At 41.7% G+C, this 115,343-nt stretch carries 92 protein-coding genes, 1 tRNA gene, 2 pseudogenes and 1 other annotated feature (2 of these 96 cut by a window edge); of the genes and pseudogenes, 61 read left to right on the top strand and 34 right to left on the bottom strand.

Annotation, left to right across the window (positions count from 1 at the left end; all coding sequences use genetic code 11):
* Positions 1-1,355 carry the 5' portion of a helix-turn-helix domain-containing protein gene (locus ACE1CI_RS29015; protein ID WP_413265749.1) on the bottom strand. It extends 1,147 nt beyond the left edge of the window, so 1,355 of the gene's 2,502 nt are visible here — the first part of the coding sequence; it begins with the start codon at positions 1,353-1,355; the stop codon falls past the left edge of the window.
* A 694-nt stretch (positions 1,356-2,049) separates the two neighbouring features.
* On the opposite strand from ACE1CI_RS29015, the gene ACE1CI_RS29010 reads away from it, so the two are divergent.
* A complete protein-coding gene (locus ACE1CI_RS29010) occupies positions 2,050-3,348 on the top strand; it encodes a hypothetical protein (RefSeq protein ID WP_413265748.1) in 1,299 nt (432 codons plus the stop codon).
* 153 nt (positions 3,349-3,501) lie between these two features.
* On the opposite strand, the gene ACE1CI_RS29005 is transcribed toward ACE1CI_RS29010, so the two are convergent.
* Positions 3,502-4,392, bottom strand: a complete 891-nt coding sequence (locus ACE1CI_RS29005; RefSeq protein WP_413265747.1) for a fructosamine kinase family protein — start codon at positions 4,390-4,392, stop codon at positions 3,502-3,504.
* Positions 4,393-4,571: 179 nt separating this feature from the next.
* Complete coding sequence (locus tag ACE1CI_RS29000) at positions 4,572-5,858, bottom strand: M16 family metallopeptidase (RefSeq protein ID WP_413265746.1); 1,287 nt, start codon at positions 5,856-5,858, stop codon at positions 4,572-4,574.
* A gap of 127 nt (positions 5,859-5,985) precedes the next feature.
* Here ACE1CI_RS29000 and crtD point away from each other — a divergent pair, with 127 nt between their 5' ends.
* Positions 5,986-7,488 (top strand): C-3',4' desaturase CrtD, encoded by a 1,503-nt coding sequence (crtD, locus tag ACE1CI_RS28995; protein WP_413265745.1) that lies wholly within the window; start codon positions 5,986-5,988, stop codon positions 7,486-7,488.
* Positions 7,489-7,566: 78 nt separating this feature from the next.
* Here crtD and ACE1CI_RS28990 read toward each other — a convergent pair whose 3' ends face one another.
* Positions 7,567-9,711 carry a hypothetical protein gene (locus ACE1CI_RS28990; RefSeq protein WP_413265744.1) on the bottom strand — a complete coding sequence of 715 codons (2,145 nt, stop codon included), beginning with the start codon at positions 9,709-9,711 and terminating at the stop codon, positions 7,567-7,569.
* Between the two features lie 144 nt (positions 9,712-9,855).
* Positions 9,856-10,758, bottom strand: a complete 903-nt coding sequence (hslO, locus tag ACE1CI_RS28985) for an Hsp33 family molecular chaperone HslO (RefSeq protein ID WP_413265743.1) — start codon at positions 10,756-10,758, stop codon at positions 9,856-9,858.
* Positions 10,759-10,920: 162 nt separating this feature from the next.
* Here hslO and ACE1CI_RS28980 point away from each other — a divergent pair, with 162 nt between their 5' ends.
* Positions 10,921-11,313 (top strand): hypothetical protein, encoded by a 393-nt coding sequence (locus ACE1CI_RS28980; RefSeq protein ID WP_413265742.1) that lies wholly within the window; start codon positions 10,921-10,923, stop codon positions 11,311-11,313.
* 129 nt (positions 11,314-11,442) lie between these two features.
* Here the strand turns inward: ACE1CI_RS28980 and ACE1CI_RS28975 are convergent, their stop codons facing one another.
* The 3 genes from ACE1CI_RS28975 to hisD all read right to left on the bottom strand — a co-directional run bounded on the left by ACE1CI_RS28975 (position 11,443) and on the right by hisD (position 14,622).
* Positions 11,443-12,297: a DUF928 domain-containing protein gene (locus tag ACE1CI_RS28975; protein ID WP_413265741.1), complete on the bottom strand. Its 855-nt coding sequence runs from the start codon at positions 12,295-12,297 to the stop codon at positions 11,443-11,445.
* 189 nt (positions 12,298-12,486) lie between these two features.
* Entirely contained in the window at positions 12,487-12,912 is a 426-nt protein-coding gene (locus ACE1CI_RS28970; RefSeq protein ID WP_413265740.1) for a universal stress protein, read from the bottom strand.
* A gap of 375 nt (positions 12,913-13,287) precedes the next feature.
* Entirely contained in the window at positions 13,288-14,622 is a 1,335-nt protein-coding gene (gene hisD, locus ACE1CI_RS28965; RefSeq protein WP_413265739.1) for a histidinol dehydrogenase, read from the bottom strand.
* Between the two features lie 277 nt (positions 14,623-14,899).
* Here hisD and rpsT point away from each other — a divergent pair, with 277 nt between their 5' ends.
* The 5 genes from rpsT (at position 14,900) to ACE1CI_RS28940 (ending at position 26,748) form a co-directional block, all read left to right on the top strand.
* A complete protein-coding gene (gene rpsT, locus ACE1CI_RS28960; RefSeq protein WP_413265738.1) occupies positions 14,900-15,205 on the top strand; it encodes a 30S ribosomal protein S20 in 306 nt (101 codons plus the stop codon).
* 125 nt (positions 15,206-15,330) lie between these two features.
* Positions 15,331-16,125: a TatD family hydrolase gene (locus tag ACE1CI_RS28955; protein ID WP_413265737.1), complete on the top strand. Its 795-nt coding sequence runs from the start codon at positions 15,331-15,333 to the stop codon at positions 16,123-16,125.
* 955 nt (positions 16,126-17,080) lie between these two features.
* The gene (gene rpoB / locus ACE1CI_RS28950) at positions 17,081-20,425 is read left to right on the top strand and encodes a DNA-directed RNA polymerase subunit beta (protein ID WP_413265781.1); all 3,345 of its coding nucleotides are present in this window, start codon (positions 17,081-17,083) and stop codon (positions 20,423-20,425) included.
* A gap of 190 nt (positions 20,426-20,615) precedes the next feature.
* Complete coding sequence (locus tag ACE1CI_RS28945) at positions 20,616-22,508, top strand: DNA-directed RNA polymerase subunit gamma (RefSeq protein WP_496615886.1); 1,893 nt, start codon at positions 20,616-20,618, stop codon at positions 22,506-22,508.
* A 169-nt stretch (positions 22,509-22,677) separates the two neighbouring features.
* Complete coding sequence (locus ACE1CI_RS28940; protein WP_413265735.1) at positions 22,678-26,748, top strand: DNA-directed RNA polymerase subunit beta'; 4,071 nt, start codon at positions 22,678-22,680, stop codon at positions 26,746-26,748.
* A gap of 227 nt (positions 26,749-26,975) precedes the next feature.
* Here the strand turns inward: ACE1CI_RS28940 and ACE1CI_RS28935 are convergent, their stop codons facing one another.
* Entirely contained in the window at positions 26,976-28,262 is a 1,287-nt protein-coding gene (locus ACE1CI_RS28935; protein WP_413265734.1) for an HhoA/HhoB/HtrA family serine endopeptidase, read from the bottom strand.
* Between the two features lie 333 nt (positions 28,263-28,595).
* On the opposite strand from ACE1CI_RS28935, the gene ACE1CI_RS28930 reads away from it, so the two are divergent.
* The 3 genes and pseudogenes from ACE1CI_RS28930 (at position 28,596) to ACE1CI_RS28920 (ending at position 30,933) form a co-directional block, all read left to right on the top strand.
* The gene (locus ACE1CI_RS28930; RefSeq protein ID WP_413265733.1) at positions 28,596-29,579 is read left to right on the top strand and encodes a GntR family transcriptional regulator; all 984 of its coding nucleotides are present in this window, start codon (positions 28,596-28,598) and stop codon (positions 29,577-29,579) included.
* An 8-nt stretch (positions 29,580-29,587) separates the two neighbouring features.
* A pseudogene (locus ACE1CI_RS28925) lies at positions 29,588-30,146 on the top strand (Uma2 family endonuclease).
* Between the two features lie 142 nt (positions 30,147-30,288).
* The gene (locus tag ACE1CI_RS28920) at positions 30,289-30,933 is read left to right on the top strand and encodes a Uma2 family endonuclease (protein WP_413265731.1); all 645 of its coding nucleotides are present in this window, start codon (positions 30,289-30,291) and stop codon (positions 30,931-30,933) included.
* A 275-nt stretch (positions 30,934-31,208) separates the two neighbouring features.
* On the opposite strand, the gene ACE1CI_RS28915 is transcribed toward ACE1CI_RS28920, so the two are convergent.
* From ACE1CI_RS28915 to tig, 4 genes are all read right to left on the bottom strand, one after another.
* Positions 31,209-32,054 (bottom strand): alpha/beta fold hydrolase, encoded by an 846-nt coding sequence (locus ACE1CI_RS28915; RefSeq protein WP_413265730.1) that lies wholly within the window; start codon positions 32,052-32,054, stop codon positions 31,209-31,211.
* A 144-nt stretch (positions 32,055-32,198) separates the two neighbouring features.
* Positions 32,199-33,554, bottom strand: a complete 1,356-nt coding sequence (gene clpX, locus ACE1CI_RS28910; RefSeq protein WP_413265729.1) for an ATP-dependent protease ATP-binding subunit ClpX — start codon at positions 33,552-33,554, stop codon at positions 32,199-32,201.
* Between the two features lie 9 nt (positions 33,555-33,563).
* Entirely contained in the window at positions 33,564-34,208 is a 645-nt protein-coding gene (clpP, locus tag ACE1CI_RS28905; protein ID WP_413265780.1) for an ATP-dependent Clp endopeptidase proteolytic subunit ClpP, read from the bottom strand.
* Positions 34,209-34,665: 457 nt separating this feature from the next.
* Positions 34,666-36,138, bottom strand: coding sequence for a trigger factor (gene tig / locus ACE1CI_RS28900; protein WP_496615885.1), 1,473 nt, complete (start codon positions 36,136-36,138; stop codon positions 34,666-34,668).
* Between the two features lie 632 nt (positions 36,139-36,770).
* Here tig and ACE1CI_RS28895 point away from each other — a divergent pair.
* From ACE1CI_RS28895 to ACE1CI_RS28860, 8 genes and pseudogenes are all read left to right on the top strand, one after another.
* Positions 36,771-37,820, top strand: coding sequence for an aspartate-semialdehyde dehydrogenase (locus ACE1CI_RS28895; RefSeq protein WP_413265727.1), 1,050 nt, complete (start codon positions 36,771-36,773; stop codon positions 37,818-37,820).
* Positions 37,821-37,865: 45 nt separating this feature from the next.
* On the top strand, positions 37,866-38,744 hold the full coding sequence (dapA, locus tag ACE1CI_RS28890; RefSeq protein ID WP_413265726.1) for a 4-hydroxy-tetrahydrodipicolinate synthase: 879 nt from the start codon (positions 37,866-37,868) through the stop codon (positions 38,742-38,744).
* Positions 38,745-38,960: 216 nt separating this feature from the next.
* Complete coding sequence (locus tag ACE1CI_RS28885) at positions 38,961-40,727, top strand: ribonuclease J (RefSeq protein ID WP_413265725.1); 1,767 nt, start codon at positions 38,961-38,963, stop codon at positions 40,725-40,727.
* A gap of 648 nt (positions 40,728-41,375) precedes the next feature.
* Positions 41,376-41,747 carry a Mo-dependent nitrogenase C-terminal domain-containing protein gene (locus ACE1CI_RS28880; RefSeq protein WP_413265724.1) on the top strand — a complete coding sequence of 124 codons (372 nt, stop codon included), beginning with the start codon at positions 41,376-41,378 and terminating at the stop codon, positions 41,745-41,747.
* Positions 41,748-42,694: 947 nt separating this feature from the next.
* Positions 42,695-43,468 (top strand): hypothetical protein, encoded by a 774-nt coding sequence (locus ACE1CI_RS28875; protein ID WP_413265723.1) that lies wholly within the window; start codon positions 42,695-42,697, stop codon positions 43,466-43,468.
* Between the two features lie 95 nt (positions 43,469-43,563).
* Positions 43,564-43,818, top strand: coding sequence for a hypothetical protein (locus tag ACE1CI_RS28870; protein WP_413265722.1), 255 nt, complete (start codon positions 43,564-43,566; stop codon positions 43,816-43,818).
* 4 nt (positions 43,819-43,822) lie between these two features.
* Positions 43,823-44,999 (top strand): annotated as a pseudogene (gene mltA / locus ACE1CI_RS28865) (murein transglycosylase A).
* Between the two features lie 563 nt (positions 45,000-45,562).
* Positions 45,563-47,485 (top strand): cation:proton antiporter, encoded by a 1,923-nt coding sequence (locus tag ACE1CI_RS28860; RefSeq protein WP_413265720.1) that lies wholly within the window; start codon positions 45,563-45,565, stop codon positions 47,483-47,485.
* Between the two features lie 96 nt (positions 47,486-47,581).
* On the opposite strand, the gene ACE1CI_RS28855 is transcribed toward ACE1CI_RS28860, so the two are convergent.
* On the bottom strand, positions 47,582-48,283 hold the full coding sequence (locus tag ACE1CI_RS28855; RefSeq protein ID WP_413265719.1) for an esterase/lipase family protein: 702 nt from the start codon (positions 48,281-48,283) through the stop codon (positions 47,582-47,584).
* 223 nt (positions 48,284-48,506) lie between these two features.
* On the opposite strand from ACE1CI_RS28855, the gene ACE1CI_RS28850 reads away from it, so the two are divergent.
* The 3 genes from ACE1CI_RS28850 (at position 48,507) to ACE1CI_RS28840 (ending at position 51,746) form a co-directional block, all read left to right on the top strand.
* The gene (locus tag ACE1CI_RS28850) at positions 48,507-49,220 is read left to right on the top strand and encodes a precorrin-2 C(20)-methyltransferase (protein ID WP_413265718.1); all 714 of its coding nucleotides are present in this window, start codon (positions 48,507-48,509) and stop codon (positions 49,218-49,220) included.
* 175 nt (positions 49,221-49,395) lie between these two features.
* Positions 49,396-50,691 (top strand): energy transducer TonB, encoded by a 1,296-nt coding sequence (locus ACE1CI_RS28845; RefSeq protein ID WP_413265717.1) that lies wholly within the window; start codon positions 49,396-49,398, stop codon positions 50,689-50,691.
* A gap of 14 nt (positions 50,692-50,705) precedes the next feature.
* A complete protein-coding gene (locus tag ACE1CI_RS28840; protein ID WP_413265716.1) occupies positions 50,706-51,746 on the top strand; it encodes a bifunctional heptose 7-phosphate kinase/heptose 1-phosphate adenyltransferase in 1,041 nt (346 codons plus the stop codon).
* A 328-nt stretch (positions 51,747-52,074) separates the two neighbouring features.
* Here the strand turns inward: ACE1CI_RS28840 and ACE1CI_RS28835 are convergent, their stop codons facing one another.
* Entirely contained in the window at positions 52,075-53,700 is a 1,626-nt protein-coding gene (locus tag ACE1CI_RS28835; protein ID WP_413265715.1) for a CapA family protein, read from the bottom strand.
* 85 nt (positions 53,701-53,785) lie between these two features.
* On the opposite strand from ACE1CI_RS28835, the gene rfbB reads away from it, so the two are divergent.
* From rfbB to ACE1CI_RS28810, 5 genes are all read left to right on the top strand, one after another.
* Positions 53,786-54,877 (top strand): dTDP-glucose 4,6-dehydratase, encoded by a 1,092-nt coding sequence (rfbB, locus tag ACE1CI_RS28830; RefSeq protein ID WP_413265714.1) that lies wholly within the window; start codon positions 53,786-53,788, stop codon positions 54,875-54,877.
* Positions 54,878-55,045: 168 nt separating this feature from the next.
* Positions 55,046-55,495, top strand: a complete 450-nt coding sequence (locus ACE1CI_RS28825) for a DUF29 domain-containing protein (RefSeq protein WP_413265713.1) — start codon at positions 55,046-55,048, stop codon at positions 55,493-55,495.
* Between the two features lie 19 nt (positions 55,496-55,514).
* A complete protein-coding gene (locus ACE1CI_RS28820) occupies positions 55,515-55,763 on the top strand; it encodes a hypothetical protein (RefSeq protein WP_413265712.1) in 249 nt (82 codons plus the stop codon).
* A gap of 13 nt (positions 55,764-55,776) precedes the next feature.
* Positions 55,777-56,220, top strand: a complete 444-nt coding sequence (locus tag ACE1CI_RS28815; protein ID WP_413265711.1) for a GNAT family N-acetyltransferase — start codon at positions 55,777-55,779, stop codon at positions 56,218-56,220.
* Positions 56,221-56,258: 38 nt separating this feature from the next.
* Entirely contained in the window at positions 56,259-56,888 is a 630-nt protein-coding gene (locus tag ACE1CI_RS28810; RefSeq protein WP_413265710.1) for a Uma2 family endonuclease, read from the top strand.
* Positions 56,889-56,959: 71 nt separating this feature from the next.
* On the opposite strand, the gene ACE1CI_RS28805 is transcribed toward ACE1CI_RS28810, so the two are convergent.
* The 5 genes from ACE1CI_RS28805 to rpaB (ACE1CI_RS28785) form a co-directional block, all read right to left on the bottom strand.
* On the bottom strand, positions 56,960-58,576 hold the full coding sequence (locus ACE1CI_RS28805) for a phosphoenolpyruvate carboxykinase (protein WP_496615884.1): 1,617 nt from the start codon (positions 58,574-58,576) through the stop codon (positions 56,960-56,962).
* 674 nt (positions 58,577-59,250) lie between these two features.
* Positions 59,251-59,784: a DUF456 domain-containing protein gene (locus ACE1CI_RS28800; RefSeq protein WP_413265708.1), complete on the bottom strand. Its 534-nt coding sequence runs from the start codon at positions 59,782-59,784 to the stop codon at positions 59,251-59,253.
* Positions 59,785-59,793: 9 nt separating this feature from the next.
* Positions 59,794-60,459: a cofactor assembly of complex C subunit B gene (locus ACE1CI_RS28795; RefSeq protein WP_413265707.1), complete on the bottom strand. Its 666-nt coding sequence runs from the start codon at positions 60,457-60,459 to the stop codon at positions 59,794-59,796.
* Positions 60,460-60,469: 10 nt separating this feature from the next.
* Complete coding sequence (rpaB, locus tag ACE1CI_RS28790; protein WP_413265706.1) at positions 60,470-61,204, bottom strand: response regulator transcription factor RpaB; 735 nt, start codon at positions 61,202-61,204, stop codon at positions 60,470-60,472.
* A gap of 344 nt (positions 61,205-61,548) precedes the next feature.
* The gene (rpaB, locus tag ACE1CI_RS28785; RefSeq protein ID WP_413265779.1) at positions 61,549-62,283 is read right to left on the bottom strand and encodes a response regulator transcription factor RpaB; all 735 of its coding nucleotides are present in this window, start codon (positions 62,281-62,283) and stop codon (positions 61,549-61,551) included.
* 176 nt (positions 62,284-62,459) lie between these two features.
* Here rpaB (ACE1CI_RS28785) and radA point away from each other — a divergent pair, with 176 nt between their 5' ends.
* Positions 62,460-63,998, top strand: coding sequence for a DNA repair protein RadA (gene radA / locus ACE1CI_RS28780; RefSeq protein WP_413265705.1), 1,539 nt, complete (start codon positions 62,460-62,462; stop codon positions 63,996-63,998).
* Positions 63,999-64,515: 517 nt separating this feature from the next.
* Positions 64,516-65,631 carry a glycosyltransferase gene (locus ACE1CI_RS28775; RefSeq protein WP_496615883.1) on the top strand — a complete coding sequence of 372 codons (1,116 nt, stop codon included), beginning with the start codon at positions 64,516-64,518 and terminating at the stop codon, positions 65,629-65,631.
* Positions 65,632-65,633: 2 nt separating this feature from the next.
* Here the strand turns inward: ACE1CI_RS28775 and ACE1CI_RS28770 are convergent, their stop codons facing one another.
* On the bottom strand, positions 65,634-66,536 hold the full coding sequence (locus ACE1CI_RS28770) for a glycosyltransferase family 2 protein (RefSeq protein WP_413265703.1): 903 nt from the start codon (positions 66,534-66,536) through the stop codon (positions 65,634-65,636).
* A gap of 79 nt (positions 66,537-66,615) precedes the next feature.
* On the opposite strand from ACE1CI_RS28770, the gene ACE1CI_RS28765 reads away from it, so the two are divergent.
* Positions 66,616-67,746, top strand: a complete 1,131-nt coding sequence (locus ACE1CI_RS28765) for a glycosyltransferase (RefSeq protein ID WP_413265702.1) — start codon at positions 66,616-66,618, stop codon at positions 67,744-67,746.
* An 11-nt stretch (positions 67,747-67,757) separates the two neighbouring features.
* Here the strand turns inward: ACE1CI_RS28765 and ACE1CI_RS28760 are convergent, their stop codons facing one another.
* The 3 genes from ACE1CI_RS28760 to ACE1CI_RS28750 are packed head-to-tail and all read right to left on the bottom strand — an operon-like array spanning position 67,758 to position 71,044.
* The gene (locus ACE1CI_RS28760) at positions 67,758-69,023 is read right to left on the bottom strand and encodes a glycosyltransferase family 4 protein (RefSeq protein ID WP_413265701.1); all 1,266 of its coding nucleotides are present in this window, start codon (positions 69,021-69,023) and stop codon (positions 67,758-67,760) included.
* 40 nt (positions 69,024-69,063) lie between these two features.
* The gene (locus tag ACE1CI_RS28755) at positions 69,064-70,161 is read right to left on the bottom strand and encodes a glycosyltransferase WbsX family protein (RefSeq protein WP_413265700.1); all 1,098 of its coding nucleotides are present in this window, start codon (positions 70,159-70,161) and stop codon (positions 69,064-69,066) included.
* Positions 70,162-70,180: 19 nt separating this feature from the next.
* Positions 70,181-71,044: a glycosyltransferase family protein gene (locus tag ACE1CI_RS28750; RefSeq protein WP_413265699.1), complete on the bottom strand. Its 864-nt coding sequence runs from the start codon at positions 71,042-71,044 to the stop codon at positions 70,181-70,183.
* A gap of 223 nt (positions 71,045-71,267) precedes the next feature.
* Between ACE1CI_RS28750 and ACE1CI_RS28745 the strand changes: the two genes are divergently transcribed.
* Positions 71,268-71,507, top strand: a complete 240-nt coding sequence (locus ACE1CI_RS28745; RefSeq protein WP_413265778.1) for an MFS transporter — start codon at positions 71,268-71,270, stop codon at positions 71,505-71,507.
* Positions 71,508-71,512: 5 nt separating this feature from the next.
* On the opposite strand, the gene ACE1CI_RS28740 is transcribed toward ACE1CI_RS28745, so the two are convergent.
* Positions 71,513-72,259, bottom strand: coding sequence for a creatininase family protein (locus ACE1CI_RS28740; RefSeq protein WP_413265698.1), 747 nt, complete (start codon positions 72,257-72,259; stop codon positions 71,513-71,515).
* Between the two features lie 97 nt (positions 72,260-72,356).
* Between ACE1CI_RS28740 and ACE1CI_RS28735 the strand changes: the two genes are divergently transcribed.
* From ACE1CI_RS28735 to rplL, 18 genes are all read left to right on the top strand, one after another.
* Positions 72,357-72,674 (top strand): ArsR/SmtB family transcription factor, encoded by a 318-nt coding sequence (locus ACE1CI_RS28735; protein ID WP_413265697.1) that lies wholly within the window; start codon positions 72,357-72,359, stop codon positions 72,672-72,674.
* A 164-nt stretch (positions 72,675-72,838) separates the two neighbouring features.
* A complete protein-coding gene (gene arsB, locus ACE1CI_RS28730; RefSeq protein ID WP_413265696.1) occupies positions 72,839-73,972 on the top strand; it encodes an ACR3 family arsenite efflux transporter in 1,134 nt (377 codons plus the stop codon).
* A 25-nt stretch (positions 73,973-73,997) separates the two neighbouring features.
* Positions 73,998-74,393: an arsenate reductase, glutathione/glutaredoxin type gene (gene arsC, locus ACE1CI_RS28725; protein ID WP_413265695.1), complete on the top strand. Its 396-nt coding sequence runs from the start codon at positions 73,998-74,000 to the stop codon at positions 74,391-74,393.
* 252 nt (positions 74,394-74,645) lie between these two features.
* The gene (locus ACE1CI_RS28720; protein WP_413265693.1) at positions 74,646-75,398 is read left to right on the top strand and encodes a winged helix-turn-helix domain-containing protein; all 753 of its coding nucleotides are present in this window, start codon (positions 74,646-74,648) and stop codon (positions 75,396-75,398) included.
* Between the two features lie 84 nt (positions 75,399-75,482).
* Positions 75,483-76,793, top strand: a complete 1,311-nt coding sequence (locus tag ACE1CI_RS28715) for a sensor histidine kinase (RefSeq protein WP_413265692.1) — start codon at positions 75,483-75,485, stop codon at positions 76,791-76,793.
* 54 nt (positions 76,794-76,847) lie between these two features.
* Complete coding sequence (gene phoU, locus ACE1CI_RS28710) at positions 76,848-77,516, top strand: phosphate signaling complex protein PhoU (protein ID WP_413265691.1); 669 nt, start codon at positions 76,848-76,850, stop codon at positions 77,514-77,516.
* Positions 77,517-77,793: 277 nt separating this feature from the next.
* Positions 77,794-79,941: a PhoX family protein gene (locus ACE1CI_RS28705; protein ID WP_413265690.1), complete on the top strand. Its 2,148-nt coding sequence runs from the start codon at positions 77,794-77,796 to the stop codon at positions 79,939-79,941.
* Between the two features lie 54 nt (positions 79,942-79,995).
* Positions 79,996-80,577: a Crp/Fnr family transcriptional regulator gene (locus ACE1CI_RS28700; RefSeq protein WP_413265689.1), complete on the top strand. Its 582-nt coding sequence runs from the start codon at positions 79,996-79,998 to the stop codon at positions 80,575-80,577.
* Between the two features lie 226 nt (positions 80,578-80,803).
* Positions 80,804-82,660 (top strand): iron uptake porin, encoded by a 1,857-nt coding sequence (locus ACE1CI_RS28695; RefSeq protein WP_496615882.1) that lies wholly within the window; start codon positions 80,804-80,806, stop codon positions 82,658-82,660.
* Positions 82,661-82,801: 141 nt separating this feature from the next.
* Positions 82,802-83,167, top strand: coding sequence for a 50S ribosomal protein L19 (gene rplS / locus ACE1CI_RS28690; RefSeq protein ID WP_413265687.1), 366 nt, complete (start codon positions 82,802-82,804; stop codon positions 83,165-83,167).
* Positions 83,168-83,347: 180 nt separating this feature from the next.
* Positions 83,348-83,420: transfer RNA gene (locus tag ACE1CI_RS28685), tRNA-Trp, on the top strand.
* A gap of 292 nt (positions 83,421-83,712) precedes the next feature.
* A complete protein-coding gene (gene secE, locus ACE1CI_RS28680) occupies positions 83,713-83,940 on the top strand; it encodes a preprotein translocase subunit SecE (protein WP_413265686.1) in 228 nt (75 codons plus the stop codon).
* The gene (gene nusG / locus ACE1CI_RS28675; protein ID WP_459564094.1) at positions 83,937-84,584 is read left to right on the top strand and encodes a transcription termination/antitermination protein NusG; all 648 of its coding nucleotides are present in this window, start codon (positions 83,937-83,939) and stop codon (positions 84,582-84,584) included. Before secE ends, nusG begins: the two co-directional genes overlap by 4 nt.
* Positions 84,585-84,592: 8 nt before the next feature.
* Positions 84,593-85,018 (top strand): 50S ribosomal protein L11, encoded by a 426-nt coding sequence (gene rplK / locus ACE1CI_RS28670; RefSeq protein WP_073591503.1) that lies wholly within the window; start codon positions 84,593-84,595, stop codon positions 85,016-85,018.
* Between the two features lie 98 nt (positions 85,019-85,116).
* The gene (gene rplA / locus ACE1CI_RS28665) at positions 85,117-85,830 is read left to right on the top strand and encodes a 50S ribosomal protein L1 (RefSeq protein ID WP_413265684.1); all 714 of its coding nucleotides are present in this window, start codon (positions 85,117-85,119) and stop codon (positions 85,828-85,830) included.
* A 94-nt stretch (positions 85,831-85,924) separates the two neighbouring features.
* Positions 85,925-86,089: a sequence feature (ribosomal protein L10 leader region), on the top strand.
* 26 nt (positions 86,090-86,115) lie between these two features.
* Entirely contained in the window at positions 86,116-86,265 is a 150-nt protein-coding gene (locus ACE1CI_RS28660) for a hypothetical protein (protein WP_413265683.1), read from the top strand.
* Positions 86,265-86,819: a 50S ribosomal protein L10 gene (gene rplJ / locus ACE1CI_RS28655; protein WP_413265682.1), complete on the top strand. Its 555-nt coding sequence runs from the start codon at positions 86,265-86,267 to the stop codon at positions 86,817-86,819. Before ACE1CI_RS28660 ends, rplJ begins: the two co-directional genes overlap by 1 nt.
* A 113-nt stretch (positions 86,820-86,932) precedes the next feature.
* On the top strand, positions 86,933-87,331 hold the full coding sequence (gene rplL / locus ACE1CI_RS28650; protein WP_413265681.1) for a 50S ribosomal protein L7/L12: 399 nt from the start codon (positions 86,933-86,935) through the stop codon (positions 87,329-87,331).
* 343 nt (positions 87,332-87,674) lie between these two features.
* On the opposite strand, the gene ACE1CI_RS28645 is transcribed toward rplL, so the two are convergent.
* Entirely contained in the window at positions 87,675-89,405 is a 1,731-nt protein-coding gene (locus ACE1CI_RS28645; RefSeq protein ID WP_413265680.1) for a protein kinase domain-containing protein, read from the bottom strand.
* A 463-nt stretch (positions 89,406-89,868) separates the two neighbouring features.
* On the opposite strand from ACE1CI_RS28645, the gene ACE1CI_RS28640 reads away from it, so the two are divergent.
* Complete coding sequence (locus ACE1CI_RS28640) at positions 89,869-95,340, top strand: trifunctional serine/threonine-protein kinase/ATP-binding protein/sensor histidine kinase (protein ID WP_413265679.1); 5,472 nt, start codon at positions 89,869-89,871, stop codon at positions 95,338-95,340.
* A 49-nt stretch (positions 95,341-95,389) separates the two neighbouring features.
* Here ACE1CI_RS28640 and ACE1CI_RS28635 read toward each other — a convergent pair whose 3' ends face one another.
* The 3 genes from ACE1CI_RS28635 to ACE1CI_RS28625 all read right to left on the bottom strand — a co-directional run bounded on the left by ACE1CI_RS28635 (position 95,390) and on the right by ACE1CI_RS28625 (position 97,636).
* Positions 95,390-95,935, bottom strand: coding sequence for a GIY-YIG nuclease family protein (locus ACE1CI_RS28635; protein ID WP_413265678.1), 546 nt, complete (start codon positions 95,933-95,935; stop codon positions 95,390-95,392).
* Between the two features lie 133 nt (positions 95,936-96,068).
* Positions 96,069-96,806 carry a Uma2 family endonuclease gene (locus tag ACE1CI_RS28630; protein WP_413265677.1) on the bottom strand — a complete coding sequence of 246 codons (738 nt, stop codon included), beginning with the start codon at positions 96,804-96,806 and terminating at the stop codon, positions 96,069-96,071.
* Positions 96,807-96,835: 29 nt separating this feature from the next.
* A complete protein-coding gene (locus ACE1CI_RS28625) occupies positions 96,836-97,636 on the bottom strand; it encodes a Uma2 family endonuclease (protein WP_496615881.1) in 801 nt (266 codons plus the stop codon).
* A 342-nt stretch (positions 97,637-97,978) separates the two neighbouring features.
* Here ACE1CI_RS28625 and ACE1CI_RS28620 point away from each other — a divergent pair, with 342 nt between their 5' ends.
* The 11 genes from ACE1CI_RS28620 to ACE1CI_RS28570 are packed head-to-tail and all read left to right on the top strand — an operon-like array spanning position 97,979 to position 109,335.
* Entirely contained in the window at positions 97,979-98,812 is an 834-nt protein-coding gene (locus ACE1CI_RS28620; RefSeq protein WP_413265675.1) for an ABC transporter permease, read from the top strand.
* A gap of 15 nt (positions 98,813-98,827) precedes the next feature.
* A complete protein-coding gene (locus ACE1CI_RS28615) occupies positions 98,828-100,129 on the top strand; it encodes an ABC transporter ATP-binding protein (protein WP_413265674.1) in 1,302 nt (433 codons plus the stop codon).
* A 33-nt stretch (positions 100,130-100,162) separates the two neighbouring features.
* Positions 100,163-101,515 (top strand): B12-binding domain-containing radical SAM protein, encoded by a 1,353-nt coding sequence (locus ACE1CI_RS28610; RefSeq protein ID WP_413265673.1) that lies wholly within the window; start codon positions 100,163-100,165, stop codon positions 101,513-101,515.
* Positions 101,516-101,552: 37 nt separating this feature from the next.
* Entirely contained in the window at positions 101,553-102,425 is an 873-nt protein-coding gene (locus tag ACE1CI_RS28605; RefSeq protein ID WP_413265672.1) for a glycosyltransferase family 2 protein, read from the top strand.
* Positions 102,425-103,441: a glycosyltransferase family 2 protein gene (locus ACE1CI_RS28600; RefSeq protein WP_413265671.1), complete on the top strand. Its 1,017-nt coding sequence runs from the start codon at positions 102,425-102,427 to the stop codon at positions 103,439-103,441. Before ACE1CI_RS28605 ends, ACE1CI_RS28600 begins: the two co-directional genes overlap by 1 nt.
* Complete coding sequence (locus ACE1CI_RS28595; protein WP_413265670.1) at positions 103,438-104,661, top strand: glycosyltransferase family 4 protein; 1,224 nt, start codon at positions 103,438-103,440, stop codon at positions 104,659-104,661. Before ACE1CI_RS28600 ends, ACE1CI_RS28595 begins: the two co-directional genes overlap by 4 nt.
* Positions 104,662-104,703: 42 nt before the next feature.
* Positions 104,704-105,702 (top strand): glycosyltransferase family 2 protein, encoded by a 999-nt coding sequence (locus tag ACE1CI_RS28590; RefSeq protein ID WP_413265669.1) that lies wholly within the window; start codon positions 104,704-104,706, stop codon positions 105,700-105,702.
* A complete protein-coding gene (locus tag ACE1CI_RS28585) occupies positions 105,695-106,540 on the top strand; it encodes a hypothetical protein (RefSeq protein WP_413265668.1) in 846 nt (281 codons plus the stop codon). Before ACE1CI_RS28590 ends, ACE1CI_RS28585 begins: the two co-directional genes overlap by 8 nt.
* Positions 106,541-106,573: 33 nt before the next feature.
* Positions 106,574-107,275 (top strand): methyltransferase domain-containing protein, encoded by a 702-nt coding sequence (locus tag ACE1CI_RS28580; RefSeq protein ID WP_496615880.1) that lies wholly within the window; start codon positions 106,574-106,576, stop codon positions 107,273-107,275.
* 21 nt (positions 107,276-107,296) lie between these two features.
* Positions 107,297-108,469, top strand: coding sequence for a glycosyltransferase (locus tag ACE1CI_RS28575; protein ID WP_496615879.1), 1,173 nt, complete (start codon positions 107,297-107,299; stop codon positions 108,467-108,469).
* A 20-nt stretch (positions 108,470-108,489) separates the two neighbouring features.
* Positions 108,490-109,335, top strand: a complete 846-nt coding sequence (locus tag ACE1CI_RS28570) for an FkbM family methyltransferase (protein ID WP_413265665.1) — start codon at positions 108,490-108,492, stop codon at positions 109,333-109,335.
* A gap of 25 nt (positions 109,336-109,360) precedes the next feature.
* On the opposite strand, the gene ACE1CI_RS28565 is transcribed toward ACE1CI_RS28570, so the two are convergent.
* The 5 genes from ACE1CI_RS28565 to ACE1CI_RS28545 all read right to left on the bottom strand — a co-directional run.
* Entirely contained in the window at positions 109,361-110,791 is a 1,431-nt protein-coding gene (locus tag ACE1CI_RS28565) for a PP2C family protein-serine/threonine phosphatase (protein WP_413265664.1), read from the bottom strand.
* A gap of 245 nt (positions 110,792-111,036) precedes the next feature.
* A complete protein-coding gene (locus tag ACE1CI_RS28560) occupies positions 111,037-111,456 on the bottom strand; it encodes an ATP-binding protein (protein WP_413265663.1) in 420 nt (139 codons plus the stop codon).
* Between the two features lie 74 nt (positions 111,457-111,530).
* On the bottom strand, positions 111,531-111,863 hold the full coding sequence (locus ACE1CI_RS28555; protein ID WP_413265662.1) for an STAS domain-containing protein: 333 nt from the start codon (positions 111,861-111,863) through the stop codon (positions 111,531-111,533).
* Positions 111,864-111,916: 53 nt separating this feature from the next.
* Entirely contained in the window at positions 111,917-114,073 is a 2,157-nt protein-coding gene (glgX, locus tag ACE1CI_RS28550) for a glycogen debranching protein GlgX (protein WP_413265661.1), read from the bottom strand.
* A 56-nt stretch (positions 114,074-114,129) separates the two neighbouring features.
* Positions 114,130-115,343, bottom strand: partial view of a GAF domain-containing SpoIIE family protein phosphatase gene (locus tag ACE1CI_RS28545; protein WP_413265660.1) — the 3' portion only. 220 nt of this gene lie beyond the right edge of the window; the window shows 1,214 of its 1,434 coding nt (coding positions 221-1,434); its start codon lies off the right edge, out of view; the stop codon is at positions 114,130-114,132.

The following is a 115,343-nucleotide window of genomic DNA, read 5'->3' as shown; positions in this document are numbered from 1 at the left end:
GGGTGTAACCAATATTCTCCCTTGAGGAATTCTACCAAAGATCGATCGCGCAAAGACTTCACAACTCGAATCCTTTGCGACTCTGGAACATCCCAAAGCAAACACATCATCACATCCCGATGTAGCGCACGTACATCTTGATAGCGAAAACATCCCAAACGGCAAAGCAATTTATAAGCATCCAGATCGACTTCTTGCAACCGCTTAAATTGACTAACAACCAAATCTTGTAAATCTGACTCAATTAACAAATTCTTCTGATTTGCTTGCCAGTAACTTTCCATATCACCTGACCAATCAGTTTGAATCACACCACTCAAGATGTGCATCGCTTTAGCATTTCCGCCATAAGCTTGGTGCATCGCCGACAAAACATCAGAATGAACCTCAATCCCCCGATTTATAAAAAACTGTTTCCAGACCGATAATTTTAATCCTTCTAATCGATAATCCTGAAAAGTGACAGCAGATTCCCCAAGTCTTTCCCGACTGGTAATTAAAGTTACACAGTTTCCGGCTGGATCGGCTAACACGCGGAATAATTCTACATAGTCTCGATGAGCAGGAATCAATCTCCCATGTTTATCTAAAGCAGGTTCTAAATTATCAATCAACACTCCTACCCGACGATTTGGATCGCGTAACTTTTGCCGCAATAACTCCAGCGTCACCCCAAAGTCTTCTCTCGGTTCCTCCTGAAAGTGTCGCCTTAGCCATTCTTCAACTATACTTTTGGCATTGGTAGTGATGATTTCTGCCTCTTTCGCCATCCACACTTCCAGAATTGGGTCAAAATTCTGAGTGGTGAAATATTCCCAAGACAACAAAGACTTACCCACGCCACCCTTACCATAAACCAAAATAATTTTCGCCCCTTGTTGGACAAAAGCATTTATGTCGGCAATTTCCCTGTTTCGTCCCATGAAATTGGGGTTATGAACTGGGGTAGGTTTCGGTTCGGGATCTACAGGTTCATCATATAGAGGTGGTGTCTCCGGTTTCGATCGTCCTTGCCTTTCTGACTCCCGTTCCACCGCCGCCTGAAGGTTGATCTTACTGACTGGTTCTGCCAAAACTTCACTCAGCAGTTTCCATAACTTAGAACCAATATCTTGTCTGATGTAGGTCAAGGTATAGCCAGATTCTTTGGCAATCTCAGCATAACTTTGCCTTAACCAAGCTCCCTTGAATACTAGCCTTTCAACGTCCTTTAAACGCCTGTTATTTTTAGCCAACACTGCTCGATCGATAATTTTTAGTGCTGCTTCTACATCCATGAGAGCCAATTTATGATTAATTTCTACTGGTTCATCCATAGTATAACCTGACTTTTCCTGACTTTTTCCTACTACCACCTGAAACCTCCTGAGCTTTCCTGAGCTTTTCTGTTTTTTTCTTACTTAAACTGAGGTAAGCAAACTACCTACTTTTTCCTTATCGACAAATCTTTGAATTTCTACGAAACTATATTTATCAGGTGAAAGGGCAGTTTTCGGGACTTTACTAGATATGGATAAAAAATTATATTCTCGGTTGACATTCTATTTAAATGATTGGAAAAAGTTACTACATTCCCGAAAGGTTTAATGCTTGTAATTTAAGTATGACAAGGATTCTAGACATAGCAATATGGCATTAATAGTAAATCAATAGGTGGTATTTACTGAATTAATTGCCATTTGTCATACCGAATAGATAAGTATTAAAGCTGGGATTGAATTAGGTAATTAACCATTGCTGAAATCAACAGATGGCTAAAATTCTCACTCGCTATTCGTTAAGATAATGATCGGTGGTTGACTTGGAAAAATCTTCAAAATTTTTCTCCCTTAAGTAAAGCAAATATAAACTTATTGGCGAAAAAAGTGTCCAAGTTAGGTGAGTGTAGTCCTCCGGGAAGTTCCCTGGTAAAAGTTTTCATTTTTGGTGCCTACTGTCAATATCTGAGTCAGATTAAAAAGTTAAATCACACAAAGGGGCGATCGCACCCAAATTAATTTTCCCTAAATGTTAGTGCAATTTGTAACTTTAATGCTGAGGGGCAATACCATGCAGGTTCAAGCTAATACTATTCCAAATGTAACTACTGCCGTTAACGCCAATAGTCCGGAACTCTCACTCCCAAAGGAGGGGTCAAATTTACAGGAAATTCTCCTTGATGAACTTTCCCAAAAAGTTGGTTGCAACTCCCAGAGTGTACTAGGAGTAGCAACCAGAATTGCCACAGAAGTAGAACGGATGTGCTACAAAAGTGCTCGCATCCAAACTTCTGGAGAAGTTTACTCTTGGCAACTGATATTGGGACGTAATAGATTACACAAGTGCTTGTCTTACTACCAGAAAGGCGCAAAACAGGGACGTATTGAACTGCATAGCAATTTAACTGCTATGATTTATCGTTACGTAGCACCGTCTCAATCTCAGTTGGGTTTCCAAGGTCGGAAAAATCTGATTGACGATTTTTTGCAAGAGTTTTACGCTGCTTCGCTTGCTGCTTTTCGTCGGGAATACGAGTTACCCAATTTTCAACTGGGCACCAAGCTAGAATTAGCAGAGTATTTGGCGTTTACAGAAAATTATGCCAAGCGCCGCATTACTTTACCAAATGGTACCAGTCAACAATTGATTGTGTTGCGGGTGCAGGCTTTTGTTAAACGTCAACCTGCGGAAACTTCTGTTGATATTGAACAAGCGGTAGAAACTCCCAAAGGAGAGTACGATCAACAAAGTGGTTGGTCTGCTTCCACAATGCAGCAAGTGCGATCGCAAATGATGACGGAAACAGTCGATCCTACTGATGGGATGTTGCGCGATCGAATTATCACAGAACTCCTAAACTATTTAGAATCTCAAGGTCAAACGGACTGTGTAAACTACCTAGTCTTAAAACTAGAAGACTTTTCCGCCCCGGATATTGACGAGTTTCTCAAATTAACCCCTCGCGAACGAGATTATCTACAACAACGCTTTAAGTATCATGTAGATAAGTTCGCCCGTGCATCCCACTGGAAACTAGTCCATCAGTGGTTAGGCGCAGACTTAGACCAAAAATTGGGAATGTCCTCTGGGCAATGGGAAGAATTTTTAAATCAACTTTCCCCACAACATCGGGAATTGTTGGAACTCAAAAAAGTCAACAAATTTGATGAGGAAATTGCCAAAGATTTAAAATGGTCACTCAAACAGGTACAAAAGCAATGGATGGATCTCTTAGAACTTGCCTGGAAATATCGTAACTGGGACGGTCAAAAATTCCCCGGCAAAAAATCTAATCTCCGTTCCGTTAAAGATTCCACAAAAGTTAGGAATATCTCTGACAATTCCCATTTGCCTTTAGCAGTTTCATAGTGAGAAAAGGCTCCGGGTACAAGATCTGAGTTCTGCCTTTTAATCTCGTTCATCTCGTTCCCAGGTTCAACCTGGGAACGAAAAACGGAGGCTCTGCCTCTAGATGCAAGATCTGAGTTCTGCCTTTTCATCTCGTTCATCTCGTTCTTTCTTCTAAACTTTACTCAACAATTGGCTAATCATGCGATTTGCTTGAGATTCGTAACTACCACCGAACAAGTTAAAGTGGTTAATAATGTGGTAGAGATTGTATAAAATTTTGCGTGATTCATAGCCGGAATCTAAAGGCCAAACTTCGTTATAACCATGATAAAAACTAGCAGGAAATCTGCCGAATAATTCGGTCATGGCAATATCGACTTCGCGATCGCCATAATAAGTCGCCGGATCAAAAATCACAGGTTCATCTGCTGCTGTCACTGACGCATTTCCTGACCATAAATCCCCATGTACTAAAGATGGTTGAGGATGATGATTTGCTAATAATTCAGGAATCGCTTTAATTAAACTTTCCCCTTGGCTAAATTGCCCACCTCGCCGTTTAGCTAATTTCAGTTGATAACCAATTCGATTTTGGGCAAAAAACTCTACCCAATCTGATGTCCAAGTGTTAATTTGTGGTGTAGAACCAATGGTATTATTTCTCTCCCAACCAAAACCAGATCCCCGACTTCTTAGAGAAGTCGGGGATCTCAAGTGCATTGCTGCTAATTTTCGCCCCATTTCTTGCCAAGCATTATTGCCACCACTGCGCCCTAATTCTAAATATTCTTGCACTATGTAAGCCGAATTATCAGCTGTACCGTAACAAATTGGTTGGGGAACACGAATAGTTTTAGTTGACCACATTTCTTTTAATCCCAAAGCTTCCGCTGCAAACATATCAACTTGGTCAGCTTGATTTAGTTTGACAAAATAAGTGCGATCGCTATTCCCGATCGCATACCCTTGATTAATACAACCACCACCCACAGAACGGCGGTTTTCTATGACAAATTTCTCGCCTGTTACTTCGCTAATATGTTCAGAAATTGCTGTCCACATAAGTAAGCTCTAAATTAATGCAGAGGAGCAGGGGGGCAGAGGGGCTGGGGGGCAGGGGGGCTGGGGGGCTGGGGGGCAGACGAGATCCAGGAGAGGACAATTCAAAACAAAAAACTTTCCAAACTGTCTTCTTAATTCAAAACTCAAAATTCAAAACTCAAAATTTCGCCATTCCCGAATTATTCCGGTTTTACTATTACTATTCCATAAGCTTCTGGAGATAAAAAACTGTTAGCAGTAAATTGTAATTCTTCCTCATCAACTGCTTGAATTCTGGCTGGATAATTGAGCATGGGAGCTAAATCTTTGACCATTGATTGATAGTAACCATACATTCCGGCGCGATCGCTCGGAGTTTCCGAAGCAAACACAAATCTATTTGCTACTTGAGTTCGCACGCGAGAAATTTCGGCTTGAGTTACAGGTTCTTTTTGTAATTTGCGAATATGTTCTGCGATCGCCAATTCCGCTGCTTCTATATTTTCCACTGGTAAATTAGCTGAAATTTGAAAAATTCCTTGGTAATGATGAGTTAAATTGCTCGCAGAAATCTGCGTTACCAAATGTTTCTCTTCCCGCAAATCTCGCACTAATCTAGAACTACGTCCTTGTCCTAAAATCGCTGCTAAAATATCTATTGGATAAGTTTGGGCTAACTGCGTCATTCCCGGTACTCGCCACATCATAATTAATCTGGCTTGCTGTAAACTTTCATCCACATATTCCCGTCTCACAACTTCCGTAAAAGGTGCTTCCGGTTGCCATTCAGGAATAGCAAAACTATCTGGAATAGAACTGAAGTTTGAGCGATTTTTAGTTAAACCTTCGACAACAATTTCGATTAATTGTTCTACTGGTAAATTACCCACCACCGCCGCTGTGATTGACTGAGGTTGATACCAACCAAAGTGAAAATCTCGCATTTGTTGCGGTGTGAGAGATTCGATCACTGATGTTGGGCCTAATACTGGACGACGGTATGGTAATTGATTGAAAGCTGTTTCGATCGATCTCTGATAAGTACGCCGACGCGGGTTATCTTCTGCACGGCGAATTTCTTCTAAAACTACCAATCTTTCTCGCTCAAATGCTTCATCAGGAATACTAGGATTCAACACCACATCAATTTGTAAAGGCGCTAAATCAGCAAAATCTTTGGGCGCAGTTGTAATGTAAAACTGAGTATAATCCTGACTGGTAGCAGCGTTCGTGACAGCACCTCTCTCTTCAACTAAACGCTCAAATTCGCCACTGGCTAAATTTTCGGTTCCCTTAAAAACCATGTGTTCTAAAAAATGAGCCATGCCATTAATTTGATCTGACTCTACCGCAGAACCAATATTTAACCAAATACTCAAATTTACAGCTTCGATCGGCATTTGTTCGGCAACGATCGTTAGCCCATTAGGTAACTGATATACAGTAGGGGCATTCACAGGAGGAGACTTGAGCAAAATCGAGGTCATCAAACGTAGGGGTTAATGTAACACTTCCTTCATCTTAACTACAGAGCCGGGAACGGGGAACGGTAAATACTGAGAATTACTACATCAGTTAAATTAAAATAAGAAATGTAAAGAAAAGTAAAATTCTATGACAACTCATCGCAATAACAAAGCAATTGTTATCGGTGCGGGAATTGGTGGTTTAACCGCCGCCGCCTTACTTGCCCATCGGGGCTACCAAGTTTTAGTCTTAGATCAAGCCTTAGTTCCCGGAGGATGCGCTTCCACATTTCAACGTCGCGGTTTTACCTTTGATGTTGGCGCTACCCAAGTCGCTGGGTTAGAACCGGGAGGCATTCATCACAAAATATTCTCAGAATTAGAAATAGATTTGCCAGAGGCGACATATTGCGATCCTGCTTGTGCGGTATTTCTGCCAGGGGAAACTGAACCGATTAATGTCTGGCGAGATCCGCAAAAATGGGTTGCCGAACGTCAGCGACAGTTTCCCGGAAGCGAACCATTTTGGCAGTTATTAAATGATTTATTTCGTTACAGTTGGGCGTTTCAATCTCGCGATCCGGTTTTACCACCGCGTAACTTATGGGATTTATGGCAGTTAACTAAAGCAGTTCGACCTGACACTTTATTAACTTTACCTCACACTTTCTCGACGGTGGGAGATGCGTTACGTTATTTTGGTTTAGCCCAAAATCTGCGGTTACGAACTTTTTTAGATTTACAGTTAAAGCTTTATTCCCAAGTAGATGCAGAGGAAACAGCTTTGCTTTATGCGGCGACTGCCTTGGGTGTAAGTCAAGCGCCACAGGGATTGTATCACCTCAAAGGTAGTATGCAGGTGTTGAGCGATCGCCTAGTGGGTGCCTTAGAACGGGATGGCGGAAAATTATTAATGCGCCACACAGTAAAACAAATTTACACCCAAAATGGCAAAGCTACAGCCGTTCAAATTTACAACCAAAAAACCGGAGAAACTTGGATTGAGGCAGCAGATCACATAATTGCTAATGTCACCGTTCAAAACCTAGTCCAACTATTAGGAGAAACAGCACCCAAAGGATATCGCCATCGCGTAGATAAACTACCACCAGCATCAGGCGCTTTTGTCCTGTATTTAGGAGTAGATGAAACCGCTATTCCAAGAGAATGTCCACCCCATTTACAATTTTTCTACGATTACGAAGGACCGATCGGTGAAAATAATTCCCTGTTTGTTTCCGTAAGTCGTCCGGGAGATGGACGTGCCCCCCAAGGTAAAGCCACAATTACAGCTTCCTCGTTTACAGATACCAGAATTTGGTGGAATTGCCCAGACTACGAAACCTTAAAAAGTAAATACACCCAAGAAGCTTTAACCAAACTGGGTCAATATTTCCACCTCACAAGAGAAAAAATTCTCCACACCGAAGCAGCTACACCACGCACCTTTGCTCGCTTTACAGGTCGCGATCGAGGCGTAGTCGGCGGTATCGGTCAACGTATTCCCACTTTTGGCCCCTTTGGATTTGCCAATCGTACACCCATTAACCACCTCTGGCTAGTTGGTGACTCCACCCATCCAGGGGAAGGAACTGCTGGTGTCTCCTATTGTGCCCTCACCGTCGTCAGACAAATTGAACAAGGTAGTTGATCGAATTTCTCGTTTAGAGAGTTCTGAGTTTTAAGTTAATCAACTTCCTCTTGTCTCAAGAGTCCCCTTGTCTCTAATCTAAGGGCTAATCGCCGGAGTATTAAAATCCGCTGGTGGCGAAGCTTCTGGAGTAACGGGAGTTTGTTCCACTGGAGGTGCAAAATATTCAGGGCTTGGGGGTGCTGGGGGATTCAAGATATTTTGCCAGACTTCGATTTGTGCTTTTGCTTCTGGGTAAGCACTAGTCCCAGCCGGAATACTTCTGGCAATAGAAATTGCCCCAGGCAAATCATAATTTGCCCGATCTTGCGCGAGTGATAGAATTTGGTAACTCCATTGATTCATGGCAGTTTCCGCTTCCGCACGCATTGCCGAACTTCGCGGAATACTCCTTAATAACCCAATTGCCGATACTAGAGAATCTGGCGTACCAGCAGTTGCCAACTGTTGCGCTTGTTGCCAATTCTGTTGCGCTTTGGCTTGCCCTTGCCACTCTTGAATTGCCGAGAGCGCCTGATTAGACAGCGACCTACCTGGTTTAATTTGTTGAGCAGTATTAATTGCTGCCGCGAAATTACCCGAATTAGCTAATTGTCTTGCCTGATCTAAATAGGGCTGGTCTTGAATTCGTTGAATTTGAGCCGTCCATCGCCCAATTTTACTTTGAGCTTCCGAATACAGCGCCCGACCTTTGCTAATCTTAGCAGCTTCATTAACTGCGGCTGCCAAAGAAGTGGCATCTCCCAATTTGGCTACCTGCTCAGCACGACTCAACAGGGGACGATCTTCAATTGTTTGAATCTGAGCTTCCCATGCCCCAATTTGTTGTTTTGCTTCTCTAGCTCTGGGATTATTTTCTGGAATTTGTTGTGCTTCTCTAATGGCTGCCTGGAAGTCATTAACAGTGCCCATACTTGCTAACTGACGGGCTTTATCTAATTTTGCTACGTCTTGTTGTTCTTGTTGCCAACGCAATAACCAATCTTGAGCTTTATTATACAAAGGTCGATTGGGGCCAATCCTTTGCACTTGGTTAATTGCCGCATCTAAACTACCTACTGTCCCATCAGCCGCTAAAGCTAAAGCTTGTGCCAAGTTAGTGAAGTCTTCAATATCACCCTGCAAGTTGATAATTGAGGGAATTTGCCGGACTATAGACAATGCTCCATCGACATCTTGATTATCCAGCTGGGTTTGCGCTAAATCCAGCATTTTCCGCCCAAATTCCAATATTGCGGTTTTAGAGGCTTCAAAAAGATAGCTTTTTGAACTGATTCCTTGGGCTAATTTAATCGCTTCTAACAGGTTTTTTACACCGCCTGCGCGTGCCAATCTGCGAGCTTTGGTTAAGTTTTCGCCGTCTTCTCTGGCTGAGGCAATAATTTGGGTAAGTTCTTCATATTTTGTTGTTTCCCAATATCTGTTGCCGATGTAGAGTAAGCGTACTGCTTCCCGGAAGGCTTGAGTCCAATTTTCTTTACGTACCTGTGCTTCAGCGGCTCGATAGTAACCTTCTGCCTTTGTCCAAATCGCACGCCAAGCGGAAATGCGTTTTTCTACTAGCGTATAAGCGGGAACATCACTGGGGATTTTTTTCGCTGTGGCGATCGCTTCTTGTAATTTACCAGCGTCAAAAGACTTATCTGCCAAATTTAAAACTTCTTGCGACCATCCTTTGATCAGTGAGTTTGCTTCATCCCGCAATGGGTGATCTTCTGGTAGAGTTTTAACCAGGGAAATTGCTTCGAGCAAGCTATTTACTGTCTGCTTATTCGCTAATATTTCCGCGCAGGAAATTCGCTCACTCGCTGAAGCTGTCATTAAGTTAATTGACGAGCAGTTGGGCTGTGCTGGCAGCGTTAACAACAAACTTACTGCCAGTGTTCCCACTCCGCCTGCGCTAACTGTTGCTAAGGCTACCCAGAATTGCCACTGTCCTGTTAACTGAAACACCGCCAGAGGCATTTTTATCTGCACTTGTTTTAACTTTTTACTAATTCGCCTGAGTTTACCATTTTTGGGAGCTTCACTTGCTGTGATTGGCGCTTCATCTTGGTGCTTCTCTGGCGAAACTGAAGCGTTCACTTTTAATTTTTCTGGCAGCGAGCCATTAGGCGTAACAGTATTATTTGGAATCAGAGGTGGAATTGGCGATCGATTTTTATTCCCCTGTTCAGAAGCTTTCATCGACAACCATTGCTTTGGACTTCCCCGTTCTCTCATAGCTCACACCAAAATAATCGTGCTTTAGACCAGGCTAGCTCGAAAAGGCAGTGGTAGCTATCCTACCCCTCTAATTCCAAAAAAGCTAGATCTTGGGCAATATATATTCTACTTACCATCCTTTAAACAATTTGTCACCCGATCTCAGACAGAGGATTGGGCTCGTAAATCGGAAATTAGTTGCGCTAATTCATCGCTGCTGGCTTGATAAACTTCTCCACAGAAATGGCAAGTAGCCTCAGCACCATTATCTTTTTCGATCATGTCCTGCAATTCCGCTTCTCCCAGAAGTTTCAGCGCACCTAAAACTCTCTCGTAGGAGCAGTTACATTGAAAGCGTAGCAGCTGCACTTCCGGTAACTGCACTAGCCCCATATCTCCCAGCAATTGCTGAAAAATATCTGGTAATGTCTTACCTGCTTGTAACAAAGGCGTAAATCCCGCCAATGCTGCTACCCTGGACTCTAAAGTTTGTACCAAGGCTTCATCCGATGCAGCTTTCGGCATAACTTGGATCAAAATACCCCCAGATGCCGTCACTACCCCACCCTCGACAAACACGCCCACTACTAAAGCCGAAGGTGTCTGTTCGGAAGCAGCCAGGTAATAAGTCACATCATCACCTATTTCCCCAGAAACCAGTTCTACTGTACTGGAGTAAGGATAACCATATCCCACATCTCTAACTACGTAGAGATATCCTTCCTTACCTACTGCGCCACCTACATCTAGTTTGCCTTTGGCGTTCGGTGGTAGTTCAATTCCAGGGTTTTCTACATATCCCCGCACTGTACCATCTAACCCGGCATCGATTAAAATTCCCCCTAAAGGGCCATTTCCTTTCACCCGAATATTTACTCTTGATTCCGGTCGCTTCATACTAGAAGCTAACAACAACCCTGCTGACATCGTGCGCCCCAAGGCAGCGGTTGCTACGTAGGAAAGTTGATGTCGCCGTTTCGCTTCGTCAGTGAGGCGTGTTGTAATTACACCAACGGCACGAATCCCGCCATCGGCAGCAGTGGCTCTAATTAACTGGTCAGCCATGAAAATTCCTTACATTTCTTAACATCTTCTATTGTAAGTGGCTGATTGGCGAGTGGTGAGTCAGAAAGTGGCGAGTTTCGATTTGAAATGTTGTTTCTGCCAAGGGTGGGAAGGAAGTGTTATGGTACAGGAAAAATTGTTAGTTTGGTAATAATTTAATTTATGCTGGGTAATTTTCAACATAGTAATTTGCGAATTGAGGTGGAAGCAGAGGAAAATACAATTCGAGAAAGTCTGCTCTATCCGCGAAAATTACAGCAGTGGTTATGGCCGCAAAGTTTAGATTCTAATTTACCAGAGGAATTCCACAGGGGATTAAAGTTTACTAGTCGGCTAGGTCCTTTGACCATTCAACACCAAGTTGATGTAGCAGAATCTAATCATCTTCGCTTGATTTTAAGTCAAGGAATTGATGGTTTTCACGAATGGTATTGGGGTAATGGTTGGGTACAATCTCGCTTGGAAGGTATCTCTTTACTTCCATTGAATTTAGCTCAAACTTTCGGTTTGCTCAGATTAAGAGAATTTCTCACAAATAATCAAATTAAACCTTAAGTCGTTCGTTGTGAGCGCTTGAGCGCTGGAGCACTGAAGTGCTCACAACGAACCTTTCCTCAATTGTCTGTTGTGAGCGCTTGAGCGCTGGAGCACTGAAGTGCTCACAACGAACTTTTAAGATTTTGATTATTGTTGGCGCTCTTTTTTCGCTATTTCATTTAATCCTACTTGATCTAATAAGGAGAGAATATCACCGTATGTAGATTGATTGGGATTAGCTGTAAAAGCAGTACTAAGTGTGTCTAGGGCATCATACCAATAACCTTTTTGAGCAAAAACTCTAGCTTTTTGTTGGGGGGTAGTAGCTTGAGATAATTGCTGAGTTAATTCTGGTGGAGGAGCTACTCGCTCAATTCCTGCTTCTACAGATATTTTTCTTCTTTTTCCTTCAGTAATACAAGGAACTGAAACTGACCAAACGTATTGTGTTCCTATTTCTAATTCTACTTTATCTTTGGGGAGTTTCATTTGAATTATTCCGGCTGAAGGTTGTAACTGTTCAGCATAAATTGGTTCTTTTTCTCCGGCTTTTCGCAATTCAAATACCATGATTTCTACATCTTTATTTTGTAAATGCCAGAGGAATGTGGGATTACTAGAAGTAGTTAATCCTAGATGATTTTGTGGGACTAGGAGAGTTGGGGTTGTGGGAATACATTCTTTTGGTACAGTTTGAATAGTCGCCGGGGGAGGTGGAGCAGTACCCCTAGTTCTTGTCCAATTATCTTCAGATTGTAAAATAGCGGGTTTTTCGTGCGCTCTGGCTCCACCCGATCCTGTGGCTCCTGGTGCTCCGCGATCGGGAGGAGTATACTGAATATTTCCGGGTAAAGATTGTGCTAAAGCTGGTGAATTAAATAGCCCTATTGATATGAGTTTAAATAGCTGATTATGGGAACTGTGACTGGGAGTAACTAAAGTCACTAATAGCATTGATATGATGCTTAAAATCCAGGGATTTTGTTGACGACTGTTAATCATAATTTTTCAGCTTTATTCTGGGAAACGCCAATTTGCCTAAACCAAACAAAATTATTTGAGTAAATACACTCTAATCTGACTCATTTCCGGCGAAATTTGTTTCAGATGCTTAGTATCTTGAGCGAAAGCCTGAAACCTTTCCTCAAGCAATTTAAATGATTAACAGTTTACACTTTGTCTGACTATTGCTTATCTTGGTTTAATCAGTAACACTGAGCAAGGAGCATCTTCTATGACTTGGCTGCTTACCGATCGCTCTAAAATCCGTTTTAACCCTGTCAACCCACGACTACCAATGATAATTAAATCAGCGTGGTGAATATTGGCAAGACGGACTATTTCTTCTGCCGGATCGCCTGTAACTATTTCTAATTCACTTTGGTAAGGCAGTCTAGTTTGGTAGGACTGCAACTGCTTTTCCGCTTTCCGGTAGGGAATTTCCTCACTGATGCCAAGGGGTCGATCGGCAGACCATTCTACATCCTCTCCCGACGGTGGGATAACGTGAGACAGGATAACTTTCGTTTCCGGTTGTAAGTTAACTTGGTCAAGGCTGTGAATTACCTGTTCGGATAGTTCTGTCCCATCTAATGCGATAAGAATTGTTTTGAGCACTAATCATGCCTCCTCAATGAGTAGTTGTGAGTTTTGCGTTTTCGGTTTCGATTTATAAAAATATCCTCAATTGCCAATTAAATGAAGGCGGGTTTATCTTTTTTTTTTGATTTCCCACTGGCCTAATGATAAAACCCTTGCCTCCTAAACACAAAACTCTGACAAGGCATGGCAGCAAATCAAAACTTAGGACTTAACTGCATTACTTCTTGGCAACCTATAAAGATTCATCCTAGACCGTAATTATTTCACGGTCGAGATGGGAAACGAACAGAATTATACTGACTTTATGTTTGGCGATCGATTATTTCCGGCACTCACCTACCTGGGAATGGGGATTAATTAAAGTTAATTTAACTCTGGTGTCAACTGTCTTTAGGATGAAGATTTGGGATTGCCTTCAGGACCAGACTCGCGCCGGGAAACTCTCAGTCGCACTGAGTCCGCGTGTGAAGGTAGTCCTTCTGCATTCGCCAAAACTTCGATCGCACTAGCTACTTTCTGAAGTGCGGTGGCAGAATATTGAATCAGGCTAGAGTGTTTCATAAAGGTTTCCACGCCCAAAGCAGAGGCGTAGCGGGCGGCACCGGAAGTCGGTAAAGTATGATTTGGCCCTGCTAAGTAATCGCCGACGGCTTCTGGGGTAGAATGACCCAGGAAAATTGCTCCCGCATGGCGAATCAAATCCAGGGTTGACCAAGGATCTTCGACTTCTAGTTCTAAGTGTTCGGGGGCAAATTCGTTAGACAGTTCCGCAGCTAAGGCTAGAGACTCTACGAGAACAATTAAGCCATAGTGCGCGATCGCTTTTTCTGTCAACGTCCGGCGTGGGTGATCCACCAATTGCAGTTCTACCTCAGCTTGCACTTTATGCGCCAAAGTAGAATCCGTAGTTAGTAAAATCGCGGAAGCCATTGGATCGTGTTCTGCTTGCGCCAACAAATCAGCCGCTACATGGACTGGATTTGCTGTTTTATCCGCAATTACCAACACTTCTGATGGCCCTGCTAACGAGTCTATGCCGACAGTGCCATAAACCAATTTTTTCGCCAGCGTGACGTAAATGTTACCAGGGCCAGTAATCACATCGACTTTTGGTATAGTTTCTGTCCCGAATGCTAGTGCTGCGATCGCTTGCGCCCCTCCCACACGGTAAATTTCCGTTATACCTGCTTCCTGTGCTGCTACCAACACAGCTGGAGAAATCGCTTTATCCATCCCTGGAGGCGTGACCATGACAATGCGCGATACTCCAGCCACCTTAGCCGGAATCGCATTCATCAGCACAGTACTGGGATAAGCGGCGCGACCACCCGGAACGTAAATCCCGGCTTTATCTACTGGTCTGTAACGTTTACCCAACACTACTTCGTCATCTTTAAACTGCACCCAGGATTTGGGTACTCGCTGTCGGTGGAAAGCTTCGATCTGTTCCTTAGCCAGAAGAATCGCATTTAACAGTTCTTTCGATACCTGCTGATAAGCAGCATCCATTTCGGAACCGCTGACCCGCAACTCTTCTGGTGTTAAGTTTTGTTGATCGAATTCCGCCGTATAATGCAATACCGCTCGATCGCCTTGCGCTTTAACGCGCTGAAGGACTTCTCGAACCGTTGCTTCTTTATGAACAATCTGGTCAGTGGAAGTGCGATCGCGGATACGCCGCAATTCCGCTTCTGCCTCAGTCCGCTCAGTGATGATTCGCAGCATGGAGTTAGGAATGCCAATCTTTAGGAAGTTACCCGTTTGTGTTTAGGGCCACAGACACCCTGGTAATTTTGCGGGATTGGTTGTTAAACCATCTGTATTTTAAGATAAGTACGTTTTGCCAACTTGTCCCTATTTTCCAGGCTTGCCCATTAATTTGTTTCTCTAGCTTAACTTGAGATTTCGATCGCGGATCGCTCCTGCGTCAGCATAGATGTTATATTAGTTTTTCCAGGACTTTCAATGTTTATTTAGATAGAGTAGCTTCGGAAGAACAGCAGTGGCTAATATTAAGTCCGCTATTAAGCGAGTAAAAATTGCCGAACGCAACCGTTTGCGTAATAAAGCATACAAATCAGCAGTCAGAACGCTGATGAAGGGATATTTTGCAGCCGTAGACACTTATGCTGCTAATCCTACCCCAGAATCACTCACAGAGGTACAAGAGCGGATGTCAGCTGCGTACAGCAAAATCGACAAAGCCGTGAAAAAAGGCGTGCTGCATCCCAACACCGGGGCGCGGAAAAAATCTCGTCTAGCCCGAACCTTAAAGCGTCATAGTCAAGCAGCGGCTACGGCTTCCTAAAAGAGGCTCTAGGAGCAGGGGAGCAGGGGAGCAGGGGAGCAGGGGAATTTTATTAACCCAAAACTCCTAAAGTTTCTTTCTAACTCAAAACTCTCTCACTCAAAACTTAAAACTTTCCCCTAACCATGCAGTTGATTGATACCCACGTACACATCAATTTTGATGTGTTTGAGGCAGACTTGGATGCTGTTGGACAACGCTGGCGCGACGCAGGAGTTATCTCATTAGTACATTCTTGCGTCCATCCGGGAGAGTTTCCAGGTATTCAGAAGCTTTCTAGGCAGTTTCCTGAACTGTTTTTTGCGGTTGGCTTACATCCGTTGGATGCCGAAAAGTGGACAGCCAATACCCAAGAGCAAATTTATGGCTTGTGTAGTTCAGATCCCAAAGTAGTCGCGATCGGCGAAATGGGACTGGATTTTTACAAGGCGCAAAACCAACAACAGCAGGAAGAGATTTTTCTCGCTCAACTGGAAATTGCCCGGAACCTGAAAAAGCCAGTCATTATTCATTGTAGAGATGCAGCTTCGAGAATGCGAGAGCTAATGCAGGATTTTTGGCTAAATTCTGGCTCAGTTGCTGGAGTTATGCACTGTTGGGGCGGGACTCCCGAAGAAACTCAATGGTTTTTAGACTTAGGTTTCTATATTAGCCTGAGTGGTGTAGTAACATTCAAAAATGCGATCGCCATTCAAGAATCCGCCAAAATGATTCCTCAAGATCGGTTACTCATTGAAACTGATTGCCCATTTCTTGCCCCAGTTCCCAAACGCGGGAAACGTAACGAACCAGCTTATGTTCGCTATGTGGCAGAATTTGTGGCTAATTTACGTGGGGTGTCCCCAGAAGCGATCGCAAATACCACAACTCAAAACGCTTGTCAATTGTTTAGTCTGCCAATTACGGCTGATAAAGTGTAAAATGTAACTTGCTACAACAGACTAATTAAAAAATTCTGGCTGACCATACTAAAAAAACCGTTTTTGGTCAACAAATATGGGTAACATTGCGCCATAATGTTTAAGGGGGAAAACACAGTGGGGGAAAACGCCGTGAATCAACGAGTTAGCCTAAACACTATTGCTACGCTACAATATCATAGCCACAAAAGAAGTACACAGGCAAATGACGGCGACAAGCCTGACGGCACGCTGCGCGAACGACACTACTAGGTGAAAAGCCTGATATTTTTAGAATTTGCTTGCCTAGCCACCAACGTTTAACTTTATGAGAACAGCTTTTAAAGCGATATCAAAATCATCCAGTACGGTCGGCGTGACCGGAACTTATGTCTTTGGACAACAACAGCCGACTATCTGGAGAGAGATTTCGCATAGACAAGCTAAATATCAGTTTAACGAGGTAATGGTAACTTTTAAAGCCCAGCGCAGCATTCTGTGACAAAACTTAAGTCAAAGCAAAATGCTCAATAGCAAAATTCAAAAGCCAACCAGGATTCACAGATTTACCGGATTTCTTGATTAATCCTGATCCAGAATGTAAATCAATAAATCCGACCCAGATGGGAGGATTTCCAGAATAAATCAAATAATCAATCCTGCTCATCTTGAAAATCCTTACATCCTGTTTTACTTTTGGAATTTGGGATTGTTTAGTGGTAATCTACAAAACCTTTGCTGAGATTGAAGACTTGCAATTAACAAACTACACAGATTTTCATACTTTCGATTTAGGATTGAGGATGCTTCGTCAATTCAAAATGCCAGATGCCAAAATCTTCCTGTGGGGTTTTGAATTTTTAATTTTGGATTGTTTAACTAGTCCTCAATCAAACTAGGTTAATTGACTGACCTATTTTCTTTGTTTCGTTTGCGATCGCCTAAAACTTAAAAACTAACTATGCTTGCTGACCAAATGAACATTTCCACCCAAGAGGCTCTTACTGCTCCTACTGCTAATGTTACACTACCTGACCTAGTAGAAATCCAACGCTCTAGTTTTCGTTGGTTCCTAGAAGAAGGATTAATCGAAGAACTCAATAGCTTCTCCCCAATTACCGACTATACAGGAAAGCTAGAACTGCACTTTTTAGGTAAAGACTACAAACTAAAAAGACCTAAATACGACGTAGACGAAGCCAAACGCCGGGATAGTACCTACGCCGTCCAAATGTACGTTCCGACTCGATTAATTAACAAAGAAACCGGGCAAATCAAAGAACAAGAAGTCTTTATCGGCGACTTACCCTTAATGACAGACCGAGGCACCTTCATCATCAACGGTGCTGAACGAGTCATCGTTAACCAAATCGTCCGTTCCCCTGGAGTTTACTACAAATCAGAAGTAGATAAAAACGGTCGGCGTACCTACTCAGCCTCCCTCATTCCCAACCGAGGCGCATGGCTGAAATTTGAAACCGACAAAAACGACTTGGTTTGGGTCAGAATTGACAAAACCCGGAAACTTTCCGCCCAAGTCCTCTTAAAATCTTTGGGATTAGCAGACAACGAAATCTTCGATGCCCTGCGTCACCCAGAGTACTTCCAAAAAACCCTGGAAAAAGAAGGCAACCCAACAGAAGAAGAAGCCTTAATGGAACTCTACCGCAAACTGCGTCCAGGGGAACCACCCACCGTTTCAGGAGGTCAACAACTTTTAGATTCTCGGTTCTTCGACCCCAAACGCTACGACTTAGGTAGAGTTGGGCGCTACAAACTCAACCGCAAACTGCGCCTGAATGTTCCAGACACCATGAGGGTATTGACACCTCAAGACATTCTCGCCAGCATTGACTACCTAATCAACCTGGAATTCGACATTGGCAACACGGACGACATCGACCACTTAGGCAACCGTCGGGTTCGTAGCGTGGGGGAACTGCTGCAAAACCAAGTCCGCGTCGGATTAAACCGCTTAGAAAGAATCATCCGAGAACGGATGACAGTTTCCGATGCCGAAGTTTTGACACCCGCATCTTTAGTTAACCCCAAACCATTAGTTGCTGCCATTAAAGAATTCTTTGGTTCGTCCCAACTCTCGCAGTTCATGGATCAAACCAACCCCTTAGCAGAATTAACCCACAAACGGCGACTTTCTGCACTAGGGCCTGGAGGATTAACCAGAGAACGGGCAGGGTTTGCAGTTCGGGATATTCACCCCTCTCACTATGGTCGGGTTTGTCCTATTGAAACTCCAGAAGGGCCAAACGCAGGGTTAATCAGTTCCTTAGCTACCCATGCTAGAGTTAACCAGTACGGCTTCTTAGAAACCCCCTTCTGGCGCGTAGAAAACGCTATAGTGCAGTCTCACTTGCCCCCAGCCTACATGACCGCTGACGAGGAAGACGACAAGCGGGTAGCACCTGGAGATATTCCCATTGACGAAAACGGCAGAATTTTAGGAGATACCGTCCCAGTACGTTATCGTCAGGAATTTACTACCACTACTCCAGACCAAGTAGACTATGTAGCTGTTTCTCCGGTACAAATCATTTCCGTCGCTACTTCTTTGATTCCTTTCTTAGAACATGATGACGCGAACCGGGCGCTGATGGGTTCCAATATGCAACGGCAAGCGGTACCATTACTCAGACCGGAAAGACCCTTGGTAGGTACAGGACTAGAAGCCCAAGCTGCTAGAGATAGCGGGATGGTGATTGTTTCTCGGACTGACGGAGAAGTTACTTATGTAGATGCCGAAAGAATCAGAGTTCGTCCTCCGTCATCAACAGGAAGCAACGGGAAAGAAGAACAGCCGAAAGATATTGAATATGTCCTGCAAAAATATCAACGTTCTAACCAAGATACTTGCTTGAACCAAAGACCGATCGTACAAGTAGGCGACAAAGTACAAGCAGGTCAAGTAATGGCAGATGGTTCAGCCACAGAAGGCGGCGAACTAGCATTAGGACATAACATCTTAGTCGCTTATATGCCTTGGGAAGGCTATAACTACGAAGACGCGATCCTAATTTGCGAACGTCTAGTTTATCAGGATATTTACACTTCAATTCACGTTGAAAAATTTGAAATTGAGGCCAGACAAACTAAATTAGGGCCAGAAGAAATTACCCGTGAAATTCCCAACGTTGGGGAAGATGCCCTCAGACAACTGGATGAAACCGGAATTATTCGGATTGGGGCTTGGGTAGAATCGGGAGACATTCTCGTTGGTAAAGTTACACCCAAAGGTGAATCTGACCAACCCCCTGAAGAAAAACTCCTGCGGGCAATTTTCGGGGAAAAAGCCAGAGATGTACGCGATAACTCCCTGCGAGTACCGAACGGCGAAAAAGGTAGGGTTGTAGATGTGCGGGTGTTTACTCGCGAACAAGGCGACGAACTACCCCCGGGCGCAAACATGGTTGTCCGCGTTTATGTTGCCCAAAAACGGAAAATCCAAGTTGGGGATAAAATGGCAGGTCGTCATGGTAATAAAGGGATTATTTCCCGGATTCTACCTTTGGAAGATATGCCCTATTTACCTGATGGTACTCCGGTAGATATTGTGTTGAATCCTCTGGGTGTACCTTCGCGGATGAACGTCGGACAAGTTTTTGAATGCTTGCTTTCTTGGGCGGGAGAAAACTTGGGTTATCGGTTTAAAGTTGTCCCATTTGACGAACGCTATGGGCAGGAAGCTTCACGGGCGACAGTACATGGGAAACTAGACCAAGCCAGGGACGAAACAGGTAAAGAGTGGCTGTTCCGACCAGAACACCCTGGTAAGATTATCGTCTACGATGGGCGCACAGGGGAGGCGTTCGATCGACCAATCACCGTCGGCAAAGCTTATATGCTGAAGCTAGTACACTTGGTCGATGATAAGATTCACGCCCGTTCAACCGGACCTTACTCCTTGGTGACACAACAACCTTTGGGTGGTAAAGCGCAACAAGGCGGTCAGCGGTTTGGAGAAATGGAAGTGTGGGCGCTAGAAGCATTCGGCGCAGCCTACACTTTACAAGAATTGCTGACAGTAAAATCTGACGATATGCAGGGGCGCAACGAAGCACTCAACGCCATTGTTAAAGGTAAAGCCATTCCTCGTCCAGGTACACCAGAATCTTTCAAGGTGTTAATGCGGGAGTTGCAATCTTTGGGATTGGATATTGCCGTACATAAGGTGGAAACCCAAGATGATGGTAGCACCAGAGATGTGGAAGTTGATTTGATGGCAGATGTGGGAGGTCGTCGGACTCCTAGTAAGCCAACTTATGAGTCTTTGACTCGTGAGGATTTGGTAGAGGAAGAAGAGTAAGTGGTAATGGGTAATAGGTAGTGGGTAGTTGGTAATTGGAAAAGGAAATAGCATTCAGAGTAAAAGTGTTTTTCTTGTGTTCTGTCTCCTTAAAAATGCCAACTACCAACTACCCACTACCCACTCCCAACTACCCACTCCCTAAAAAAGTTGATTTCCTAATAATAATATTTTGATTTTCGGAGTAGAAATGGCAAAGCTGGAACAGCGTTTTGATTATGTAAAAATTGGCATTGCTTCACCAGAAAGAATTCGGCAATGGGGAGAAAGAACTCTACCTAATGGACAAATAGTTGGTGAAGTAACCAAGCCAGAAACTATTAACTACCGTACCCTAAAGCCAGAGATGGATGGCTTATTTTGTGAGCGCATTTTTGGCCCTGCAAAAGATTGGGAATGTCACTGCGGTAAATATAAAAGAGTCAGACATAGAGGTATTGTTTGCGAACGTTGCGGCGTAGAAGTAACCGAATCTAGAGTGCGTCGGCATCGCATGGGCTATATTAAATTGGCAGCGCCAGTTGCCCATGTTTGGTATCTCAAGGGAATTCCTTCTTATATTGCGATTCTCTTAGATATGCCGTTGCGGGATGTGGAACAAATTGTTTACTTTAATGCTTATGTGGTTCTAGATCCTGGTAATGCGCCTAACCTCACTTATAAGCAACTGCTGAGTGAAGATCAGTGGATGGAAATTGAGGATCAAATTTATAGTGAGGATACCCAACTTTCTGGTGTAGAAGTGGGAATTGGTGCGGAGGCGCTACAACGGTTACTGCAAGATTTGAATCTGGAAAAAGAAGCAGAACAATTACGCGAAGAAATTGCTTCTGCTAAGGGACAAAAACGCGCCAAATTGATTAAAAGATTGCGCGTAATGGATAACTTCGTCGCTACTGGTTCTAAACCAGATTGGATGGTTTTAGAAGTTATTCCCGTGATTCCGCCTGATTTACGCCCGATGGTGCAATTAGATGGTGGTCGGTTTGCGACTTCGGATTTAAATGATTTGTATCGCCGGGTAATTAATAGGAATAACCGCTTAGCTAGATTACAGGAAATTTTAGCTCCTGAAATCATTGTCCGTAACGAAAAACGGATGTTGCAAGAAGCTGTCGATGCGTTAATTGATAATGGTCGGCGCGGTAGAACGGTGGTTGGGGCTAATAATCGTCCGTTGAAATCTCTGTCGGATATTATTGAAGGGAAGCAAGGTCGTTTCCGGCAAAACTTGTTAGGTAAACGGGTGGATTATTCTGGTCGTTCTGTAATTGTGGTAGGGCCAAAATTAAAGATTCACCAGTGCGGTTTGCCTCGTGAAATGGCGATCGAACTTTTCCAACCCTTCGTTATCCATCGCCTAATTCGCCAAGGTTTAGTAAACAACATTAAAGCGGCGAAAAAGTTAATTCAACGCAACGATCCAAGTGTTTGGAATGTTTTGGAAGAGGTAATTGAAGGACACCCAGTATTACTAAACCGTGCGCCTACACTACACAGATTAGGGATTCAAGCTTTTGAACCAATTTTGGTAGAAGGAAGGGCGATTCAATTACACCCATTAGTTTGTCCCGCATTTAACGCTGACTTTGATGGCGACCAAATGGCGGTTCACGTTCCTTTGTCTTTGGAATCTCAAGCGGAAGCAAGATTGCTAATGTTAGCTTCTAATAACATCTTGTCTCCGGCAACTGGTAGACCAATTGTTACCCCTAGCCAAGATATGGTACTCGGTTGTTATTATTTGACTGCTGAGAATCCGGGTTTTGCTAAAGATAAAGACCGCTATTTCCCAAGTCTTGATGATGTAATTGTTGCCTACGAACAGAAAGAAATTAACCTGCATTCATACATCATGGTGAGGTTTCATGGCAAAACCGTACATTCGGAACCAGAAAAACTGGCGAGTGAAGAGCGATCGGACGACGGACAGTTTGTAACTAAAACTTATGTGGGTGAGAAAAGTGGCGCACTTTTGCGCCGAGTCCGGGAAGATGCGGAAGGTAATTTAATTAACCAATATATTCGCACCACTCCGGGAAGGATTATTTTCAATAAAACCATTGAAAATGCAATCCGCTAAAAAAGTCTTAGTCATTAGTCATTAGTCTTATGTCATTGGTCATTGGTCATTAGTCATTAGTCATTAGTAGCAAAAAAATAACAAATGACAAATGACCAACAACAAATGACCAACAACAAATGACTGGCTTTCGCCAAGTAAAATCATCAACTACCAATTACCAATTACCATGACAGAAGAACAAGTATTTCGTAATCAAGTTGTTGACAAAGGTCAATTAAAAAAATTAATTACCTGGGCATTCACTCACTATGGAACAGCGAGAACTGCTCAAATCGCAGACAAACTGAAAGATTTAGGTTTCCGTTATGCGACAAAAGCCGGAGTATCTATATCTGTAGATGATTTACAAGTTCCTGATAGCAAACGCGAACTTTTAGAAGCAGCAGAAGAAGAAATTCGCAACACAGAACAGCGCTATTCCAGAGGGGAAATTACGGAAGTAGAACGTTTCCAAAAAGTAATTGATACTTGGAACAGTACTTCAGAAATTCTCAAAGATGAAGTTGTTACTAACTTCCGCAAAAAAGACCCGCTGAACTCTGTTTACATGATGGCGTTTTCTGGTGCTAGAGGTAACATTTCTCAGGTGCGCCAGTTGGTTGGAATGCGGGGATTGATGGCAGATCCTCAAGGGCGAATCATTGACTTACCAATTAAAACCAATTTCCGCGAAGGATTGACCGTTACGGAATACATTATTTCCTCTTACGGTGCTCGTAAAGGATTGGTAGATACCGCATTAAGAACGGCGGATTCTGGTTACTTAACTCGCCGCTTAGTAGACGTTTCCCAAGATGTAATTATTCGGGAATTAGACTGCGGGACTAATCGGGGCATTTCCATGAAGCCGATGACCGATGGCGATCGCGTACTCATCCCCCTGAAAGACCGCCTACTCGGACGGATGTTAGCCGCCGACGTACCCCATCCCACCACCGGGGAAATCATTGCCAAACGCAACCAACACATAGACGATGACTTAGCCGCAGAAATCGGCAAAGCTGGTGTAGAAGAAGTCATCCTCCGCAGCCCCCTTACCTGTGAAGCTGCCCGTTCCGTTTGCCAAACTTGCTACGGTTGGAGTTTAGCTCACGCCAAAATGGTAGATTTGGGTGAAGCTGTGGGCATTATTGCGGCGCAGTCGATCGGAGAACCGGGAACCCAGCTAACCATGAGAACCTTCCACACCGGAGGGGTATTCACTGGGGAAGTAGCGAAGGTGATCAAATCCAGCATCGAAGGCACAGTTAAATATAGCCGCAGCCTCCGAGTTCGTCCCCACCGCACCCGTCATGGTGAAGAAGCCTTCACCGCAGAAACTAACGGCGAAATCACCCTTACCGGAACAGACAACTCCGAAACTTTCTCGATCGCCCAAGGTTCCACCCTCCTAGCCGCAGATGGCAGCAAAGTTAAAGTTGGGAAATTGCTTGCAGAAGTGCCGATTACTGGGCGCAACGTCCGTCGGAGTACAGAAAAAGCTGTAAAAGACGTAGCTTCTGACTTAGCCGGAGAAGTCAAATTTGCTGACTTGATCCCGGAAGAAAAAACCGATCGCCAAGGCAACACCACCAGAATCGCCCAACGTGGGGGATTAGTCTGGGTACTCTCAGGAGAAGTATACAACTTACCACCCGGAGCCGAACCAGTAGTCAAAAACAACGACAAAATACAAGCCAACAGCGTTCTAGCCGAAACCAAACTAATCAGCGAACATGGTGGCGTAGTCCGTTTACCCCAAGACAACAACACCGGATTAGCCCGTGAAATAGAAATCATCACCGCCTCCGTACTCTTGGATACAGCCAGAGTTCGCGGCGAAAAATTCCAAGGAGTCGATCACTACCTAATTGAAACCCAAGGCGGACAACTCTTCTCCTTAAAAGCTGCCCCTGGAACAAAGGTGTTAAACAACCAGGTAGTAGCCGAACTGATTGACGATCGCTACCGCACCAACACAGGCGGTATCATCAAATACGCCGGAGTAGAAGTAGCCAAACGCGGCAAAGCCAAACAAGGTTACGAAGTAGTTCAAGGCGGCACACTGCTTTGGATACCAGAAGAAGCCCACGAAGTTAACAAAGACATCTCTCTGCTTTTAGTGGAAGATGGACAATTTATCGAAGCGGGAACAGAGGTAGTCAAAGACATCTTCGCTGGTAGTTCTGGCGTGATCGAAGTCGTACAGAAAAACGATATTCTGCGGGAAATCGTGATTAAACCGGGAGACTTGCACTTAATAGATGACTTAGAAGCGATCGCGCCTGACTTCCGTTCCATAATGACCGAAAACACAGGCAGCCTCGTTAATCCAGGACAAGAAATCTACCCCGGCATCAGCCCCCAAGAACTGCGTTACGCAGAATACATCGAAACCCCCGAAGGCCCAGCCCTCCTACTGCGCCCAGTTCAGGAATTCCACATTCCCGATCATCCCAGCGTACCCACCCAAAGAGCGTCATCAAAAGCAGCAGGAGAACAAGCCCAAGCCCCAGCCCTTGCCCTCTCATCATCTGAAACAGCCCTCGACGCAGCCCAATCCTTAGAACTGCGTGCGGTTCAAAGACTACCTTACAAAGACGGAGAACGAGTCAAATCTGTAGAAGGGTTAGACTTACTGCGGACTCAACTGGTGTTAGAAATTGGCAGAGATGCCCCCCAACTAGCGGCAGATATTGAGTTAATTCCAGACGAAAACGACCCAGAAGTAATGCGTCTGCAATTAGTGATCCTAGAATCATTAGTAATTCGTCGGGACGTAGCCGCAGATGCCACCCAAGGCAGCACCCAAACTCGCTTGCTAGTACACAACGGACAAGAAATCCCCCCAGGGGCAGTAGTCGCACGCACCGAAATTCAGTGTAAAGAAGCTGGAGAAATTCGCGGGATTCGGGAAGGCGCAGAAGCAATTCGCCGTGTATTAGTAGTCAGAGATACTGATCTAATCACTATCCAAACCAACGTCACAAGCAAAAAAGAACTCGCCGTTAAAGTCAACGACTTAATTACCGATGGCACACTAATAGCCCCCGGCATAGAAGCTCCTTCCTCCGGCATGGTAGTTGCGCTCAAAGAAGGAGACAAGGGCATTCTAGTGGTAATGCGAATTGCTCGTCCTTATCGGGTATCCAACGGCGCGATTTTACACATTGACGACGGAGACTTAGTACAACGGGGAGACAACCTAGTTTTACTGGTGTTTGAAAGAACCAAAACCGGAGACATCATTCAAGGATTACCCAGAATTGAAGAACTCCTAGAAGCCAGAAAACCAAAAGAAGCTTGTATCCTCTCCCGTCGCCCCGGAACGGTTCAAATTGTTTATGGAGACGACGAACCGCACGAAATCAAAGTCATTGAAACGGACGGAGTAATAGCTGAGTATCCCATTGGCCCCGGACAAAACGTCATCGTTGGCGATGGACAAGAAGTAGATGCTGGGGAACCTTTAACCGATGGCCCATCCAATCCCCACGAAATCCTGGATATCTTTTTCGAGTTACATCGGGAAAGTCGAGGGATTTACGAGGCATCACTCGCTGCCCTAAGAGCTTGCCAAACTTTCTTAGTTAACGAAGTTCAATCGGTTTATCAATCCCAAGGAATTGAAATTTCCGATAAACACATTGAAGTAATTGTTCGCCAAATGACCTCCAAGGTCCGAGTTGATGACGGAGGCGACACGGTAATGCTTCCCGGCGAATTGGTAGAACTGCGGCAAATTGAGCAAGTAAACGAGGCGATGTCGATTACTGGTGCTGCTACGGCTCAGTACACTCCCGTTCTACTGGGGATCACAAAAGCCAGCTTGAATACTGATAGCTTCATCTCTGCTGCTTCCTTCCAAGAAACAACCAGAGTATTGACAGAAGCAGCTATTGAAGGCAAGTCTGATTGGTTGCGTGGACTCAAAGAAAACGTGATTATTGGACGGTTGATTCCTGCTGGTACAGGTTTCAATGCTTATGAAGAGGCGATGTCTACTCCTGACATTGATTTAAGTTATGACGGCAGTGGCGTGCTTGATGACGATGTAAGTTTGTCTGAAGTGGTGTTGGACGATCGCACCGCCCGCAATTACCGCATGGATAACATCACCAGAGACGATCGAGAAACCGAACCTACTACTAAAGGTCGTGGTGGTTACTCTTTCTTATCCGATGGTGATGAATTAATTGATGATGAAATTTACGGGGATGATGGAATGGACGACGATGAAGATGATGATTTTGAATAGTTTTGAGTTTTAAGTTTTGAGTTTTGAGTTATTAATTCAATCTCATTACTTTAACTAACATCCCCAGCTTTGGGGGGTGGGGGGTAGGTGTTGGGTGCTCTTGGAAATTTCCCTCTTCCCTAACACCTAACACCTAACCCCTAACCCCTTCTTATTTCCTAATCCCCAACCCCTATACGTAACAAGATCCCCGACTTCTTGGAGAAGTCGGGGATCTTGAGTTTTGATTAAGACTGCAATTGTGCTGTCCTAATTCCTATTTTTTGAGTTTGATTACCACGCTGTACAGTTAATTGTAGGGTTTGACCAATGCGCGATCCTTCCACTATATTTTGCAAAACCGTTGCATTATTAACAGGTTGACCGTCAATTTCTACAATCACATCTCCACGACGTAAACCACTTTGAGCCGCAGGAGTATTAGGCAAAATACCCATAACTAATACACCAGCAATTTCTGGTACTGTGAGGGGGGAGTTAGGATCGTTATTGTTTTCTTTTGCCAATTGAGGGGTTAAAGTTACCATTTGAATGCCAATGTAAGGATGAGCAACTGTTTCTCCTTGGACTAATTGAGCGCTAATTTGTTTGGCTTTATCGATCGGAATCGCAAAACCAATTCCCATTGCTCCAGCACGAATTGCTGTATTAATTCCGATTACTTCTCCTGAACTATTTAATAAAGGTCCCCCTGAATTTCCAGGATTAATTGCGGCATCAGTTTGAATAAAATCAAGTCGTTTATCAGGAACTCCGACTTCTACGGATGGTCGTTTTAAAGTGCTAACAATACCAAGGGTAACGGTGTTGTCTAATCCTAGTGGATTACCAACTGCGATCGCCCAATCTCCCACCTGTACAGTAGAAGAATCTCCTAAAGGTGCCACAGGTAAAAATTTGCCTTTCGGGTCAATTTTCACCACCGCTAAATCAGTTACTTCGTCAACTCCCTGCACTTTACCCGCAAAAGTGCGTCCATCTTTCAACGTCACCGTCACCTTATCCGCTTGGTCAACTACATGAGCATTGGTGAGAATTACACCATTTTTATCGATAATAAAACCGCTACCTTGACCTCTCATTAGTCCTTGTTGTGGGCCCCCACCACGTGAAAATTCATCACCAAAAAAACGCCGGAAAAATGGATCGTCAAAAAATGGATCGACATTGCGGGTAATAGTACGCTCGGTATCAATTCTCACTACTGCTGACCCAACACGATTAACTGCTGCGGTGACAAAACTACTGTTCCGTTGTAGGGAATCAATGCTTGACTTTTGGGTAACTTCCGTAGTCGATGAATTATTAGGTAGAGAGGTTGATGAATTATTAGGTAGAGAGGTTGATGAATTATTAGGTAGAGAGGTTGTATACAACGTCTCTACATGATTTTGCGCCATTGCAGCCTCATGTAATACTGCCATTGCACTCCAACAAATAGCTACTCCCAAGAGAGTGACAAGGCTATATTTGATCGATCGACTAAACCAGGAAACAATCTTCGTCATTTGCATAATGTTGATTTTTTAACTCCACTGTGGTATCAAAAAGCTTGACTTTTTGCAGCGCCGAGTTTTCCATAACTATTTTAGAATTTATCCCTTTTTTGTTACTCTAAGCAGAGGAAAACAGAAATGGATATCTAAATAGGCTTCTCTGAAGAGAAGCTCACGAATTCATCAAGTAAATTAGCCAGAAAAGGATAAGATGCAATTATCGCAATTTTTGGATAGACAATTTTAGGTAGGATAACCATAAACTGAAGATACAGACAAAAATCAGAATTTTTGCTGTGTACGGCTTTTATCCCTGTTAATTATTTATTGGGAGTCCCTGGAGGCTCTAGTATGGTTCAATTTCATATTCAGCCTGATAGTGAAATTCCGGCATCTACTCAACTATTTAATCAGATTAGGTTTGCGATCGCATCCCGCCAATTTCCCCCCGGACATCGCCTTCCCAGCACCAGAGCATTAGCAATGCAAACGGGTTTACACCGCAACACTATTAGCAAAGTCTATCGTCATTTAGAAGAGATAGGATTAGTTGATTCCCAAGCTGGGTCAGGAATTTATGTTCGTGCTCAAGGTCACGAAGGCGGAACCAAAATTAGATCCCCGATTCTAGAACAATATCCTGAAGCTAGTAAAGTTGTCCAAGAAAGTTTAGATCAACTTTTAGCCCAAGGTTGTAATCTCAGTCAAGCTAGAGAGTTGTTCTTAGGAGAAATTGATTGGCGATTACGTTGTAGCGCTCGTGTTCTTGTCACCGCCCCAGCTTATGATATTGGAGTTGGTGAATTAATGGTACAAGAATTAGAACAAGCTTTGGGGATTCCCGTGCAATTAGTACCCTTAGAACAACTAGCGAAATCTTTAGAACAAACTCATTCTGGTACAGTTGTTACTAGTCGCTATTTTATTGGTGAAGCAGAAGCGATCGTTGCTCCCAAATCTGTGCGAGTAATTCCGATCGACATCTACGACTACACCAAAGAAATTCAAATTATCAGCACTTTACCAAAAGATAGTTGTGTAGGTTTAGTTAGTCTCAGTTCTGGTATCCTGCGAGCCGCAGAAGTAATTATTCACAGTTTACGCGGTGAAGATTTACTAGTAATGACAGCGCAAAAAGGAGATCTTTATAAGCTTAATGCTTTAGTTCGTAGCGCCAGAGTTATTATTAGCGATCAAGCCAGTTTCAATAGCGTCAAAGCTGTTGTAGCAGAAGCACGAGATGATTTAATTCGTCCCCCGCAATTAGTTTGTTGTGAAAACTACATTGGCATTAATTCCATTAACTTACTCAAGCGAGAATTAGGGTTAGGGTAAAAATTGTTATGAGCGAAAACATTCAATATCAGACCAATATAGAGGATTTCTTCAAAGTTCCCGAAACTAATCCGCCATCAGAATTGATCAAGGGAGAAATCATTCAAAAACCAATTCGACAAGGCGAACATAGTCTACTTCAGCTAGAACTTTGTGAAGCGATTAATCGAGTAGCTAAAAAACCAAAAATTGCTATAGCATTTCCCGAACTACGCTGCACGTTTGGCGGTGAATCGATCGTCCCTGATGTCTCAGTATTCCGCTCGGGAAAGAATCCCGATTCAATCCTCTGGAAGAATTGCTAACCGCTTTGAAATTTATCCTGATTGGGCGATCGAAATTCTTTCCCCTGACCAAAAACAATTATTTTTGCTAAAGAAATTATTGAATTATTCCCAAAATGGCACAGAATTAGGTTGGTTGATTGACACAGAAACAGAAAGCATTCTTGCCATATTTCCCGGTCAGCAAGTAGAAATTTTTCAAGGTGCTACTCCCTTACCAGTAATTTATGGAATTCCCTTAGAAATAACAGCTGAACAAGTCTTTGGTTGGTTAACTTTGTAGTAAAAGTTAAATCAAATCAACGAAGCGATCGCCAGAAGAAATTGTTTTAACTGTCGATGATCTAATTTATTCTCTAGCTTTTACCACAATTGAAATTCCCTTTTCTCAACTATTTCTCCCTTGATTTGAACAGAGGTTAGTTATGAGCAAAATTCAGACGGAAATAGCGATCGACACCTGGGTAAAAGCTAGTTGGCATGAATATATAGAAATAGTTGACAATCCCAACTATGAAAAAGCAAAATGCTACTATCACAATGGAAAAATGAGGATTGAAATGCCACCAGTAGGAAACGACCATGCTAGCGATCATACAATAATTATTGCTGCTGTTACCCTATTTGCAGCTACAAAAAAGATTAAATTGAGTGGCAAAGATAACTGCACTTACCGTAAAACAGGCGTTCAAGACGTGCAACCCGATGTATCTTATTACATAGGTGAAAACGCCAACATCATTCCTTATGGAACTTCGATTATTGACTTAGACATTTATCCTCCACCAACCTTAGTTATAGAAGTTGCTAACACTTCACTAGCTGATGATAAAGGCGAAAAACGATTAATATATGAAGATTTAAAAGTAACTGAATACTGGATTGTCGATGTACCAAACGTCCAAGTTATAGCTTTTTTAATTGAAAATAATGGCAGCCGTCGAATTACTGAATCCAACGTATTACCAGGACTAAAAATTTCTGTATTAAACGAAGCTTTGCGGCGCACTCGTCAAATGGATCAAGGACAAGTTTATAGTTGGTTATTAACTCAATTTCAACAAAGTTAGGCTCTATGCGTAGGGTGCGTTAACGAAGCGTGTAACGCACCATCCCACCATATATCCCACCATATTTAGGGCTTGCTGAAGAAGTCTATTGGTGAGGGTAGGGACACGGCATGAGTAGAGATAACGGTAGGAATTGCAAATGTTTTTGATGCCGTGTCCCTACAATTTTTTAACCGCTTCAGAGAGGAAAATGAGGAGTTTTAAAATATCAAATCCGGCTTATTCTTTAAAGTCCGCGTAGGCGGACTTTGTTCGTGTAGCCGCAATTTTAATCGCTACACGAACAAAAAGCCTCTCACCTTTCGCAAGTAAGTTTCCGCATCTTCCAACATGGGAAAATGAGCAGTTTTGGGAATTAAAACATACTCAACTTTATCACTTAAATTTGCCGCTTGTCGTCCCATTTTTGCGGGAATAATTTGGTCAAATTCCCCTGAAACTAACAAAGTTGGTACGGTTAATTTAGCAAATTCTTGTGGCATTACTTCCGATGCTTGCTTACTCACAGAAGTAAAAATAGTCCCTAAAGCCGCCTCATAATCTGCTGTGAGAAAATCTTCTAAAAAAGCTTGGCTAATCGCCGTTGGTAAGGGACGATATAAAAATCGCTTCATGAAAAGTTTATCCACAAAGGGAATTTTTCCTAACCAACGCGGACGAACTTTCACTACATAACCACCAAATTTATGAAAAGCAGCAAAAGCTTTTTCGTCATACTCAAAAATGCCGCTACAAGTTAAAATTGCCCTTTCCACGCGCTGGGGATACAAATTTAAAAACAATGTAGCCACAGAAGCACCCATTGAGTGAGCATTTAAATAAACTTTTTCTAACTGGAAGGCATCTAATAATGCTGCTAAATCTTCAGCATATTCTTCCAATTCATAAGTTATTTTAGCTGCATCTTCTGCTTCTATTAAAGGCAAACGGGAACGACCAAAACCTCGCAAATCGTAGAGTAAACAATCAAAATCATCTGCTAAAGCTTGAGCCGTACTTTCCCAATATCTGCCAGAACCCGCCCAACCGTGAACAAAAACCATTACTGGTTTTGTTTTACCAGTTTCGCTGCGAATCCATTCATAAAAATGCTCGACACCACGAATTTTAATTAATGGCATTGGTCATTAGTTATTGGTCATTAGTCATTGGTTATTGGTCATTGGTCATCAGATATTTATTTATCATTTATCGGACTTTTAATTAGTTAATTATTGGGTATTAACAAATGACAAATGACAAATGACAAATGACCAAAAATCATTTTACGCTGATTCCGGTTTTGGTAAAGAGGAAGGATGTAACAAGAGTTCTGCGGTAGAGCGTTTTTCTACCATTTCTTTGGTAATCAAGCAGCGAGTGACATCTTTCCGGGAGGGTAACTCGTACATGACATCGAGCATAATCTCTTCGACGATTCCCCGTAATGCTCTGGCACCAGTTTTGCGACGATAGGCTTCTTGCGCGATCGCTCGCACCGCATCTGGCTTAAACTCTAATTGGACATTATCCATCTTCAGCAGTTTTTGGTACTGCTTAACTAAAGCATTTCGAGGCTCAGTCAAAATTACCGTCAAGCTTTCCTCATCCAACGGCTCAACCATTCCCACCACTGGTATCCGACCGATAAATTCTGGAATCATACCATACTTCACCAAATCATCCGGTTCCAGATGCTTCAGAAGATCAGCCGTTCTCTTTTCCCTTGGTTTACTAATCTCCGCCCCATTGGGATCAACCTCAAATCCCATAAAGCTGCGTTTACCAATGCGTTGTTCGATAATCTTCTCTAAACCAACGAAGGCACCACCGCAGATAAACAGAATATTGCTGGTATCGAGTTGGATACAGTCTTGGTAGGGGTGTTTGCGCCCACCTTGAGGCGGCACATTAGCCACTGTCCCTTCCAACATTTTCAGTAAAGCTTGCTGTACCCCTTCCCCAGACACATCTCTGGTAATCGAAGGATTTTCGCTCTTGCGGGCAATTTTGTCAATTTCATCGATGTAGATAATCCCTCTTTGGGCTTCTTCCACATCAAAATCTGCCACCTGAAGCAATCGGAGCAAGATGTTTTCCACATCTTCCCCAACGTAACCCGCCTCAGTCAGAGTTGTCGCATCTGCCACCGCAAACGGCACCTCCAGCATCGTTGCCAAAGTTTGCGCTAACAATGTTTTACCGCAGCCAGTGGGCCCCATCAACAAAATGTTCGACTTCTGTAATTCTACAGTGTCGTCAGCGCTGACTTTGCCATTATTTTTCGACTGAATAAAGCTGAGACGTTTGTAATGGTTATAGACAGCTACAGATAGGACTTTCTTGGCTTCATTCTGACCGATTACATATTCATCTAAATACTTCTTAATTTCTCTCGGTTTAGGAATTTGATGTAACGAGAGATGAGCCGAGCGGGAACGCCGCTTCTGTGGTTGTTCTTGCCTGTTGGTTGGTTGGGGAGCGGAAGGACTGGTATCCAACAACTCCTCTTCCAATATTTCGTTACACAGGTCAACACATTCATCACAGATATAGACTCCCGGCCCAGCAATTAGTTTGCGTACTTGCTCCTGAGACTTGCCACAAAAGGAACATTTTAAATGGGAGTCGTATTTAGACATAACTGCCTCTTAGTTGAGTGTGGTAACGGCGTTCCCCGACAGGGGGATGTTTTGTTTGGTGATTACCTGATCGATTAGACCGTAGTCTTTAGCTTCAGCTGCTGACATAAAGAAATCGCGATCGGTATCTACTTCTACTTTATCTAGAGGTTGCCCCGTATGATAAGCCAAAAACTCATTTAACTTACGTTTATGATAAAGAATTTCTTTGGCCTGAATCTCAATGTCCACTGCTTGACCTTGAGCACCACCTAAAGGTTGGTGAATCATAATCCGCGAGTTAGGCAAAGACATCCGTTTCCCACGAGTTCCCGCAGCGAGTAAAAACGCTCCCATACTAGCGGCTAAGCCATAACAGATAGTGACTACGTTGGGGCGAATCTGCTGTATGGTATCGTAGATTGCCATCCCTGCTGTCACTGAACCCCCAGGAGAGTTGATATACAATTGGATGTCTTTTTCTGGGTCTTCAGCATCCAAGAATAGCAATTGCGCTACTAATGAGTCTGCTACATCATCGTCAACTTGTGTACCCAGAAACACTATTCTTTCCCGCAACAGACGGGAATATATATCATAAGCCCGTTCGCCCATGCCAGTTTGTTCTACTACCATTGGGAGCATATTTTTTGGGCTTTGGTTAGGAATTTCCATTTGCTGCAAGCTAGATAATGAGTAGATGGGATAGTCTGATGAAACCATAAAAAGATGATTTATGGGTGAGGGCTAGCAATGAGTTTTGTTAACTGAGTTTGCTAAGTAAATAGGTATCTATATCCGTTATATCGAATAACACTAATTTTTGCCTATCTCGTTACAGTTTTTCCTTTCCTCGGCTCTACCTACTGACAAATAAATTTGTCAGTAGGTAGAGCAATCCCCCAGCCCAAGCGCGGGGGCTTTACGCTTCACGATTCGTAAAAATTTTTGCCATACTTATCAAAGTTTAATTTATTTTCTCCTATCAATTTTAAGCGATCGGCGAACTAAGAGCGATCGCCATCAAATTCCCACTTTAATTATCTTTAATTAAGGTGAATTGACTAGTGAGAATCATAGTCAAAGACTTTCATAAATTATGTATTCCCACTAGTATCATCCACTGCATTAATTATTCAGCGGTGCTTCCTGTTGATTCTGAGCTAACTTCAGTTGTAGATTCGGTGGCTTCGGGAGTATCAGTTCCTTCAGTTGTAGACTCGGTGGCTTCGGGAGTATCAGTTCCTTCAGTTGTAGACTCGGTGGCTTCGGGAGTACTGGTCTTCAATGTACCTTCTGGGACTAGCTCAATATTAGAATGTTCTGTCAACCAGGTAATGATTTTCTCTTTGAGTAAGTCTTCTTCGACGAATTCGCGGAGCCTTTGAGGATCGATATTATCGTCAGCAAACTCCTTAGTTAACTCGCTTATTTTAGCTTCAATGGCAGTTGGTTCTACCTGAATAGATTCTAGTTTCGCCACTTCTTTGAGAGCTAAAGAACGCTTCAGGCGATCGATCGCATCCCCACGCGATGCTTGTCGCATTTGCGTCACCATTTCCTGAGTAAACAGTTTTCTGACATCAACTCCTTGCTGACTCAGCCGCATTGCCGTCTGAGTCAGCATCGCATCAACTTCCTGCCCAATCAGCGTTTCTGGCAAATCTACTTCTACCTGGTTTTGCAGTTCTTTGAGAATAGCTTCGGTTTTGTTAGCATCAGTTTTGCTTTGCGCTGTTTCTTGAAACCTCTTTTCCAAGCTTTCTCTTAATTCAGCTAAAGTTTGAAACTCACTGACTTCTTGAGCAAAGTCATCATTAAGTTCTCGTAACTCTTTCTCTTTGAGTTCTTTGAGCGTAATCGTAAAGAGGGCTGGTTTACCTGCTAAATCTTGTTGTGGATACTCTGGGGGGAAGTTAACCGAAATCTCTTTGGTTTCCCCGGGGTTCATACCCACAATGCCATCTACAAACCCTTCGATAAACCTTCCTTCCGCTAATTCTACTTGGAAGTCAGTTGCTTCTCCACCTGGGATTGGGGTTTCCTCACCCTCACCTTCACCCACTATCCGACCTTTAAAATCTACTACTGCCACATCTCCCTTTTGGGCGGCTCTGCCTTCGGCAGGAATTAGAGTAGCAATTTCCTTTTGACGTTCTGCCAAAAATCTCTCAACTTGCTCACTGTCATACTTGACTTCTTCAGCCTGAATGTTTAAACCAGTATATTGATTCAGTTTCACCTCTGGTGGCACATCCACCTTCACAGAGATAGTCAATGCTTGTCCCGGTTCAAACTGCTCAACTAATTGTTCTTGGGGAGTACTCAGATAAAATTCTCCAATAGCGTCTATCTGCTCTTGCTTCACAGCTTCTTGTACGCCATTGCGAATCACATCTTCTAAAGCAGCTGCTTTGAGTCGCGCTGCACCAAAGCGTTGCATAAGTATTTGCCGGGGTACTTTGCCTTTGCGAAACCCAGGAATGTTGGCAGTGCGAGCTAAGTCTTGTATAACTTGCTCGTAAGCTTTTTTGGACATTTCAGGGGGAATTTCTATTTCCAGACCAATCTGGCTAGCGGGAAGCTTTTCCTGGGTAACTTTCATGAATTTTCTGGTTCCGAATAACTGACATTTAGTGTTTTCTGGCTAAAACAGGGGGCTTGGGCTTTATTTTCTGACTAATGCTTGCCCAAGTTTTCCAGCAACCGCCTGCTAGCTTAACTTTAGCCCCTTTTTTGGAGGCTATACGGCTCTCAAATTTTGGGCTACCCCCGATCGCAGGTCTTACACCGTGATATGCTGGTGCAAGTAACCAGCTAATCTGGTAGCCAAACTAGATGAGCATAAGTCGATTCTGACTTGGGCCTCAAGCGTGAGGTGGTGCTTTTCTGTTTTGGTTTCGTATCTGATGATAGTACATATAGCATACTCATTTGTTGCCAAATCCCAGGTTAATATTTAATCTATAAGTCAAAAATTTGGTAAAATTTGCATAATTAGTGTATATGTTTTTAAATTACAGAATACTAAACGATAAATAGATCGATCGCATTCAAAAACTTAAGCAATCTGGTTAATCACCCAGTCAAGAGGTGAAAAATCTCTACTAACCCCAGTTAGGCACACAGTAGAATTCCACAAAACACAAACCTGTATAGCTGTAGAAAAACTGACAACAAGAACTTATACTTAATGAACTCTCAACCTTTTAGCATCAATATTTGGAGGAAAGAACCTTGTCAAAAACCTATCGAGTAGCAATTTTAGGCGCAACCGGAGCAGTCGGTACCGAATTCTTAGAATTGTTAGCAAGTCGTCAGTTTCCCTTGGCTGATTTAAAATTATTGGCCTCCCCCCGTTCCGCTGGACGTACTATCCAGTTTGCTGGCGAAAATCTGCCAGTGGAAGCAGTAAGCGAAGATGCGTTTAACAATGTGGATATAGTCTTGGCTTCAGCTGGGGCTTCCACTTCCAGAGTTTGGGCAGATAAAGCAGTGGCAGCTGGGGCAGTGGTAATTGATAACTCCAGCGCTTTTCGCATGGAACCTACTGTACCTTTGGTAGTGCCCGAAGTTAATCCCGAAGCAGCGTTTACGCACAAAGGAATTATTGCCAATCCCAACTGTACGACTATTTTAATGGCAGTAGCGGTTTGGCCCTTGCACCAAGTCCAACCAGTACAACGTCTAGTAGCAGCAACCTACCAATCTGCTAGCGGTGCAGGTGCTAGGGCAATGGAAGAAATGAAAGAACAAGCCCAAGCTATTTTACAAGGCGAACAGGCAAAAACCGAGATTTTCCCCTATCCTTTGGCGTTTAATTTGTTCCCCCATAACTCCAAGTTGAATGAATTGGGGTATTGTGAAGAAGAGATGAAAATGGTCAATGAAACCAGGAAAATATTTGCCGAGCCACAAATGCGAATTACGGCAACTTGTGTTCGGGTTCCCGTGCTCCGGGCGCATTCAGAAGCGATTAACCTAGAATTTGGTAGACCTTTTCCTGTGGAAAAAGCCAGGGAAATTCTGAGTCAGTCGCCAGGGGTGCAACTGGTGGAAGATTGGCAAGCTAATTATTTCCCGATGCCGATGGAAGCAAGCGGTAAAGATGATGTTTTAGTAGGTCGAATTCGTCAGGATATTTCTAATCCTAATGGTTTAGAACTATGGCTTAGTGGCGATCAAATTCGGAAAGGCGCAGCTTTGAATGCTGTACAAATCGCTGAATTGTTGGTCAAGGAAAATTTGCCCGCGACTCCAGAATTAGCTGTTTCTGGCAAAAACTAAAAATATAATTAGGAACAAAAGAAAATTATTAGGAGAAAAAAGAGTGTGGGAAAGTTTGGTAGGGTAATAACCGCTTTAGTTACACCATTTAAGGAAGATGGCAGTGTAAATTATGCAGTTGCAGAGCAACTAGCAGGACATTTGGCGGAAAATGGTACAGATGCCTTCGTGGTTTGTGGGACTACGGGTGAGTCGCCAACGCTGACATTTGATGAGGAGTTGGAGTTATTTCAGGTAGTGCAGAAGGCGGTAGGCGGGAGGGCGAAAATTATTGCCGGAACTGGGTCTAATTCTACGAAAGATGCGATCGCTGCTACCCAAAAAGCCGCTAAACTAGGAGTAGATGGTTCTTTACAAGTGGTACCTTACTATAACAAGCCACCCCAAGAAGGACTTTACCAGCATTTTCAGGCGATCGCCAAAAGTTCTCCCGATCTGCCGATAATGCTCTACAATATACCTGGTCGCACTGGGCAAAACTTGGCACCAGAAACAGTGGCTCGTTTGGCAGAAATTCCCAACATTGTCGCTATTAAAGAAGCTAGCGGCAGTATGGATCAAGCTAGTCAAATTCGCCATCTTACCCCGCCAGAATTTGAGATTTATTCTGGAGATGATTCTCTAACATTGCCCTTGTTAGCAGTTGGCGGAACCGGAGTAGTCAGCGTTGCCAGCCATTTAGTGGGTAATGAAATTCAGCAAATGGTGCAAGCCTTTGAAGTAGGTAAAACTTCCGAAGCATTAAAAATACACTTACAACTTTTTCCCTTGTTTAAGTCACTATTTATCACCACAAATCCAATACTCGTAAAAGCAGCTTTAAAATTAAAAGGTTGGGATGTTGGGAGCGTTCGCCCACCGCTTTGTGAACCATCAAATGAAGAAATTCACAAATTAAAAACCGCCTTAGAAAAACTTTCCTGACTTTAACAGGAATGAAAAGGCCAAGTTTTTGACAATTGAATATTTCTTTCCATAGAACTCTGGACAGTTAGACAAAAATTAAGGGCTAACAGGTAAAGAGAATTGGGCAAATTTTAAAAGTTAGATTGAAAATTCAATCTCGGATTAAATTAGCCAATTACTAATTACCGCATATACCAAAACCAAATTTCTTGTTACTAAAATCAAAGGATGCAAATGACTAAAGATACAACTGCGAAAGCACCCCAAACAGTAAAAATTATTCCCTTGGGGGGATTGCACGAAATTGGAAAAAATACCTGCATTTTTGAATACGATGATGAAATCATTCTTTTAGATGCTGGTTTAGCTTTCCCCACAGATGGAATGCACGGGGTAAATATTGTTTTACCAGATACTACTTATCTGAAAGAAAATCGCCATAAAATTAAAGGCATGATCGTTACTCACGGTCATGAAGACCACATTGGCGGTATTCCTTATCACCTGAAACAATTTGATATTCCGGTGATTTATGGCCCTCGTTTAGCAATGGCATTATTGCAGGGTAAACTCGAAGAAGCGGGAGTTTCTAAACAAACCGAATTAAGGACAGTATTACCTCGTGATATTGTTCGCATTGGTTCTCACTTTTTCGCAGAATTTATTCGCAATACCCACTCAATAGCTGATAGTTTTACTGTGGCTATTCATACCCCAGTGGGAGTCATTATTCACACAGGCGACTTTAAAATTGACCACACTCCAGTAGACGGCGAAAGATTTGATTTCCAAAGATTAGCGGAACATGGGGAAAAAGGTGTTCTCTGTTTAGTGAGTGATTCAACTAACTCGGAAGTTCCCGGACAAACACCTTCGGAAATGTCGGTTTATCCGAATTTAGACCGCATTTTTGGTCAAGCACCGGGACGCATTATGCTGACAACTTTTGCTTCTTCGGTACACCGAGTCAATATTGTTTTGGAGTTGGCGAAAAAGCATAATCGGATTGTTTCGGTGTTGGGTAAATCAATGTTGAATGTGATTGCCCATGCCCGAAATTTAGGTTACATCAAATGCGAGGATAATTTACTCCAACCTTGGCACGTTGCGCGAAATTTACCCGACGATCAAGTTTTAATTCTGACTACTGGATCGCAAGGGGAACCTTTAGCGGCGATGACTCGGATTGCTAATCAAGAACATCCCCATATTAAAATCCGCAAAGGTGACACTGTAATATTTTCTGCTAATCCAATTCCCGGAAATACGATCGCAGTCGTCAACACGATCGACAAGTTGATGATCCAAGGTGCGAATGTAATTTACGGTAGAGAAAAAGGCATTCACGTTTCTGGACACGCTTGTCAAGAAGACCAAAAACTGATGTTAGCTTTAACTCGTCCGAAATTCTTTTTACCAGTTCACGGCGAACACCGGATGTTAGTGAAACATTCCCAAACTGCTCAAAGCATGGGAATTCCGGCAGAAAATATGGTAATTATCGATAATGGCGATGTGGTCGAACTTTCCGAAGATAGCATTGCGATCGCAGGTAAAGTACCTTCAGGTTTACAACTAGTAGATAGTGCTGGTGTAGTTCACGATAATGTACTCAAAGAACGCCAACAATTAGCGGAAGATGGCGTAGTTACCGTCGCCGCTGCTGTGGATTGGGATGGCAAACTAGTAGCTAGACCAGAAGTACATTTGCGCGGTGTGGTGACTGCCGTTGAGCAAAGTTTACTGCAAAAATTGGTACAACAAACGATCGAGAATTTGTTGAGCGATCGCTGGCGCGAATTTGCCCGTAACTTCGATACTGGAGAAATAGAAGTAGACTGGACTGGATTGCAAGCTCAAATCGAACAAGCGATCGCTAGACTACTGCGCCGCGAACTCCAAAGTCGTCCGCTGTTGGTCTTCTTGCTGCAAGCACCAGAAGCACCCCCGACGAAAGCTACAGGTCGTCGTCGTCGCGTCACCGCTAGGGTAGCTTCTTAAACTATAGGGAACTCGATCGGGATTTATGGATTTACATGATGTTCAGGATTAATCCATAAAACTCAGATCTTGCACCCTCCAGCCTCCATTTTTCGTTCCATTTGTTGAACCTGGGAACGAGGACACAACGAGGACACAGGAGGTTCTACCTCCTTTGAGTGCAAGATCTGAGTAAAAATTTCCCCGCGTCACCAGACACGATAGGTTAGTAGCTGCTTCTTAAGAAACCAGAAAAATTCCGGCTAGGAAATTCTGGTTGCAGATATACTCCTTTTGGGTATTCGCTAGTTAGTGATTGGTGGGATTGGTAATTAGACCTATTCACCAATCGCCTTTTTATGAGTTAGTACAATTACTCAAAGTTATTTTTATGGGTTGTCAGTTTCTGTATAAAGTCAGTATACTAAACCGTGCATTAATTTAATTTCGTTAGTTCTACTGAAGCAAAAACATCCGGTTTTCAGGCAGTATAAAATGGAGTTGTGTAAAGCTAGAAGCACAACTCATCCATAAGTTAGAGTTTTTAATAATTCTGACAGGTGAAAATCACTCAAATGGGAGTGGTCATACCGTAAATCCATTTGAGATCATGTATTCAACCAGTAGAGGAATTTATCCACCTCTCTTGGAAGCTTGGAGTTATGAAAAATGAATGTACCTCACTCTACCATAGAAGACCGTCAGGTTACAACCTTGATTTGGACAACTCAACAAAATGTTACAGTTGGAGACATAAATAACGATCGCGGTGGAAAAAAACGCTTTGATTTACTACAACCGCTACGCCGGATACTGGACAATATGGATGTTCGAGATCCAGAATTAGCGCATCGTTTGTGTGAAATGATTCCAGCGCAATGTCCATTTGAGCGTGATGTTAAACTGTTTGGTCGTAGCTTGTTTCACATTCCGCCATTGTGTAAGTTGAATCCGCTTTATGAAGAAGTGTCTAACTTACGTTTTCGCGCTTTGTGTTACCTAGCTGATGAATGTGGAGAAGATGTATCGCATTACTGTTAATTCTTCCGGCTAAGAACGGGAATAATTGAGAGGAGGGGAGATAAATTTGAAAAGCGATGCGACTTGCCCCATCAGCCCTATCTAAAACTCTACTAACTTAAACTTGATGTTGGTGTAATTGCTTGATTATTTATTTGGTGTCACGGGTTAAGATTTTGCTTTCTCTAGCCTCACAGAAAGAGTAGAAACCTGGAATGTTAGCTTTTCGATTTGAGTTTTGGGAATTAGCGATCGCATAGCCTGAAAATGTTGTGGCTGGTTAATTAAATTGTTAAGCAAGCTCTGGCAAAAATTTCAAGGCAAAAAAGCTTACCCCGCCTGGTAAAGGGCGGTTTTTTTTAGGGATTAATCAGCGAGAACTTTATAATTGTGCGAGTATTCACACTCACAAAAGTGAAGTTTCTTTTCATATACTTGATCTCTAATAAGAGGGTTGATAATCTAACAATAGAAGCAAAGAAAAAGCTTCCCTGGCAGATCAAACAGCCTGGTGTCACGTAACTAAAGTAAAAAAGAGGAAAAAACAGCTGTTTAACTTACGTCTGTCTCGTCCGAAAACAACACCCAACCGGAACATTGATATTTCCTAAGCTGGTTAACTGAGAGCAATACAATGATTTTTAAATCAGTGTAACTCTAGATAGTATTACCAATTACAGGAAATCACTCGATAAGTAAGGCTTGGGTGTTGTTTTGTTTAGGTGACTGGGTAAGTTTTGAGTTTTGAGTGAGAGAGTTTTGAGTTAGTTTGGGGAGTCAGAGAGTTTTAAGTTTTCAATTTCCCTTGTCGCCTTGTCGCCTTGTCGCCTTGTCGCCTTGTCGCCTTGTCCCAGGAGAACCCTTCCCTGACAAAAATGTTCCGAGCGATTACCGATCGCCCAACAGAGGCGGAAAAATCTTAAAATATAAGATCTGAAAACTTTGCTATTGGTATTAATTTAAGTATTATGGCGATTATTGCGCTGAGAGCTTGGTATCTCCAGAAGTATGAGCCACTCAAAGAACTGGAGAAACGTCCCCACGACTTGCGCCTCAGTCAGAATAGTTTGTTAAAGTCGGGGTTACGGGCAGACTTTTTAGAAGATAGTCAGGAAGTCAAGCGATCGCCCTGGTTTGAGAGATATTTGGACGGGGAAACTGTAGAATTTTACATTGAGGGTAGTGGCGGCTATGCGATTGCCAACATTGATTTAAGTAGCCATGAGATCTATTTCACCAAACTTACGGTGATGGCGGATTTAGAACCGACGATTTTTCTGTGTTATCAAAAAGAATATGCTTCGGCGAGTGAAGCTTTACGGGAAGGGTTACAAAACGCTGTGGAGAAGTTGAATGAGCGATCGCGTTTAACATTAAACCTGGTAGAATCACAACGTCCCACAGATAGCCCGCTGCGGTTGAGTGAGATCGTGATGCGGAAAGTCCGCAAAAGTTTGTTGTTTATTGCTGATAGTACAGCGATCGCTCGTGTTGAAGGTGAAGGAATGCCAGCACAATTAATTCCTAGTCCCAAAGTTTGCTTAGAACTGGGTTATGCGCTACAAAGCAAGCGTAGCGAACAAATTTTGTTAGTGCAAATGGAAAGACCGGAAATGAGGGGACAGTTTCCCTTTGACTTGCCAAAGTACCGAAGATTGTCGTTTAAAGATGCCACAGAATTAGAGAAAATGCTGCCAAGTGCGATCGAAGCGCAACTGGGACGGTATAATCTATTCTCTTAAGTGGTTAGATGGGGCAATTGTGGGAAATTTTGTCAGATCTTTAAGCGACTTTTGCCCATAATATGATTCCATACAGTAGAGAATAGCTTTCTATTATGCCCAGAACTCCTTCTGAATATGCAGTACACCTATTAATCGAAGGTGGTCACAGGGAAGAGGTGCGTTTCCCGACAATTCAAGACTTTCAAAAGTGGTATAGCGGGGAACTGGTGCCAAAATCTGCCTCCAATGACTTTATTAACGTACCAATTAAAAACATTCAGGGAGAATACATGGTGGTACGACCATCCCGTGTGCTGGCGATTCGAGTAGAACCAATTTTCACATCAAGTATTGACCGAGACAGCTAGATTGATGATTAACACGCTAGGTACTTTCGCCCTTAGTTTGGGCATTGTGTTGGCTCAAATCCCAAGTCTGACAAGGCTTTACTCCTAACAGGAACTTACCACTGCAACCGATTACGGAAGCACAGGAGCAACAGTTAGGTTTAGACGATCGCATTTGGGGTGATCCCGGTCAAACGGGAGATAAACAGGCTTTATTGCAGTCTATTGACAATAGCCTGAAATACTTGCAAACACCAAGAGCAGCGGCAGCTTACGCCAGGTATCCTGTAGCAGGAATTACTTTAGATCGGGTACAGCGCAGTTTGCTAAGGTTTCGCCAATTGGTACTTAACTCCCGTTCCGCAGCACAATTAAAAGCAGCTGTAAGAAGCGAGTTTGTTTTTTACCAATCAGTTGGTCAGGATAATCGAGGAACGGTGAAATTTACAGGCTATTATGAGCCGATTTATCAAGCTAGTCTGACACCGAACGAAACTTATCGTTATCCGATTTATCGCCGACCACCTAATTTTGAGAGTTGGCGAAGACCTCACCCAACTAGGTTGGAACTGGAAGGCAAAGACGGCTTGCAAGGTGCAAAAGGGCCGTTACAAGGGTTAGAACTAGCTTGGTTGCGCGATCGCTTTGAAGCTTTTCTAATTCACATTCAAGGTTCTGCCCGTCTGCAATTACCCGATGGCAGAATCATGAGTGTTGGCTATGCAGGGAAAACCGATCATCCTTACATCAGTGTGGGTAGAGAACTGGCGAAAGATGGCAAATTACCGCTCTCAGGGTTATCCATGCCCGTAATGATCGATTTTTTCCGTCGTAATCCCCAAGAATTGAGCGTTTATCTGCCACGCTATCGCCCGTTTATTTTCTTCCGGGACAATGACGGTGTTTCAGCAATTGGTTCGACTAACGTACCAGTGACGGCAGAAAGATCGATCGCTACTGATAAAAATTTAATGCCCCCTGGTGCTTTAGCCTTGATTAACACTTCCTTACCCTTTCCCAATAGCAGAGGTGACATGGAATTTCGCCAAGTCAGCCGCTTTGTCCTGGATCAAGATGCCGGAAGTGCGATTAAAGGCCCAGGTCGGGTGGATGTGTTCATGGGAACTGGTCAGTTAGCTGGCGATCGAGCTGGCGTAATGAAGACTAGCGGACAACTTTATTATCTGTTGCTCAAAGATTGAAGGTGAATGGGGACTCTTGACTAGGGGACTAGGGGACTAGGGGACTAGGTGAAATTATTAACTCTTGCATTCCAAACTTACCCAGTCCCCAGTCCCCAGTCCCCAGTCCCCATTCTTAATAAAGACAGCAGGACATTCTGATAAAATTATCCGCAATCCTGATTTTGCCGCTCAACGTACTTATCTTAAACAACTGGCAGATATTTACGGAGCATTGCATAATGCAAATAGATAGTAAAATAAAAAAGATTTAAAACCATTTTGGCTTCTTCTAAGAAACAAATTCTTCCCTTCTACCCTGGAAACCTCTGCCCTGGAGCATTTTTGCGGTGATTTTATAAAGTAGCAACTATCACTTTACTAATCAGTGTACTCCCCCAAGATCAGCAAAGCTTTTGTGCATTATAAATGAGGCATTTTGACCAAACCCAAAACCGAGGACTCTTGGGACTCTTGGGACTCTTGAGACCAGGGGAAATTTCTTAACTCAAAACTTTCCCTGTTCGCTGTTGAGGAGTTCCCTGTTCCCTGTTCTGATTATTAGCCTGCATCAATGAAGACCTATGGAAGCATCCTTTGAAATCACTCTGTTGATGGTCATTACTATCATCGCAGGCATAAGTGCCCAGGTGATCGCAGAATTTTTGAAAGTTCCCAGCATTGTCTTCTTACTTATATTTGGCATTTCTTTAGGGCCAGATGGGTTGGGTGTGTTGCATCCAAACTTGCTGGGTACTGGTTTAGAAGTAATTGTGGCACTCTCGGTAGCTGTAATTCTGTTTGAAGGTGGATTAAACCTGGAATTACGGGAACTGGGAAGGGTTTCTGGTAGTTTGCGGAATTTGGTGACTATCGGAACCCTAATTACTTTAATTGGCGGTGGAATGGCGGCGCATTGGTTGGGTGAGTTTCCTTGGCCGATCGCTTTCCTTTATGCTTCTTTGGTAGTAGTAACTGGGCCAACTGTGGTTAGTCCACTGCTCAAACAGGTGAAGGTCGATCGGCAAGTTGCTACCCTCTTAGAAGGAGAAGGGGTTTTAATTGACCCTGTAGGTGCAATTCTGGCAGTAGTGGTTTTAGATACCATCCTCAACCCCAATGCTAACCCGCTTTTAGCTTTGAGTGGTCTATTCCTGCGTTTGGGTATTGGGGGAATTATCGGTGCTGCTGGTGGTTGGTTGCTGGGTTGGATTCTCAAACGTGCCAATTTTATTTCCGAAGAACTGAAAAACTTAGTAGTGTTAGCGGGTTTGTGGGGTTTATTTACCCTAGCGCAAATGATCCGCAGTGAATCAGGGTTAATGACTACTGTAGTAGCAGGAATTCTCCTGAGAGCATCTTCAGTTCCCGAAGAACGTTTGATCCGCCGCTTTAAAGGTCAGTTAACTATTCTCAGCGTTTCTGTTTTATTTATTCTGCTTTCAGCTGATTTGTCGATCGCCAGTTTGTTCGTTTTGGGTTGGGGTAGCGTTTTTACCATTTTGGTATTAATGTTTGTGGTACGCCCAATAAGTATTGCTGTTTGTACCTGGAATAGTGACTTAAATTGGCGACAAAAACTTTTTGTCTGTTGGATTGCACCCAGAGGAATTGTTTCTGCTTCGGTAGCTTCTTTGTTTGCAATTCTGTTAACTCAAAGGGGATTTAACGGGGGAGATTCCATCAAGGCGCTGGTTTTCCTGACAATTATTATGACTGTGTTTTTCCAGGGATTAACCGCAGGTTTGATGGCTAAATTACTAAAAATTACTTCTACAGAAGCAACTGGTGTGGTAATTGTTGGTTCTCATCCTTTGGGAAGGTTGATTGCGCGAATGTTCCAAGAACGAGGCGAATCAGCAGTTTTGATTGATACAGATCCAGAAGCTTGTAAGTTAGCAGAACAGGAAAATTTGCGGGTTTTCTTAAGTAGCGCTTTGGATATGGAAGTATTGGAAAAAGCTGGATTAGCTACGGCGGGAACGTTTATTTCAATGACTAATAACGGGGAAGTAAATTTAGTGTTGGCGCAAAGAGCAACTGAAGAATTTTCTCCGCCAAGGGTTTTAGCTGTATTTCCTCGCGATCCTCAATTAAGTAACGACAACAAAAACCATCATAGTAAAATTCAACAAGCTTTTGTGCAACATTTACAAATTAAAAGTTGGAATGAATATTTAAATGATGGTAATGTGAAGTTAGGAGAAACTGAGTTAAAGGAAGAGGGTTTTGCTTTTCAACAAGCACATTTGCAAGCATTAATTCATTCAGGGGAATTTGTGCCTTTGTTGATGGAAAGGGATGAACGTTTGATGATAGTGGCGGCGGTGGAAGAATGGCAGGTTGGCGATCGCATTATCTATCTATTACACGATTTACGACCGAATTTACTCAAGCGTTTATCTGGTGCTAGTCCTTCTTCTCCTTTAACATTAGAAAAACTACCATTAGTTGAAGAAGTGCCAATTCCCTATCCCACCAGAGAACCTTCCTTAGAAAAAGCTTAAATTTCCAGGAAAAAAGAGGGCGACAGGGAACTACTAAGATACAGGGATAAGTGATTACAAATGACCAATGACAAGTGACAATTGACAATTGGCAAATTAAATTAAATACTTTGTCCAAAAGGGCAAAATTTCAGGAGAACCATACCAAAGTCCAGGGGATCTAGGAGAATGCCTAACTCCTTCAATAGTGAGATTTTCTGCGCCTTGTAAATGTGCTGCTTCGATCGGTGTAATTCCATCTCCCCAAGTTTCACCTTTACCACAAGTAATTTGATAACTGTTAAAAGCTAACCAACTTCCTTGTTTTCGCGCTCCAAAAATAGATTTTCCGGCAACACAAACATAACGAATTTGGTGATAAAATGCACTGGGATAGTTGGTGTTGACAAAATCTAAATTACGTTTTGTCCAACGTTCTAAACTAACATGGGGAGTTCCCAAAGTTATAAGTGTGGAAACATAAGATAGAGCACCCCAAAACGGATCTGATTCGATCGCATCACCATAAATAGTGTATGGTTTTTCTCCGATGTAAATTCGCGAAATCCAACCGCCTGCTGAGTGTCCAATTAAGTTAATTTTACAGGTGTTGTGGTACTTTATTGTTTGTTTGACTGTACGATCGAGTCTCCGTAAAATTGGCACCATCGATCGACCTCCCACCGTCGGCAACCAGTCTCTTTTTCGCAATGGTACTGTTACCGTAGGAAAACCAAGTGCTTCCAAGCTTTTCTCTAAGGGGATGTAAGCACTCGCACCTTCAAGATATCCAGGTAAAATAACAGTGGGTAAAGGCATTTTAGTTCTAATAGCTCTAATTTCAAGGTTCTACTGAGAAAGTTGTTTTGAAAAAATATTCTACAGTAGTTGATTATTTAACTTCTAGTAAGATTTTATGCTTACTGAGGGAATTTTTTGTTAGTATTTTTACTTAGATTTTTGGCAAAAAAGGATACATGACTTGGAGAACCCTTTGTTACCCTAGAAAAGTAAACAGTTAGTCAAAAATTTGTCAATTATCGTGCAAACAGGCACTCTCTACGGAATTAGTGTAGGCCCAGGAGATCCAGAATTAATTACCCTGAAAGGATTAAATTTACTGAAAAGTGTACCAGTTGTGGCTTTTCCGGCGGGAATTGGGGGCAAACAGGGAATAGCACAACGCATTGTTTCTCAATGGCTAAAATCCGATCGGGTGCAGTTAGCTTTAGAGTTTCCTTATCTACAGGATGAAGCGGTTTTAAATTCTGCATGGCAACTGGCGGCGCAGCAGGTGTGGGAATACTTGCAACGGGGTGAGGATGTTGCTTTTGTTTGTGAGGGAGATATTAGTTTTTACAGCACTTTTAATTATTTAGCGGCAACTTTGCAGCAGCAACACCCAGAAGTCAGGGTGCAGACAGTACCGGGAGTTGCTTCGCCAATGGCAGCAGCGTCAGCTTTGGGGCTACCTTTAACAATAAGGGATCAACGTTTGGTGATTTTACCTGCGCTTTATCGGGTAGAAGAGTTGGAGGCGGTTTTAAATTGGGCGGATGTGGTGGTGTTAATGAAGGTAAGTTCAGTTTATCCGCAGGTTTGGCAGTTGTTAGAGCAAAGAGATTTGTTGCAGCATAGTTATGTGGTGGAACGGGCAACTTCAGCTGAGCAAGTAGTGTATTATGATTTGCGCGATCGCTCCGAGTTGAAATTGCACTATTTTTCTTTGCTGATCGTCAAGCTGATTAGGGAGTAGGGACTGGGGATTGGGGCGGGGTTAGGGGTTAGGGGTTAGGGGTTAGGGAAAAACTCCTCTGTGCTCCTGTGCCCCCCTGTGCCCCCCTGCTCCTCTGTTAGTCTAAAGTCGCTAATATGAAATGTATTATTAAGGCCAGGATCGATCGCAAAAAACCTAGCTGAAGTTAACTGCTATGTCTCACATCTCACCCATGAACACCGTAACTGGAACCATGAATTTGCCGTTAGTTGTGGCAGCATTAACCTCTGTGGGGCTGCACTCGCTAATTTGGTTTTATCAACCAGTAGTGCCAATGGCTGATAAAACAACAGCAGCAAGCGATCGACGCAGCGTGAGAGTTGTACAATTAACGCCCCAAGAAATTCTGCGGTTGCCAGAATACGCCCAACAGACAACACAACCGACTTTACCTTTGCCCCAGATACAAACTCCCGCCAATCTTTTGCCTAGTTTGCCGCAAGCTCAATCAGAAATTACCTTACCACCACCACCGAGTTTTCCGATTTACAACCCCAATCCTAGCCCTTCCACTCCTGCACCTACTCAATCGTCAAAAACTCCAACTTCGCGCCGTCGCGATCGGACTACAATTCCTAAATCTCCCCAACAGTCCACAAAAAATAAGCCGAAAAATAATCAAACTTCCCAAAACCAAAAACCGGAAACTAAAGGAAACATAACCCTTGGTCAATTGAATTTGGGGTCACAATTCCCAACTCAACAGAGAACAAGTAGTCAGCCACAACAAACAAACCAATCTCAACAAAATAGTCAAACATCTAGTGGTGAATTTGGTGAGACTTATCAACGATTTCTCGCTCAACAGAATTTAGCTAGTACTTCGCAAACTACTCAGTCTCGTCAAACTGAAACGACAAATCAGGATAATCAAAATCAAAATAATGAGTCAACAGCTGGAACATTGACAGATAAAATTCGGTTGCAACGAAATTTAGTTGCTGGTGCTAGGAGCGAGCAAGATCAAAGAAGCAATGATGTCGCTGCAACCGGAAGCCAAAATCGCAATAATTCGAGTAATAATCGCAATCAAGCCGATGAAGAAGCTCGAATTAAAGTGGTTTATGGTTACAATGCTGCCAACACAAGCATTCCTCAAGGACTTGCTAATTATGAGGAATGGTTGAAGGAAAAAAGTAAGAAGTATCAAGGTAGATTAAATACCAAAAGAGTACCGATTACGGATTCAATTCGTTCTTCGTTTGATATAAAAGTACCAGATGTTACTCCGGCAGGAATTGCTGTTTTAGTTGACCCTGAAGGTAAAATTTTGGAAACAGAAATAATCCGCAGTACTGGTTATAAACAACTTAATGAATTAGCGATCGCGCAAATAAAAAAGCGTTCTTTTCCTGCGACTGGCAAATATGAAGCTTATCATTATTTCATTGAGGTGGATCAAAAAGATTTACCTACTGCTTCTGATGCTGCTAATCGTTCAACTAATTAAACTTTATCCTACCTATGACTCTGGATTCATCTTTCGCCAAACAACTGCGTAGTTCTTCAGAGCGATTGTTTTCATTCCTGGAAAACTTTCATCAAGTTAAAGTGTTAGTTGTGGGAGATTTAACTCTTGATGAATTTCTCACAGGACAAGTAGAAAGGGTATCTCGTGAAGCGCCTGTTTTAATTATCCGTCACGAACAAACAAGACAAGTGCCTGGTGGAGGAGCGAATGCAGTTTATAATTTGGCGAAGTTAGGGGCACAAGTTAAGGTAGTAGGGTTTTTAGGTAAGGATGAGCAAGGTCAAGCTTTGCGGCGGATTTTTGAAGCTGCTGAAATTGACACCAGTGGCATTTTTTTAGACTTGCTTCGTCCGACAGTGACAAAAACGAGAATTTCTGGGCACGCACGTCAGTCAGTAACGCAACAAATTGTCAGGGTCGATCGCAAATCTGACGATCTACCAGAGGAAAGTTTACAATTACAATTAGCTGATTACATTCGTTCTCAAGTTGGGAAAGTTGATGTAGTAGTTTGTTCAGATTATGGTGATGGTGTATTCACTCCCCATGTAATTGCAGCAGCTTTAACTCACCCTTTAACTATTGTTGATACCCAGCAAAATTTACAACGTTTTGCAGGTGCAACTTTGTTTACTCCTAATTTACCAGAAGCAGAAAAAGCTGTAGGTTATCCTATTTCTTCACCGGAAATTTTAGCCCTAGCGGGAAAAGATTTGTTGAGATTAACTCAGGCGCAACAAATTTTAATTACTCGCGGAGAATTTGGGATGAGTTTATTCGATCGTACTGATTCAACTACTTCCCATATTCCCGCTTTTAACCGTACAGATGTTTATGATGTTACTGGCGCTGGCGATACAGTTGTTGCTGCTTTAACTTTAAGTTTGTGTGCTGGTGCTTCAGTTTGGGAAGCAGCTGTTTTAGGCAATTTAGCTGCTAGTATTGTCATCCGTAAATTTGGGACTTCAACTACTACACCAGCAGAAATTAGATCCGCTTTAGAAACTTTATTAGATGAAGTAGAGCAATTTTAAATTAAAGCGTTCGTTGTGAGGACTTTAGTCCTACTGTTGCGTCAGGGAACGACTGAAGTCGTCACAACAAACCTATTGTTATTAGTTCGTTGTGTGGACTTTAGTCCTACTGTTGCGTCAGGGAACGACTGAAGTCGTCACAACAAACCTATTGTTATTAGTTCGTTGTCAGGACTTTAGTCCTACTGTTGCGTCAGGGAACGACTGAAGTCGTCACAACAAACCTATTGTTATTAGTTCGTTGTCAGGACTTTAGTCCTACTGTTGCGTCAGGGAACGACTGAAGTCGTCACAACAAACCTATTGTTATTAGTTCGTTGTCAGGACTTTAGTCCTTTTTTTCTTCCTGTTTAATGATGTGACCATTGAGATCAAAATTTAGTTCAGTTTTGGGAAAATCCAATTTAGTTAAATTGCGAATTAGGGGAATACTTTTAGCATCCTTATCAGGAAAAGGAATACCTCTTCTATCTAGTTGTACGGGAGTAATTTTGCCTGAAATAAAGTCTCCTTCTGAGTTCAGTTTAACTTCTAAAATCAAGGACTTTCCCAATACCCCGCTAGTAGATAAAGTTCGATATCCGACAAAATTTCCTAAAGAATAAGCAATCAATTTGCCTTTATATAATTCCATTGCTCTGGCAACATGAGGGCCATGTCCTAAGACTAAATCTGCGCCATTATCTATTAGTGTGCGAGCAAAAAGTACTAAGTTTCCCCGATTTTCACCGTAGAAGTTTTCCTGACGATTTTTAACTCGCATTGCGCTTGTTCCTTCAGCACCGCCATGAAAAGAAATTACGACAATGCTGGCTTTTTTTTTAGCTTCTTTGACAAGTGCGATCGCTGATGGTAAATCATTTAAAGAATTGTGCCAAGCCAAGTGACTAAAGCCAATAAAAGCAATGTCTACACCCTTGATGTTTTTATAGAGAATTTGGTTTTTTTTGCCTACTGCTCTAACGCCTACACTTTCTAGATTTTTAATGGTATCTTCAAAACCTTTTACTGTAAAATCGAACGAATGATTATTAGCAACATTCATCACAGTAAAGCCAACTTCTTTTAAAAGTTTGGCATATTCTGGAGGATTGCGAAAAGCATGAACCATTGGACGGCTAGTATCTTTTGCCGTGCGAGGATAGTTAGTTAATGTACTTTCAAAATTGCCAAATAATATATCCGCTCCTTGTAAGGATGCTTTGACATTTTGAAACAATTCTTGCTGATTTTTGGGCAATCTATTATTAGGAAAATTGGTTCCCGGAACAATATCTCCTACAGCTTTAAGCGTAATAGATTGTTTGTTGTCTATGGCGGTTGAAGTGACAGCAGCAGGTGTTTGTGTGGCTTTTGGTATAGGTTTTTTACTAGCTAGAGGAGTGGGAATTTTGATTTCTGGAATTGTCGGATTTTTGTGTTCTAAAGGTTGTAACTCCTGGCGTTTGTAGCGAACTGGTGAGTTAATTTGATAGCTGATAACTACACCTAATACGGCTACTATCAGCCAAGTAACACCACCCAATAACATTAAACGAATCTTTTTTTTAAATTTTTTTGTGTACTTTGGTGGTTTGCGCTTTCTTGGTTCTGGAGGACGAGTAGCTGGGGGTAGTTGGGGCGCAATGGGCGTAAAGTAGGGAGTTTGGGCTAAATCAAAAGCTTCAGTCCAACTGGGCCATTTGTGGTCGCTTTTGCGCCCGTAAAGCCTCACAAAATCGATGTGGTGCGGGTTAAGACGAGTAATTCCGTCAATAATGAAGCGCAAGTAGACCGATCGATCGGGAATTTCGTCAGCAACGAGGACGATATGTAGCCAATTATCTTTACATTTGGCGATCGCAGTTACGCCCTTTTTGGCGAGCACCTGGTTAATCAAGGCAGCGATCGCTTCTGGATTGCCTTCCTGCGCTAGGTTAACAATACTTTTCTGTTCCAAAGCCACCTGAGTCACAATTGTCTCCTCACACCTACTGATAGACTTGTTTATAATTGGACTGAAAAAAGTTTAAACCGGACAGAGGAGAAAATAGCAACTAATGACACATAGTTTCCCTAAAGATCAACTTAGAACACCTCGTCGGTTATTGGTGACGGGGGGTGCGGGATTTATTGGTGCTAATTTCGTCCTTCACTGGAGCGATCTCTATCCAGATGATCGCATGATTGTATTGGATGCACTCACTTACGCTGGAAACCGTAATAATTTAGCATCTTTGGCGGGAAAGGAGAATTTTCGTTTTGTCGAGGGTAATATTTGCGATCGAGCTTTAGTCGATCGACTCTTACAAGAAGAAAACATTGATACCGTTGCCCATTTCGCTGCTGAGTCGCACGTTGATAGGTCAATTTTAGGCCCTGGTGCCTTCGTGGAAACCAACGTAGTCGGAACTTTCACACTTTTGGAAGCTTTCCGCCAACATTGGAAAAACACCTCTCTTGCTTCAGGACTTTTCCTGCACGTTTCCACAGATGAAGTTTACGGTACACTCGGCCCTGACGACCCAGCTTTTACCGAAACTACACCTTATGCACCCAATAGCCCTTATTCGGCATCAAAAGCAGGCAGCGATCACTTAGCACGGGCATATTATCACACCTACGGTATGCCGACAATTATTACTAATTGTTCCAATAACTATGGCCCTTATCAATTTCCAGAAAAGTTAATACCTTTAATGTGTATTAATGCTTTAATTGGTAAGAATTTACCAGTTTATGGTGATGGGCAAAACATCCGAGATTGGCTGTTTGTGCTAGATCATTGTCGGGCTTTAGACACAGTAATTCATAATGGAAAGCCAGGAGAAACTTACAACATCGGCGGCAATAACGAAGTGAAAAATATTGACTTGGTACATATTTTGTGCGACTTAATGGATGAATTAGCACCTAATTTACCAGTCCGTCCTTGTAAGGATCTAATCACTTTTGTCAAAGACAGACCCGGACATGATAGAAGATATGCAATTAATTCCACAAAATTGCAAACTGAGTTAGGCTGGAAACCTTCTGTTACTGTAGAAGAAGGGATGAGAAAAACAGTGCAATGGTACTTAAATAACGAAGCTTGGTGGAAGCCTTTGTTATCCCAAGAGTATCAAGCTTATTACAGCAAAATTTATAGCTAGTCACCTAAATTATTAGACTTCTTGCAAAAGTAAAGTATTCCTATTTTTTCGTCTGTGTGTATCTCTGTATATCTCTGCTTTAGTCATCTATCATCTATGGTAAAAACTCGGAATTTTCTACTTTTGCAAGAAGTTTTATCTTGATGTGGAATCCTCATCTAGTAAACTATGAGCTTTTCAAAAGATGTCACATTGTACGATCGCGATTTTCTTATCTGGACAGAACAACAAGCTGAATTCTTAAAAAAAGGCTATTGGGAAAAATTAGATATAGAGAATTTGGTTGAGGAATTAGAAACTTTTGGGCGCAGCGAACAGAAAGAACTTGGCAGATATTTACAAGTCCTTTTAATGCACTTGCTGAAATGTCAATATCAACCAGAAAAAAGAACTAAAAGCTGGGATATTACTATCTCTAATTGCCGAGACAAAATTCAGGATTGTTTGTCAGATACGCCGAGTTTAAAAAGATTTCTTGAAGATTCCGAATGGGTAAACAAACATTATCGACGCGCTAAGAGAGATGCTGCTAAAGAAACTGAAAAACCAAGGGAAAATTTTCCATTAGAAATGCCTTTTACAATTGAACAGGTTGTCGATTCAAGCTTTTTAATTTGAACTGCAAAGGATAGCAAAAATGAATGTAAATTGGTTGCTTCCAGAAGAAGGTTTTTTAAGTTTAGCAAGTTATCGTAGCATTCTAAGTATTGCCAGTGTGGGAAGTATTTTGAGTATTGGTAGTGTTGGTAGCATTTTGAGTATTGGCGGTGTGGGAAGTATTTTGAGTTTCGGGAGTGCCGGAAGTATTTTAAGTCTGTTTAGTGCGGGAAGTATTTTGTCAATTTTAAATGTCGGCAAGATTCTTCGGGTATTTCGATTTAATTAGTGGTAATCGCTTCATGAAAATTCGCGAAGCACAAATTGAAGATATAGAAACTCTCTTTGAGATTAGAACTAGTGTGATTGAAAACCACCAATCTCGTGAAGAGTTAGCTGATTTAGGAATTACTCCAGAAACTATAGCAGAAATGTTGCTCACAGATTGTCGGGCGTGGATAGCAGAAATTGACGATCGACCAATTGGTTTTTCAATGGCAAATGCTACCGAAAAGACTATATTTGCCATGTTTGTTTTGCCAGCTTTTGCCGGACTTGGTGCTGGACGCGCTTTAATGCAGCAAGCAGAAGAATGGTTATGGTTACAAGAAGGAACAGAAGAGATTTGGTTATTGACAGGTAACGATCCAAAAATTAGGGCGTATGGTTTTTATTTACATCTTGGTTGGACACCGACTGATATGCAACCGGATGGGCAAATTAAATTTATTAAAAGGCGGAAGTGAGAAGATTATAATATAAGCAAAGTCTAGGTTTAGTGATTATGGTAACGGCGATCGCTTCCCATCGAGTCCTACTCCAAAATATTAGTTGGGAGACTTTTGAAAGGATACTTGCAGAAATGGGAGAAGACCGAGTTTCCAGACTAACTTACGATCGCGGAACACTGGAAATTATGACTCCTTTACTGCCTCACGAACACAACAATAGATTAATTCATAATTTGATTGTGATTTTGGCAGAGGAACTTAATCTTAATCTTAAAAGTGTTGGTTCCTTAACCTGCAAACGCCCAGACAGAAGGCGAGGTGCTGAACCAGATTCTAGTTTTTATATTCAAAATGAACCGCTAGTTAGAGATAAACAACAAATTGATTTAACAGTCGATCCACCACCAGATTTAGTAGTAGAAGTAGATGTTACTAGTTCCTCAATAGATAGACTCGCCATTTATGCTGATATTGGAGTTGCAGAACTTTGGCGCTACGACTCTCCCTTAATGGAAATTTACTTACTGAATTCTGGTGAATATGTTCTTAGCAATGTTTCTCCCACTTTTGCAAATCTACCTCTGGCTTGGGAAATTCCGCAATTTTTAGAACAAAGTTTAAGGATTGGAGAAATTCCCATGCTGAGGTCTTTCCGAACTTGGGTGAGACAGCAATTGAGTTGAAAAACCAGGTTCTTCAAAAAACCAAAAAATGTCACCTGAAAAACCTGATTTTATGCCTTATGCAAAATTGCTTAAACTGCGATCGCAATTCGTGGAGCCCCTTGCATAATTTGGGAATCAACTACATCGGTAAACTGTTGGAAATTATCGATAAACATCTGCGCCAACTTCTGTGCTTGCAGATCGTAAAACGCTGGATCGCGCCAAGTCAAACGGGGTTTTAGCACATCTTTGGGCACACCCGGACAACTTTCTGGCACTAAGAAACCAAAAGTAGCATCTTCTACCATCGGTACATTATCCAAAGCGCTAGTTAACGCCGCTGTCAGCAAAGCGCGAGTATGCTTAATCGACATTCTATGCCCAACACCATAAGGCCCACCAGTCCAGCCAGTATTCACCAGCCAAACTTTTACGTTATTCTCAGAAATGCGCTTTCCTAGCAACTCAGCATACACGCTGGGATGTAACGCCATGAAAGGTGCGCCGAAACAAGCGCTAAAAGTAGCTTGGGGTTCGCTTCCCATTCCCCGTTCAGTTCCCGCAACTTTGGCAGTGTAGCCACTCAGAAAATGATACATTGCTTGCTCTTTCGTAAGTTGAGCAATGGGAGGCATGACTCCAAAAGCATCAGCAGTTAAAAAGATGACATTTTTCGGGTGATTGCCCAAACCTGTGCGGCTAGCATTAGGAATATGGGAAAGGGGATAAGCAGCACGGGTATTTTCCGTTAAACTGTCGTCATCTAAATCTAAACGCCTGTTAATGGGGTTAATTGCCACATTTTCCAAAATTGTGCCAAAACTGCGCGTTGTTTTGTAAATTTCTGGTTCCGCTACCGGGGAGAGGCGAATTACTTTAGCGTAACAACCACCTTCAAAATTAAAGATGCCTCGATCGCTCCAACCATGCTCATCATCACCGATTAAGGTGCGGTTAGGATCTGCCGAAAGGGTAGTTTTGCCAGTACCAGACAAACCAAAGAATATTGCTGTATCCCCATCTGCGCCAATATTGGCAGAACAGTGCATCGATAGCACTTTTTTGTGTGGCAATAGGTAGTTAAGAATGGTGAAAACAGATTTTTTGATTTCTCCGGCGTAACTAGTACCCCCAATTAAAATCAATCGACGGGCAAAGTTCACAATAATGAAAGTATCAGTGCGAGTACCATCTAAATCTGGTACAGCGTGGAAGTTGGGCAAATTAATAATCGTAAAATCGGGAACGAAACTAGCTAATTCATCTTGATTTGGGCCAATGAATAAATTTCGCGCAAATAAACTGTGCCATGCTGTTTCGGTAATCACCCGCACACAAATGCGATAGTTAGAATCTGCACCAGCGTAACAATCTTGAATGAACAGATCTCTACCTTGGAGATAAGCTAACATCCGAGCATAGAGATTTTCAAACTTTAATGGATCGAAAGGTTGGTTAACTTTTCCCCACCATATATGTCGATCGCTTTCTGGTTCTTTAACAATAAATTTATCATTAGGCGATCGCCCAGTGTACTGTCCGGTGCGTACTACTAATGGCCCTAAGTGAGAAATTAACCCTTCCCGGCGACGGGCTGATTCTTCATAAAGTGCAGCTGTAGAAAGATTCCAGAAAAGTATACCTGTATGTGATATGCCATGCTGATCCAAGCCGTAACTACTGGCAACAAAACCTGTCTGCGACATCGATAACTCCTTCGCAACTTAATTTTTTCTTTTAAATTCATCAACAAAGGACACAGGGAATAGCGAACTCCTGAACAGTTTTCCCGATTAAGAAGTTCCCGTCGAGCCTTAGAGATCCCTACTTCTATAAGTAGCGAGTTTTCCTGGGATTTAATTCCCCATAAACATTACATTCTGTTACCTGTTGCCCGTTCCCTGTTGCCTCTTGATAAGCTGTCTTTTCGCAGCTTACATTGCTTGAATTAGTAATTTTGGTATGATTAAATACAGTTTTTTATTGTAGTGAATGGGGGAAAGTTTTTTGTCTTGAAAATGACTTTAATAATTACATAATCGATTGCTGAAAGCCTATTTGTTATAATTTTTTTACTCTGGGAAACTAAAGGCTTGAGCAACGCTTAAGAGAAATTAATTACTTTTTTAAGTCTTAAATTATAATTAAATTATTAGCTAAAATTAACTGCATAAGTTGGCAAACCAACTGTTAAAAAATAATTAATTTTAATAACTAAAGGCAAAAATAAAGTTTTGAGTTTTGAGTTTGGGAGTCAGAGAGTTTTGAGTTTTGAGTGAGGGAGAGTTTCGTAAGTTTTGAGTTTTGAGTTAAGGAAAGAGCTTTGAATTTTCCTCCCCTCTGCCCCCCTGCTCCCCTGCCCCCCTGCCCCCCTGCCTCTTCAAGCGACTCCGGGAGGCCAAGTAGTGAAAATGAAGACGACTACTGAAGCGATCGCCAATACACCCTGAATCAACCTACCAACCAAATTACCAACTACAATACCCACACCTGCTTGTGCTGCCAACTTAATTCTCGGTTGCAACTCCAAATCACGACGATAGAGGAACTCGCCAATAATAGCGCCTAGTAGTGGCCCAAGTAATACACCCAAAATTGGGCCGCCAAAAGGTAGTGCTGGTAGAAACCCAAAGAATCCCAAAGTTAAGCCGACAAAAGCGCCAACTTGTCCCCAGTTGCTAGCACCAGCTTGCTTTCCGCCCCAGTAGGCAGCTAAAAAATCTATGCCCAAACTCAGCAACAGGACAGCTAATGCAGTTCCCAAAGCTATCCAGACACCTTGGGTAAAGCCGTCGAGTGCGCCCCAAACAAAAATGGAAACTAAAATTAGGCTAGCCCCTGGAATACCCGGAACTAAAGCCCCAATAATTCCCACAACCATCAAGACAATCAGTAGCCAATACAAAATCACCATTTGCGTTCATCAAATCTCAGCTGGTGCAACATCATTTAAGTAACAGCTGAAGCATACATCTAGTTTGTCAGCAATTCCGGCAATCCAGTTTTCATCTTGCAGGGTGTAACTGCGTGGCGCATTAGCACCCAACACCAAAACCCCACGTTTACCAATTGGTTGACAGATTACTCCTTGAGTATTTCTTGGTAGGTAATCAAATTCAATCCGTCCGGGGTAGAGTTTTAAATCTACTAAATAAACGGGCTTTTGCTTTTCTATGACTCGCTGTAGGATTGCCCCTGGCTTAACTTCTGGGTTATCGCCCAAAATGCCCCGGCGTAACAAAACTTTACCTCGATCGCAAACTACCACAGTGCGGGTGACAGTATTAGTTAACAACATCAGAGATGCCCAAGCTAGTTCAGCTTTCACTGCTTCTGGTAAATCTGGCGCGAGTTCAAATCCTTCTTTACCAATCAACTCTACTGCTTCTGGCGATCGCGGTTGTACTTGTTGCCAAAGTAACCCAGTGAAAATCAACAAAGCACTCAACAAAACACCTAAAGCATCGGAACGAGCTTGAGAATCCAACAATTCTGGGGTGAGGATGCGGTTAACTAAGAGTAACGTTCCTCCCAAAGCACCAACAACGATCGGGAGAGATTTTAAAACTTGGTTATTGTCCCTTGCCATTTACAGATAATTATTTTTCGTTTTCCCCAAAATCGCCCAAGCGTTGAAACTGATAACCCATCGATCGAGCAGTCAGAATCAATTCTGGGTTGCTGGGGTCTTCTTCTAATTTTGCCCGTAAACGAGAAACATGAACATCAACCACGCGGGTATCTACCAACCGTTCTGGAGTATAACCCCACACTTGTTGCAGAATGTCCGATCGCGAAATTGCCTCGCCTGCATGACTAACCAACAATTCTAGGAGATTGAACTCCATTCCAGTGAGACGGATTCTGCGATCGCCCTTGTAAACTTGCCGCTTATTGGTGTCAATTTTCACATTGCCGATGGAAATTACTCCAGAATTGGGAATCCCGGAACCACTTGATTTGTCTACCCGACGCAATACGCAGCGAATCCGCGCTTCTAACTCTTTGGGAGAAAAGGGTTTAACGACATAATCATCCGCGCCTAACTCTAAACCCGTGATGCGATCGGCTACATCTCCCAAAGCCGTGAGCATGATAATCGGCACATTGGATTCCTTGCGAAACTCCTGACAAACACCATAACCATCCAGCTTCGGCATCATCACATCCAAAACCACCAAGTCAGGATTCGCAGTGCGGAAAGTTTCCAAAGCCTCCTCACCATCAGCAGCAGTGACCACATCGTAACCAATCATTGACAGGCGGGTTTCCAAAATCCTGCGAATGCTGGCTTCGTCATCAACCACCAAAATCTTTTCTTTACGAGTTTCCATTGCCAAGATTTGTTAACCTAAAATTTCAATTTGTTAATTTTTACTACCTTATTTTAAAATAATATAAATTTTATTGCACTTAAATTTTTGTAATACTTTTTTTGAAAGCAACCGATGTTAACTTTTGGGGAATTATTTCTGTTACTAGTTTAAACCAATACCTACCATTAAAAGCTATTATTTGCTACTATTCTTAGATTTAACTAAGTAAATTCATCTGAAAAATTGAATCCTTGCTCTACAATTCAAAGAGCAAAGAGCAAAGGGGAACATCCAAACCCATCCCCCCATCCCCCCATCTCCCCATCTCCCCATCTCCCCTTGTCCCCTTGTCCCCTTGTCCCCTACTTTTCAGTCTCTCCCGGCTCAATAATGCGTTGGAAGAGATAGCCTGTACCTCTAGCAGTGAGAATAAGTTCTGGATTGCTAGGGTCATCTTCTAGCTTGGCTCGTAAGCGGGAGATGTGAACATCGACCACGCGGGTATCTACGTGACGTTCGGGAGTGTAACCCCATACTTCTTGGAGGATTTCCGATCGCGAAAAAGCCTCTCCTGAACGGCTGACCAAGAGTTCTAACAAGCTAAACTCCATACCAGTAAGTCGAATTCGCTCATCGCCTTTGTAGACTTGGCGTTTATTGGTGTCAATTTTAATATTTACGACTGTTATCACACCGGAACTGGGGATACCGGACATTCCGGTTTTATCTACCCGTCTGAGTACGGAACGGATACGAGCTTCTAACTCTTTGGGGGAAAAGGGTTTAACGACGTAATCATCTGCGCCTAACTCTAGACCTGTGATGCGATCGGCTACATCTCCTAAAGCAGTTAGCATAATGATCGGTACGTCCGATTCTTTTCGCAATTCCTGACAAACACCATAACCATCGAGTTTCGGCATCATTACATCCAAAACCACTAAGTCAGGAGTAGCATTACGAAAGGTGTCAAGGGCTTCCTCGCCATCGGCAGCAGTGACGACATCATAACCAATCATTGACAGACGAGTTTCCAAAATCCTGCGAATGCTGGCTTCATCGTCTACCACCAAAATTTTCTCTTTGTGGCTTTCCAAGTTACTCAAATCTCCTTAAAATCTGTGGCGTTTCTCTTCATTAATTTTTAGTACCATTAATTAAGATATTACCCTAAAGAGTTCAGTTGTTTTTAGCCACAATTCTTATGCTTGCTGCATTTCAAGCTTTCTTAAGAATTACGAGCTAATGTTTACACTTTTTTACAATTAACACAATGCCTAAGCCTCGAAGTACTTATATATGTAACGAATGCGGGGCCGAGTCTCCACAATGGTTTGGTAAGTGTCCTGCCTGTAATACTTACAATTCCCTCGAAGAACAGCTTATCACCCAATCTCCTGCTCTTCCCAGTCGGGGTAGTTGGCCGGGAGGGGCTCGGAGTAATGGTAAATCAGCGGCGCATAATGAACCAAAACCAAGGTTGTCTTTAAAATTTTCCCAAATTACCGACAGACAACAAGCAAGGTGGTCTTCTGGTTACGGAGAATTTAATCGAGTTTTAGGTGGTGGAGTAGTTCCGGGTTCTTTGGTTTTGATTGGTGGAGATCCGGGAATTGGGAAATCTACCTTGTTGCTTCAGGTGGCAAATCGACTTTCTGAGGAAAGGCGGATTCTTTATGTTTCTGGCGAAGAGTCGGGACAACAAGTAAAGTTGAGAGCGTCTCGTTTGGGAGTAGGAGAAAATTTTGATTCTGAGTTGGAAGAGTCAGAACAGACAGATTCAGTAGAAAATGCTGAGTTACCCCAGGCAACTGATCCGAAACTTTATGTGTTAGCTGAAACTGATTTGGAAGAGATTTTAAAAGAGTTAGAATCTCTGAAACCAAACTTAGCAGTAATTGATAGTATCCAAACGATTTTTTTACCGACAATGACTTCTGCACCAGGTTCGGTGGCGCAGGTAAGGGAATGTACTGCGGCGTTAATGAAGGTGGCGAAACGTGATGATATTACGATGTTAATTGTGGGTCACGTTACTAAGGAAGGAGCGATCGCAGGCCCCAGAGTTTTGGAACATTTGGTAGATACAGTATTGTATTTTGAAGGCGATCGCTTTGCCTCGCACCGTTTATTGCGATCGGTAAAAAATCGTTTTGGCGCAACCAACGAAATCGGCATTTTTGAAATGGCGGATCGGGGATTAAGAGAAGTTGCCAATCCTTCGGAATTATTCTTAGGAAATCGCGACGAAGTTGCACCAGGAACGGCGATCGTTGTTGCTTGTGAAGGAACTCGTCCGTTAGTAGTGGAATTGCAAGCTTTGGTAAGTCCGACAAGTTATTCTAGTCCAAGGCGATCGACTACGGGAGTTGATTACAATCGCCTATTACAAATTTTGGCAGTTTTGGAAAAACGGGTGGGAATTCCTTTATCTAAATTGGATGCTTATGTAGCTTCTGCTGGTGGTTTAAATGTGGAAGAACCAGCGGTAGATTTGGGAATTGCGATCGCAGTTGTGGCGAGTTTTCGCGATCGAATGGTCGATCCCCGCACTGTATTAATTGGCGAAGTCGGTTTAGGTGGACAAGTTCGCGCCGTTTCCCAAATGGAATTAAGGTTAAAAGAAGCAGCGAAACTTGGGTTTCAAAGAGCGATCGTTCCCAAAGGGCAAAAATTCCCCGATTACGGTTTAGAAATTGTCCCAGTTTCTAAGGTGATAGATGCGATCGTAGCCGCCATTCCCGCACAACCTCGCTTCGGTGGCAGCGATGAATTTTCCGAATACGAAGAAGAGGAGGAATTGGACGAATAAGAATTAGCTTTTCGTAGGGTGCGTTAGTGACAACGTAACGCACCATTCAACTGAAGTTTTAAATCGCAATTTAATTTAAAAAATTGCCTAAAAAATTGCCGTTACCTATTGCATTTTTTGGGTAATTGACATATTATCTAATAATGGAAATCCGTGCGCTCATATATACTAATTTTGCAGCTAAGTAGGTGCAAATAAATAAAGTGAAAATAGTTATCTATCAATGGGGCAGACAAGATGCCCACCCCACAATATTTTCAGCTTTCTTGTGGGGTGGGCATCTTGCCCGACGAGAGTTTTACGAAACCAAATTGAACTCATGTAGAAGCAATAATATTTTCTCGTATGGCTAAAGTTTTAAATCGCAATTTAATTTAAAAAATTGCTCAAAAAATTGCCGTTACCTATTGCATTTTTTGGGTAATTGACATATTATCTAATAATGTAAATCCGTGCGCTCATATATACTAATTATTCAGCTAATTAGAAACATCCGATTAAAATCGCCTTAAATCTTATGGCTAAAAACCCCTCCCACATTGCCATTTTTTTGCGCTCCTTAGCTGGAGGCGGAGCAGAAAAAGTAATGGTAAACTTATCGCGCAGCTTTGTCGAAAAAGGATTAAAAGTAGACTTAGTACTTACCAGAATTAAAAGTACTTATGACTCCGAAGTACATCCCGACGTGCGAGTAGTAGACTTACAAGCGCCTAGCTTACCCACAAGCATTCCCAAACTCACAAATTACCTAAAAAAAGAGCAACCTTTCGCCTTACTTTCAGCCTTACATTATCCCTGCGAAATAGCTTTGTGGGCGAAACGTTTAGCCGGAGTTTCTACTCGAATAATTGTATCCGAACACAACACTTTATCAGTAGAAGCAAAGCGTTTACCACAGTTAACAGCACGCCTAACTCCCATAGCGGCAAAATTATTTTATCCTTGGGTTGATGGCATCATCGCAGTTTCCCAAGGAGTCGCCACCGACTTAGCAAATGTCACGAAAATTCCCCAAGAACGCATCAAAGTAATTTACAATCCAGTAGTCACACCAGACATAGCAGAAAAAGCAAAAGAACCAGTAGAACATCCTTGGTTTGCCAGTGGACAACCTCCAGTAATATTAGCAGTCGGAAGATTAATTGCCCAAAAAGATTATCCCACTTTAATTGGTGCTTTTGCGAAAGTTTTAACAGAACGCGAGGCTAAATTAGTAATATTAGGTAGAGGACAAGAACGAGAGCAGCTTAATAATTTAGTCCGAGAATTAGGCATAGAAAATCATGTTGCCTGGATCAGTTTTGTGGCAAATCCTTATGCGTATATGGCGCGTTCAGCAGTACTTGCTTTATCTTCAGCTTGGGAAGGTTTCGGTAATGTATTAGTCGAAGCAATGGCATCAGGAACTCCCGTAGTTTCTACCAATTGTCCCAGTGGCCCTGCGGAAATATTAGATAATGGTAAATACGGGGAATTAGTGCCAGTAGGTGATAGCGAAGCAATGGCAAAGGCAATTTTGCGAGTATTAGCTGGTAATTATAAAACAGTCGATCGAGCTTGGTTGCAGCAATTTACCTTAGAATATGCTTCGCAAAAATATTTAGAATTTCTGGGCGTTTCAGAAGCCAATTAAAATTAATTGTACTGTTTTTTAACAATGCGATAAAAGCATCTACCCAAAATCTCTAAAGCTTCCACTGGAGAAACAGAAGACCAATATTTTTGCACAAGTTCCTTATAGCCTTTTTCCACTCCACCACAGCGCCAATAGGTGCTAATTCCATCAGCAAAAACTTTATTAGTAAATTTGGATAATTCAGGGAATTTGTGCTTTAACCAATAAGCTGTTACTACATCTAATCTAGCTCTATAAGGCAATTTGTCAAACCTAAAAGTATAGGCATTGTCACCATGTACTCTTTGAATTGCTAAATCTTGATCCATGTAAAAACCTGGACTTAAATAATATGTAGCAAGTTTGATATAATTGTCACTTAAAGGCGGTTCTTCCGGCATAGGAAGAATTAAACTTAATAACGAACGTCGATAAGTAATACCAGATGTAGCGGGATGAACGAAGCGTCTTTGTCCGCTTTTAATGTAATCTCGATAATCTAAATTTCCAAAAGTTGTAGGGCGACTAACTTTGAAAGTTTTCCCGGTTTCAGGATTCATTACTTTGAGAGTGTGAAAACACCAACCAATATCGGGATACTGTTGATAAATCTTCACGATTTCTGCTGCTTTTTCCGGCAAAAACAAGTCATCAGCATCTAGCATACAAATAATTTCACCCCGACTTTGAGCAAAGCCGATATTAAAAGCTGATGCTTGTCCTTTATTTTCTTTTAAAATTGGGATAATTTTGTCTTGGTAATTGGTGATAATTTCTCGTGAATTGTCAGTAGAACCATCATCAACTACAATAACTTCTGTATGCGGGTAAGTTTGATTGAGGGCGCTATCTATTGCGTCGGGTAAAAACTTACCATAATTATAGTTATTGATGATAATGCTTAACTTAGGTTGCTCTTGCATAACTCAATTTTTTTACCTGTGAGATAAAGGGCTTCTAATTTAAAAACAGACAATTCAATCATAATCCACTGAGGTAATTATGAGTCAGCCTAAACATATTGCTTTTTTGGCACCAAATTTGAATGGAGGAGGCTTAGAGAGGGTTGTAGTCAACTTGCTTAAAGGCATGGTGAAACATAACTTAAAGTTAGATTTAGTGTTAACTTCCGCCACTGGGCCATTATTAAAAGATGTTCCTTCAGAAGTCCGCATCATCGATTTAAAAACTCCCCTTGGTTTACGACTGAAAAGTGCTAGTAACGTCATATCTCCTTTGGTGAATTATTTACGCCAAGAAAAGCCGGATGTGGTTTTTTCTAATTTATTAACTTACAACTTAGTTGCAGTAGTAGCGGTAGCTTTAGCCAGAGTTCCTACTTATTTAGTTTTGATAGAACACCTTTCGTTGCAAGAAACCAAAAACAGACGTAGGGGATTTCAGTTTTGGTTACTCCCTTTATTGATGCGTTACCTTTATCCTCGTGCTGATGCAGTTTTGGCGGTTTCAAAAAGGTTAGCTAGAGAATTGGAAGCTGATTTAAAGATGAGATCGGGAACTATTAAAACTATCTACAACCCTGTAATTGATGATAATTTATTACTCAAATCACAGGAATCAATAGAGCATCCTTGGTTTAAAGATGGAGAAGTTCCAGTAGTGTTAGGTGTTGGGAGATTGGTGGATCAAAAGGATTTTTCGACTTTGATTCGAGCTTTCGCTATTGTCCGAAAAACTCGTCCGGCTCGGTTAGTAATTTTGGGTGATGGGGTGGAGAAAAAGAAGCTTAAGTCTTTAATTAGTGAGTTGAGTTTAGAGGATGATGTAGCTTTGCTGGGGTTTGTGGAAAATCCTTATGCTTATATGAGCAAAGCAACAGTATTTGCTTTATCTTCTGCTTGGGAAGGTTTCGGTAATGTTGTAGTAGAAGCAATGGCTGTAGGAACACCTGTAGTTTCTACTAATTGTGAAAGTGGGCCAGAGGAAATATTGGATAATGGTAAATATGGGGAATTAGTTTCTGTGGGCGATCGCGAAGCAATGGCAGCAGCAATTTTGCGAGTGTTAGCTGGTAATTCTAAATCCGTCGATCCTGCTTGGTTGCAACAATTTACTTTGGAAAATGCCACGCAAAAATATCTAGAATTTCTCGGTTTTTCTGAAAACAATTAAAAGTAATTGGTTTATGACAAAGATTTTTTATAGGCTGCAATTGTCTGTTCTATACATTTTGACCAGCTGAATTTTTTAGCTTGTTCTATAGATTTTAATGATAGGTCTTTTCGCAATGAAGGGTGATTATAGATTTGTAAAATATTGTGGCAAAGCCGATCGCTATCTTGAGGATCGATCGCTATTCCCGCTTCCCCCACCACTTCAGGAATAGACGTTGTGTTAGAGGTAATTACTGGAGTTCCGCACTGCATAGCTTCTAAAGGTGGTAAGCCAAAGCCTTCACAAAAAGATAGGTAAACGAAGACGATCGCACCGCTATAAAGTGCAGGTAAATCTTGAGCAGCGACAAAATCAGTAACAATAATTCGCTCTTTCAAGATGGGTTCACTAGAAATTTCTGCCCAGACTTTTGGGAAATCACGGCTCTTTTTGCCAGCCAAAACTAGATATAAATCTTTAATATTTTCTGATTTTATTAAATTCTCGAAACAACGAATAGTTTGCAATGTATTTTTTCGAGGCTCCAACATACTTAAGCTTAAAATGTAAGAACCATCGGGAATATTATATTTTTGTCTTACCTCTGCAATTTTTTGGGGATCTGAACAAGGATGAAAATTTTCCGAAGCTCCTAAATAGGTAACGATTACTTTTGCTGGATCGATCGTTTTTAAATAATCACATAAATCATTTTTCACATACTCAGACACACAAATAATCCAACTGTCTGAATTTAACCTGCCCAAAATTTTCTTTTGCTCAATTGTTTGAATCTCCGGGCAAAATTGGGGGAATCTTATCGGGATTAGATCGTGAACTGTGAGAAATTTTTTGATGTTTTTACATTGTTCTACTTGTTTAGGTATGCCATAAAAGGGAGAGTGATATATTTCTCGATCGGCTAAATCTTTGGGATTGATTGACGGAAAGGTTAAGCTGATTAAATTCAAAAAATTATCTTCTAAAATCCTAGTGCGACGGAAGCCTAATTTGTGAGTCGATTTAATCGTTTTCTGCATTAACTGGTACAGTTTCCCTCCAGTAATCTGTTCTGTTTCTTGACTAATAAATGGAATACCTTGAAACTCCGAATTAGCTTTTAAATAAGATAAAGATTTTTGCCAAGCTTCTATGGATAACCCAGCGCAAAATTTTAGATCGCATTCCGGTGATTTTGCCAGTCCAAGTGCCAAATTTTCCGCATATCTAAATAGTCCTGACTTGGTTGCATAAAAATCTTTAGCTTGACGCGAGAGATCGTAAACAACTTTCATGGCTATGCCCTTTACTTCAATGGAATTTTTAACCCAAACTTTATAGGTTAGTTGCGGATTTAAATGCCCTTAAGGTAGCCTCTAGGTAAGCTTTTCCCCATTTCTGACAAGGTTCTAAATGACAACCTTCTGCCCATTCATTCCAGGCATTTATAAACACAAAATTCTCTTTCGGGTTCCTTGCTGATGATTGTTCAATAACCGTTTTTAACCAATATTCATACATATCGGGAGTTGAATTTTTGAAGATGGCTGCATTAGTTTGGCGGCGGGCTGAATTATCCCACATGGGAGTTACACCGCGAAAATATTTGTGAGAGGGAAGAGGTTTTTGCAACATCTTTTTTACTGTTGCCGGGTAATCAAAAATGAAATTTTCTCGGTATGCTTTATCCCATATTTTTATTTTTTTAGCTAAGCGATCGAGCTTGGTCATTTTCGACATATAGACCCATTGTGGCTGGTACTCTATCGCAGCATCAAAACCTTGCGAAGAGAGCGGTATATTTTCACTATCAAAATTTTCGATTCTACATAAAAAAAGATCTTCAATACCCATCTTTTTTGCTTCTTCTCTCCAAATAGATGTTGTTTGCAGAGGGTTGGGTATTTTTGAAGATCTATAGACAAGAAATAGCGGTTTGCCGTCAATTCTTATATACCTGGGGTCTTGAAATGCTTTAATTAGCGATCGAATATGCTCTCTATCATCTTCAATAGAGTATTTTTGTTCCATTAAAATATGCTTGTTTTTTCCATCCCAAACTCTTGTCCAGTTCTCATTTGCCCAGTTAAGGCAAAAAGGAAAGTCCGGTTTTCCAGAGGCTAAAACTTCATTGAACGGTCTTTCTAAAATACGTTTACCATTGAACCAATAGTGATGGTAACAAAAGCCATATATGCCATAAGCTCTGGCTAATTCAGCTTGAGCTTCCCTGGTTTCTGGTAAACGCAAATCATAAAATCCTAAGTCTGCTGGAATGTGAGGTTGATAATGTTCTGCGAATAAAGGCTTGGCTCTGGTAACATTTGTCCATTCTGTAAACCCTTTCCCCCACCATGCGTCATTTTCAGGAATGGGATGATATTGAGGAAGGTAAAACGCAATGAGTTTTACTTTATTTTGGTTTATCAACATTCCAAATCTACCTTTTATTTTATAGATGTAACGACAATTGTCTGCGAATGGCAAAACTAATCAATCTTGTCGGTGTGCTAGAACCTTGAATCACTGGTATTCGCAAAAATTTACCCAGTAATAAACGAGCTATTCCCTTTAAACGAGCCTGAATTCTGGCAGTTAATAAATTCTCTTTTCCTCCCCTATCTTCAGAGGCATAGAAAGGCAAAAATGCCAGTTTTCTATATAATACATCGGCTCGATGAGTTTTACTCAAACCGTTTTTATAATGTTCTAAATTCGGTAATCCTCCATGTTCCCCATAATTGCGAAATGGAATATAATTTTTTAAGGCTTTTTGCCTGAGAAACTTATCAATATCCGAATCCCAAGATGAGTAGGCATTTGTTCCGTATTTTTGGTTAATTTCTGCTGCTAGTTCTATCAAATATTTTGCTGCTATTGGTGTGACAATATAAGCAACTGTGGAAACCGAAAAGCCTTCAGCATAGCCTTCTTCTGAGACGCTATAAACTTGGGAAGCGCAAGTATATAACCAGGAAATTCCGACATCTTTTTGATGAGGATCGAAGGGTAAGGGAAGTTTACCAAAATCAATTACAGGAACAAAATCCGCTTCAATAATTAAACTTGGTTTGCTTTCCTGAATTGCTTTTTCCCAAGCGCGGCAATGGTTCATTAAGCAAAGATAACTGCGAGAATATGTTTGATATTCTGGCTTGTGTTCCTGTCTGAGAACTTCGTATTGAAACTTTTCTTTACTTAAGATTTCTTCAAGTAATCCAGTTGGTTCTTTGTAGGCAATGATGAAGACTTTGCCGATCGAATCAACAAGCCGATCATATTCAGCTGGTTTGCTGGTAGGAGCGATCCCGTTCATGCTAACGATAAATAAAGCTATTACGAGTATAACCTCGAATAAATAAAGGTCAACCCTGACTTGGCATTTATCTATGGTTTTAAATATCAGTTGAAATCAGAGCTAAATACTACTGACACATTGGTTACATGAAATGTATAAATTAGTTGGATTGCTTGGTAGTATTCAGTATTAATTCAGATTCTTGAAATACTTTTCATAGCAAAAATTATAGAGGGCAGCAATTAACGTATCTAGTTCTACAATGGTTGCTGTTCTAGCTCCCAGGAATAAAGAAGGTTTGGCAATTGGGTTTTATAATGCGATCGTTGGCGCATCTGGTGCTTTAGGTAGTTTGGTGAGTGGATATATAGCGGGTAGCTTTGGATATCCTGCTCTTTTTGGTTTTGCAGCAATTTTAACAAGTTTAACTGCGGTATGTTTCTGGCAATTAGAACCAGTTATGGTTAAAAAAACCGCTTAAAAAATTTACTCAGCATTCAAAAATTCCAAATACCCATTACTTAATTCTTTCACCGCCAAATCATAAAATTGTTTCCCATGTTCCGGTGTCGCTAAAGCAGGATTCGATCCCATTCTGCCATCAGGGTAACGTTTACGAAAATCTACCGCACCATAAATCGCGTGTCCTTTGCCAACCTCTTCTGAAAGTTGCCCTTGTTTAATTGCTTCTGGATAAACAAATTGGGTAACAGCTACTTCGCTAGGTGTGGCGTGAGAACCTTCTCGATCGCCATACAATTCCTTAGCTAATTTATAAACTGAACCACACATAAACCAGTTGGCAACTTGGCATTTTACTTGCTCATGATTCCTCACATTTAAATCCGCTAAATGCGCGTAAGTTTCGGCAAAAGCAGCTTTCATTGTGGCAATATTTCCGCCATGTCCGTTAATAAAATAGAACTTAGTAAATCCGGCTTTGGCTAAACAAGTTACGTAATCTTTAATTAATAGAATCATCGTACTTGGACGCAAGCTAATTGTGCCAGGAAAACCTGTATGATGTAGCGCCATCCCAACATTAATTGTGGGTGCTACCATTGCGTTAATTTCTTCTCCTATACCTTTGGCGATCGCCTCCGCACAAATCGCATCCGTACCAATTAATCCTGTCGGCCCATGTTGTTCTGTGGAACCAATTGGCATAATAATGCCTGTAGACTTTTCTAAATAAGCTTCTACTTCTGTCCAAGTGCTTAAATGTAATAACATTCGCCGTTCTCTCTAGTTCTACAAATTTCATTTTAAAGAAATGTTGCTAAAATTGCCAAAATAAAATTAAGATTAGGTTATGAATTAAAAAAAATTGATGATAGATACAATTACACCCACCCAAATTAGTGCCGGATTTCATGCCTTATCTGACCCTCTGCGCCTACAAGTCATCGAACTTCTGCGGCAAAGAGAGTTATGTGTTTGTGAATTATGCGAACAGCTAGAAGTCAGTCAATCTAAACTTTCTTTTCACCTAAAAACCCTTAAAGAAGCTGGTTTACTACGTTCTCGGCAAGAAGGACGCTGGATTTATTACAGCCTGAATTTGTCTCAATTTGTGGTATTAGAGCAGTATTTGGCAGATTATCGCCGCTTTAGTCCGATCGTTCCCGCCCGTACCTGCCAGGAGTAAAAAGCAATCATCAAGTTTTGTTGAAATGTACTTGACAAATCAATTTTTTTTGAAATGATGGATAGTACGGGAAAGCGTTTGGGCAGAAAGTCTAGGTTTTAGATGATAAATTCTGACTCGAATGCTTCATCCCTACATTGATTGGGGGATGGACATTTAAACTAATGGCTGGAAATACGAAGAAAGTAGAAGCGGGTAGCAACCTCAGCTTCTTTGAAAAATATCTAACTGTTTGGGTGTTTTTGTGTATCATTGCTGGCATTATTTTAGGAAGAGTTTTTCCGAAAATAGCTGTTACCTTAGATGCGATGAGCATTTATCAGGTATCAATTCCGATCGCCTTATGCTTATTTTTCATGATGTATCCCATCATGGTAAAAATTGACTTTACCCAAGCAGCAAATGCCATCAGAGCACCCAAACCTGTAATTTTAACTTTAGTAGTCAACTGGTTAATTAAACCATTCACAATGGTAGTGTTTGCCCAATTCTTTTTAGGTTGGTTATTTCGCCCCTTAATTACCGGAACCGAAATAATTAGAGGAGTAGAAGTTCCCCTAGCAAATTCTTACATTGCCGGAGCGATTTTATTAGGAATTGCCCCTTGTACAGCAATGGTTTTAATGTGGGGATATCTCTGTTACGGAAATCAGGGGCATACTTTAGTAATGGTAGCAGTAAACTCCTTAGCGATGCTGTTTTTATATGCACCTTTAGGGAGATGGTTACTAGCAGCAAATAACTTAGTTGTCCCTTGGGAAACCATAGTTTTATCAGTGATAATTTATGTAGGTTTACCATTAGCAGCAGGGATGTACAGCCGCTATTGGATTTTGAAACATAAAGGTAAAAGGTGGTTTGAAGAGAAATTTTTGCATTATCTGGGTCCGATCGCAATCACCGCCCTGTTACTTACCTTAGTATTGCTATTTGCTTTCAAAGGCGAACTAATAGTTAACAATCCCTTGCACATTTTGTTAATAGCCGTTCCCCTGTTCATTCAAACCAACTTCATATTTTTGATTAGCTACGTAGCCGCCTTAAAAATGAATCTTGCTTATGAAGATTCAGCACCAGCAGCATTAATTGGCGCAAGTAATCATTTTGAAGTTGCGATCGCCACAGCAGTCACATTATTTGGGTTAAATTCCGGTGCAGCATTAGCCACAGTAGTAGGAGTTTTAATTGAAGTACCAGTAATGTTAATGCTGGTAGAAATTTGCAAAAAAACCGCATTTTGGTTTCCGCGAGAACCGGAAAAAGCAACTTTGTACGATCCTCGTTGTTTGAAAATGTAAGAGTATTTAGAGAAAGAAATAAATCATGAAAAAAGTGATGTTTGTTTGCCAGAAAAACTCGGCGCGATCGCAAATGGCAGAAGGATTTGCAAAAACAATAGGAAAAGGCAAAATAGCCGTTACCAGTTCCGGCTTAGAAGCAAGCGTTGTGAACCCAAACGCAATAGAAGTAATGTCAGAAATTGGCATAGATATTACCGCTCAAACATCCAAAGCCTTAAGTGATTTTCAAGCCGAAGATTACCATGCAGTAATTTCCTTATGTGGTTGTGGAGTCAACTTACCAGAAGAGTGGGTATTAAGAGAAATATTTGAAGATTGGCAACTCGAAGATCCCGCAGGCAAATCAAAAGAAACCTTTCAAATTGTACGAGATCAAATCAAAGAAAGAGTAACCAACCTAGTAGAAAAACTAAGTTAAATCAATAATGAAACAGATGAACACAGAAGACAGAAATCAAAACAACATCTGCGTTCATCTGCGTTTATCTGCATACCCTACGGGAAGGCTACGCCTACATCTAGGTATTATCAGCATTGGCTACCTTTTCAACGCTTTATTTTAGCTTCAGCTTTATTGAGGAAATCTAGAAATTTCCGCTGCTTTCTACCTATAAGGACACCGATCGCGCTATCGTTTGGAAGGAACAAGTCTGCACAAACTTCCTCAATCATGTTTTCCCTTGAGATAACACCAAATCAATCAGGAACCGAAATCGGTCAAAAGAGACGCATCCTAGTAGTAGAAGACGAAGACTTGATTCGTGAAATGCTAGTCATGGCGTTACAGGAACAAGACTACGAAGTACTCACCGCAGCTGACGGACAAAAAGCCGTTAGTATCCTGCAAAACGCCAGCAACGAAACCGGAGAATCATTCATTGACCTAGTAGTGTTAGACATCATGCTACCCCTAGTCAATGGACTAGATATTTGTCGGTTACTCCGTCGCCAAGGTAATCCAGTCCCCATATTAATACTCAGTGCCAAAGGCAGCGAAACCGATCGCGTATTAGGCTTAGAAGTAGGCGCAGACGACTACCTAACCAAACCCTTCAGTATGCGGGAATTTGTCGCCCGTTGTCGTGCATTACTCCGTCGTCAACGCCTCAGCGGATTAACACAGCCAGCAATGTTGCAGTATAAGGACATTACACTCTATCCCCAAGAATGTCGTGTCTTACTGCGGGGAGAAGAAATCAACCTTGCCCCCAAAGAATTCCGCATCCTAGAATTATTTATGAGCTATCCTCGGCGCGTGTGGTCGCGAGAACAGTTACTTGACCAAGTTTGGGGGCAAGATTTTGTTGGTGATAGTAAAACCGTTGATGTCCACATTCGTTGGATGCGGGAAAAATTGGAAAAAGATCCTAGTCGCCCAGAATACATTATTACCATTCGCGGATTTGGTTATCGGTTTGGGTAGTTGTTAATTGTTAGTGATTGGGTTGATAGTTGATTATGTGGTTAGTAGATGTTTATCATTGGTCGCTAGCCACCGATCGCGCAAATGGCTATTGTTGAATTTCTGGCTGGTTTATTAATAGGATTGGTAATTGCCTTGTTCTGGCGAATGCGCTTTAATCAACGCTTAAAGCAATTATTGCTATCCCTGCAAGTACCTGGTACTGACTCAGCCTTACCGCTAATCTCTCGTTTGCGTCGGGGAGTAACTTTAGTAAATCAACATCGCCAACTACTAGAAAGCGAAATCCAAACTTGGCAACAAATTTTGCAACTAGCACCCAGCGGCTTTCTCATGGTAGATGAAGAAAATCAGCTGATTTGGTGTAACGAAGAAGCAAGGCAGATGTTAAACCTAGACAGGTGGGAACCTGGACAAGTACGCTTGCTACTAGAGTTAGTCCGTTCTTACGAACTCGACGTATTAATCGATCAAACTCGCCACCAACAGCAACCAATCAAGCAAGAATGGGTATTTCATCCCACATACTCCAACGCAGAAGCAGGAGAATATCAAGAACGTCTCAAACCCAAATCCCTCACCCTGCGAGCCACCAGTTTACCTTTATCAAATGGGCGAGTTGGAGTATTCTTAGAAAATCGTCAAGCTTTAGTCGAACTTTCCCAAGCACAGGATCGCTGGGTGTCTGACTTAGCACACGAACTGAGAACGCCCTTAACCTCAATTCGTTTAGTAGCAGAAGCTTTGCACGATCGCCTAGAACCACCTTTAAGCCGTTGGGTAGAACGATTACTCCCAGAAGTCAATCGGCTGATCAACTTGGTACAAGATTGGTTAGAACTGAGTCAACTAGAAACCGACTCTAGCAATAAGCTGCGCCGTCAACCCTTAGAATTACACTCATTGATAAATTCCGTCTGGCAAAGTTTAGAACCTTTATACACTGCCAAAAAGCTTACTTTGAATTATTTTGGCCCAGAAACCCTACAAATGGAAGCCGATGAGTCTCGTTTGCACCGAGTCTTTTTAAACATTCTCGATAACAGTATTAAATATAGTCCAGAAGCCGGAGAAATAAAAGTTGAAATTAACATCTATCCAAAGATAGAAATTCCCCAATTAGTAGAGATTAATATTATAGATTGTGGCCCCGGATTTCTCGAATCAGATTTACCTTATGTTTTTGAAAGACTTTACCGAGGAGATCCTTCGCGCAAAAGGGAAGCAACATCTTCTACAGAACAGGAAAGCACGATAAAATCTAGTACAACAGGTAGTGGTTTGGGTTTAGCGATCGTTCGCCAAATCATCCTAGCTCACGGTGGTTCTGTCACCGCCAAAAATCACCCCCAAACAGGTGGCGCTTGGCTCAAAATAGAATTACCTTATGAATAATCTCTAAAAGTTTAAAATTTGCATATTCACACCTTATTTGGTAGATAAATTAAGGTGAACTCCTCCCCTTTCAACCCTCCACCCGAACGCATCAACTTTGAGCGCAGTCTCAGGCGCTTAGAACGTGATGTCTTACGAATGGGCGCATTAGTAGAACAATCTTTCCGTCTCTCCCATCAGTCCCTATTTAACCGCGACTTAGCCGCAGCAGAAGCAATACCCTTACTCGATAAACAAGTTGACCAACTCTACCGCCAAATAGAATTAGACTGTGCTGCCCTTATCACGTTACAAGCACCAGTAGCCCAAGACGTGCGCCTCTTAAGCGCTTATATGCAACTAGTCCGAGATTTAGAACGAATCGGCGACTACGCCAAAGATTTAGCCGAAATTTCTATCAAACTATTTCCCTACCCACCTCACGCCTACTTATCAGAAATCGCAGCTATGTCCCACCAAGCTCAAGCCATGTTAGCCATGAGCTTAGTAGCCTTAGCCGACTTAGACGCAGAAGCCGGAAGAAGAGTCAAACAACAAGATGATGTAGTAGATATTGCCTACGAAACCTTTTACCAACGCCTAGCCGGACAACGCGACATCAAAGGCGTAGTCGAACCAATCCTATTACTAGTCTTAGTCATCCGTCACCTAGAACGTATGGCAGATCACGCCACCAACATCGGTCAAAGAGTAGCATACATCGTCACCGGACATCGCTCTTGATGGGGGACTGGGGACTCTTGACTGGGGACAAGGAGACAAGGAGACAAGGGGACAAGGGGACAAGGGGACAAGGGGACAAGGAGACAAGGGGACAAGGGGACAAGGGGATTTTTACCTTCTGCTCCTCTGCCCCTCTGCCCCTCTGCCCCTCTGCCCCTTGCTGCTTAACCTGAAGATTACCAAATCCTTACTTGCCCCTAAACTAGGAGACATACAATAAGGGGCGCAGTTATAATTTTTTGCTAGCCCTGCTCATTCGATTAACTGATTTTTGATTATGAAACTAAAACGCCGCGACTTCCTGTTATTTTTAGGAGCGGGTGCTGCCACAGTAGCTCTAGGTACATATCTTGTTAAGCAGAAAAAAAGTATTTTGAGTGGCATTGGCTTTCAACCAGTAAAAGGGCCAATGCCTCTAGAAACTCAAGAAATTCCAGTAGCACAACAAATCGCAGATTTTAGTAAGTACGAAGTAGCCGATGACCTCGTATTACCAGAAGGTTACACCTACGATATTGTCGGCGCTTGGGGAGATAAAATTGGTGATTCTCGGTTTGGTTACAACAATGATTATTTATCTTTTGTAGAAACTGGTAAAGATGAAGGCTATTTAACGATTAACTTTGAATATATTAGTGCTGTACCTTGGTTTCAAACCTTCGAGAAAGTCATATCCAAAAAATTACCTACAGATGAGATCCAAGCTGCCTTGAAAGAAACAGGGAAAAACGGAATTAATGCTTTTGTTTTACCGCCAGAACAGGCAGAATTAAAAGCAAAAATACAACAAATTTCGGAAGAAGCTTTAATCGATCAAGGAATTGGGATTATTTCAATTCGCAAAAATGCTGAAGGAAAATGGGAGAGAACAAACTCTGCGGCTGACCGTCGAATTACCGGAATTAGTGGTTTAAAAGATGGTAAATATTTAGATGTAAGTGGCCCCGGTGTGTTGGTTTTTAAGAAAAAAACTGGGCAAGGTTATGTGGATAATTTAGGGGCAAAAATTATTGGTACTTTTGCTAATTGTGCTGGGGGGACAACTCCTTGGGGTACAGTTTTAAGCGCGGAAGAGAACTTCCAAAATCAAGTACCAGAACCAGTTTATGCTGATGGAACTTCCTTTGACCCAAGCGAAAAACAATTTGCGATCGGAGAAGGCGAATTGAACGGGCAAGGAAATGTACTGGGATTAGCTGGTAACAAATATGGCTGGATTGTAGAAGTCGATCCAGCAAATCCGAAAGATTACGGGATTAAACATACTTGGTTAGGGCGTTACAGACATGAAGCTGTAGGAGTTAGAGCACAAGCGGGTAAAAGAGTGGCGTTTTATTCGGGGTGCGATCGCAGAGGCGGACACCTGTATAAATTCGTCAGCACAGGCAAAGTCCAAGACCCCAAAGACAAAGCCAACTCCAACCTCCTGCGTTACGGAATGCTCTACGCCTCCCAATTTAACCCCGATGGCACAGGCAAATGGATACCACTACAACCAAGTACTCCGGTAAACCCCGTTTTGCCCAGCAACTTGGTTGAGGGACTCGTACCCCTACCCAAACGTCCCACAGGCGGCATCTACGAAGCCAAATCAGACGCAGAAATAGCCAATTTCAAACAAACTTTCAAAACCTTGGGCGACCTCTACATTGGCACTCCAGAGGAAAAACAAGGCGCAATTCTCATCGATGCCCACTTTGCCGCTAACGCCGCTGGTGCCACCTGTACCGCCCGTCCCGAAGACACAGAAATTGCCCCAGATGGTTCTTTATATATTACATTTACCTCTGGTTCTCCAAGTGGAGATGGTGCCCCAGACAAACGCATTTTTAAAGGGCCAAAAGGCGAAACTCCTTGGGAATATGGTTGGATAATGCACTTAATAGAAGATGAAAATCAACCAGATGCTTTAACATTTGGGTGGAAAATGTTAGCTGTAGGCGGAGAACCAATAGCAGGTGGCGCAGGTTTTTCTAACCCAGACAATATCGCGATCGACAACAATCAAAATGTCTGGATGGTAACAGATATGTCCACCGGAAAACATAATAATCCTAAAGATAAAGATGGTGTTGGTTCCTTTGGCAATAATTCGATTTGGTTTATTCCCACTACTGGCGATAATGCTGGTAATGCTTATCTATTCGGAATCGGACCAATGGAATGCGAAACCACCGGGCCATTTTTCACTCAAGATCAACAAACTTTATTTCTATCGGTACAACATCCCGGAGAAATGTACGGAATTAGGCAAAATTCCACTGCCCAAACTCGCGAATTTACTATGCACGCAACCAATGGAGAAAAATTCAGCCAAACTCGCAATATTCCCATTGGTTCTAATTGGCCGGGAAAAGCGGTCAATGACCCACCAAAACCTGCGGTGGTTGCCATTCGGCGCTTAGATGGTCAACCCATTGCCTAGTAGGTAATCACTTATCAATATCATCAACCAAGTATCCCTTACCCCCTAGAATCTATGTTAATTTCTGTGCCTACATCTGTAAATTCTACTCCTCTCAAACAGCTAACGTTTAGCCGTTATGACCTATTAACATTACAGCCTGATATTTTGTGGAAAATTGAACGGGGAGTTGTCCGTACTTTAACTTGGAGTGAAGACGGAAAACCAATTATTTTAGGATTTTGGGGTTCAGGAGATATTGTTGGGAAACCTTTAACTAACTTGGAGCCTTATCAAATAGAATGTTTAACTAGTGTTGAGGTGAATTTGCTCCCAAGCAATATTTGGTATCAATATATCGATGCAGCGATCGCTCATATTAGACTGAGTGAAGAATTGCTAAATATCGTTCATTGTAGACCTGTTCCTTCCCGCTTATTACAACTACTAGATTGGTTAGCGCGAAAATTCGGTCGCGATGTGGAACAAGGAAAACTAATAGAGATACCTTTGACCCATCAAGCTCTTTCCGAAGCAATTTGTACAACTAGAGTCACTGTCACCAGACTCCTGAAACAATTTGAAGAGGAAGAAATTTTAAAGCGTCATGGTCGTTATTTGGTTTTGTGCCAGCCAGTACAGAAGTTGAAATCTTAAACTTAGAATAGATTGTTAAAGTAGCAGGAGCATAATCCTCATTTGTGCTACCTTAAGTACTGGTAATATATGCCACTTATTTTAGTTATACATTGTTGATGCAGTAAGGTGTAATGTGTAGCTAAAATTAAGTATAAAAATCGAAGTGGAACAGTTGGCGATCGGTTGAAGTCAAAAAATATGGCGACTCTCCGAAAAGCAAAAACTAGGTGTGAGGATAGCAAAAATGTCAAGAACCCTTTGGCACACTCTTAAACTGAGTCCTGCCGTATTAAGTGCCGTAATTATTGCAGCTAATGGAGCAGTAGCAGCAGAAAATACAGCCAAGCCGCTGTTTAAAGACAATAGGGCTGTGACTGACACGCCTGTGGGAACCGCTACAAATCTATTAAATACTGAACTAGCTGCCTTACCATTATCTGATGTAAGCTCCGACTCGCCAAACCAGGAGCAAGTAGCACAGAACACAGAGCTCCAAAATGAGCCAGCAGGTAACAATACGCTACAGCAAATCGACCAATACAGCCAAGAACCTGTTTCCCCTGTCCAAAGCAGTCAAGGAACTCAGGGAACAGAAGGTTTAGATCAAGTAACTTCTGTTTCCCAACTGCGGGACGTACAACCAACAGATTGGGCATTCCAAGCATTACAATCCTTAGTGGAGAGATACGGTTGTATTGAAGGTTATCCCGATCGCACCTACCGAGGCAACCGCGCCATGACTCGTTACGAGTTCGCCGCAGGTTTAAATAGCTGTTTAGATCGGATTCAAGAATTAATTGCTTCATTGCCTCAAGGCGTAAGTAGAGAAGACTTAGACCGTTTGCGCCGTTTACAAGAAGAGTTCGCCGCTGAACTAGCTACCCTGCGCGGTCGTGTAGATGCTTTAGAAGCCAGAGTCACAGAAGTAGAAGCTAATCAGTTTTCTACCACAACCAAACTCAGAGGTGAAGTAATCTTCGGTCTGGCTAGCGTTTTTGGTGATGATAGAGCAGTTCCCTCTCGTCAACCACAGACTTTTCGCGGTTTAGAAGATAACCCCATTTTAGGCTACCGGGCACGCCTCAACTTTGATGCAAGCTTCTCTGGCAAAGATTTATTAAGAGTACGTTTGCAAGCTCGTAACATGACTCAGTTCGATGGAAATGTTACCGGAACCAGCATGACTCGTCTAAGTTATGACGGTAACACTAATAATAGCATCGAGCTAGATGACTTGTACTATCGCTTCCCCATTGGTAAGAATGCCAGGGTTTGGTTAATTGCTAACAGTGGTGAGTTTAACGATGTGGTTAACACTATTCACCCCGGTTTTGACAACAGTGCTACAGGATCGATTTCCCGGTTTGGACGATTCAACCCGATATACCAGATCGTAAACACTACCACTAGTGCTGGGGCAGTACTTAACTTAGACTTTGGCGCATTAGGTCTAGATGTCGCTTACTTGGTTCCCAGAGCTAGCAACCCCTCTGACAAAAATGGGTTGTATGATGGGGAATTCGGTGCATTGGCACAGTTAGTTCTATTCCCCAAAGGCAACTTTAATATAGGCTTGACTTACGTCCGCTACTACGCACCTGGAAACAGAGTAAACCTTACGGGTAGCACAGGAAGTGGTTTTGCTCAAAGACCTTTTGGTAATGTTGCCACAGAGTCTAATTCTTTTGGCGGGCAACTAAACTGGAGAATTGCTAAGGGCTTTCAGCTTTCCGGCTGGGTCGGCTACACTATGGCTGAGGCTAAAACTGGAAATTTCCGGGGAGCCAATGCTGATGTGATCAACTACTCGGTGAGTCTGGGTTTCCCAGATTTCGGTGCTAAGGGCAACTACTTAGGATTATTGGCTGGTGTGCCACCTAAAGTTACCGAAAATGATTTAGATGGCTCTTTCAGAAATTTGGCTAATGTGCCAAATCGGGAAGATAAGGATACTTCCTACCATTTGGAAGCTTTCTATCGCATTAGACTGAGCAACAATATTTCAGTTACTCCCGGTGCGTTTGTGATCCTCAACCCAGAACATAACGATCGCAATGACACCACTTGGGTAGGAACAATTCGGACTACCTTTAGTTTCTAAGGGCCGCAGAAATTACAGAAACATTGTAGAGACGTTGTATACAACGTCTCTACAATGTTTTGTGGAAATTTCCTTATTGCCAATTGACCAAAAATTAGAAATCGAGGTAGGATAATAAATTGTGTGTTTATTTGAAAAGCTATGCACGCGCAAGAAGTTATCCGATCGATTGAAGAGTCATATTTGAAAAAGGATCTGCCGCAAATCTATGTCGGCGATACAGTCAAAGTTGGCGTAGTGATTCAAGAAGGCGGCAAAGAACGGACACAGCCTTATGAAGGGGTGGTGATTGCCAAGCGTAATGGTGGGATTAACGAAACCATTACAGTGCGCCGAGTTTTCCAAAACGTAGGTGTAGAACGGGTGTTTTTACTCCATTCTCCCCGGATTTCCAGCATTAAGATTATCCGTCGTGGTGACGTGCGTCGGGCTAAATTGTATTATCTGCGCGATCGCGTTGGTAAAGCTACTCGCCTGAAACAGCGTTTCGATCGACCCACCACTTAAGAGATCGGGAAATGGGGAGATGGGGGGATGAGGAGATGGGGAGATTTTTTTGGCGATCGCCTTTAACTACACTCCAAAAGTTGAGGAGGTAATTTGCGAAAAATTTATAGCAAACCAACTCATTTTGCGCTAGACTAAGATAATGCAATGGAAAAACAGCCAGGGCAGACTCACAAGTAAGCGCTCTTAGTTCAGTTGGTAGAACGCAGGTCTCCAAAACCTGATGTCGGGGGTTCGAGTCCTCCAGGGCGCGTAGTTAACCCAGATTTTATAGAAGCGTCTGGGTTTTTTATTGTGAGTAGCCCGGATAAGTCAGCCTGGATTAGCGGAAAATTCCCGAAAATGTGCCTAATTTCTCCCCGATTCGGGAAAATACAGAGCTATGGTGATTCAGGCAAACACAATATAAAATGGTAGTTTGAGTGGTCAGTGAGGAATAGCACTCTTAAACAGAAGCCATAAAACTCAGAAATGATGATTTTAGGAGTTTTGGCAAGGTTTTAAGAAGTCTGTAAATCAAAAGAAAAACGGGGGAATGAAGGAACGTGGCGAAAAAAGGTGAAGCAGAAACGACTGAAGAAAAACAAGCTGGGTTTAGCGCCGTCAAGTTTTTACAAGGAACCAAAGAAGAACTAGATAAGGTAGTTTGGCCTAGTAGACAGCAGTTGATCAGCGAATCCGCTGCGGTCATTTTAATGGTGATTCTCTCGGCACTTTTGATTTATCTAGTAGACAGCTTTTTTGCTTGGGGATCGGCAAGGGTTTTTGGATGAGTGTTATGACAGACGAACCAGACGATCGCGAACTCCAAGAAGCAGCAGCGGACGCAGGATTATCCGAAGAAGACTTTCATAAAGGACTTCGGTGGTATGCTGTGCAGGTAGCTTCTGGCTGTGAAAAGCGCGTCAAAACCAACCTGGAACAGCGCATCGAAACATTGGATGTGGCTGATCGAATTTTTCAAATAGAAATTCCTCAGACACCTGCTGTCAAAATTCGCAAAGATGGCAGCAGACAGCACAGCGAAGAAAAAGTTTTCCCCGGCTACGTGCTAGTGCAAATGATCATGGATGATGAAAGCTGGCAGGTTGTCAAAAACACACCAAATGTGATTAACTTTGTCGGGGCAGAACAAAAACGCCGCTATGGAAGGGGTAGAGGTCACGTCAAACCATTACCACTTAGTCATGGTGAAGTCGAAAGAATCTTCAAGCAAGCACGCGAGCAAGAGCCTGTCGTCAAAATCGATATGGCTGTGGGAGACAGAATCATCGTCCTTTCAGGGCCATTCAAAGACTTTGAAGGTGAAGTGATTGAAGTCAGCCCTGAGCGTAGCAAGCTAAAGGCGTTACTATCAATCTTCGGGCGGGATACGCCTGTGGAATTGGAATTTAATCAGGTTCAAAAACAAAGCTAACGAAATAGATGGCGAAAAAAGTTGTAGCAATGATCAAGTTGGCCTTGAATGCAGGCAAGGCCAATCCAGCCCCTCCTGTCGGCCCAGCACTGGGTCAGCATGGGGTGAATATTATGGCGTTTTGCAAAGAGTATAACGCCAGAACTGCCGATCAAGCTGGGATGGTGATCCCGGTAGAAATTTCGGTTTATGAAGATCGCAGTTTTACTTTTGTGCTGAAAACTCCTCCTGCTTCGGTTTTAATTACTAAAGCAGCAGGAGTAGCTAAAGGTTCAGATCAACCTAATCGGAAGAAAGTTGGCTCCATTACCAGAGCGCAACTGCGGGAAATTGCCCAAACTAAATTGCCTGACTTGAATGCGAATGACATTGATGCGGCAATGAATATCGTGGAAGGCACAGCCCGGAATATGGGTATTACGGTTACAGATTAGGATTGGCTCTTAAATTCCGATTAGCCAAGTGGCAAATTTTTTGTTAACTATATCGGGGGAGAAGGAAGACTTCGTGAGTTACCCCAGGAGATAAGCAGGTGAAAAAAGTATCGCGCAGACTTCAAGAACTGCGGAAAAAAGTTGAAGAAAGACCTTATCAGCCGTTGGAAGCGCTGACTCTGTTAAAAGAGACAGCAACGGCAAAGTTTCCAGAGTCAGCAGAAGCTCATATTCGCTTGGGTATTGACCCAAAGTATGCTGACCAACAACTACGGACAACTGTGGTACTGCCCAAAGGAACTGGTCAAACAGTGCGGGTAGCTGTAATTGCTCGTGGGGAAAAGGTAACGGAAGCGAGTAATGCAGGTGCGGATGTAGTGGGTTCGGAAGAGTTGATCGACGAAATCCAAAAAGGTAGAATGGATTTTGATAAGCTGATCGCTACCCCAGATGTGATGCCGCAGGTGGCAAGACTAGGTAAGTTGCTAGGCCCGCGTGGTTTGATGCCGTCGCCAAAAGGTGGTACAGTAACTTTTGATTTAGCAGCTGCGATCGCAGAGTTCAAAGCTGGTAAACTAGAATTTCGTGCCGATCGAACTGGGATTGTTCATATCCTATTTGGAAAAGCAACGTTCTCAGCAGAAGATTTGCTGGTGAATTTGAAGGCGTTACAAGAGACGATCGATCGGAACCGTCCTTCAGGTGCTAAAGGTCGTTATTGGCGGACTGTATACGTATCTTCTACAATGGGGCCTTCGATCCTAGTGGATATTAATGCCCTACGGGATTTAAAAATGACTGAAGCAGCTTAATTGGTCGTTGGTCATTGGTCAGGGGTGATTGGTAAGTTTTAGATTACTCATTACTTAAAGACAAATGACAAATAACAAATGACATAAGACCAAAAAAACTGAATAGGTATAGCCAATGACAGCAGGTGCTTTGTGGCTTAATTTCCTGCCGAGGTGAACGCCTTCTAGCTTTTCTGTTTGCTACAGATCGAGTGGCAAATTGCAGAAAAATATGCTAAGCGTGACCCCGGCTGAGTAGCTGGGGTCTTTAAGTTGGTGAGGATATTTAATTGAGATCTTCGAGCAGTGGAGGTAGAACCTCCAAGACCTCGTTCCCAGGTTCAACCAGGGAACGAGAAACAGAGGCTCCGCCTCGTGGTGCAAGAACGAGAAACAGAGGCTCCGCCTCGTGGTGCAAGAACTCAGTTTAAACCGGAAAAGGAGGTGAAAGGATAATGGGTAGAACAAGAGAAAGCAAAGATGCGATTATCACCGAACTCAAGGAAAGCTTGAGTGAATCCCAATTGGCACTTGTCATCGACTACCAAGGGCTATCCGTTGCGGAAATTACTGATTTGCGGCGGCGCTTGCGCCCAAAAGGTGCTAGTTGCAAGGTGACAAAAAACACCTTGATGGGGATTGCCGTTGATGGTGATACCAAGTGGCAACCGATGGAGGAGTTCCTGAAGGGTTCCTCAGCGTTCCTGCTGGTTAAAGATGACTTTGGTGGCGCAATCAAAGCTTACCAGGACTTCCAAAAGGCGACCAAGAAGACAGCACTTCGCGGTGGTGTACTCGATGGTAAAGCTTTGAGTGAAGCTGATGTCAAAGCGATCGCAGATTTGCCATCCAAGGAACAACTCATGGCACAAATTGCTGGTGCTTTAAATGCCGTGACCGCAAAAATTGCGATCGGAATCAACGAAGTTCCTGCTTCTGTTGCGCGTGGTTTACAAGCTTACGCCGACAAAGACAAAGAAAGCAATGGTGCTTCCACCGAAGCAGCTTAGTTATTCGTAATTCGTCATTAGTTTTGAGTTATTCATCTAACCCAATGACAAATGACTAATAACAAATGACTAACAACCAATGACCAAATTTAGTTAATTTTTAGGAGTTTACAATGTCTGCTACAACCGATGAAATTTTGGAAAAACTAAAAGGCTTAACACTGTTAGAAGCTGCTGAATTAGTTAAGCAAATTGAAGAAGCTTTTGGTGTTAGTGCTGCTGCTCCTGCTGGTGGCATGATGATGATGGCTGCTCCTGGTGCTGGTGCCGCTGCTGCTGCTGAACCAGTAGAAGAACAAACCGAATTTACTGTAACTTTGGAAGAAGTTCCTGCTGATAAGAAGATTGCAGTTCTGAAGGTAGTTCGTGGTATTACTGGCTTGGGTCTGAAGGAAGCTAAAGATTTAGTAGAAGCTGCTCCTAAACCTATTCAAGAAAATGTCAAGAAAGAAGTAGCTGAAGACACCAAGAAGCAAATAGAAGAAGCTGGCGGTAAGGTTAGTATCAAGTAATCTTTGTAATTTTCAGCTTTCTATCATCTGAGTCCCATTGGGACTCTTTTTTTTATGGCTATTGGTTTTAGGTGAGGGACTGGAGATTGGGGGACAAGGGGATAAGGGGACAAGGAGAATTAAGTTTTACTGAGATCTTGCACCTGTCGTTTTAGCCCACCTGCGAATCAATTCGCAGGCTAATAGCTCAACTCCACTAAAGTGGACTGAAAGAGAATTGAAAGTATTTAGTCCTGTTTAGAGGACTTTCGCTATGAGCCTGGGACTTGAGTCCCAGGCGGATTTTGGCACTGGTGCAAGATCTGAGTTTTACCTTGCCCCTGCGATCCGAGAGTTCCCCTGCTCATTTCAAGTCGGCATCCCAAATCGCAATGTAAATTTGATCTTTCTCATCCCTTGTAATTTCGCCTTTTAAAGAACCACTTGTAAAACTTTGTCTTCTCGACTGTCGTTGATAGACTCTTTCGAGTTTTCGGTTGACTTCTTCCCCACCGCTACCTAAGAGTAAATCGTCTGTTGTTTTTTGAATTAGTTGAAGGTCTACCGATTGGTTAAAGGCGATTTCAGTTTCGCGAATCACCCGACTTTGGGGATCGTATAAATAACCCAAGCTGACTTGACCTGGTAAAAAATCAGTATAACTGACGGCGCGAGTATTCCATTGTCCTCTTTTATCGAATGTTTCTGGGCCCAAAGCTTGTTTAACAGCACTAATCGGCGTACCAACGGGAAATGCGGGAATCTCCTGCTGTACCTGCGTGGGAGTACTGGTTGGTGCTGGTTCGGTTGGGGTTGGTGTTGGGGAAGGCGTTTCAGTAGCTTCTGGAGTTGGTACGGTTTCGGGTGAAAAGGTTGGTGAGGGGGAAGGGGAAGGCGTAAATACTACTGGCGGTTCGACGGTACGAGTCGGCGCTGGTGTGGGGGAAGGCGTGAATACTACTGGCGGTTGTGGGTTACGAGTGGGTACTGGTGCGGGGGAAGGCGCGAACACTTCTGGTGGTTCCGGTTCTGGGGTACGAGTCGGCGCTGGTGCGGATTCCGGTTTGATTGCTTGTTCTGGCGCTGGAGTGCGAGATTTCGCCAGCACAATGCCGAGAATAGATGCTGCGAGTATACCTGCTGCGATCGCCACTTTCACCCCGATTCCCCAACCAGAAGCGGTGCTGGGTACAGCAACAGTTTGTCTAGATCCTCTTCCGGGGGAAACGGCTACGGTTGCCTGTTGGGAGAGATTGTTGGGATTGACGGGGGTGGGGGAAGTTTGTAGGGCATCGAGCATTTGACGGGCGGTAGAATAGCGATCGCCAGGAAGGGATTTGGTCGATCGATCCAAAACTGCTGCTAAGTTGGGGTTAATATTTGCTGCATATTGATGCCAAATCAACTCATCTGTTTTAGGGTCAATCGGTAATTCTTGGGGCATTTTTCCCGTGAGCAAATAGATAGCGGTTAACCCTAAACTATACAAATCGCTAGAGTAAATTGGTTTACCAGCGGCTTGTTCGACAGACATAAATCCTGGCGTTCCAATTACCATTGAATTAGTCGGATTGCCTTGAGAATTTACTGTCGTCGTCATAGTTTCTTTGAGTGCGCCAAAATCAATTAATACGGGTTTGTTATCCCGTTGACGCAAAATTATATTGTCCGGTTTAATATCTCGATGAATAATGCCTTGACTATGAATAAAATCGAGGACTGGTAGAAGATCGATGAGGATTTTTTGGACAGTGCGATCGCTTAATTTTCCTTGTTTTTCTATTTTTTCGCTTAAAGTTTCTCCGTCAATGAATTCTTGCACTAAATAAAACTCTTGATTTTCTTCAAAGTAAGCGTATAACTGCGGAATTTGAGCGTGAGATTCGCCCAGTTTTTCTAAAATAGTTGCTTCTCGCTGAAAACGCTGTTTGATTAACTGATAAACTTGGGCGTTTTGTGCGATCGGTTTAAGTTGCTTGATTACGCAGCGACGGCGAGAAGGTAAATGAGTATCTTCTGCTAAAAAAGTATGACCAAATCCACCAGCGGCGAGCGATCGAATAATTTGATAACGATTGTTCAAAAATGTTTGCATAATAGTACTTTGCTAACTTTAATTGATTTATTTTTAGCAATTTTATTTCTCTGGGAACTCTAACTTTGGATTTAAAACCGCAGATATAAGATTATACTAATTGTTCACTTAGGTCTTTTCCTTCTGCTGCTATTAATAGTTTAATATCAATTGTTACAGATTAATCTCCGCATCCTCCTTTCTGGGTGTCCTCGCGCCGCAAACTTAAAGAGAAAAGAGTTCTAGCAAAAGTCCCAAATCTTGTTTTTGTATCATAGATATTCACAGATGTAGGCGCAGTCTTCCGGTAAGGTACACAAATGAACACAGATGATATTGGTGAATACCGACTTTTGCAAGAGATTTAAACAAGAAATCTCTATGCTCAGTGCCCAACACTAGGAAGCCGGATTTTGACCAGTATATAATATTTGTGGTGCTGTGGTTCACACAATAACTGGTTCTTTCAGGACAACAAACAATCGTGTTAAATACTCCACCCGAAATCGCAGGATATCAAATTACTGAACAAATTTATGCTGGATCTAGAACATTTGTCTATCGAGCTATCCGCAAAATTAATTCTCAAAGGGTGATTATCAAAGTTTTACAAAAAGAATATCCAAGTTTTAGCGAATTAGTTCAGTTTTACAACCAATATACTATCACTCGTAATTTACACATCGCCAATATTATTAAACCTTACAGTTTGGAACCTTATAAAAATGGCTATGCTTTAGTGATGGAAGACAACGGTTTTATCTCCCTCGCTCAATTTATTGAAACAGCGCCTCTTAGCTTAGACCAATTTTTGTCGATCGCCATTCAACTTACCGATACATTGCATCACTTACACAGAGAAAGAGTAATTCATAAAGATATTAAACCAGCTAATATTTTAATAAATCCCAATAACTTACAAGTCCAAATCATAGACTTTTCGATCGCTTCTTTATTACCCAAAGAAAGCCAAGAAATTCAAAATCCCAACGTTCTTGAAGGTACGTTAGCTTACATTTCGCCCGAACAAACTGGACGCATGAATCGAGGGATAGATTACCGCAGCGATTTCTATTCTTTGGGCGTTACTTTCTTTCAATTGCTAACTGGACAATTACCTTTTCAAGCTGAGGAAGCAATAGAATTAGTTCATTGTCATATTGCCCAAAAACCTCCGAATTTGCAAGAGTTAAATCCGCAAATTCCCACTGTATTGTCAGATATTGTGCTGAAACTGATGGCGAAAAATGCGGAAGATCGATATCAGACTGCTTTAGGAATTAAGCATGATTTGGAAATTTGTTTGCAGCAACTTGAATCTACAGGGGAAATTAGTAATTTTACTATTGGAAAAGGCGATTTGTCAGACCGTTTTATCATCCCGGAAAAACTATATGGTCGGCAAACTGAGGTAGAAACTTTATTAAATGCTTTTGAAAGAGTTGCTACAGGCAAAACAGAATTGATGCTGGTAGCGGGATTTTCTGGGATTGGCAAAACCGTAGTTGTCAATGAAGTTCATAAACCGATCGTCCGACAACGAGGTTATTTTATTAAAGGTAAATTTGACCAATTTAATCGCAATATTCCCTTTAGTGCTTTTGTCCAAGCTTTTCGAGATTTAATGGCACAATTACTGAGTGAAAGCGATACTCAACTGCAAAAATGGAAAGAGAAAATATTGCAAGCATTGGGAGAGAATGGACAAGTTATTATTGAAGTAATTCCCGAATTAGAATGTTTAATTGGCAAGCAACCAGCAGTAATTGAACTATCAGGAAGTGCTGCTCAAAATCGCTTTAATTTGTTGTTCCAAAAGTTCGTGCAAGTATTTACTAGCGTTGAGCATCCATTAGTAATATTTTTGGATGATTTACAGTGGTCGGATTCAGCATCACTTAAACTATTACAATTGCTAATGAATGATGGTGGTTATTTGTTAATTATCGGTGCTTATCGGGATAACGAAGTGTCACCTGTTCATCCATTTATGCTGACACTAAATGAACTGATAAAAACTGGAGCTATGGTGAATACAATAACACTAAAGCCTTTGAGTCAGGGAGATATTAATCAGTTAGTGGCAGATACATTGAGTTGCGATCGCACAATAGCCCAACGCTTCACTGAATTAGTATATCAAAAAACCAAAGGAAATCCATTTTTTACTACTCAATTTCTCAAGGCATTGTATGAAGACAAATTTATCCAATTCAACGCTGATTTTGGCTATTGGCAATGTGATATTACAGAAATTCAAAAGCAAAGTTTAACCGATGATGTGGTTGAGTTCATGGCGCAACAATTGCAGAGATTGCCATTAGAAACTCAAGAAGTATTGAAAAAAGCAGCTTGTATTGGAGCTACATTTAATTTGCATACTTTGGCGATCGTTTCCCGTCAATCAGAAGTAGAAACAGCACAGGTTTTATGGAGAGCATTACAAGAAGGATTAATTGTTCCTCTGAATGAAACCTACAAGTTTTTTACTGCTAATTTAGGGGATTCAGAAACAACCCAAACTACTGCGGTTACTTATCGATTTTTGCACGATCGCGTTCAGCAAGCTGCCTATTCTATGATTCCTGAACAAGATAGAAGAAAGGTTCATTATGAGATTGGCAAATTGCTGCTTGAAGAAATTTCTGCAAGTGCGATCGAAGAGCAAAGTTTTGCCATAGTCAATCAATTGAATTATGGAACACAGCTAATTACAGACCAAACAAAACGTGATGAACTAGCAGAAATTAACTTTTTAGTTTGTCGCAAAGCTAGAACTGCTACCGCCTATCAAGCTGCTCGTGAATATGCGGAAATCGGGCTAAATTTGCTAGGTAGTGAAGCTTGGGAAAGACAGTATGAAATGACCTTGAAATTGCACGAACTCGGCGCAGAAGTAGCGGCACTTTCCGGCGAATTTGAGTTAATGAATAAGTGGATTGATGCAGTAATCGATCGCGCCAAAACTCCCCTAGAACAAGTAGGCGTTTACACCGTAAAAATTCAAGCATTGTCATCACAAAATAAGCTTTTAGAAGCAATGAATATTGGTCTATCAATTCTCAAAGAATTAGGATATGACTTGACTGCTCAACCCACTTCCAAAGATATTTTGCAGGCGGTGCAAGAAATTAAAAAATTGATTGGCGATCGACCAATTGAAGAGTTATTTGATCTGCAAGCAATGGAGGATGCCGAAAAGCTTGCCACGATGCAGATTGCTGCAAGTATCATGCCAGTTTGTCATCAAGCTGGTTCACTTTTGTTGCTGCTACTAATTGCCTTACAAGTAAAGTTATCGATCCAGTATGGTAACAGCCCAATTTCACCTTATAGCTATGCAACTTATGGCATTCTGCTTAACAATTTTCTCGATGATGTGACGACAGCAAATCGATTTAGTCATTTAGCTAATCGAATAGTTTGTGAAGCAGATCCGCAAAATATTCGCCCGGAAACTTTTATGGTAATTGGTGGTTTTTTACACCATCGCCAGTATCATTTGCGAGAGACTTTGACGATTCTTGAAGCTGGTTATCAACTCGGATTAGAAGCTGGCAAATTAGAATATGTCGGATATAACGGGATTGAATTTAGTTTCAATGCTTACTGGTGCGGTCAACTTTTGGCGGAACTAGAACCTAAAGTCCACACCTATCGTCAACAATTGTTAGAACTCAATCAGCTGAAAACAGCAGACTATTGTTTAATTGTTTGGGAAGCAACGGTATTTCTATTAGGTAATCCAGACAAAATAGAGATTTCGTTAGAAAATGTTGAGGATGAAGAGAAGCTATTTTCGCAGTTACTTTCCTTTAATGATTTGACTCGATTAGTAATGTTTTATATGCACAGAGCGATGTTGAGATTTCTGTTAGGAGATGTCGATCGAGCTTTGGCTGATATTAATCGACTCAAACCTCATATAGCAGGAGTTGCGGGAATGGTTTACGAAGTAGGCTTTTATTTCTACGACTCTTTGATTAGTCTTGCTAGTATTTCTCAGTCGAATACTGAGTTAGAAATCCAACAGCAAAGAGTTCAAGAAAATCAAACTAAATTACAACTTTGGGCAACCCACGCTCCGATGAATTATTTGCATAAATGGCAGTTAGTCGAAGCGGAAAGATATCGCGTTTTAGGGCAGAAATTAGAAGCTCTAGAAATGTACGATCGCGCCATTTCAGGAGCTAAAGAAAACGGCTACATCCAAGAAGAAGCTTTAGCTAATGAACTAGCAGCTAAATTTTATCTTGATTGGGGTAAAGAGAAATTTGCGACAGGCTATATCCAAGAAGCTTATTATTGCTATTCTTGTTGGGGTGCCAAAGTTAAAACAGATCATCTAGAGAAATGCTATCCCCATCTTCTTGCACCCATATTACAGAGACAACGAAATAAAATATCCCTGAAAGACACCCTGGATTTAAATACCGAACAATCATCAAATTCTTTCATAAAAACTGTCCAAATAACTCTATCTAACGGCAGTGATAATATATCCGATCCCCTGGATTTCGCTACTATTCTTAAAGCATATCAAACCCTTTCCAGTGAAATTAAACTAGAGCAATTGCTGGCAAATTTAGTGCAAATTGTTATGGAAAATGCTGGTGCAGATAAATGTGCTTTAATTTTACTGAAAGACGAACATTTAGTTATAGAAGCAACGGCTGTTTTAGCCGCCAATAAAAAATCAATCCAAGCAAGTTTGCTGCAATCAATCCCCGTAGAGTCAAGCCCAGATATTCCTATTTCTCTGATTAACTATGTATCTCGTACTAAGGAAACTTTAGTAATTGATGATGCAATGACTAAAGCTTCTTTAGCTTCTGATGCGTATATTCAAAAGCAACAACCCAAGAGTTTATTGTGTAATCCCATCATTAATCAAGGAAAATTAATTGGGGTTCTCTATTTAGAAAATAGCTTAACTTATGGAGTATTTACACGCCGTCGCCTGCAAATAATCAACATCCTGACTTCCCAAGCAGCTATCTCCCTGGAAAAGGCTAACCTTTATCGCAAATTAGAGGAATATTCCTTTACACTGGAGCAAAAAGTCGAAAACCGCACCCAAGAATTAAGAGAAAAAGCAAGCCAATTAGAAGCAACTCTGCAAGAACTTTATTCAACTCAATCTAAACTGATTCAAACGGAAAAAATGTCTGGTTTGGGGCAGTTAGTTGCAGGAATAGCTCATGAAATTAATAATCCAGTTAACTTTATTTACGCCAATGTTACTTATGCTAATGAATATATTACAGCTTTAATTGAGTTGATTGAGTTATACCAAAAATTTTATCCTCAACCCCTAGCAGAAATTCAAGCCAAAATAGACGATATAGACCTAAGATTTATTGTTTATGATTTGCGAAAACTGTTAGCTTCAATGGAGATGGGGAGCGATCGCATCCGCCAAATAGTCAATTCTTTGCGGAACTTCTCCCGCTTAGATGAAGCAGAAATTAAACCTGTAGATATTCATTCAGGAATTGATAGCACGCTCTTGATTTTGCAGCATCGACTAAAAGCTAATGGTCAACAGCAAGAAATTCAAGTAATTAAAAAATATGGTAAATTACCTTTAGTCAAGTGTTACGCATCAGCACTCAATCAGGTGTTTATGAATATTCTGAGTAATGGCATAGACTCTTTGCGAGAATGTGAAGAAAATGGCTCTCTATTAAACAAAAAACCTACTATTACAATTCAAACTTCGATTAATGATTCTCAGCAACTAGTAGTTAGAATTGCTGATAATGGTATGGGAATGGACAAGTCAGTATTAAACAAAATATTCGATCCCTTTTTTACGACAAAACCTGTGGGAAGTGGAACAGGTTTGGGATTATCAATTAGCTATTCGATCGTAGTGGAAAAACATCAAGGTAAGTTAAGCTGTATTTCCGCACCAGGCGAGGGCGCAGAATTTGTAATTGAAATTCCTATTTAATGTGATTTATCAGAGTTTTTCCCAATCCCCAATCCCCAATCCCCAGTCCCTATTTCAAATCTAGTAAACCGTTTTCTTTAAGTTTAGGATTAAAGCGAATTTCTTCTTGACAATTACGAGTTTTTAGCGTTTCTAAAATTTCTGATTCTACTCTCCGAGCCACATTTTTTAACACTTTAGATTGTGCTAATTCTTCACCTGCCGCTTTTTCATAATTCGCTTTTTCTTCATCTGTCATTAATGATTTAACATCAATAGCTTCAGTCCATTTTGTTTTGTCAGCATCATTACCAACAGGAATTGTGCCATTTTCCGCAATCCAAGCATTCATAGTATTTTCTAGAATTGTCCGATTAGGCTTTTCAATTGTTTGGACTTTTAACCAATAACAACTTTGTGGTTGACGAACTAGATGCTGTTTTAAGCTGAGATAAACATCGCGAGAATAACCAACAAATTGGAGGATTTTTGCTTCGTCAAAAATTGCATAAACGCCAATTTTTCCCGATAAACTTGCAGGTAATTTGCCATTTTCATCGAGATAGCTAATTTCTGTTAAATCGTCGAGTGATGGAGAATCTGTTGAGGTTGACATGGTTGTTTGTAGAAGGGGAAAGTAAAAATTTTTCAGCTTTGATTATACGGCGCTTTTCAGAAACCCAGTTTCTTCAAGAAACCTGGTTTCTAGAGTTTCGTTTCAGGATTGTACTTCATAGAACTGCAAACCGCTACAACTGTTCTGGGTTAATTCCTTGTTGGCGAAGTTTTTCGATTAAAGCTTGGTAACGTTGTTGTTCTTGTTCCCGTAACTTTCTTTCTTGTTCGAGTTGTGCGATCGCATCTTCCGCACGTTGGCGTTCCTGTTCCGCCCTTTGCCTTTCTTGTTCTCGCAATTGATCCAATTCCACAGGAGTAAGAAACTTTTGCCCATCGGGGCGATAAATTAACAGAGTATCTTCTTTTAATTCAAATCGAATCCCTAAAAGAGGACTTACCCAACCGTTAATTTGTTCAATTGGTTCTAACAAATCTTCAGAACGGAGAAAGCCTGTTAATTCTATATCATCTGGATCGTAAATGTAATATTCTTCCACTCCATAGCGTTGATAAAATATCGCTTTTTGCAACATTTTACCCGTGCGATTTCCAGGAGAAAGGATTTCAAAAACGACTTGGGGAGGAATGTTGTTTTCTGTCCATTGTTTGTAGGAACCTCTGTCACCTTTTGGTCTACCAAACACAACCATTGCATCGGGCGCTTGCCGAATTTTATTATTGCCTTCAACGGGATACCAAAGCAGATCTCCGGCAACAAATACATCATCATTATTGGCAAACAAAATTTCGAGATTTTCTTTAATTACAACGATCCAGCGAAATTGTTTGGTGTTGTCTGACATTGGTTGTCCGTCGCTGTCTGGGTAAATTATTTCTTTTGTAGTTTCGGCGGGGAGTTGTTGTACCATAGCTGTTTAATTTAGAATTTGGTTATCGCTTAAAGTTGTTCTGGGTCAATTCCTTGTTGGCGTAGTTTTTCGATTAAAGCTTGGTAAATTTGTTGTTGTTGTTCTAGTTGGGCGATCGCATTTTCTGCCCTTTCTCTTTCCTGTTCCGCCCTTTCTCTTTCCTGTTCCGCCCTTTCTCTTTCCTGTTCCGCCCTTTGCCTTTCTTGTTCCGCCCGTTCACGTTCCTGTTCCGCTCTTTGCCTTTCCGCTTCTCGCAATTGATCCAATTCCACAGGAGTAAGAAACTTTTGTCCATCGGGGCGATAAATTAAGAGAGTATTTTCTTTTAGTTCAAAACGAATACCTAAAAGAGGACTTACCCACCCATTCATCTGCTCAATTTTTTCTAACCAATCACCTGAACGTTGTAATCCGACTAATTCAATATCATCGGGGTCATAAATATAGTATTCTTCAACTCCATAACGTTGATAAAATAACAATTTATCTGCCATTTTTCCGGCGCGATTTCCAGGGGAAACGATTTCAAAAACAACTTGGGGAGGAATATTGTTTTCTGTCCATTGTTTGTAGGAACCTCTGTCACCTTTTGGTCTACCAAACACAACCATTGCATCAGGTGCTTGCCGAATTTTATTATTTCCTTCAACCGGATACCAAAGCAGATCTCCGGCGACGAAGACATCATCATTGTTGGCGAACAAAATTTCCAGATTTTCTTTAATTACAACAATCCAGCGAAATTGTTTGGTGTTGTCTGACATTGGTTGACCGTCGCTGTCTGGGTAAATTATTTCTTTTGTAGTTTCGGCGGGGAGTTGTTGTAGCATAGCCGTTTAATTTGTTGGGTTGGCTGGTTTTAATATCTTTTATTTTATCTGGGCATTTTTTGCGATCGCCCTGTAGATCCTTCTAGCAAAGCTTGATATGCTAAGTCAAACCCGGTTTTTTACTCATAGCCTAAATCACAAAGATGCTATCTTAATGAGGGATACGTAAACCCAGTGAGTTAATCAAGGAGCAAAAGTATACAGAGCTTAATGATTGGTGCCTGGAACTGACAACTATGATGGGGTAGTAACAAAAGGGATAACAGACCGATCGCCTTTTCCAACTTCCCGACATATCCCCTCTCAACCCAGAAAAAATGTTACCTGTGACGCAAGACATTTATGCCCACTCAAGATAAAACAGAATTAATCATAGAAGCTGGTCGCACCGAAAAACAATATTGGAAAGACTTATGGAACTACCGGGAATTATTTTATTTCCTAGCATGGCGAGATATTTTAGTCAGGTATAAGCAGACTGCGATCGGTATTGCTTGGGCATTAATTCAACCTTTCTTAACAATGGTTGTATTTACAATAGTATTTGGACAATTAGCCAAACTACCTTCCCAAGGAGTGCCCTATCCAATATTAGTTTTTGCGGCAATGTTACCTTGGCAATTTTTCGCTAATTCCCTTTCGGGATGCAGCAACAGCTTAATTAGTAATGCTAACTTAATTTCTAAAGTTTATTTTCCGCGATTAATTGTCCCTGCTTCTGCCGTAATTGTCAGTTTTGTCGATTTTATGATTGCTGGCATGATCTTGCTAGCACTGATGATTTGGTATAATTTTGTACCTAGTTGGCGAATTCTGACGTTACCGCTGTTTATTGCGATCGCATTTGCTGCCGCAATGGGAGGAGGATTATGGTTAGCAGCCTTAAACGTAAAATACCGTGATTTCCGCTATATTGTCCCCTTTATCGTCCAGTTTGGCTTATATATATCCCCAGTGGGTTTTAGTAGTAGTATAGTTCCCCAAAAATGGCGCTTGCTTTATTCTTTAAATCCAATGGTAAGTGTAATCGACGGTTTTCGCTGGGCTATCTTAGGAGGAAGTACCAAACTTTACTTGCCGGGATTTACTCTTTCTCTTGGATTAGTTACTATAATATTTGTTAGTGGGATATGGTATTTCCGTAAAACGGAACGCACTTTTGCTGATGTAATTTAGACGGGAAACAAGCGCGTGTCTGATAGTGTAATTCGGGTGGAAAATCTGAGTAAAAAATATATTATCGGAAATCATAGATCGAGCCATAATTTTCGAGATGTATTGGCAGAGAATGTAAAATCTCTAGGTCGGAAGTTTAAGAAACCACTGGGAAAAGAGAGCGAAAAACCGAGACGCGAAGAATTTTGGGCACTCAAAGATATTAATTTTGAAATTAAGCAGGGCGATCGGGTAGGGATAATCGGTCGTAATGGAGCAGGAAAATCAACTCTGTTGAAAATATTAAGTCGAATTACCGAACCGACAAAAGGAATTATCGCTATTAAAGGAAGAGTGGCAAGTTTATTGGAAGTAGGAACCGGATTTCATCCAGAACTTACAGGCAGAGAAAATATTTATCTCAACGGTGCAATTCTGGGAATGAGTAAGGTAGAAATTAAAAATAAGTTTGATGAAATAGTCGCATTTGCTGAGGTAGAAAAATTTTTAGATACAGCAGTAAAGCATTATTCTTCAGGAATGTATGTGCGCCTTGCCTTTGCCGTAGCTGCTCATTTAGACCCAGAAATTCTCATAGTAGATGAAGTTTTAGCAGTTGGCGATGTCCACTTCCAAAAAAAATGCTTGGGAAAAATGGAAGATGTAGGAAAATCAGGGCGAACTGTTTTGTTTGTTAGCCATAATATGCCAGTAGTCCGCCGACTTTGCCAGAAGGGAATTTGGCTAGAAGGCGGAAAAATGGGAGGTTTGGGAACAGCGCAAGAATGTGTAGATGCTTACGTAGCTAATTTTGAAACATTCCAAGAAGCTGATTTAGGTAGATTTGATTTGACTAAACGTACAGATAGAGGAGGAACCGGGAAAATTCGCTTTAAGTCTGTACAATTACTGGGGAGCGATGGCACTCAAAAAAATAATTTTGAGTTTTACGAGCCATTTACTATTCAATTTCAGATAGAGTGTTGCGAAAAAGTAAGACCTTGCTTTGTAGGATTTAGCGTGCTTTCAGCGGAAGGAGAAACCTTATTTTCCTCCCATCATCCAGATTCGGCCCAATTAAGAGAGTTGGAACCGGGGAAAGATTATACTCTGTGTTGTTCGGTAAATCCAAATCAGTTAAAGCCAGGGAGGTATCTTTTACAAATGGGAGTAGCTGATTATGTAACTTGGGAGTGTTATGACTGGTTTTATGCTGTTGGTCTATTTGCGATCGAACCAGGTAGCGGAAAATTTGGTGTAGCGTTAGATAATCGTCCTGGTCATACACATCCGATTTTTAATTGGATGTGGTCAAAGGATAATTTTGGGGAAATGTAAGCAAAATTTACAAAAAAAAACTAGGAGTCAGCAATGAAAGTTTTATTTAGCAATCCGCCTTGGTGGGAAAAAAGAGAAGGTAGTTTACGCAGTAGACTTAAAGGAAATTCCTGGTGGCGTGTCGGCGTGCGTGCGGGTTCGAGATGGCCTTTTACTTATTTGAGTAACTGTAAACCCGATAAATTTGTGTTTGGCGAATATATGCCTTACCCATTTTTTATGGGATACGCTACAACTTACGCCAAAAAAGCAACTGGAGCAGATGTAAGACTGCGCGATAGTATTGCCTTGCGAGAGTCTTATAAGACTTACTACGAACACTTAATCGCAGAAAGATACGAGTATATATTCATTGAAATTGCTACACCCAGTTGGGAACACGATAGCCGACTGATTAAGGAAATAAAAAAGCGCCTACCAGAAACTAAAATTGTAGTAACTGGGCCAATTACAACTACCAAGTCAGAAGAAATTCTGCAAAATTATCCAATTCACGCTTGCATCCGGGGCGAGTATGAAAAGGGAAGCGTGCGTGTCTTGAATGGAGAATCAGGTATTATTGACTACGACTTGCTGACCTTAGCAGAAATGAATGCTGCTCCTTTCCCCTATTTTGACGAAACACACGCCTATCGCTATTGGGATGCAAATCCCATCGGACAAGTTGCTCCTCATGCTCAAATCTGGAGCAGTCGCGGCTGTCCTTTTAAATGTATTTTCTGCGTTTGGCCAGCAACAATGACAGGTAACGACCCGGAAGGTACTCAAGCACGCACCGTTCGCCACTACACAAGCGATTACATGGAAGCTTATATCCGAGAGTTAATCGATCGCTTTCAATTTAAGTGCATTTATTTCGATGATGATACCTTCAATTTGGGTAACAGTCATGTGGTAAATATGTGCGAAGTAATGTCTCGAATTGGTGTACCTTGGTCGGCAATGTGCCGTGCTGATACCATCAAAATGGAAACCTGGAAATTGATGAAAGAAAGTGGCTGTTTTGGAGTCAAGTTAGGTTTTGAGAGTGGCAATCAGCGTGTGGTAGACAAAATCGTTAACAAACATTTGGATCTTAACTATGCGGCGGAAGTTGTTCATGAGTTAAAACGTTTGGGAATGACAGTACACGGAACTTTCACCTACGGATTGCCAGGAGAAACTAAGGAAGAAATGCTCGATACTAAGCGTTTTATTTCATCTTTGCCATTTGACAGTTTCCAAGAATCGGGAACGGCTGAAATCGAAGGAACTCCACTTCATACCCTGCGGGAAAAAGGAAAATTGGAGAAGTACGAGGGAGCTACTATGGACTCAAATTACAGTCGAGCAGTAGACGGTAGCAAAAAGATGCAACACTTAGTAGAACAGTTAAGAAGCAATTAACGCAGATTGGTACGATCGATCCTTTGGGAAATATAGTATGACTAAGGTTTCGCTGTATGTCCCCTGTTACAATGTCGAAAAATTTATTTCCCGTTGTATCGAGGGGATATTAAATCAAACTTACCCAGTTGATGAAATCCTGATTATTGATGATGGCAGTAAAGACAAAACGGTGGAAATAGCCTCCCAGTACCCAGTGCGAATTATTAAGCACGAAGTAAATAAAGGTCTTTCAGCTGGTCGGAATACAGGTTGGCAGAATGCTCGCAATGAATTGGTAGCTTCTTTGGATGCGGACTGCGTGGCAGATTCTCATTGGTTGGAAAATTTGGTGGCGACGATCGAAGAAAATTCGCAAATTGCGCTCGTTGGTGGTAGGTTAGTCGAGATAGTACAAGAGTCAATTGCCGATCGGTGGCGCAAAGTTCACATGACTCAAGATTGGGGCGACCTTCGCGTAGATAATCCTACCTTTATCTACGGCAACAATAATGTTATCCGCAAATCAGCAGTGGAAAAAATTGCTGGATATGACGAAAAATTACGCACCAATGGCGAAGATGTAGATATTTCCAGCCGACTCTCTGAAAAAGGTTATAAGTTAGTATACCAACCAAGCGCCATAGTTAGCCATCTTCGCCAAGATAACTTACCATCCATTTTGGATACCTATTGGAGGTACTGGAGATACGGGATAAAGATGTATTGGGAAAGAATAAGAGTAAAAGATATTGCTTACAATACTTACTTTATCTTTTATAGGACTATCTTTCTAACTTGTTTTAATCGGGATAAACAACAGAAAAATTATGATTTGCTGTGGATAGATGCAGTGTTATTTTTTTATCTGGTTTATCGGTCTTTCAAGTTATTAGTGGAACATAATTATTTGGGGAAAAAGCTTAGGTAATGAACGGACAAAATTCTGATCGCGATCCTGTTCCCCCAGTTTCTGAGGGAGTTGACCGTCCATTATGGTCTGTGATGATTCCTACCTACAATTGCGCTCGGTTTTTACGAGAAACGCTCACCAGCGTTTTAGTACAAGATCCGGGGTCGGATATCATGCAAATTGAGGTGATAGATGATTGCTCTCAAGATGAGCCAGAAAAAGTAGTGGAAGAAGTGGCAGGGAGTCGCGTCAAATTTTATCGCCAACCACACAATGTCGGACATACAAAAAATTTTCAAACTTGCTTGGAGCGATCGCGTGGTAAGCTAATTCATCTGCTGCATGGTGATGATTGCGTGCGAGAAGGATTTTATCGCAAAATGCAACAAGCTTTTGAGCAAAATTCAGAGATCGGCGCTGCTTTCTGTCGTTGGATGTTTATCGACGAGAATAGTCATTGGCAATCGATCACGGCGATGGAGCGACCGGAAAGCGGTATTCTGAGTAATTGGTTAGAGCGCCTTGCTCAAATGCAAACTATTTCTACGCCTTCCATTGTGGTGCGACGCGAGGTATACGAAAAGCTGGGAGGATTTGACCATCGCCTAGCTTGGGTGGAAGATTGGGAAATGTGGATGAGAGTCGCCGCACACTATCCTATGTGGTACGAAGTTGAACCACTAGCACTGTATCGGGTACGCGCTAATTCTAATACCGGACGTTACAAACGCACTGGAGAAAATATTAAAGATTTGCGGAAAGCAATTCCCATTGTTCACTCTTATTTACCGGAAGCAAAGGCTAAGGAATTAGGAAAAAAAACTAGAGGTAATTGGGCGATGATTGCTTTATTTACCGCTAATCAAATGTTAATCGAAGAAAATGATGTTGATGGAGCGATCGCACAAATTCGAGAAGCTATTAAATGTAGCCAATCTTTCACCGTAATCAAGGCAGCTTTGCGGCTGGTAGTATCAGTGGGAGTGAAAAAACTCCAGCAAACTTTACAATTAAAAAAAGTCTCCATCTTATGAGAGTTCTGCAAATTAATCAAACAGATACTAGTGGGGGAGCCGCTCTAGCTGGATATCGTCTGCATCAAGGTTTGCTAGAGCAAGAGATCGACTCTCGCTTACTCGTTCAGGTGGCTAAAATAAATAGCGATCGCATAGCTGTAATTCCTCGGACTAAGCTGGCTATAGAAAATCAAATTTACCGAATTAGCTGGAAACTAGGTCATAACTATATTCATTTAGTTAGTAGTTTTGATATTCCCCAGCACAAATTTTATCGAGAAGCAGATATCCTCAACTTTCATAATCTGCATGGAAACTATTTTAACTATCTGGCAATTCCATCGCTTACATCCGAAAAACCAGCAGTTTTTACCCTTCACGATATGTGGAGTTTCACGGGACATTGTGCCTACAGTTACGATTGCGATCGCTGGAAAACTGGTTGCGGAAAATGTCCTTACTTAGCTATATATCCAGAGATAAATATTGACAGTACCCTGGTTGAATGGAAGTTGAAAAATTGGGTTTACAGCCGCTCGAATTTAACTATTGTTACCCCCAGCAGTTGGCTAACAGAACAAGTAAAGCAAAGTATTCTCAATCGCTTTCCTATCCATCATATTCCCTATGGTATTGACATGGAAGCTTATCAACCTCTCGACAAAAAACAGTGTAAATATGTACTTGGTATTCCAGAGAGTAAAAAAGTTTTGATGTTTGGCTCTGTAAGTGTAAAAGATGCTCGCAAAGGTGGAGATTTGCTCCTACAAGCTTTGCAAAAATTACCTGCAAGTCTCAAAGCAGAAACGGTGCTTCTGACAATGGGGAATGACAGCGAAGGAATGGCCGCAACAGTCGGCATTCAATGTCTTAATCTGGGGTACATTACCAGCGATCGTCTTAAATCTGTTGCCTATTCAGCGGCGGATTTATTTATTTTCCCCACCCGTGCTGATAATTTACCTTTGGTACTACAAGAAAGTATGGCTTGCGGTACGCCTATGGTTTCTTTTAAAATTGGCGGCGTTCCCGATTTAGTACGTCATGGCATCACGGGATACTTAGCTGAATCCGAAAATATTCAAGATTTTTCTCAAGGGATTATCGAACTTTTGGCAGATGGAGAGATGCGCGATCGCATGAGTCAACAATGCCGTGCGATCGCCCTCAAAGAATACTCTGTTTCCTTACAAGCTAAACGATATATTGAATTGTATCGTCAATTATTAGATAATTAAAATCAAATTTATTCAACAGCAGTTCATTTTATTCGGGCGCTTATGCAAGTTATTCATAAAAGTTTAACCTTAAAAGATTTACCCTCTCCACCACCTGACAAAACCGGATGGCCTTGGACAGAAGGCAATGACCCATTGCCAAATCAAACACCAGATGGCTCTCAATGGCCTCGAATCAGCATCGTTACACCTAGTTATAACTATGGAGATTTTATTGAAGAAACTATTCGCTCTATCTTACTGCAAGGGTATCCCAATCTTGAATATATTATTATTGATGGAGGTTCAACAGATAACACAATAGAAATTATTAAAAAGTATGAAAAATATCTTACTTACTGGGTTAGTGAGCCAGATAAAGGGCAAACAGATGCAATCAATAAAGGGTTTCAATACTGCACAGGCGATATTTTTGCTTGGCTAAATTCAGACGATTCTTATACTAAAATAGCCTTACGACGGGTTGCAGAATATTATTTACAGGGTAATCAAGTGATCGGAGGAAGTTGTTTACTCGTCTTTACTGATGGTCGTCCAGATGATGTAGTTAAATCTTTCCCAATTAATTTTGAACGTTTTCTGAACTTTTGGGCGGTAGGTGCTCATTTTCCTCAACCTGCGGTGTTTGTAGCTAGACAAATTGCAGATAAGTGCTTTCCCCTAAACAACCAGCTTTATATGTTAATGGATTATCAATTCTTTGTGAGAGTTATTAGCCAAAATCCTCAAGCTATTTATATTCCAGATATATTGGTTAAATTTAATTTTCATGGTAAGAATAAGAGTGAGTCAAAAAAGGAAACCAGTTTTTCAGAATTTTATGAGATAGGCAGAAGTGAAGCTAAAAAACTTCCTTGGCTCAAACAGTTTGTTTATTTATTTAAACTAAAAGATTATCAGGTTTTACATCCTCTTATTTACGAAGAAAAGGCGCAAAATATCAAACAAGTAATGTCAGCATTAAGTTCTAGACCGACATTGTTGTTTTGGAGTCCATTTTGGAAATGTATACTAAAAATTATCTATAAAAATTATGGTTAATATTGGCTACCGTCTGGCTAGAAGACAAGGACAAATTGTTCGCTGGTTATACAAGACAGCTTTACCCAAGATAGTGAGGATGCCAATTCCACAAACCTGTAAAGTTCCCTTGGCAGTTTATAGTTTTTCATGCGATCGCGATTTACCCGAACAAGTAGCCAGTATTCGCTCATTCATTCGCTACGTAGGTATCCCCGATAAATTCATTGTTGTCTCTGATGGCAGTTATTCTCCCGCCAGTTGTCAATTACTTCGGCAAATCAGTCCTTACATAGAAGTCGTAGAATTTGCCAAATTCATAAACAAAGACTTACCACCTTCTGTATATGCTTATGCCAACATCCATCCACTAGGAAAAAAACTCGCTGTTTTAATCTCACTTCCTGTCGATCGAGTAACTATTTATGCCGATTCAGATATCCTCTTTTTTCCTGCTGCTGAGGAGTTATTAAACCTAACAAACTTATCCAATACACAACCTAGATATTTACTTGATTGCGCTACCGCTTTAGATGAACGCCTTCTTGATAAAGCTTCAGAAAAGTTTGCACCTGTCAACAGCGGATTTATGATACTTCAAAAACCATTGAATTGGGAGATCCCCCTGAAGCGATTAGCTGCTTTACCAGAAAATGCCAATTACTTTACTGAACAAACTAGCTTACATTTAGCTATGCACTACAATCAAGGCATACCTTTAACTCCAGAGGAATTTGTTGTTAATCGAGACGATGAATTTATTTATCAAGATAAACATTGTAGCCCCAAGGTAGCGCTTAGGCATTACGTCAGTCCTATCAGGCACAAATTTTGGTTATCTAAAGTAATTTGGAAGTAAGAAATAAGCTCTTTAGCTGGATTTGGAGCAAGTATGCTTTTAAACATAGCATTGATAAACTACTTAAAACCTGGTTGGTTTGATGAATCAAGATATATTACACAAAGTCATACCTTCAGAAGAGTTATTACAACTAATGAATTTACGGGAAAATGCTTGAATGCAGGTTGTGGCGAAGGTATTTATTCTGAATTTTTGGAATCGTTTAAAGATATAACCGAAATAGCAAACTTGGATTTAGAGCTACCTTCTATTCCCCAACAAAGAACAGATTCAAGACACAAAACCTATCAAGGTTCTCTTACCTCTATTCCTTTTGAAGATGCAACTTTTGATACTTGTCTTTGTACTGAGGTTGTCGAACATATACAAGAAGATAATTTAGCAATCTCAGAACTAGCAAGAGTCATTAAGCCAGGAGGATTGTTGTTAATCAGCGTACCAACTCCACCAGCACCTTACGATCCAGCCCATGTCCGGGAAGGTTATACTTTAGAAGAACTGTCTGAGCTACTTACAAAAAATGGTTTTGTCATTAAAAACTATGCTTATTGCTTTCATATTTTCATGAGAATTCTCTATCAAGTATGGCAGTGGCAATTTACTGTTATTGGTAGAGCTAAAAAAAGTTGGATGCCTAGATTTATCCTGCGGGGAGTTGGGTATGCTGATAAGTATTTGCAATGGGGGAAGCCGTGGGATTTAGTAATTTTATGTTACAAAAATAAAAGCTGAAATTTGCCCGGTGATTAACCTATGAAAGCCAAAGAAAAATTAAAAATACTGATGGTTCTACACATGAATTGGAATCGCAATTTTGGCGGTTCACGAGTGCAGTTAGAATTAGCAGATGAATTTCGGGCGATGGGACATGAAGTAGAAAAATTTGATTATGGTGATGCCTTTCCTAAAGCCAATACCTCTGTGTTAGAAAAATTCACTCGTCCCAGCTTTTCAGCTAAAGCCAAAGCTTTTGTCCAAGCAAATGCTCAGAGATTTGATATTATTGATGCTCATCAAGGCAACTTACCTTTTACTAAACAAGAATTAGGAATTAAGGGTTTACTGGTTGCTCGTTCTGTAGGTTTGTATGCCTTTTATGATGAATTTGCTCATCTGGAAAATACTAAATGGCCTCCGAAAAGAAAGAGAACTAGAATTAAAAATTGGTTGCATTCTTGGCAAACCAAAAAGGGAAATTATGAATGTCTGCGTAGTTTGCAAACCTGTGATTTAATCAATTTACCTAATCATGATGAACTCACTTATGCGCGTGGTGTTCTGGGTTTAAGTGAGAAAAGTTTTGTTTTTCCTTTTGGACTTTCCCCGCAACGACAACAGGCATTTGCTGAAGTTATACAACCTGCTGCGGTACGTTTAAATAACAAACAAGTAGTTTTTATTGGTACTTGGGGAACACGCAAAGGTTCTAGAGATTGGGCAGAAATTATTAAGAGTGTTAAAGCAAAAGTTCCTGATGTTCGTTTTTTGTTTTTAGGTACAGGTTTTAGTGCTAAATTTGTTTTAGGAGATCTGAATTTAACAGCAAATGAATATATCGAAATAATACCGGAATTTACCAGCGATCGATTGCCTAAATTGTTAAGTGGTGCCACTGTAGGTGCATTTCCTAGCTATATCGAAGGTTTTGGTTTTGCTGTGTTGGAAAAATTAGCTTGTGGTCTTCCTACTGTAGCTTATGATGTACCAGGGCCAAGAGAAATGCTGGGTCATTTTGAAGAAAATTTTATGGTTGTACCTGGAGATAGGGAAGGTTTTAGTAATCAAATAGTTAAGCTACTGACTTTAGACGAAAGCAGATATTCTCAGCTTTCTCAACGCTGTGTGGAAGTGGCGCAAATGTTTTGCTGGCGAAAGATTGCTCAAGATACTTTGAAAGTTTACATTGATTTTTTGGAAAAGTTGTAGTTGCCAAAAGGTGAAATAGTATGGGAATAAAGCAAAAATTGATTAAAGAATTTATTAAATTAAACTCTTATATTTTAGGGGCAAAAAATACTCTTTCTGGATTAAAGTATTTGCTACATATTCTACCTATTAGATATGCTGCTCCAATTAATTGGTTAACTTTGGCTGAAATTCCTTTAGATTCTGAAACAGAATTATTATACACTTACGGTTCGCCTCGTGAATTTCCTCAGACTAAAATTAAAGTTAACCCTAATTGTTTACACGCTAGATTTTTTGTGATGAGTGGGTACTATGAAGAGTTTCTCACTCAAGAAATTTTATCAGAACGAAGGAAGGGGCTGCTAATTGATATTGGGGCAAATTTTGGTTATTACTCAGTTTTGTGGTTGCAAAAAGAGGGAACGAGAGTTATTGCTGTTGAACCAGTTACAGAATATGTTGAGTTATTGCATGAGAATTTAAAAGATTATCCGTCGAGATATGAGATTTTTCCGGGGTGTATTGGCGATCGCAACGGCACAGCATTATTAGATACCTTCGGAGATCCCACCATGTTAACTAAAGTAGTTACAGATGAACATCAAGAGGGTGTACGTCGATCGCAAATGTTAACCCTAAACTCCCTGCTAGAAAAATATAATGAAACCAGAATCGATGTTTTAAAAATTGATGCCGAAGGATACGATTTGAAAATCTTAGAAAGTTGTAAATCCCTCTTTGCCGCTAAAGCCATAAAAACTGTTTTTTGGGAAACAGCAAACTCTCCTGAACAACAAGAAATGATGCAATTCTTAGAAAGTTTAGGTTATAGGAAAATATTATCCCAAGGGGCAACAGGTTATGAACTAATGGATAACAACTAAATTAATGTTGCTCCAAAAGACGCAGCTATTCTATCCTACGTATTGCCAACATGGTAATATCATCAAATTGTGTTGCCTCTCCAATGTGGTTACGTAAACTTTCTTCTACAGTATTTAACAAATGAGTTGTAGAACAAGTAGTTTTTTCAACCAAAGACAACAGATTTTTTTCAGTAAAAAACTCTCCTGTAGGACTATGCGCTTCCGGTACACCATCAGTGTAAGTTAACAGAATATCACCAGGTTCTAACTGCACTTGTTCAACTTTAAACTTCACATTTTCCATCATGCCGACAGCAGGCCCAGTTTTTGACAGACGTTTCTTAATTCCCTCTCTTCCAATAATTACCGGAAATTCATGACCACCATTAATATATGTTAGTACGCCTGTTTTCGGATTCAATACGCCAAAAAACAGGGTGGCAAACATACACAATTGGCAGTGAATTTTGGCGATATAATTATTGGTTAAAGATACCGCTTTTAAGGCATCGACTTCTGCTGAATAATTGGCTTGGTGCGGGTTATTGGGATGAATTTCTCTGAGTTCCGAATTTAGTACATCTGATTCTTGTAATTGAATTTGACCGGAAAAGATGCGAATTAAGCTGCGGAACAAAGCCATAAATAGGGCTGCACCTACGCCTTTGTCGCAGACATCAGCAATTACTAAACCCACATATCCGCCCGGAAGTTCAAACGCATCATAGAAATCACCAGCTACGTCTCTTGCTGGGGAAAAGTAAGCGGCAATTTCCCATCCAGGGGGTTGAATTAGTTGTTCGGGTAAAAAGTCTCTTTGAATTTGTTTGCCTTTTTCTAATTCATTTTCTAGTGCTTTTTTAGTACTATCTAACTTGGTGTAAAGTTGCACATTTTCTAAAGCTAACGCGATTTGATCTGCTGTTACTTCCATCAAATGCGCGTGTTCATTGGTAAAGTGTCCGGTTTGCGAGTGCAGTAGTGTGAGAACACCCAATAATCTGCCGCCCCGCAGGATGGGTACAGCCAATGCCGAACCTACTGCATAAGGTTGATTGGGTAGATCTACCCAGCGATCGTCATTGTTTGTATCATAAATTAGTCCAATTTCGCGGTGACGACTTACCCAACCTGCTAATCCATCCTTCAAAACTAAACCAATCAGTTTATTGCTTTCCTCTGGGGTTGCGCCTTCGCGAGTCAAAATACTATTAACTACAGCGCCACTGCTGTTGTAGATGAACAAACTACCTCTTTCTGCGCCAGTCAGTCGAGTAGAGACAACCATCGTATTTTTTAAGGTGGCTGTTAGCATTTCCTTTTCCGATGAAGATCGCGCCATCGCCACCAAGTTTTCTAACAGTTCGCTTTGGGCTAGATGAGCAGCTTGTGCAGTTCTGAGCTCATTTACCTCATGGCGCAAAGATTCTAGTTCTTGCTGTAGTTGTTCTATGGATTGATTTTGCACGATCATACTCACTTATGCCCCTATTTCAACTGGTATTTTTATTGATGATTAAAATATTCCGATCGCGATTTTCTACTCGTTAATAAAGAAAAAGTTATTGATTCCATTCTAAGGCATTGCTGATTCATTACTGAGATTCTACAGTGACAATGTGTTACTTCTACAAAGAATCATTTTTAATAGTTACTATTTTGTAGAAGAGGTAGTAGAAAAATATTCTACTACCCTGCACCCCAACTTACTACCAATAGCTAATGGAGATTGACGACAAAAATATTGCGATTGCGCTCGCCACTTCTCTCATACATAAACCGATCGACCCCTTGAATCGCCAGATAAACCCCTAATCCGCCAATTGCTCTTTGTTGAATTGGTAGATTAATTGAGTCTTCTTCTAGGATAAATTTTGTTGTCGGATCGAAAGCAGCAGCATGATCTTCCATCAAGATTGTCAAACTAGAATCATCAATCTTAGCTTGTAAATCCAAATTTCCTTGAATTTTCGCGTCTTCATAACCGTAGATAATTACATTTGTGGCAATCTCATCTACAGCTAGACGCAATCTATAAGTTGCCTTTTTATCCAATCCAGCAGCAGAAGCAGCTGACAAGACATATTTAGAAATTTTACTCAAAGAGTCTAAAGTTCCGGGTACAGTTAATTGTTCCATAGCATAAGTTTTGGGTGTAATAATTAGTGGTTAGCTTTTTATTTCCCGTCCGCTAACCACTAACAACTAGTGAGTTATACTTTTTCAATTTGCGGCGGATGATCGACCACTATTACACTTTGGTCAAAACCAGTTTTTTCCAAAGTTTCCAGCACCATTTCCTGTGGTTTAACCACATAGATATCTGTATCTGCACCCATTTTTTGCTTAGTGTAAATTAGTACCCGCAACCCTGCACTCGCCATATAATCCAAGTTTTCCATCATCAAAACTAGACTTTTCACTTTTTTAGCAGATGCTCTCTCAATTTCCGCCTTAAAATCTGGTGCAGTACTGGCATCCAATTCACCATTTAAAGTGATTGTGGCAGTGGTATCTTCGATCTCCAAAGTTGTACTAAAAGCCATGATTTTCTCCTGTTTTCTAGATTAATTTTCCGCAATTGAGTCAGGCAAAAAAGTTAAATTTCTGCCTTGTTTGTTGGGGAAACTTTTGACTTACCGACGAGGATAACTACAGATCGATCGCGCACCAACAACCCCGACTGATTTTCTAACAACGGTTCCTTACCTGGTACACAAATATCATCGGGAAAAGCAGCGCCAGTATTAGCAAAAACGTGCCACTTCATGCCATCTTTTAAACCGGGAACCTCAAACCAAAGAGTTTCCCAGTGCATATTCATGGCAACGTAAACATAGTTATCCTCCAGCATTCCCGACTTCGCGTGTTTCCCGCACAACATAAAAGCCAGAATCCGGCTAGAATCAGACCAATCAGCGTTCCAAGCTTGTGTACCATGCCAAGTAATATCGGCATAGCCACTATTCTTGTAATCCTGATTGCTAAAGTGATACTTACTCCTCAATACTGGGTGTGCGTTGCGGAAACCGATGCAATGCTTGAAAAAGCGGAATAAATCAGCATTTTTTTCCAAAAGCGACCAATCCAGCCAATTTAACTCATTGTCGTGGCAATAAGTGTTATTGTTCCCATTCTGAGAACGTCCCACTTCATCGCCCATCAAAATCATTGGCACACCAGTAGACACCATCAACATCGCCACAGCATTTTTCATTTGCCGTTGACGCAAAGCTTGAATTCCCGGATCGTCCGTCCAACCTTCTGCGCCACAGTTCCAGCTGTCGTTGTCGTTGGAACCGTCGTTATTGTTCTCCCCGTTAGCTTCATTGTGCTTGTAGTTGTAGGAAACCAAATCAGCTAAAGTAAAACCATCGTGGGCAGTAATAAAATTAATCGAAGTTGCAGGGCCTCGACCCGCCCAAGCATAAAGATCCGGGGAACCTTGCAGACGTTGCGCCATATCGCCCACTCGCCCCGCATCGCCTTTGAGGAACTTGCGAATGCCATCGCGATATTTGCCATTCCATTCCGCCCAACGTCCGTAAGCGGGGAAAGAACCAACTTGGTAGAGTCCGCCAGCATCCCAAGCTTCGGCAATTAATTTACATTTCGCCAAAATTGGGTCAAAAGCGAGAGTTTCCAACAAAGGTGGATTTGCCAAAGGTGCGCCCCAAGGGTCGCGTCCTAAAATAGAAGCAAGGTCAAAGCGGAAACCGTCGATGTGATATTCACTTGCCCAATAGCGCAGACAATCTAACACGATATTCCGCACGATCGGATTATTGCAATTTAAAGTATTGCCGCAACCACTGAAATTGAAGTAATAACCTTCCGGTGTCAGCATATAGTAGGTTCTATTATCAATTCCCCGAAAAGAAATTGTTGGCCCATGCTCGTTGCCTTCTGCGGTGTGGTTAAATACTACATCAAGGATTACTTCAATTCCGTTTTTATGCAGGTCTTTAACTAAAGCTTTAAATTCATCTACCTGCATTCCTATTTTGCCCGTTGCGGCATATCCCGCTTTCGGCGCAAAGAACCCGACTGTACTATAACCCCAATAATTTACTAGTAATTCTTTCGGGTTGTTGGGATTAGGACGAGAATTTTCAAACTCATCAAATTCGTAGATGGGCATCAATTCGATCGCATTGACACCCAACTCTTTGAGATAGGGAATTTTTTCCCGAATCGCCGCAAACGTTCCCGGATATTTCACCTTTGCCGAAGGGTGGCGAGTAAAACTACGAACGTGCATTTCGTAGACAATTAAATCCTCTGGGGGAATTTCTAAAGGTCGGTCATCTTCCCAGTCAAAATCATCAGGAACAATTCTCGATCGATGATGGTAAATATCATCCCAATCGGGTGTTTTTCCCCAAACATCTCGACCGCCGATCACTTTAGCATAAGGGTCCATGAGAATTTTACTCTTGTCAAACCAATGACCTTCGTGGGGATTAAAAGGGCCATCCATGCGATAACCATATTCGATATTTTCGTAATCTAAATCGAATACAATCATGCAAAAAACATTACCAATCCTGAATTCATCAGGAAAGGGAATTTCCGCCATTGGTTTTTTTTCGTGCTTTTCAAACAGCACCAGAGTACAGGATTTGGCGTGAGAAGAAAAAATCGAGAAGTTAACTCCACCTGGAACTATAGTTGCGCCAAAAGGGAAAGGTCGCCCAGTGCGAAGTTTAAATTTGCCGTAATTGTGAGTAGGATGAGTGTCAATTCTTAAGTCCATAAATTTTGAGCATTAGTTTGGTTAATTTTCACATTAAAATCTGGAATTTTGCCGCTTTAATTTGTTGATAATGGCACATTTTGTCGCACAGCCAACATAGTAATATCATCAAAAGGATCGGCTTGAGCGATATGAGATTTAATCTCAGTTTTAATGTGTTCTACCAAAGAAACGGCAGAGGAAGCAGGTGCTTCTAATAATGAGATTAATCGCTGTTCAGTAAAGGGAACATCTTCTGGAGAACGGGCATCTGGGACACCATCGGAGAAACTGAGTACAATATCTCCAGGTTCTAGTTGTACTCGTTTAACTTCGTAATCAATGTTATAAATTGTGCCGACTGCCGGACCTGTAGGTTGGAGACGTTCTACAGCACCAGAAGCACGCACAACAATTGGCGGTACGTGCCCACCATTAATGTAAGTAAGTATACCAGTTACGGGATTGAGTACCCCAAAAAAGATCGTAGCGAACATACACAAACGTTCGTGATTTTGGGCAATGTAATTATTTGTTAAGACGATCGCCTTGAGCGCCTCAATAACTTTGACCGTATTTGGTGGAACTTCCTCGACTTCTACTTCACTCTCTGTCGATTTTTCATTCTTTTTGTTGGGTTCAGTGAAGGAATAATAACCGGAAAAAATGCGTAATAAACTGCGAAACAAGCCCATAAATAAAGCTGCTCCCACTCCTTTATCACACACATCTCCCACCACCAAGGCAACAGACCCATCAGGAAAGCGGAAAGTATCGTAGAAATCGCCTGCTACTTGCCGCGCTGGGTAGAAACAAGCCACAAATTCCCATCCAGGGACACTCACCATTGGATTAGGCAGAAAATCTCGCTGAATTTCTCTAGCTCTTTCTAACTCTTGTTTGAGTTGATTCGAGTAACTGTCTAGTTCGTCATAACAGCGAGCGTATTCTGTAGCCAGGGCGATTTGCCGAGACATCGACTGCATGAAGCCAGCAATCACATTACCAAAGTACCCTGGCTGAGAGTGCATCAAGGTGAGGACAGCGAGTAATTTGCCTTTTCTCAGGATGGGTACGCTGAGCATTGAGCGCATGAATGGGGGTTGATCGAAGAGCGATCGCAAATTTTCAATTTCCAACACATCTGCTAAAGGCACAGCTTGGCGATGCGTATCAACCCAATTAATGTAAGAAGGACTGGAGAGAATCAACTGCACAGGAGTTAAATCTTCCTCTTTGGGGATGCTCTTTTGCACAGCACCATTTGAACTTAAAAATACCAAACAACCAC

Source organism: Floridaenema flaviceps BLCC-F50 (assembly GCF_041929275.2).
Taxonomy (GTDB): domain Bacteria; phylum Cyanobacteriota; class Cyanobacteriia; order Cyanobacteriales; family Aerosakkonemataceae; genus Floridanema; species Floridanema flaviceps.
The sequence above is the reverse complement of the archived record's forward strand: the minus strand, read 5'-3'. Positions and strand labels throughout refer to the sequence as shown.

Bases quoted from the DNA above. Each gene is read 5' to 3' on its own strand.
- ACE1CI_RS28990 (WP_413265744.1), bottom strand. From the start codon at position 9,711: ATGAGAGAACGGGGAAGTCCAAAGCAATGGTTGTCGATGAAAGCTTCT.
- ACE1CI_RS28585 (WP_413265668.1), top strand. From the start codon at position 105,695: ATGGTTAATATTGGCTACCGTCTGGCTAGAAGACAAGGACAAATTGTT.
- ACE1CI_RS28975 (WP_413265741.1), bottom strand. From the start codon at position 12,297: ATGATTAACAGTCGTCAACAAAATCCCTGGATTTTAAGCATCATATCA.
- ACE1CI_RS28845 (WP_413265717.1), top strand. From the start codon at position 49,396: ATGTCTCACATCTCACCCATGAACACCGTAACTGGAACCATGAATTTG.
- ACE1CI_RS28885 (WP_413265725.1), top strand. From the start codon at position 38,961: ATGACTAAAGATACAACTGCGAAAGCACCCCAAACAGTAAAAATTATT.
- ACE1CI_RS29010 (WP_413265748.1), top strand. From the start codon at position 2,050: ATGCAGGTTCAAGCTAATACTATTCCAAATGTAACTACTGCCGTTAAC.
- ACE1CI_RS28720 (WP_413265693.1), top strand. From the start codon at position 74,646: ATGTTTTCCCTTGAGATAACACCAAATCAATCAGGAACCGAAATCGGT.
- ACE1CI_RS28765 (WP_413265702.1), top strand. From the start codon at position 66,616: ATGAGTCAGCCTAAACATATTGCTTTTTTGGCACCAAATTTGAATGGA.
- rplL (WP_413265681.1), top strand. From the start codon at position 86,933: ATGTCTGCTACAACCGATGAAATTTTGGAAAAACTAAAAGGCTTAACA.
- ACE1CI_RS28580 (WP_496615880.1), top strand. From the start codon at position 106,574: ATGCTTTTAAACATAGCATTGATAAACTACTTAAAACCTGGTTGGTTT.
- ACE1CI_RS28820 (WP_413265712.1), top strand. From the start codon at position 55,515: ATGAATGTAAATTGGTTGCTTCCAGAAGAAGGTTTTTTAAGTTTAGCA.
- ACE1CI_RS28805 (WP_496615884.1), bottom strand. From the start codon at position 58,576: ATGTCGCAGACAGGTTTTGTTGCCAGTAGTTACGGCTTGGATCAGCAT.
- ACE1CI_RS28915 (WP_413265730.1), bottom strand. From the start codon at position 32,054: ATGCCATTAATTAAAATTCGTGGTGTCGAGCATTTTTATGAATGGATT.
- ACE1CI_RS28645 (WP_413265680.1), bottom strand. From the start codon at position 89,405: ATGCAAACATTTTTGAACAATCGTTATCAAATTATTCGATCGCTCGCC.
- ACE1CI_RS28715 (WP_413265692.1), top strand. From the start codon at position 75,483: ATGGCTATTGTTGAATTTCTGGCTGGTTTATTAATAGGATTGGTAATT.
- ACE1CI_RS28940 (WP_413265735.1), top strand. From the start codon at position 22,678: ATGACAGAAGAACAAGTATTTCGTAATCAAGTTGTTGACAAAGGTCAA.
- ACE1CI_RS28775 (WP_496615883.1), top strand. From the start codon at position 64,516: ATGGCTAAAAACCCCTCCCACATTGCCATTTTTTTGCGCTCCTTAGCT.
- ACE1CI_RS28625 (WP_496615881.1), bottom strand. From the start codon at position 97,636: ATGCTACAACAACTCCCCGCCGAAACTACAAAAGAAATAATTTACCCA.
- glgX (WP_413265661.1), bottom strand. From the start codon at position 114,073: ATGGACTTAAGAATTGACACTCATCCTACTCACAATTACGGCAAATTT.
- ACE1CI_RS28590 (WP_413265669.1), top strand. From the start codon at position 104,704: ATGCAAGTTATTCATAAAAGTTTAACCTTAAAAGATTTACCCTCTCCA.
- ACE1CI_RS28570 (WP_413265665.1), top strand. From the start codon at position 108,490: ATGGGAATAAAGCAAAAATTGATTAAAGAATTTATTAAATTAAACTCT.
- ACE1CI_RS28955 (WP_413265737.1), top strand. From the start codon at position 15,331: ATGCAGTTGATTGATACCCACGTACACATCAATTTTGATGTGTTTGAG.
- crtD (WP_413265745.1), top strand. From the start codon at position 5,986: ATGACAACTCATCGCAATAACAAAGCAATTGTTATCGGTGCGGGAATT.
- ACE1CI_RS28575 (WP_496615879.1), top strand. From the start codon at position 107,297: ATGAAAGCCAAAGAAAAATTAAAAATACTGATGGTTCTACACATGAAT.
- rplK (WP_073591503.1), top strand. From the start codon at position 84,593: ATGGCGAAAAAAGTTGTAGCAATGATCAAGTTGGCCTTGAATGCAGGC.
- ACE1CI_RS28755 (WP_413265700.1), bottom strand. From the start codon at position 70,161: ATGTTGATAAACCAAAATAAAGTAAAACTCATTGCGTTTTACCTTCCT.
- ACE1CI_RS28565 (WP_413265664.1), bottom strand. From the start codon at position 110,791: ATGATCGTGCAAAATCAATCCATAGAACAACTACAGCAAGAACTAGAA.
- ACE1CI_RS29000 (WP_413265746.1), bottom strand. From the start codon at position 5,858: ATGACCTCGATTTTGCTCAAGTCTCCTCCTGTGAATGCCCCTACTGTA.
- radA (WP_413265705.1), top strand. From the start codon at position 62,460: ATGCCTAAGCCTCGAAGTACTTATATATGTAACGAATGCGGGGCCGAG.
- arsB (WP_413265696.1), top strand. From the start codon at position 72,839: ATGGCTGGAAATACGAAGAAAGTAGAAGCGGGTAGCAACCTCAGCTTC.
- ACE1CI_RS28795 (WP_413265707.1), bottom strand. From the start codon at position 60,459: ATGGCAAGGGACAATAACCAAGTTTTAAAATCTCTCCCGATCGTTGTT.
- ACE1CI_RS28930 (WP_413265733.1), top strand. From the start codon at position 28,596: ATGGTTCAATTTCATATTCAGCCTGATAGTGAAATTCCGGCATCTACT.
- ACE1CI_RS28620 (WP_413265675.1), top strand. From the start codon at position 97,979: ATGCCCACTCAAGATAAAACAGAATTAATCATAGAAGCTGGTCGCACC.
- ACE1CI_RS28945 (WP_496615886.1), top strand. From the start codon at position 20,616: ATGGCAAAGCTGGAACAGCGTTTTGATTATGTAAAAATTGGCATTGCT.
- ACE1CI_RS29005 (WP_413265747.1), bottom strand. From the start codon at position 4,392: ATGTGGACAGCAATTTCTGAACATATTAGCGAAGTAACAGGCGAGAAA.
- ACE1CI_RS28750 (WP_413265699.1), bottom strand. From the start codon at position 71,044: ATGAACGGGATCGCTCCTACCAGCAAACCAGCTGAATATGATCGGCTT.
- ACE1CI_RS28825 (WP_413265713.1), top strand. From the start codon at position 55,046: ATGAGCTTTTCAAAAGATGTCACATTGTACGATCGCGATTTTCTTATC.
- ACE1CI_RS28695 (WP_496615882.1), top strand. From the start codon at position 80,804: ATGTCAAGAACCCTTTGGCACACTCTTAAACTGAGTCCTGCCGTATTA.
- ACE1CI_RS28610 (WP_413265673.1), top strand. From the start codon at position 100,163: ATGAAAGTTTTATTTAGCAATCCGCCTTGGTGGGAAAAAAGAGAAGGT.
- ACE1CI_RS28855 (WP_413265719.1), bottom strand. From the start codon at position 48,283: ATGCCTTTACCCACTGTTATTTTACCTGGATATCTTGAAGGTGCGAGT.
- ACE1CI_RS28860 (WP_413265720.1), top strand. From the start codon at position 45,563: ATGGAAGCATCCTTTGAAATCACTCTGTTGATGGTCATTACTATCATC.
- rplS (WP_413265687.1), top strand. From the start codon at position 82,802: ATGCACGCGCAAGAAGTTATCCGATCGATTGAAGAGTCATATTTGAAA.
- ACE1CI_RS28980 (WP_413265742.1), top strand. From the start codon at position 10,921: ATGCTGGGTAATTTTCAACATAGTAATTTGCGAATTGAGGTGGAAGCA.
- ACE1CI_RS28740 (WP_413265698.1), bottom strand. From the start codon at position 72,259: ATGTTATTACATTTAAGCACTTGGACAGAAGTAGAAGCTTATTTAGAA.
- rplJ (WP_413265682.1), top strand. From the start codon at position 86,265: ATGGGTAGAACAAGAGAAAGCAAAGATGCGATTATCACCGAACTCAAG.
- clpX (WP_413265729.1), bottom strand. From the start codon at position 33,554: ATGTCTAAATACGACTCCCATTTAAAATGTTCCTTTTGTGGCAAGTCT.
- ACE1CI_RS28760 (WP_413265701.1), bottom strand. From the start codon at position 69,023: ATGAAAGTTGTTTACGATCTCTCGCGTCAAGCTAAAGATTTTTATGCA.
- ACE1CI_RS28875 (WP_413265723.1), top strand. From the start codon at position 42,695: ATGGCGATTATTGCGCTGAGAGCTTGGTATCTCCAGAAGTATGAGCCA.
- ACE1CI_RS28815 (WP_413265711.1), top strand. From the start codon at position 55,777: ATGAAAATTCGCGAAGCACAAATTGAAGATATAGAAACTCTCTTTGAG.
- ACE1CI_RS28920 (WP_413265731.1), top strand. From the start codon at position 30,289: ATGAGCAAAATTCAGACGGAAATAGCGATCGACACCTGGGTAAAAGCT.
- ACE1CI_RS28600 (WP_413265671.1), top strand. From the start codon at position 102,425: ATGAACGGACAAAATTCTGATCGCGATCCTGTTCCCCCAGTTTCTGAG.
- clpP (WP_413265780.1), bottom strand. From the start codon at position 34,208: ATGGAAATTCCTAACCAAAGCCCAAAAAATATGCTCCCAATGGTAGTA.
- nusG (WP_459564094.1), top strand. From the start codon at position 83,937: ATGAGTGTTATGACAGACGAACCAGACGATCGCGAACTCCAAGAAGCA.
- ACE1CI_RS28700 (WP_413265689.1), top strand. From the start codon at position 79,996: ATGTTAATTTCTGTGCCTACATCTGTAAATTCTACTCCTCTCAAACAG.
- hslO (WP_413265743.1), bottom strand. From the start codon at position 10,758: ATGGCTGACCAGTTAATTAGAGCCACTGCTGCCGATGGCGGGATTCGT.
- ACE1CI_RS28880 (WP_413265724.1), top strand. From the start codon at position 41,376: ATGAATGTACCTCACTCTACCATAGAAGACCGTCAGGTTACAACCTTG.
- arsC (WP_413265695.1), top strand. From the start codon at position 73,998: ATGAAAAAAGTGATGTTTGTTTGCCAGAAAAACTCGGCGCGATCGCAA.
- ACE1CI_RS28810 (WP_413265710.1), top strand. From the start codon at position 56,259: ATGGTAACGGCGATCGCTTCCCATCGAGTCCTACTCCAAAATATTAGT.
- hisD (WP_413265739.1), bottom strand. From the start codon at position 14,622: ATGCTGCGAATCATCACTGAGCGGACTGAGGCAGAAGCGGAATTGCGG.
- tig (WP_496615885.1), bottom strand. From the start codon at position 36,138: ATGAAAGTTACCCAGGAAAAGCTTCCCGCTAGCCAGATTGGTCTGGAA.
- ACE1CI_RS28935 (WP_413265734.1), bottom strand. From the start codon at position 28,262: ATGCAAATGACGAAGATTGTTTCCTGGTTTAGTCGATCGATCAAATAT.
- rfbB (WP_413265714.1), top strand. From the start codon at position 53,786: ATGACACATAGTTTCCCTAAAGATCAACTTAGAACACCTCGTCGGTTA.
- rpoB (WP_413265781.1), top strand. From the start codon at position 17,081: ATGAACATTTCCACCCAAGAGGCTCTTACTGCTCCTACTGCTAATGTT.
- rpaB (WP_413265706.1), bottom strand. From the start codon at position 61,204: ATGGAAACTCGTAAAGAAAAGATTTTGGTGGTTGATGACGAAGCCAGC.
- ACE1CI_RS28630 (WP_413265677.1), bottom strand. From the start codon at position 96,806: ATGGTACAACAACTCCCCGCCGAAACTACAAAAGAAATAATTTACCCA.
- ACE1CI_RS28595 (WP_413265670.1), top strand. From the start codon at position 103,438: ATGAGAGTTCTGCAAATTAATCAAACAGATACTAGTGGGGGAGCCGCT.
- ACE1CI_RS28870 (WP_413265722.1), top strand. From the start codon at position 43,564: ATGCCCAGAACTCCTTCTGAATATGCAGTACACCTATTAATCGAAGGT.
- ACE1CI_RS28770 (WP_413265703.1), bottom strand. From the start codon at position 66,536: ATGCAAGAGCAACCTAAGTTAAGCATTATCATCAATAACTATAATTAT.
- ACE1CI_RS28800 (WP_413265708.1), bottom strand. From the start codon at position 59,784: ATGGTGATTTTGTATTGGCTACTGATTGTCTTGATGGTTGTGGGAATT.
- ACE1CI_RS28705 (WP_413265690.1), top strand. From the start codon at position 77,794: ATGAAACTAAAACGCCGCGACTTCCTGTTATTTTTAGGAGCGGGTGCT.
- ACE1CI_RS28735 (WP_413265697.1), top strand. From the start codon at position 72,357: ATGATAGATACAATTACACCCACCCAAATTAGTGCCGGATTTCATGCC.
- ACE1CI_RS28605 (WP_413265672.1), top strand. From the start codon at position 101,553: ATGACTAAGGTTTCGCTGTATGTCCCCTGTTACAATGTCGAAAAATTT.
- ACE1CI_RS28840 (WP_413265716.1), top strand. From the start codon at position 50,706: ATGACTCTGGATTCATCTTTCGCCAAACAACTGCGTAGTTCTTCAGAG.
- ACE1CI_RS28555 (WP_413265662.1), bottom strand. From the start codon at position 111,863: ATGGCTTTTAGTACAACTTTGGAGATCGAAGATACCACTGCCACAATC.
- ACE1CI_RS28560 (WP_413265663.1), bottom strand. From the start codon at position 111,456: ATGGAACAATTAACTGTACCCGGAACTTTAGACTCTTTGAGTAAAATT.
- ACE1CI_RS28635 (WP_413265678.1), bottom strand. From the start codon at position 95,935: ATGTCAACCTCAACAGATTCTCCATCACTCGACGATTTAACAGAAATT.